At 63.4% G+C, this 115343-nt stretch carries 96 protein-coding genes and 5 pseudogenes (2 of these 101 cut by a window edge); 51 read left to right on the top strand and 50 right to left on the bottom strand.

Going from position 1 to position 115343, the window contains the following annotated elements; all coding sequences use genetic code 11:
* The 4 genes from NKL06_RS14210 to NKL06_RS14195 all read left to right on the top strand — a co-directional run.
* Positions 1-2010: the 3' portion of a DUF7929 domain-containing protein gene (locus NKL06_RS14210; protein WP_023694240.1), read on the top strand. Its footprint begins 1848 nt before the window's first position; the window shows 2010 of its 3858 coding nt (coding positions 1849-3858); the start codon falls outside the window, past its left edge; the stop codon is at positions 2008-2010.
* A 363-nt stretch (positions 2011-2373) separates the two neighbouring features.
* On the top strand, positions 2374-3051 hold the full coding sequence (rpe, locus tag NKL06_RS14205) for a ribulose-phosphate 3-epimerase (RefSeq protein ID WP_023694238.1): 678 nt from the start codon (positions 2374-2376) through the stop codon (positions 3049-3051).
* 494 nt (positions 3052-3545) lie between these two features.
* The gene (locus NKL06_RS14200) at positions 3546-4283 is read left to right on the top strand and encodes a GntR family transcriptional regulator (protein ID WP_023694237.1); all 738 of its coding nucleotides are present in this window, start codon (positions 3546-3548) and stop codon (positions 4281-4283) included.
* A gap of 268 nt (positions 4284-4551) precedes the next feature.
* Positions 4552-6063 carry a malonate--CoA ligase gene (locus tag NKL06_RS14195; protein WP_031208548.1) on the top strand — a complete coding sequence of 504 codons (1512 nt, stop codon included), beginning with the start codon at positions 4552-4554 and terminating at the stop codon, positions 6061-6063.
* Positions 6064-6137: 74 nt separating this feature from the next.
* Here NKL06_RS14195 and NKL06_RS14190 read toward each other — a convergent pair.
* The 6 genes and pseudogenes from NKL06_RS14190 to NKL06_RS14165 all read right to left on the bottom strand — a co-directional run bounded on the left by NKL06_RS14190 (position 6138) and on the right by NKL06_RS14165 (position 13243).
* Positions 6138-8191 (bottom strand): annotated as a pseudogene (locus NKL06_RS14190) (ABC transporter ATP-binding protein/permease).
* Positions 8192-8263: 72 nt separating this feature from the next.
* Positions 8264-9376 carry an NAD(P)/FAD-dependent oxidoreductase gene (locus NKL06_RS14185; protein ID WP_023807713.1) on the bottom strand — a complete coding sequence of 371 codons (1113 nt, stop codon included), beginning with the start codon at positions 9374-9376 and terminating at the stop codon, positions 8264-8266.
* 9 nt (positions 9377-9385) lie between these two features.
* Positions 9386-10561, bottom strand: coding sequence for an N-acetylglucosamine-6-phosphate deacetylase (gene nagA / locus NKL06_RS14180; protein ID WP_023694235.1), 1176 nt, complete (start codon positions 10559-10561; stop codon positions 9386-9388).
* The gene (locus NKL06_RS14175) at positions 10558-11589 is read right to left on the bottom strand and encodes an SIS domain-containing protein (protein WP_023694234.1); all 1032 of its coding nucleotides are present in this window, start codon (positions 11587-11589) and stop codon (positions 10558-10560) included. The genes nagA and NKL06_RS14175 overlap by 4 nt, the downstream gene beginning before the upstream one ends.
* Positions 11586-12368, bottom strand: coding sequence for a GntR family transcriptional regulator (locus NKL06_RS14170; protein ID WP_023668847.1), 783 nt, complete (start codon positions 12366-12368; stop codon positions 11586-11588). The genes NKL06_RS14175 and NKL06_RS14170 overlap by 4 nt, the downstream gene beginning before the upstream one ends.
* Positions 12365-13243: a glucosamine kinase nucleotide-binding domain-containing protein gene (locus NKL06_RS14165; RefSeq protein WP_023668846.1), complete on the bottom strand. Its 879-nt coding sequence runs from the start codon at positions 13241-13243 to the stop codon at positions 12365-12367. The genes NKL06_RS14170 and NKL06_RS14165 overlap by 4 nt, the downstream gene beginning before the upstream one ends.
* A gap of 199 nt (positions 13244-13442) precedes the next feature.
* On the opposite strand from NKL06_RS14165, the gene NKL06_RS14160 reads away from it, so the two are divergent.
* The 6 genes from NKL06_RS14160 to NKL06_RS14135 all read left to right on the top strand — a co-directional run bounded on the left by NKL06_RS14160 (position 13443) and on the right by NKL06_RS14135 (position 20243).
* A complete protein-coding gene (locus NKL06_RS14160; RefSeq protein WP_023694233.1) occupies positions 13443-14399 on the top strand; it encodes an N-acetylmuramic acid 6-phosphate etherase in 957 nt (318 codons plus the stop codon).
* A 1-nt stretch (position 14400) separates the two neighbouring features.
* Positions 14401-15660: an ABC transporter substrate-binding protein gene (locus tag NKL06_RS14155; RefSeq protein ID WP_023668844.1), complete on the top strand. Its 1260-nt coding sequence runs from the start codon at positions 14401-14403 to the stop codon at positions 15658-15660.
* Between the two features lie 245 nt (positions 15661-15905).
* Complete coding sequence (locus NKL06_RS14150) at positions 15906-16835, top strand: carbohydrate ABC transporter permease (RefSeq protein ID WP_023694232.1); 930 nt, start codon at positions 15906-15908, stop codon at positions 16833-16835.
* Positions 16836-17062: 227 nt separating this feature from the next.
* Entirely contained in the window at positions 17063-17902 is an 840-nt protein-coding gene (locus tag NKL06_RS14145) for a carbohydrate ABC transporter permease (protein WP_023668842.1), read from the top strand.
* A 250-nt stretch (positions 17903-18152) separates the two neighbouring features.
* Positions 18153-19214 (top strand): Gfo/Idh/MocA family protein, encoded by a 1062-nt coding sequence (locus tag NKL06_RS14140; RefSeq protein WP_023694230.1) that lies wholly within the window; start codon positions 18153-18155, stop codon positions 19212-19214.
* 30 nt (positions 19215-19244) lie between these two features.
* On the top strand, positions 19245-20243 hold the full coding sequence (locus NKL06_RS14135; RefSeq protein ID WP_023668840.1) for an ABC transporter ATP-binding protein: 999 nt from the start codon (positions 19245-19247) through the stop codon (positions 20241-20243).
* 26 nt (positions 20244-20269) lie between these two features.
* On the opposite strand, the gene NKL06_RS14130 is transcribed toward NKL06_RS14135, so the two are convergent.
* The 5 genes from NKL06_RS14130 to NKL06_RS14110 are packed head-to-tail and all read right to left on the bottom strand — an operon-like array spanning position 20270 to position 25127.
* Positions 20270-21163: an ROK family protein gene (locus NKL06_RS14130; RefSeq protein ID WP_023694229.1), complete on the bottom strand. Its 894-nt coding sequence runs from the start codon at positions 21161-21163 to the stop codon at positions 20270-20272.
* Positions 21160-21963, bottom strand: coding sequence for an alpha/beta fold hydrolase (locus NKL06_RS14125; protein ID WP_023694228.1), 804 nt, complete (start codon positions 21961-21963; stop codon positions 21160-21162). Before NKL06_RS14125 ends, NKL06_RS14130 begins: the two co-directional genes overlap by 4 nt.
* Positions 21960-22796, bottom strand: coding sequence for a sugar phosphate isomerase/epimerase family protein (locus NKL06_RS14120; RefSeq protein WP_023694227.1), 837 nt, complete (start codon positions 22794-22796; stop codon positions 21960-21962). Before NKL06_RS14120 ends, NKL06_RS14125 begins: the two co-directional genes overlap by 4 nt.
* Positions 22796-23875: a Gfo/Idh/MocA family protein gene (locus NKL06_RS14115; RefSeq protein ID WP_023694226.1), complete on the bottom strand. Its 1080-nt coding sequence runs from the start codon at positions 23873-23875 to the stop codon at positions 22796-22798. The genes NKL06_RS14120 and NKL06_RS14115 overlap by 1 nt, the downstream gene beginning before the upstream one ends.
* 16 nt (positions 23876-23891) lie before the next feature.
* The gene (locus NKL06_RS14110) at positions 23892-25127 is read right to left on the bottom strand and encodes an ROK family transcriptional regulator (RefSeq protein ID WP_050587149.1); all 1236 of its coding nucleotides are present in this window, start codon (positions 25125-25127) and stop codon (positions 23892-23894) included.
* A 140-nt stretch (positions 25128-25267) separates the two neighbouring features.
* Here NKL06_RS14110 and NKL06_RS14105 point away from each other — a divergent pair.
* Positions 25268-25447: pseudogene (locus NKL06_RS14105) on the top strand (ATP-binding cassette domain-containing protein); the annotation flags it as partial.
* An 81-nt stretch (positions 25448-25528) separates the two neighbouring features.
* On the opposite strand, the gene NKL06_RS14100 reads toward NKL06_RS14105, so the two are convergent.
* Positions 25529-27331, bottom strand: a complete 1803-nt coding sequence (locus NKL06_RS14100; protein ID WP_023694223.1) for a dipeptide ABC transporter ATP-binding protein — start codon at positions 27329-27331, stop codon at positions 25529-25531.
* 192 nt (positions 27332-27523) lie between these two features.
* Between NKL06_RS14100 and NKL06_RS14095 the strand changes: the two genes are divergently transcribed.
* The 8 genes from NKL06_RS14095 to NKL06_RS14060 all read left to right on the top strand — a co-directional run bounded on the left by NKL06_RS14095 (position 27524) and on the right by NKL06_RS14060 (position 36014).
* The gene (locus tag NKL06_RS14095) at positions 27524-28882 is read left to right on the top strand and encodes an LLM class flavin-dependent oxidoreductase (RefSeq protein WP_023694222.1); all 1359 of its coding nucleotides are present in this window, start codon (positions 27524-27526) and stop codon (positions 28880-28882) included.
* A 15-nt stretch (positions 28883-28897) separates the two neighbouring features.
* Positions 28898-29674 carry a DUF427 domain-containing protein gene (locus NKL06_RS14090; RefSeq protein WP_023694221.1) on the top strand — a complete coding sequence of 259 codons (777 nt, stop codon included), beginning with the start codon at positions 28898-28900 and terminating at the stop codon, positions 29672-29674.
* 34 nt (positions 29675-29708) lie between these two features.
* A complete protein-coding gene (locus NKL06_RS14085) occupies positions 29709-31352 on the top strand; it encodes an ABC transporter substrate-binding protein (RefSeq protein WP_023689970.1) in 1644 nt (547 codons plus the stop codon).
* A 37-nt stretch (positions 31353-31389) separates the two neighbouring features.
* On the top strand, positions 31390-32349 hold the full coding sequence (locus tag NKL06_RS14080) for an ABC transporter permease (RefSeq protein WP_031208550.1): 960 nt from the start codon (positions 31390-31392) through the stop codon (positions 32347-32349).
* A complete protein-coding gene (locus NKL06_RS14075; RefSeq protein WP_023694219.1) occupies positions 32346-33227 on the top strand; it encodes an ABC transporter permease in 882 nt (293 codons plus the stop codon). The genes NKL06_RS14080 and NKL06_RS14075 overlap by 4 nt, the downstream gene beginning before the upstream one ends.
* Positions 33228-33327: 100 nt before the next feature.
* On the top strand, positions 33328-33813 hold the full coding sequence (locus NKL06_RS14070) for a hypothetical protein (RefSeq protein WP_023694218.1): 486 nt from the start codon (positions 33328-33330) through the stop codon (positions 33811-33813).
* 165 nt (positions 33814-33978) lie between these two features.
* Entirely contained in the window at positions 33979-35418 is a 1440-nt protein-coding gene (locus tag NKL06_RS14065; protein WP_023694217.1) for an aldehyde dehydrogenase family protein, read from the top strand.
* A 14-nt stretch (positions 35419-35432) separates the two neighbouring features.
* Positions 35433-36014 (top strand): DUF1349 domain-containing protein, encoded by a 582-nt coding sequence (locus tag NKL06_RS14060; protein WP_023694216.1) that lies wholly within the window; start codon positions 35433-35435, stop codon positions 36012-36014.
* A gap of 19 nt (positions 36015-36033) precedes the next feature.
* Here the strand turns inward: NKL06_RS14060 and NKL06_RS14055 are convergent, their stop codons facing one another.
* On the bottom strand, positions 36034-36813 hold the full coding sequence (locus NKL06_RS14055; protein WP_352580438.1) for a helix-turn-helix transcriptional regulator: 780 nt from the start codon (positions 36811-36813) through the stop codon (positions 36034-36036).
* 110 nt (positions 36814-36923) lie between these two features.
* On the opposite strand from NKL06_RS14055, the gene NKL06_RS14050 reads away from it, so the two are divergent.
* The 5 genes from NKL06_RS14050 to NKL06_RS14030 all read left to right on the top strand — a co-directional run bounded on the left by NKL06_RS14050 (position 36924) and on the right by NKL06_RS14030 (position 44270).
* Positions 36924-39083 carry a hydantoinase/oxoprolinase family protein gene (locus NKL06_RS14050; RefSeq protein WP_023694215.1) on the top strand — a complete coding sequence of 720 codons (2160 nt, stop codon included), beginning with the start codon at positions 36924-36926 and terminating at the stop codon, positions 39081-39083.
* Between the two features lie 12 nt (positions 39084-39095).
* Entirely contained in the window at positions 39096-41300 is a 2205-nt protein-coding gene (locus NKL06_RS14045) for a hydantoinase B/oxoprolinase family protein (protein ID WP_023694214.1), read from the top strand.
* Entirely contained in the window at positions 41297-41782 is a 486-nt protein-coding gene (locus tag NKL06_RS14040; protein WP_023668821.1) for an acetone carboxylase subunit gamma, read from the top strand. The genes NKL06_RS14045 and NKL06_RS14040 overlap by 4 nt, the downstream gene beginning before the upstream one ends.
* A gap of 101 nt (positions 41783-41883) precedes the next feature.
* A complete protein-coding gene (locus NKL06_RS14035) occupies positions 41884-42711 on the top strand; it encodes an SDR family NAD(P)-dependent oxidoreductase (protein WP_023694213.1) in 828 nt (275 codons plus the stop codon).
* Between the two features lie 275 nt (positions 42712-42986).
* Positions 42987-44270: an O-antigen ligase family protein gene (locus NKL06_RS14030; RefSeq protein ID WP_023694212.1), complete on the top strand. Its 1284-nt coding sequence runs from the start codon at positions 42987-42989 to the stop codon at positions 44268-44270.
* A gap of 10 nt (positions 44271-44280) precedes the next feature.
* Here the strand turns inward: NKL06_RS14030 and NKL06_RS14025 are convergent, their stop codons facing one another.
* The 3 genes from NKL06_RS14025 to NKL06_RS14015 form a co-directional block, all read right to left on the bottom strand.
* A complete protein-coding gene (locus tag NKL06_RS14025) occupies positions 44281-45372 on the bottom strand; it encodes an acyltransferase family protein (protein ID WP_023694211.1) in 1092 nt (363 codons plus the stop codon).
* 114 nt (positions 45373-45486) lie between these two features.
* The gene (locus NKL06_RS14020; RefSeq protein ID WP_032905925.1) at positions 45487-46710 is read right to left on the bottom strand and encodes a polysaccharide biosynthesis/export family protein; all 1224 of its coding nucleotides are present in this window, start codon (positions 46708-46710) and stop codon (positions 45487-45489) included.
* Positions 46711-46928: 218 nt separating this feature from the next.
* A complete protein-coding gene (locus NKL06_RS14015; protein ID WP_023668816.1) occupies positions 46929-47606 on the bottom strand; it encodes a sugar transferase in 678 nt (225 codons plus the stop codon).
* A gap of 606 nt (positions 47607-48212) precedes the next feature.
* Between NKL06_RS14015 and NKL06_RS14010 the strand changes: the two genes are divergently transcribed.
* The gene (locus NKL06_RS14010; RefSeq protein ID WP_023668815.1) at positions 48213-48485 is read left to right on the top strand and encodes an exopolysaccharide production repressor protein; all 273 of its coding nucleotides are present in this window, start codon (positions 48213-48215) and stop codon (positions 48483-48485) included.
* 47 nt (positions 48486-48532) lie between these two features.
* On the opposite strand, the gene NKL06_RS14005 is transcribed toward NKL06_RS14010, so the two are convergent.
* The 6 genes from NKL06_RS14005 to NKL06_RS13980 all read right to left on the bottom strand — a co-directional run bounded on the left by NKL06_RS14005 (position 48533) and on the right by NKL06_RS13980 (position 54258).
* Positions 48533-50368, bottom strand: a complete 1836-nt coding sequence (locus NKL06_RS14005; RefSeq protein WP_023694209.1) for an ABC transporter ATP-binding protein — start codon at positions 50366-50368, stop codon at positions 48533-48535.
* Positions 50369-50374: 6 nt separating this feature from the next.
* Positions 50375-51337, bottom strand: a complete 963-nt coding sequence (locus tag NKL06_RS14000) for a phosphoenolpyruvate carboxykinase (ATP) (protein WP_502903787.1) — start codon at positions 51335-51337, stop codon at positions 50375-50377.
* Positions 51338-51348: 11 nt separating this feature from the next.
* Positions 51349-53268: a lasso peptide isopeptide bond-forming cyclase gene (locus NKL06_RS13995; RefSeq protein WP_023694207.1), complete on the bottom strand. Its 1920-nt coding sequence runs from the start codon at positions 53266-53268 to the stop codon at positions 51349-51351.
* Positions 53269-53271: 3 nt separating this feature from the next.
* Entirely contained in the window at positions 53272-53646 is a 375-nt protein-coding gene (locus NKL06_RS13990; protein ID WP_245261015.1) for a lasso peptide biosynthesis B2 protein, read from the bottom strand.
* A 25-nt stretch (positions 53647-53671) separates the two neighbouring features.
* A complete protein-coding gene (locus NKL06_RS13985; protein WP_245261017.1) occupies positions 53672-53941 on the bottom strand; it encodes a PqqD family protein in 270 nt (89 codons plus the stop codon).
* A gap of 164 nt (positions 53942-54105) precedes the next feature.
* Complete coding sequence (locus NKL06_RS13980; protein ID WP_023684233.1) at positions 54106-54258, bottom strand: lasso RiPP family leader peptide-containing protein; 153 nt, start codon at positions 54256-54258, stop codon at positions 54106-54108.
* A 478-nt stretch (positions 54259-54736) separates the two neighbouring features.
* Here NKL06_RS13980 and NKL06_RS13975 point away from each other — a divergent pair, with 478 nt between their 5' ends.
* From NKL06_RS13975 to NKL06_RS13935, 9 genes are all read left to right on the top strand, one after another.
* The gene (locus NKL06_RS13975) at positions 54737-55861 is read left to right on the top strand and encodes a nucleotidyltransferase family protein (RefSeq protein ID WP_023694205.1); all 1125 of its coding nucleotides are present in this window, start codon (positions 54737-54739) and stop codon (positions 55859-55861) included.
* 145 nt (positions 55862-56006) lie between these two features.
* Positions 56007-57029 carry a glycosyltransferase family 2 protein gene (locus tag NKL06_RS13970; RefSeq protein WP_023694204.1) on the top strand — a complete coding sequence of 341 codons (1023 nt, stop codon included), beginning with the start codon at positions 56007-56009 and terminating at the stop codon, positions 57027-57029.
* 127 nt (positions 57030-57156) lie between these two features.
* The gene (locus tag NKL06_RS13965) at positions 57157-57552 is read left to right on the top strand and encodes a cytochrome P450 family protein (protein WP_023694203.1); all 396 of its coding nucleotides are present in this window, start codon (positions 57157-57159) and stop codon (positions 57550-57552) included.
* A gap of 121 nt (positions 57553-57673) precedes the next feature.
* Positions 57674-58573 carry an endo-1,3-1,4-beta-glycanase ExoK gene (gene exoK, locus NKL06_RS13960; protein ID WP_023694202.1) on the top strand — a complete coding sequence of 300 codons (900 nt, stop codon included), beginning with the start codon at positions 57674-57676 and terminating at the stop codon, positions 58571-58573.
* Between the two features lie 55 nt (positions 58574-58628).
* Complete coding sequence (locus tag NKL06_RS13955; protein WP_023694201.1) at positions 58629-59960, top strand: UDP-glucose dehydrogenase family protein; 1332 nt, start codon at positions 58629-58631, stop codon at positions 59958-59960.
* 31 nt (positions 59961-59991) lie between these two features.
* Positions 59992-61071, top strand: a complete 1080-nt coding sequence (locus tag NKL06_RS13950; protein ID WP_023694200.1) for a glycosyltransferase — start codon at positions 59992-59994, stop codon at positions 61069-61071.
* Positions 61072-61294: 223 nt separating this feature from the next.
* Positions 61295-62536, top strand: a complete 1242-nt coding sequence (locus NKL06_RS13945) for a glycosyltransferase (RefSeq protein WP_023694199.1) — start codon at positions 61295-61297, stop codon at positions 62534-62536.
* A 221-nt stretch (positions 62537-62757) separates the two neighbouring features.
* Positions 62758-63927 (top strand): glycosyltransferase, encoded by a 1170-nt coding sequence (locus tag NKL06_RS13940; RefSeq protein WP_023694198.1) that lies wholly within the window; start codon positions 62758-62760, stop codon positions 63925-63927.
* Entirely contained in the window at positions 63924-65387 is a 1464-nt protein-coding gene (locus NKL06_RS13935; RefSeq protein ID WP_023684224.1) for a lipopolysaccharide biosynthesis protein, read from the top strand. The genes NKL06_RS13940 and NKL06_RS13935 overlap by 4 nt, the downstream gene beginning before the upstream one ends.
* Positions 65388-65612: 225 nt before the next feature.
* Here the strand turns inward: NKL06_RS13935 and NKL06_RS13930 are convergent.
* A pseudogene (locus NKL06_RS13930) lies at positions 65613-66662 on the bottom strand (polysaccharide pyruvyl transferase family protein); the annotation flags it as partial.
* 294 nt (positions 66663-66956) lie between these two features.
* Here NKL06_RS13930 and NKL06_RS13925 point away from each other — a divergent pair.
* The 6 genes from NKL06_RS13925 (at position 66957) to NKL06_RS13900 (ending at position 74592) form a co-directional block, all read left to right on the top strand.
* On the top strand, positions 66957-68129 hold the full coding sequence (locus NKL06_RS13925) for a glycosyltransferase (protein ID WP_023694196.1): 1173 nt from the start codon (positions 66957-66959) through the stop codon (positions 68127-68129).
* A 42-nt stretch (positions 68130-68171) separates the two neighbouring features.
* The gene (locus NKL06_RS13920) at positions 68172-69167 is read left to right on the top strand and encodes a glycosyltransferase family 2 protein (RefSeq protein WP_023694195.1); all 996 of its coding nucleotides are present in this window, start codon (positions 68172-68174) and stop codon (positions 69165-69167) included.
* Positions 69167-70111, top strand: coding sequence for a glycosyltransferase family 2 protein (locus NKL06_RS13915; RefSeq protein WP_196814109.1), 945 nt, complete (start codon positions 69167-69169; stop codon positions 70109-70111). Before NKL06_RS13920 ends, NKL06_RS13915 begins: the two co-directional genes overlap by 1 nt.
* Complete coding sequence (locus NKL06_RS13910; protein ID WP_023694193.1) at positions 70101-71051, top strand: glycosyltransferase family 2 protein; 951 nt, start codon at positions 70101-70103, stop codon at positions 71049-71051. Before NKL06_RS13915 ends, NKL06_RS13910 begins: the two co-directional genes overlap by 11 nt.
* Before the next feature lie 75 nt (positions 71052-71126).
* On the top strand, positions 71127-72023 hold the full coding sequence (galU, locus tag NKL06_RS13905; protein WP_023668795.1) for a UTP--glucose-1-phosphate uridylyltransferase GalU: 897 nt from the start codon (positions 71127-71129) through the stop codon (positions 72021-72023).
* A gap of 190 nt (positions 72024-72213) precedes the next feature.
* Complete coding sequence (locus NKL06_RS13900; protein ID WP_023694192.1) at positions 72214-74592, top strand: polysaccharide biosynthesis tyrosine autokinase; 2379 nt, start codon at positions 72214-72216, stop codon at positions 74590-74592.
* Positions 74593-74680: 88 nt separating this feature from the next.
* Here the strand turns inward: NKL06_RS13900 and NKL06_RS13895 are convergent, their stop codons facing one another.
* Entirely contained in the window at positions 74681-75382 is a 702-nt protein-coding gene (locus tag NKL06_RS13895; protein ID WP_023689995.1) for a metallophosphoesterase family protein, read from the bottom strand.
* A gap of 71 nt (positions 75383-75453) precedes the next feature.
* Entirely contained in the window at positions 75454-77361 is a 1908-nt protein-coding gene (locus NKL06_RS13890) for a propionyl-CoA synthetase (RefSeq protein WP_023689996.1), read from the bottom strand.
* Positions 77362-77579: 218 nt separating this feature from the next.
* Here NKL06_RS13890 and NKL06_RS13885 point away from each other — a divergent pair, with 218 nt between their 5' ends.
* From NKL06_RS13885 to NKL06_RS13870, 4 genes are all read left to right on the top strand, one after another.
* Entirely contained in the window at positions 77580-78377 is a 798-nt protein-coding gene (locus NKL06_RS13885) for a DUF2259 domain-containing protein (RefSeq protein WP_023689998.1), read from the top strand.
* Positions 78378-78922: 545 nt separating this feature from the next.
* Positions 78923-79210: a PqqD family protein gene (locus tag NKL06_RS13880; protein ID WP_023684213.1), complete on the top strand. Its 288-nt coding sequence runs from the start codon at positions 78923-78925 to the stop codon at positions 79208-79210.
* Positions 79210-79644: a lasso peptide biosynthesis B2 protein gene (locus NKL06_RS13875; RefSeq protein WP_023668789.1), complete on the top strand. Its 435-nt coding sequence runs from the start codon at positions 79210-79212 to the stop codon at positions 79642-79644. The genes NKL06_RS13880 and NKL06_RS13875 overlap by 1 nt, the downstream gene beginning before the upstream one ends.
* Positions 79641-80636: a phosphoenolpyruvate carboxykinase (ATP) gene (locus tag NKL06_RS13870; protein WP_023694189.1), complete on the top strand. Its 996-nt coding sequence runs from the start codon at positions 79641-79643 to the stop codon at positions 80634-80636. Before NKL06_RS13875 ends, NKL06_RS13870 begins: the two co-directional genes overlap by 4 nt.
* A gap of 8 nt (positions 80637-80644) precedes the next feature.
* Here NKL06_RS13870 and NKL06_RS13865 read toward each other — a convergent pair whose 3' ends face one another.
* From NKL06_RS13865 to NKL06_RS13795, 15 genes are all read right to left on the bottom strand, one after another.
* A complete protein-coding gene (locus NKL06_RS13865) occupies positions 80645-81670 on the bottom strand; it encodes a nucleotidyltransferase family protein (RefSeq protein WP_023668787.1) in 1026 nt (341 codons plus the stop codon).
* A 448-nt stretch (positions 81671-82118) separates the two neighbouring features.
* Positions 82119-83105 (bottom strand): dihydroxyacetone kinase subunit DhaK, encoded by a 987-nt coding sequence (gene dhaK / locus NKL06_RS13860; RefSeq protein WP_023694188.1) that lies wholly within the window; start codon positions 83103-83105, stop codon positions 82119-82121.
* Positions 83106-83127: 22 nt separating this feature from the next.
* Positions 83128-83553 (bottom strand): hypothetical protein, encoded by a 426-nt coding sequence (locus tag NKL06_RS13855; protein ID WP_023668784.1) that lies wholly within the window; start codon positions 83551-83553, stop codon positions 83128-83130.
* A 10-nt stretch (positions 83554-83563) separates the two neighbouring features.
* Positions 83564-85150 (bottom strand): phosphoenolpyruvate--protein phosphotransferase, encoded by a 1587-nt coding sequence (ptsP, locus tag NKL06_RS13850; RefSeq protein WP_023694187.1) that lies wholly within the window; start codon positions 85148-85150, stop codon positions 83564-83566.
* Positions 85134-85436 (bottom strand): HPr family phosphocarrier protein, encoded by a 303-nt coding sequence (locus NKL06_RS13845; protein ID WP_023694186.1) that lies wholly within the window; start codon positions 85434-85436, stop codon positions 85134-85136. Before NKL06_RS13845 ends, ptsP begins: the two co-directional genes overlap by 17 nt.
* A 21-nt stretch (positions 85437-85457) precedes the next feature.
* Positions 85458-85847 carry a dihydroxyacetone kinase phosphoryl donor subunit DhaM gene (gene dhaM / locus NKL06_RS13840; RefSeq protein ID WP_023668781.1) on the bottom strand — a complete coding sequence of 130 codons (390 nt, stop codon included), beginning with the start codon at positions 85845-85847 and terminating at the stop codon, positions 85458-85460.
* Positions 85844-86446, bottom strand: a complete 603-nt coding sequence (gene dhaL, locus NKL06_RS13835) for a dihydroxyacetone kinase subunit DhaL (RefSeq protein ID WP_023694185.1) — start codon at positions 86444-86446, stop codon at positions 85844-85846. The genes dhaM and dhaL overlap by 4 nt, the downstream gene beginning before the upstream one ends.
* Before the next feature lie 70 nt (positions 86447-86516).
* Complete coding sequence (locus NKL06_RS13830; RefSeq protein WP_352580424.1) at positions 86517-88181, bottom strand: dihydroxyacetone kinase subunit DhaK; 1665 nt, start codon at positions 88179-88181, stop codon at positions 86517-86519.
* Between the two features lie 38 nt (positions 88182-88219).
* Positions 88220-89233, bottom strand: a complete 1014-nt coding sequence (locus NKL06_RS13825; RefSeq protein ID WP_023694183.1) for an ABC transporter ATP-binding protein — start codon at positions 89231-89233, stop codon at positions 88220-88222.
* Complete coding sequence (locus tag NKL06_RS13820) at positions 89226-90338, bottom strand: ABC transporter ATP-binding protein (protein WP_023694182.1); 1113 nt, start codon at positions 90336-90338, stop codon at positions 89226-89228. Before NKL06_RS13820 ends, NKL06_RS13825 begins: the two co-directional genes overlap by 8 nt.
* Before the next feature lie 2 nt (positions 90339-90340).
* Positions 90341-90544, bottom strand: coding sequence for a hypothetical protein (locus NKL06_RS13815; protein ID WP_023694181.1), 204 nt, complete (start codon positions 90542-90544; stop codon positions 90341-90343).
* Between the two features lie 214 nt (positions 90545-90758).
* Entirely contained in the window at positions 90759-91709 is a 951-nt protein-coding gene (locus NKL06_RS13810; RefSeq protein ID WP_023694180.1) for a carbohydrate ABC transporter permease, read from the bottom strand.
* Complete coding sequence (locus tag NKL06_RS13805) at positions 91706-92653, bottom strand: carbohydrate ABC transporter permease (protein WP_031198535.1); 948 nt, start codon at positions 92651-92653, stop codon at positions 91706-91708. Before NKL06_RS13805 ends, NKL06_RS13810 begins: the two co-directional genes overlap by 4 nt.
* A gap of 228 nt (positions 92654-92881) precedes the next feature.
* Entirely contained in the window at positions 92882-94213 is a 1332-nt protein-coding gene (locus NKL06_RS13800; protein ID WP_023684201.1) for an ABC transporter substrate-binding protein, read from the bottom strand.
* Positions 94214-94467: 254 nt separating this feature from the next.
* Positions 94468-95166 carry a PIG-L deacetylase family protein gene (locus tag NKL06_RS13795; RefSeq protein WP_023694179.1) on the bottom strand — a complete coding sequence of 233 codons (699 nt, stop codon included), beginning with the start codon at positions 95164-95166 and terminating at the stop codon, positions 94468-94470.
* A 26-nt stretch (positions 95167-95192) separates the two neighbouring features.
* Between NKL06_RS13795 and NKL06_RS13790 the strand changes: the two genes are divergently transcribed.
* From NKL06_RS13790 to NKL06_RS13775, 4 genes and pseudogenes are all read left to right on the top strand, one after another.
* Positions 95193-96083 (top strand): DMT family transporter, encoded by an 891-nt coding sequence (locus tag NKL06_RS13790; protein WP_023694178.1) that lies wholly within the window; start codon positions 95193-95195, stop codon positions 96081-96083.
* Positions 96084-96124: 41 nt separating this feature from the next.
* Positions 96125-98587: an ATP-dependent helicase HrpB gene (hrpB, locus tag NKL06_RS13785; RefSeq protein WP_352580420.1), complete on the top strand. Its 2463-nt coding sequence runs from the start codon at positions 96125-96127 to the stop codon at positions 98585-98587.
* Positions 98588-98619: 32 nt separating this feature from the next.
* Positions 98620-99944 (top strand): annotated as a pseudogene (locus tag NKL06_RS13780) (ActS/PrrB/RegB family redox-sensitive histidine kinase).
* Between the two features lie 86 nt (positions 99945-100030).
* Positions 100031-100594: an ActR/PrrA/RegA family redox response regulator transcription factor gene (locus NKL06_RS13775; protein ID WP_023672848.1), complete on the top strand. Its 564-nt coding sequence runs from the start codon at positions 100031-100033 to the stop codon at positions 100592-100594.
* A 233-nt stretch (positions 100595-100827) separates the two neighbouring features.
* On the opposite strand, the pseudogene NKL06_RS13770 reads toward NKL06_RS13775, so the two are convergent.
* Positions 100828-101970, bottom strand: a pseudogene (locus NKL06_RS13770) (integrase core domain-containing protein); the annotation flags it as partial.
* A 288-nt stretch (positions 101971-102258) separates the two neighbouring features.
* Between NKL06_RS13770 and nhaA the strand changes: the two are divergent.
* Positions 102259-103446: a Na+/H+ antiporter NhaA gene (gene nhaA / locus NKL06_RS13765; RefSeq protein WP_023692666.1), complete on the top strand. Its 1188-nt coding sequence runs from the start codon at positions 102259-102261 to the stop codon at positions 103444-103446.
* Between the two features lie 53 nt (positions 103447-103499).
* Here nhaA and NKL06_RS13760 read toward each other — a convergent pair whose 3' ends face one another.
* A complete protein-coding gene (locus tag NKL06_RS13760; RefSeq protein ID WP_023692665.1) occupies positions 103500-104000 on the bottom strand; it encodes an MmcB family DNA repair protein in 501 nt (166 codons plus the stop codon).
* 563 nt (positions 104001-104563) lie between these two features.
* Positions 104564-104734, bottom strand: a complete 171-nt coding sequence (locus NKL06_RS13755) for a hypothetical protein (protein ID WP_023685143.1) — start codon at positions 104732-104734, stop codon at positions 104564-104566.
* A gap of 165 nt (positions 104735-104899) precedes the next feature.
* Between NKL06_RS13755 and NKL06_RS13750 the strand changes: the two genes are divergently transcribed.
* Entirely contained in the window at positions 104900-105220 is a 321-nt protein-coding gene (locus NKL06_RS13750; protein WP_031210519.1) for a hypothetical protein, read from the top strand.
* A gap of 381 nt (positions 105221-105601) precedes the next feature.
* Here NKL06_RS13750 and cueR read toward each other — a convergent pair whose 3' ends face one another.
* A complete protein-coding gene (gene cueR / locus NKL06_RS13745) occupies positions 105602-106018 on the bottom strand; it encodes a Cu(I)-responsive transcriptional regulator (protein WP_023672853.1) in 417 nt (138 codons plus the stop codon).
* A gap of 238 nt (positions 106019-106256) precedes the next feature.
* Here cueR and NKL06_RS13740 point away from each other — a divergent pair, with 238 nt between their 5' ends.
* A complete protein-coding gene (locus NKL06_RS13740; protein ID WP_023692663.1) occupies positions 106257-106874 on the top strand; it encodes a L,D-transpeptidase in 618 nt (205 codons plus the stop codon).
* Between the two features lie 182 nt (positions 106875-107056).
* Here the strand turns inward: NKL06_RS13740 and NKL06_RS13735 are convergent, their stop codons facing one another.
* The 6 genes from NKL06_RS13735 to NKL06_RS13710 form a co-directional block, all read right to left on the bottom strand.
* Positions 107057-107626 (bottom strand): NifU family protein, encoded by a 570-nt coding sequence (locus NKL06_RS13735; protein ID WP_023685140.1) that lies wholly within the window; start codon positions 107624-107626, stop codon positions 107057-107059.
* A gap of 201 nt (positions 107627-107827) precedes the next feature.
* Entirely contained in the window at positions 107828-108319 is a 492-nt protein-coding gene (locus NKL06_RS13730) for a universal stress protein (RefSeq protein ID WP_023672856.1), read from the bottom strand.
* Between the two features lie 100 nt (positions 108320-108419).
* Complete coding sequence (gene trpS / locus NKL06_RS13725) at positions 108420-109487, bottom strand: tryptophan--tRNA ligase (protein ID WP_023672858.1); 1068 nt, start codon at positions 109485-109487, stop codon at positions 108420-108422.
* Between the two features lie 616 nt (positions 109488-110103).
* The gene (gene murJ, locus NKL06_RS13720; RefSeq protein ID WP_023692661.1) at positions 110104-111702 is read right to left on the bottom strand and encodes a murein biosynthesis integral membrane protein MurJ; all 1599 of its coding nucleotides are present in this window, start codon (positions 111700-111702) and stop codon (positions 110104-110106) included.
* A gap of 58 nt (positions 111703-111760) precedes the next feature.
* Positions 111761-114556 (bottom strand): [protein-PII] uridylyltransferase, encoded by a 2796-nt coding sequence (locus NKL06_RS13715; protein WP_023692660.1) that lies wholly within the window; start codon positions 114554-114556, stop codon positions 111761-111763.
* A gap of 33 nt (positions 114557-114589) precedes the next feature.
* A protein-coding gene (locus tag NKL06_RS13710; RefSeq protein ID WP_023690024.1) for a glycosyltransferase family 25 protein crosses the window boundary here: on the bottom strand, positions 114590-115343 show its 3' portion. Its footprint extends 89 nt past the window's final position; only the last 754 of its 843 coding nucleotides appear in the window; the start codon falls outside the window, past its right edge — the gene reads right to left on this strand; its stop codon occupies positions 114590-114592.

The following is a 115343-nucleotide window of genomic DNA, read 5'->3' as shown; positions in this document are numbered from 1 at the left end:
GTCATGCCGGCCGGCTACCAGTCGGATTCGGTCGAGAACTGCGCGGCGCTGAAGCCCGTCCCCGGTGAGGTCGACCTCACCAACAACAAGACCTGCGCCAAGGAACGCTTCCGTCATCCCAATGGCGGCAAGCCGACCCTGCGCATCACCAAGGTCTGCAATGGCTCGCTCGCCGGTGCGGCGGTGGTTTCCTGCCGCATCACCGTCATCAGCCTTGGCACCTCTGCCCCCACCGGTCCGGTGCGGGTCAACGATGCTGCCACGCTGATATCGGGTGGCGCGCCGGTCCAGATCCAGACCGTCACACCCGACGGTGCGGAATGGGCCTGCGGAGCGGTTCCGGCCAATGCGCTGTCATGCCAGATACCCGGCGCCGCGATGACGCCCGGAACCTCCAGGCACTTCGACGTGACGGTCTTGGCCAATGGCGCGTTCGAGAACTGCGCACGCGGCTCATACGGCCCGGCCCCTGGAGACGACGTCGTCTACCCGATCGGCCAGGCCTGCGCCAAGGGCGGCGGCACGTCCACCATTAGCGTAAAGAAGACCGGCGATGCCGAATGCCAGCCCGGACAACCCTGCTCGTTCGAGATCACCATCACCAATGATGGCCAGACCGCCTTCTCCGGTCCGGTCCGCATCGGCGATGCGATCGGGGTGGACGGGTTGGGGCGGCTGCAAGGCGTCGCGATCACCGCGATCGAGCCGCCCTTCGGCTGCTCGCCCGAACCGACGACCTTGCCGTTGACCTGCATTGCCAATCTGACGCTCGGCGCCGGGGAAAGCCATGTGCACAAGGTCACCGTGGTCCTCCCGGACGCTCCCCTGGCCAATCTGCAGGGCAACGTCAGCGGCCGGAACTGCGTCGGCGTCTTGTCTCCCGACACCAGGGTGCAAGGAGGCGGCGACGTACTGCCCGGCGACCTGACCAACATCCAGGGCGATCGCGGCAAGGCCTATGCCTGCCATCCCTTCACGATCAAGCGCGAGGTGAAGAAGGAATGCTCGCCAGGCTTCGTCATGAACGATGCTGGTCGGTGCGTGTGTCCGGAAGGCACGACGTTCCGCAACGGCCAGTGCTCGCCCGACGGCGGCGTCATCATCCAGCCGAAGGATCCGAGGCCCTGCGTGCTGCTCAAGGGCCAGATCCGCACCGAGGATGGACGCTGTGTCTGCCCGCGCGGAACCGAGCTTGAGAACGGCGCCTGCGTCAAGACCGACAAGCCTGGCTGCACCATCCCCGGTTCGGTCCCGACGTCGGACGGCAATGGCTGCTACTGCCCGGAAGGCACGCATCTCGACCGACAGGCAAATGCCTGCGTGCGCGACAAGCAGAAGCCCGAGCAGTGCAACATACGCGGCCAGGTTCATGACCCCGATGGCGATTGTGTCTGCCCGCGTGGGACAGAGGTGCGCGATAGAGCCTGCCGGCCGATCCGGCCGAAGCCTGAACAGTGCTCGATCCGTGGTCAGATCCACAACGCCAATGGCGACTGCGTCTGCCCGGACGGCACAGAGGTCAGGGGCAAGGTCTGCCGGCCGATCCGGCCGAAGCCCGAGCAGTGCTCGATCCGCGGCCAGGTCCACGACGCCAATGGCAATTGTGTCTGCCCGCGGGGTACCGAGGTGCAAGGCAATGCCTGCCGGCAGAAGAAGCCTGTGCTGGAACAATGCGACATACGCGGCCAGGTGCACAACAAGCGCGGCGAGTGTGTTTGCCCGCGCGGCACCCAGGTGATCGACGGCGCATGCCGCAAGCCGAGGCCGCAGGTGGGAGACTGCGCCCCGGGCTCGCAGATGGTCGGCGGCCAGTGCGTGCCGATCATCAAGCGGCGCTGCCCCGAAGGCACGGTTGGTCGGTTCCCGAACTGCAGGGCGATCCCGCAGCAGCCGTCGCTCGACCCGACCCTGTTGCTCAATCCAGGTGTCCTTCAGCAGTTCATACCGAAGCGCACGCCGCAGACGCAGGTACAGCCGCAAAGGGATCCGGCGGCCAACTTCAAGCCATAGGATCTGACACGAGTCAAAATTCAGAACCCCGCCGGAGCGATTCGGCGGGTTTTTTCGTCAGCGCGATCGGGGTCCGCCGCATCTCGTCGTTGAAATGCCGGCGCAATCTTCCTCGGACGCCAGCAAGCCGCTGTCGCCCGACGGTCCCTCGATAAAGCCGTCCAGCGACGTCAGCATGGAAGAGACGGTCTTTCCCGTCTGAGCTCTCCTTTCTGTTTTCGCCAACCGGAAGCGAGGCCGAGCAGGTAAGGCATCAGCCGGTCCGCTCCTAGCCAGCAAATACCGACTTTCCCTTTTCGGGATCATGGTCTAGGCAGACGTTTGGATCGCGCCCGCAAACAGGGCGCCCAAAGGGGCCGCATCATGAGCAGGAAGACCCTGATCGCGCCATCGGTGCTGGCGTCGGATTTCTCGAAGCTCGGCGACGAGGTCGAGGCGGTGGCGGCGGCCGGCGCCGACTGGATCCATCTCGACGTGATGGACGGGCATTTCGTGCCCAACATCACCTTCGGCCCGCCGGTGATCAAGGCCATCCGCAACCGCACCAAGGCCTTCTTCGACTGCCATCTGATGATTGCGCCGGCCGATCCTTATCTGGCCGCCTTTGCCGATGCCGGCTGCGACGGCATGACCGTGCATGCCGAGGCCGGACCGCATCTCGACCGCTCGCTTCAGACCATCAAGGGTCTCGGCAAGAAGGCCGGCGTATCGCTTAATCCGGCGACGCCGGAAAGTGCGATCGAATATGTGCTCGAGCGGCTCGACCTGATCCTGATCATGACCGTCAATCCGGGCTTTGGCGGCCAGGCCTTCATCCCGGCCATGGTCGACAAGGTCAAGCGGGTGAAAGCGCTGATCGGCAACCGGCCGATTCGCATCGAGATCGACGGCGGCGTGTCGCCGGAAACCGCCCCCCTGGTCACATCAGCCGGCGCCGATGTGCTGGTGGCGGGCGCCGCCATCTTCAAGGGCGGCAGCGTCGAAGCCTACCGGGCCAATATAGAAGCCATCCGAACCGCGGCCGACCGGGCTGCCGGCTGACATCAGTTCCAGGGCAAGTTCCCGGCTGGTCGATTCTCCTCGGCCTGATCTCCCTGCCTGATCCTTCGATCTCCCAAAAGGCCGTCAACGGGTGGCAGCCGCAAGGGCATCGCGGCAAGCGACAGGATCGCGGCATCCGGCACTAGTTTTGGCCCATAAATCTAGTGGATAACTGCCGAAGGGATCTGCATGCGGGGAGAGGTCAATCCGGCGGCATGACGCGCGTTAAGAAAAAATTATCCGTATTCGGGATCTCGAAGCTGTTTCTCGAGGGCGCCTGCCATGCAGGGAGACAAACTTTCTTCAGAAGAACAAGTTTTTCACGATTTTAGTTACTTCCGGCGGATAAGATGCGGTCAACCTTCCTCTTTAAGTCGAATATCGTGATCTTTCGCTTGAGGGGCGGATGCCTTAGGAGTTACAGTAACTTTCCAGGGGAAATCGTTTGCTTCGCGAACGGGCTAGCGGAGCATGGGAGAGCTACAGGAGTCATATTGACCTACGGATCTGCCGATGTGAGCGAAGGCGCGGGACCCAAGAGCACACTCGCTAGTACGGTCTATCAACAGCTTCGCGACGATCTCCTGCGCGGCGTGTTTGAAAGTGAAAGCAAGCTTCGTGTCGAATGGGTGGTTTCCCGTTACGGCGCCGGCGCCTCACCGGTTCGCGAGGCCCTCAACCGACTTGCTTCGGAAGGCCTGCTCGGCCGCCACGACCAGCGCGGTTTCTTCATCATGCCGGTCAGTGCCCCGGAACTCGAGGAATTGACGCGCACCCGCTGCTGGCTGGAAGAGCGGGCGCTGCGTGAATCCATTGCCAACCGCACCGGCGAATGGGAAGAGCAGCTCGTGCTGGCCTTGCATCGCCTGGCGCGTGCCCCGCGCCGCTTGCCGGAGGATCCGTCCTCGAACAATCCGGAATGGGAAAAGCTGCACCGCGCCTTCCATCGGGCACTGATCGCAGGCTGCCGCTCGCATTGGCTGACCGGCTTTTGCGACCAGCTTTCGGATCAGGCCTCCCGTTACCGGCTGATCTCCCAGGACGGCAGCGAGCGCGACGAAATCAGTGAACATCGGCTGATTGCGGAGCGCACGGTGGATGGCGATGCCGACGGCGCCGTTGAAGCCCTCCTCAACCACTACCGTCTGACGGCAGCCATGTGCATGGAGCGCTTCAACGACAGCGGCGATCCACGCGTGAGCGCCACCAAGGCGCTGCGCAGCCGCAGATAGAAGCGCTTCCGGTCCGCTATCCAAAATCCGCCCGCTATCCAAAATCGCCCGCTATCCAAGTCCGCTTGCCTTCATCTGATCGGCGGCAAACCCGATTTCACGTTTTTGCCGGACGGAGGCGAAATCGTTTCCTTTGTTCCAAGGCCATGCGCTAGAGCCGGATGATTTCAGGCCGAATCGACCTGAAATCATCCGGCTAAATCAAAGGGTAGAGCATGTCCTCCGAAAACCGCTTCACACTTTTCGGCATCATCTCTAGGGAATGCGCATGACCAATCACCTGTTCGACGGGTTCCGCAGCCGGATTTCAGCCTCCAAGCGCATCCTGATGGCGGCCGATGACGGACGCTTGATCGCCTATGGCGACACGCTGGCGCAATCGGCACAGCTGGCACATGCGCTGAGGCATTTCGGCGTCGAGCCGGGCGACCGCGTTGCCGTGCAGGTCGAAAAAAGCCCCGAATGCATTTTCCTTTACCTCGCCTGCCTGCGCGCCGGCGCGGTCTTCCTGCCGCTCAACACCGCCTACACGCTGGCCGAACTCGGCTATTTCTTCGGCGATGCCGAGCCGCGGCTGGTCGTCTGCGACCCGGCCCGCGCCGGCGCTATCGCGCCCCTGGCGCAGGCGTCGGGTGCTGCCACCGTCACGCTTGGCAGCAATGGTGAGGGCTCGCTGACCGAACTGGCGGCACAACAGCCCACGGATTTCGACGCCGTAGCGCGCGGGCCGGACGATCTGGCCGCAATCCTTTACACATCCGGCACCACCGGACGCTCCAAGGGCGCCATGCTCAGCCATGAAAACCTGGCCTCCAATGCGCGCGTGCTGGTCGAGCAATGGCGCTTCACCGGGGATGACGTGCTGATCCACGCGTTGCCTATCTTCCACACGCACGGCCTGTTCGTCGCCACCAATGTCACCCTGATGGCCGGAGCCTCGATGCTGTTCGAGCGGAAATTCGACGCCGGCCGCATCGTCTCGCTCTTGCCGGGCGCGACAGTGCTGATGGGTGTGCCGACCTTCTATACCAGGCTGTTGCAGCAGGACGGGCTGGATGCCCCGGCGGCGAAGAACATCCGTCTGTTCATTTCCGGCTCGGCGCCGCTGCTCGCCGAAACGCACAAGGTCTGGCGCGAGCGCACCGGCCACGCAATCCTCGAGCGTTACGGCATGACCGAGACCAACATGAACACGTCGAACCCCTATGAGGGCGAGCGCCGCGCCGGCACGGTCGGCTTCCCGCTGCCCGGCGTTTCGCTGCGCATCACCGACCCTGACAGCGGCGATGCGCTTGGCCAGGGTGAAGTCGGCATGATCGAGGTCAAAGGTCCGAATGTCTTTTCCGGCTATTGGCGCATGCCGGAAATAACCAAGGCGGAGTTTCGGAAGGACGGCTTCTTCATCACCGGCGACCTCGGCATCATCGACGCGGACGGCTACGTCTACATCGTCGGCCGCGGCAAGGATCTCATTATCTCCGGCGGCTACAACATCTATCCCAAGGAGATCGAGAGCGAGATCGACGCCGTTGCCGGCGTCTTGGAAAGTGCCGTTATCGGAATTGCCCATCCCGATTTCGGCGAAGGCGTCACCGCTGTCGTGGTGCGGGCGCCGGCATCGCGGATCACCGGGGCCGAGATCGTTGGCGCCATTGCCGGCCAGCTGGCCAAATACAAGCACCCGAAGCAGGTGATCTTCGTCGATGAGCTGCCGCGCAACACGATGGGCAAGGTGCAGAAGAATCTGCTGCGCGAGACCTACAAGGGTCTCTACGGCTAATCCATAGCCGGCTAATGTCTTTGCCCAAGCGCTTCGCCTGGACATCTCTGTTCGCGGTTCGGCAGTGGCGCCTTTTACCTGCGCGGCTTTTTCACCCGAGTGCTGGAACCCCACAAAGCGCGGTTCAGCAGGCTGCGTTTGCGCTTGCGCGGGATGAGGTCGACATCGCTGACGAGCTTGGCGCCGCCCTCCCGCCGCTCCAGGGTGATCTTGCGGCTGTGGAAGGCTTCGAGCTCCGCACGATGCGCCACGCTGATGATGGTGACGTCAGGCAGTTCGCGGATCACCGTCAACATCATCGTGTCCTGGCTCTTCTCGTCGAGCGCCGAAGTCGCTTCATCCAGCACCACGATATCGGGGCGATGCAGCAGCAGGCGCGCGAAGGCGAGGCGTTGCTTTTCGCCGCCCGACAGCGTCTGGTCCCATGGCGCCTCTTCCTTGATCCTGCCGGTGAGATAGCCAAGCCCCACCTTGTCGAGGGCAGCCTTGATTTGCTTGATGGTCCACTTGTCCGCCGCCGCGGGATAGGCGACCGCGCGGCGAAGCGTTCCGGAAGGGATGTAGGGGCGTTGCGGCAGCATGAACAGGCGCCTGTCGGTGTGGAAATTGACGCTGCCGCCGCCCCATGGCCACAGGCCCGCGACGGCCCGCACCAGCGTCGACTTGCCTGAACCGGATTCGCCTGAAACCAGCACCCGCTCGCCCGGCTCGATCACGACCTCGGTTTCCTTGACCACGGAGGTGCCGTCGTCGAGTGTCACGGAAAGATTGTCGAGGCTGAGGATGGCGCCGTCTTCCGCTTCGCCCCGGTTGATGCGTCCGAGCGCATCGCTCTGCTCGGCGCGCTCGAGCCCGTCGAGCGACATCATCAGCGAGGCAATGCGCCGCGCGGAGGCGTTCCAGTCGGCGAGGCGCGGATAGTTGTCGACCAGCCAGCCGAACGCGCCTTGCACGATGCCAAAGGCAGACGCCGCCTGCATCACCTCGCCAAGCGTCATCGAGCCTTCGAGGAATTTTGGCGCGCACAAAAGGATCGGCACGACCGGCGCAAACAGGCTCGATCCCTGCGACACCGCCGCCGTGCGCATGTGCTGTCCGGTCAGCAGAGCCCATTGCCTCAGCACATGGCCGAAATTCCTGTCGATGCCGCTGCGCTCCTCGTCCTCCCCTCCCAGCAAGGCGATGCTCTCGCCGTTTTCGCGCACGCGCGTCAGCGTGTAGCGCAGTTCGGCCTCCGCCTGGTTCTTCCGCTCGGAGAGCTGGACGAAGTCGCGGCCGATGACCACCATCGAGGTCGAGGTGATGGCGGCATAGATGATCGCGGTGATGACCAGAAAGCCGGGAATGGTGATGCTCTCACGGCCGATCGGCAGGGTGAGCGCGCCGCCGATGGTCCACAGCACGACGATAAAGGTCGAGGCCGACAGGAACGCGTTGAGGACGCCGGCGGTGAAATCGACCGGCGACTCGGTGGCGATGCGCAGATCCTCGGTCATGCGGGCCTCGGGTTCTGGTGGTCGCCGCCCACGAGGTTCAGCTGGTAGTAGCGGCCGTTTGCCAGCCAGCGCGCGACGACCCCGGTGGTCAGCCAGGAACGCCAGCGGCGCTGGATCGTCATGCGCAGATAGACCTGCGCGACGACAAGGCTGCCGCTGCAGATCACCAGCGGCACGAATACGGCGCTGAGGAGATAGACCGTGCGGGCGTTGCGCTGCTCGAGGGCATCGAACATCGAGCGGTTCCAGACGTTGATGCCATACTGGAAACCGATGTTGATGCAGATCAGCAGCAGCACTCCGATCGTCAAAGGCCAGGCGAGCTTGTCGCCATGCCTCCCCCAATAGCCGCGCCCGCTGATCCAGAAACGCCGCAGCAGATATTTTTTGCGCGCCTGCTCGGCCTGCTCGGGCGTCAGCTTGGGATCGGGTTCGACGGCATCCGGCGGCGGCGCAGCCTCGCCAACGGGCTCGGACGCGGCTTCGGCGGCCGATGCTTTTTTCTCGCGCGGCGTGTCCTCGCGCGGTCCATCTCCGCGCGTTTGCCGTGACGGCTTTTCCCGACGCGACTTCGTGGCATCGCGCGCTTCGATGCCGTCGGCCGGTTTCGATTTGGGTTTTGCCTCGGACATATGCCCCGACAACGACCTCCATATCAAAAGGTTTCATGGTATGCGCCTGCCCGACGTTTCAGGAAACGCCCGTCATTGCGGATATAAAAGCCCAACGACATGTTCTGCGATGGCGAGGCTGGCGGTAAGGCCAGGGCTCTCGATGCCGAACAGATTGACGATCTGACCGCCCCCGTGGTCAGCCGGTCCCTGGATGGCGAAGTCGGCGGCCGGCTGGCCCGGACCGGACAGTTTCGGCCTGACGCCGGCATAGGCCGGTTGCAGGGCGCCGTCCGCCAGGCCGGACCAGTAGCGCCTGATTTCGTCGTAGAAGGCAGCGCCTCGTGCGGGATCGACGGTATAGTCGACGCGATCGATCCATTCGACATCCGGGCCAAAGCGCGCGCTCCCCGACATGTCGAGGGTCAGATGCACGCCGAGGCCGCCATGGACCGGCACCGGATAGATCAGCCGCGAAAAGGGCGAGCGGCCGGAAAGCGCGAAATAATTGCCGCGCGCCAGCCACAGCGGCGGAACACGGTCTTGCGGGAGGCCTTCGATGCGGCCGGCGAGCGCCTGCGCGTCGAGGCCGGCGGCGTTGATGAAGGCGCCGGTCTTCAAGGTGAAACCCTCGCCATCGGCGTCGCGCGTGTCGATCCGGATGCCGTCGGCTTCGATGCTCGCGCCTGAGACAACGGTGAGCAAGGCGAAAGATGCGCCGGCCGCTTCCGCGTCTCCACGCAATGACAGCATCAGCGCCTGGCTGTCGACGATGCCGGTTGACGGCGACAGCAGCGCGCCGGCGCAGCTCAGCGCCGGTTCCAGGCTTTCGGCCTCTGCGCGCGTCAAAAGCTTGAGGTCACCGACTCCGCATTGCGCCGCGTTGATCTGGATCGCCTGCAGTTTGTCCAACTGGTCGGGTTCGACGGCAACGATCAGTTTGCCGGTGCGATGATGGGCGACGTCGTGCTCGCGGCAAAAGGCATAGAGACGCTCGCGGCCGTTGACGCAGAGACGGGCCTTCAGGCTGCCCGGCGTATAATGAAGCCCGGCATGGATGACTTCCGAATTGCGCGAACTGGTGCCCGTGCCGATGGCTGCGGCCTTCTCGACCACCAGCACCTCGCGGCCCGACAGCGCCAGCGCGCGGGCAATGGCGAGGCCGACAACACCGGCTCCGGCGACAACGCAGTCGACATCATGCATGGGTGGACTTTAGCGCGGACTGTCCGCGCCTGCAAAAACCTTGTCGCCGCCGATCCAGACGCCGTTGACGTCGAGGGCGTCCGACAGAGCGACGATATCGGCAGCCGTGCCATTGGCGAAGCGGCCGAGCCGGTGGGCCTGGCCGACCGCCTGCGCCGGATAGAGCGAGGCCATGCGCAACGCTTCCGACAGGTCCAGCCCGACGATCCTATGCATGTAGCGGACGGCCGAGATCATATCGAGATCGGCGCCGGCCAGCGTGCCGTCGGCCAGCCGCAGACTGCCATCCTTGCGATAGATGATGCGGCCGTTGAGGGTGAACGACATCATGTCGGTGCCGATCGTCGCCATGGCGTCGGTGACCAGCACGATCCTGCCCGGCCCCTGCTTGGCGCGCAGCGCGATTGCCATGGTGGCGGGATCGACATGGATGCCGTCGGCAATGATCCCGGCCGACAGACTGCCTATGTCGATGGCCGCACCCGCCAGCCCCGGCTCACGGTTGCCGATCTGGCTCATGGCGTTGAACAGATGTGTGACCACGCTGGCGCCCGCGTCGGCAAAGGCTCTGGCCGTGGCATAGCCGGTATCGGAATGGCCGAGGCTGACGACGATGCCGGCCTTGGCCAAAGCCGCAACACGGGCGGGCTCGACGGATTCGGGCGCGATCGTCGTCAGCAGCACCGGCAGGTTTTTGCGTGCCGCGACCAGCGCCGCTTCATCCGCATCCGTCATCGGCCGGATCAGAGCCGGGTCATGCGCCCCCTTGCGGGCGACCGAGAGATGCGGTCCCTCGAGATGCAGGCCGAGAAACCCCGGCAGTTTTTGCCGTGCCGCCTCGGTGCCGGCGGCAATGGCCGCGCCGGTGATGTCAGGCGTATCTGTGATCAGCGTCGGCAGCAGTGCGGTCGTGCCGAACGGCGCATGCGCCCGGCAGATTGTTGCCAGCGAGGCGACATCGGGATGGTCGTTGAGCATGACGCCGCCGCCGCCATTGACCTGCAGGTCGACAAAACCCGGCACCAGCATGCCGCCCCCGGCGTCGATGCGGGCAACGCCCGACGGAATGGCGCCGACGGGATGAATGCCTTCGACCACATCGCCGTGCACGACAAGGGCGGCGTTATCATGCCAGTCGTCGCCATCGAAAATTCGGGCGCCAGTCAGGGCAAAACGGTCGCTCATACGGTTTCCGTCACCTTGCGCAGATTGCGCGGTACGTCCGGATCGAGGCCGCGATGGCGGGCGAAGGCTTCGACGAAGCCGTAGAAGGAGACGATCAGCGTCAGCGGGTCGGTCAAGGGATGACCGGTGGCGACATGCGGCAGCCGCGCCGCGCTCTTGGCTTTGTCCGAGGTTACAAAAACTGCTGCACCCTTGCCGGCAAGGTTGTCGGCAGCCTCTGCCACGGACGGCTCGGAGGCATCGCGGGCGGCGAGCGCCAGCACCGGGAAGCCTGGCCCGACCAGCGCCAGCGGGCCGTGCATGACTTCGGCTGCACTGTAGGCCTCGGCATGCATGCCGCAGGTCTCCTTGAATTTCAGCGCCGCCTCGTCGGCCATCGCTGCCGACGGGCCACGGCCGAGGATGAACAGCGATTGCGGCGTCTCCAATGCGCCGGCCAGCGCCATCCAGTCGCAGGCGATCGCCTTGCTGAAATGCTCGGGCAGGCGGGCAAGGGCGGCCAGCAGTCTGTCGTCGCCGGTGCAATGCGCCATCAGCGCCAGGCCGGCGACCGCCGAATTGACGAATGTCTTGGTCGCCGCGACGCTGCGCTCGGGGCCGGCCAGAATGTCGATGGCAAAATCCGAAGCCCGCGCCAGCGGCGAATCGGCGGTGTTGGTGATGGCGACGGTGAGCGCACCGCCGGCCCGTGCCGTCTCGGCCATGGTGACGATGTCAGGGCTCTTGCCGGATTGCGAGATGGCGAGGCAAGCGGAACCGGCGAGCTTGAGCTTGGCGCCGTAGATCGAGGCGATCGACGGACCGACCGATGCCACGGCCAGGCCGGCGGTCAGTTCGACGGCATATTTCATGAAGGTGGCGGCATGGTCGGACGAACCGCGCGCGACGGTAACGACGAAGCTCGGATCGCGCTCGCGAATGCCGCGTCCGGCCTCGGTCAGCACCGCCGCCGAGCCATCGAGCAGACGCGCGACGGCTTGCGGAATTTCGTCGATCTCGCGCCGCATATGGGTGGTCTTGGGGATCATGGTCGGCCCTCTTCGCTCGGCCCTGTCAGGCGCAGTTCGGCGACGAAATCATAGGCGTCGCCGCGGTAGATGGAGCGGGTGAACTCGATCACCTTGCCGCTCGCGAGATAGGAAATGCGTTCGATGTGCAGGCCGGCAATGCCGGATGGCACTTCGAGCAGACGCGCATCGGCGTCGCCGAGATTGGCGGCGGAAATGCGCTGCACCGCCCGCACCGGCCGGTTGCCGGTCAGTTGCAGCGCCGCATAGAGCGACGAGCCTATCCCGGCCGGATCCGGCAGCACGCTGGCCGACAACGAGGCGCGCTCGATGGCCAGCGGCGTGTCGTTTGCGATGCGCAGGCGCGCCACGCGCGCCACCAGCTCGTTCGAGGACAGGCCGAGCACCATCATCTCGTCGGGCGAGGGCGGGTAGAGGTCGCGGTCGAGCCAGGCTGAACGCACCGCCATGCCGCGCCTTGCCATGTCCTCGGTGAATGAAGTGAGCCTGGACAGCGACTGCTCGACGCGCTCCATGCGCGGCGCCACGAAGGTGCCGGAGCCGTGGCGCTGCACGAGGATGCCGCCCTTGACTAGGTCCTGCACCGCCTTGCGGACGGTGACGCGCGAAATGTCGGCCTTGGTGGCGATGTCGCGCTCGGAAGGCAGCGCATCGCCCGGCCCGATCAGGCCGCGATTGACGGCGTCCTCGATGCTTTTCCTGAGCTGCAGGTAGAGCGGGGCGCCGCTCTGCGACGACTGCCTCAGCGTGGCGAAGATCTGGTCGGCGGCATCGCTCATCGCGTCGCCTCCGCTTTGACGAAGATGCGGGCCGCCATCTGCACGGCGCCGCCCAGGGCATCGTCGAGCGGCGCTTTCAGCAGCGCCTGGTAGCGCTGGGAAAGGCGCGGCCCATAGAGCGGCGCCAGCCCGCCGAGCAGGCAGAGCGGGGCGTCATCAGAGAGGTCGAGCGCGTGGAGCGACGCCTCGACATCGGCAACCGACTTGTCCACGATCCAGTTGGCGACGCTGTCGCCCTTCTCGGCATGCTCGAAAACCTTGGGCGCGAAGCCGCCGAAATCGCCGGGCTTGGCATTGGTGGTGAACTCGACCACGTCTTCGGGATTGTTGCGGAAAATGGCCATCATGCTGTCGGTCAGGGCTGAGCGCGGCCGGACGCCGTCATGGGCGAGCAGCGTCTGCTCCAGCAGGTCGCGGCCGATCCGGGCGCCGCTGCCTTGATCACCGACCTGAAAGCCCCAGCCGCCGATGGCGCGCGACGTGCCGCCCTTGCGCGCCATATAGGCGGTGCCGGTGCCGAGGATGGCCATGGCGCCGTCACCAGAGCCGACTGCCCCTTCGAGCGCGATCTCGGCGTCCGTCTCGACGCGGCTGATGCTGAACGGCAGGATTGCTTCAAGCTGCTGGCGGTAGGTGCCGACATTGGCGCCGGCAAGGCCGAGAATGGCTGGTGTCTGCGGGATCAGGTCCGGATCTTGCCCGGCGGCGATGAAGGCCTGACGAGCAGCCTCGACGATGTGGGTGCGAGCGCCGGTGAGATCGGTGCGGATGTTGGCGGCGCCGCTTTTGGCACGGCCAATGACAACGCCATCGCCTGTCGCAAGGGCTGCCCTGCAGCTGGTGCCGCCGCCGTCGATACCGAGCACGAATTTCACGCGATGTCTCCTCCGGGCGGATAATACCAATAAAATACCAATAGCCAAGGGATTAATTTCCGTTTCAAAAAGATTAAGGCGTATCAGGTTGAAAAACCCGGGAATTTTGCCGGCTCAACGCTTTCCAGTTCGCAATTTCGTTAATGCGTGTGGACAAGTGGTATTTTTTTGGTATTGTTCTTCCATCGGAGGGACAGGGATGGCCGAACCGCGCACCGAAGCGCTTCACAGCAATGCCGAGGGACTGGACATCCAGGCCCCGGACGCCATCCTTTCTTCTTTGGTCAATGCGCAGATCGAGGCCGCCAAGGCTGTGCGCGACGCCATTCCCGCCATCGCCGCCGCAGCCGAAATCATCGCCGGGCGGCTGAACGGCGGCGGCAAGCTCGCCTATGCTGCGGCCGGCAGCTCCGGCCTGATGGCGCTGGCCGACGCGCTGGAGTTGCCCGGCACCTTCGGCATCAAGCGCGAACGCATCGCCATCCTCATCGCCGGTGGCGACGACGCTTTCAAGACCCTGGCCGGCGGACCGGAAGACGACACCGACGAAGCCTCGACGGCAATTGCCGGCGCCGGCATCGGCAAGGGCGACTGCCTGATCACGATTTCGGCCAGCGGCTCGACGCCCTATGCGGTGCAGGCGCTGAAGGATGCGCGCAGCCGGGGCGCGGCAACCATCGCCATTGCCAACAACAAGGACACGCCCCTGCTCAGGCTGGCCGACGTCGCCATCCTGCTCGAGACGCCACCGGAGGTGATTGCCGGCTCGACGCGCATGGGCGCCGGCACTGCCCAGAAGATCGCGCTCAACATGCTGTCGACGCTTACCGCCATTCATCTCGGCCATGTCCATGACGGCTACATGGTCAATCTCACCGCCGACAACATCAAGCTGCGCGACCGCGCGGCTCGCATCGTCGCCGCTATCAGCGGCCGCGACCGGCAAGACGCCGTGCGGCTGCTCGAAGCGAGCGGCGGCGTCGTCAAGACAGCCATTCTGCTCGCCGCCGGCGCTGCCAACGCCGTTGCGGCCGAGAAGATACTGGAAGGGACCGGCCAGAAGCTGCGGCCAGCCCTTTCCGCGATCGAGGGGAACAAGGGCGCGAAGGCCCCTGTTCTCAAAACCGAACCTGAAAAAGGTCAACAGGGAGACTAGCATGACAACGAAATTACTGACGGCACTGCTTCTCGGCACCAGCATTCTCGGCACCGCCGGGTTGGCTCACGCCGATGACGTAACGCTCAATATCGAAAGCTGGCGCGGCGACGACCTTGCCATCTGGAAGGACAAGCTGATCCCGGCTTTTGAGGCCAAGAACCCGGGCATCAAAGTGGTGTTCGCACCGTCGGCGCCGACCGAGTATGACGCCGCACTCGGCGCCAAGCTCGCCGCCGGCTCGGCTGGCGACCTGATCACCTGCCGCCCGTTCGACAAGTCGCTCGAACTGTTCAAGAAGGGCAACCTTGCCGACCTGTCGGCGCTGCCCGGCATGGAAAACTTTTCGCCCGTTGCCAAGGCCGCCTGGCAGACCGACGACGGCAAGGCGAGCTTCTGCGTGCCGATGGCCTCGGTCATTCACGGCTTCATCTACAACAAGGACGCCTTCGACAAGCTCGGCCTCAAGGTGCCGACGACGCGTGACGAGTTCTTCGCCGCGCTCGACAAGATCAAGGCCGACGGCACCTACATCCCGATGGCCATGGGCACCAAGGACCTCTGGGAAGCCGCGACCATGGGCTATCAGAACATCGGTCCGAACTACTGGAAGGGCGAAGAGGGCCGCGCAGCGTTGATCAAGGGCGACCAGAAGCTGACCGACAAGGACTGGGTTGCTCCCTATGAGGAACTGGCCAAGTGGAAGCCTTATCTCGGCGACGGCTTCGAGGCCCAGACCTATCCGGACAGCCAGAACCTGTTCACGCTTGGCCGCGCCGCCATCTACCCGGCGGGATCGTGGGAGATCGGCCTGTTCAACACCCAGGCGCAGTTCAAGATGGGCGCCTTCCCGCCGCCGGTCGAGAAGGCCGGCGACACCTGCTACATCTCCGACCATACCGATATCGGCATGGGCCTGAATGCGGCGTCGAAGAATGCCGACGCGGCCAAGACCTTCCTGTCCTGGGTCGCCTCGCCGGACTTCGCCACCATCTACGCCAACGCACTGCCGGGCTTCTTCAGCCTAAATTCCACCCCGGTGAAGATGGAAGACCCGCTGGCGCAGGAATTCGTCTCCTGGCGCGACAAGTGCAAGTCGACGATCCGCTCGACCTACCAGATCCTGTCGCGCGGCACGCCGAACCTCGAGAACGAAACCTGGGTTGAATCGGCCAACGTCATCAATGGCACCGACACGCCGGAAGCTGCCGCCAAGAAGCTGCAGGACGGCCTCGACAGCTGGTACAAGCCGGGCAAGTAAGAGCTCAGACAACAGACAGGGCCCCAAGTGGACGGCCCTGCGTTTTTCGACAGCATCATCGACTGCGAACGACGGCGCCGCCCCTCATCCGCCTGCCGGCACCTTCTCCCCGTATAGTGACGGGGAGAAGGATCAGCCGAAACGCAGGCGCCCCCTCTCCCCGTCCTTCACGGGGAGAGCGTGAGGGTGAGGGGCAGCGCTGCCGTCGAAGGCATTGCTAAACCTGATCGGCGGGGACCGCACTCATGGCCGCACAAACACGACCGAAACGACCGTTCCGCTGGCATATCGGCGTCTTCCTGGCGCCGGCGCTGCTGGTCTATACGGCGATCATGATCCTGCCGCTGGCCGGCACGCTGCAGCTGTCGCTGTTCCGCAATGTCGATCAGCATCAGGTGTTCGTCGGTTTCACTAATTTCCGTACGTTGTTCGGCGACCCCAACTGGTCGATCGGCTTCTGGAACGCGCTGCGGAACAATACCTGGTTCTTCATCATCCACATGGTGGTGCAGAACCCGATGGGTGTCATGCTGGCGGCATTGCTGTCCAGCCCGAGGCTGAGATTCGCCGCCTTCTACCGCACCGCGATCTTCGTGCCGACCATCCTGTCCTTCGTCATCGTCGGTTTCGCCTGGAAACTGATCCTGTCGCCGTTGTGGGGCGTGGCGCCGCATCTGATGGATCTGGTCGGCCTGAAAAGCCTGTTCACGCCGTGGCTGGGCAAGGAACAATATGCCCTGACCGCGCTCAGCCTGATCTCGGTCTGGCAGTTCGTCGGCATTCCGATGATGCTGATCTATGCAGCACTCCTGTCGATCCCCGAAGAGGTGATCGAGGCGGCCGAATGTGACGGCATCACCGGCATGTCGCAGTTCTGGAAGATCAAGCTGCCGCTGATCCTGCCGTCGATCGGCATCATCTCGATCCTGACCTTCGTCGGCAATTTCAACGCCTTCGACCTGATCTACACCGCGCAAGGGGCGCTCGCCGGCCCGAACTATTCGACCGATATTCTGGGCACTTTCCTCTACCGCGCCTTCTTCGGCTTTCAGCTGCAGACCGGCGATCCCAATATGGGCGCGGCGATCGCCACGATGATGTTCCTGATCATCCTCGGCGGCGTCTGCGTCTACCTGTTCCTCGTCCAGACGCGCCTGCGTCGCTACCAGTTTTAGAGGGGCAGACATGTTACGGCTAAACACCCCCCTCTGGCCTGCCGGCCATCTCCCCCTCAAGGGGGAGATTGGATGGCACCATTGGCTTCGCAAATCTCCAGCGTTGGAGAAGAGGCGCCGAGCCTCAAGCTGCCAATCTTCCCCCTTGAGGGGGAGATGTCCGGCAGGACAGAGGGGGGTGCCTTGGTGCCGACCTCAACAGTCATCGCTCGTCAGGAGACCTTCCAATGAGCACCGCCACCCGTTCGCTGCCCCGCACCATCGGCGCCCACGCGATCCTTCTGACCTATACGGCGATCGCGCTGTTTCCGGTGATCCTGGTCATCATGAATTCGTTCAAGTCACGCGCCGGCATCTTCAGCGAACCGCTGACGCCGCCGACGCCAAAAACCTTCGACCTGATCGGCTATACCACCGTGATCGGGCAGGGCGACTTCATCCACTATTTTCAGAACAGCCTCGTCGTCACCGTCGCCTCGCTGTTCTTCGTGCTTCTGTTCGGCGCGATGGCGGCGTTCGCGTTGTCGGAATACCGCTTTCGCGGCAACACGCTGATGGGGCTTTACCTCGCGCTCGGCATCATGATCCCGATCCGGCTCGGCACCGTCGCCATCCTGCAATTGATGGTGGCGAGCGGGCTGGTCAACACGCTGACGGCGCTGATCCTTGTCTACACCGCGCAAGGCCTGCCGCTCGCCGTCTTCATCCTGTCAGAATTCATGAAGCAGGTGTCGGACGATCTGAAGAATGCCGGCCGCATCGACGGGCTGTCGGAATACACGATCTTCTTTCGGCTGGTGCTGCCGCTGGTGCGGCCGTCGATGGCGACGGTCGCCGTCTTCACCATGATCCCGATCTGGAACGATCTGTGGTTCCCGCTGATCCTGGCGCCGTCGGAAGAGACCAAGACGGTGACGCTCGGCGCGCAGTTGTTCCTCGGCCAGTTCGTCACCAACTGGAACGCCATCCTGGCCGCACTCTCGCTGGCGATCATGCCGGTGCTGACCCTCTACGTCATCTTCTCGCGGCAGCTGATCCGCGGCATCACATCCGGAGCCGTCAAGTGAGCGGAGCCCTACAAATCTCAGCTGGCGCCTTCACCCCACCCGGCGCTGCGCGCCGACCTCCCCATCAAGGGGAGGTAAAAGGTCGTGGCTTCATTCACGACCGCCAAAGGGCGACTTTCGGAGAAGCTTCTTTGGCAGTGAGGGTGTTCGCGCCAACGTCCTACCTCCCCTCGATGGGGAGGTCGGCGCGAAGCGCCGGGTGGGGTGACACCCTCTCAGAAGGAATAACTGGAACGTCTGGAGTAGTTAGGTGACCTCTAAATCGCCCCTTCGCGTCGTCGTAGCAGGCCTCGGTAATATGGGGCGTAGCCATGCGCTGGCCTACCACACTAATCCGGGCTTCGAGATCGCGGCCCTGATCAACCGCTCCGACGTGCTGTTACCGGGCGGGCTGTCGGGCTATGACATCTGTCGTTCCTTCGACGATGCATTGCGCGATGAAAAGCCGGATGTTGCCTGCATCGCCACCTATTCCGACAGCCATGCCGACTATGCGGTGAAGGCATTCGAGGCCGGCTGCCATGTCTTTGTCGAAAAGCCGCTGGCAACGACGGTCGCCGACGCCAAGCGCGTCGTCGCCGCGGCCAAGGCTAACGGCAAGAAATTGGTGATCGGCTACATCCTGCGCCACCACCCGTCCTGGGTCAGGCTGATCGCCGAGGCGCGCAAGCTCGGCGGCCCTTACGTGTTTCGCATGAACCTCAACCAGCAATCGTCAGGCCCGACCTGGCAGACGCATAAACAACTGATGCAGACGACCTCGCCAATCGTCGATTGCGGCGTGCACTATCTCGACGTCATGCTGCAGATCACCGACGCCAAGCCGGTCGAGGTGCGCGGCATGGGGCTGCGGCTGACCGAGGAAATCGCGCCGACCATGTACAATTACGGCCATCTGCAGGTGCTGTTCGATGACGGTTCGGTCGGCTGGTACGAAGCTGCCTGGGGACCGATGATTTCGGAAACGGCGTTCTTCGTGAAGGACGTGATGTCGCCCAATGGCTGCGTGTCGATCGTCATGAAGGAAGGTGTGAAGTCGGACGACATCGACACCCACACCAAGACCTCGACCATCCGCCTGCACAGTGCGGCGACCGGCGCGGACGGCAAGTTCGCCAGGCCGGACGAGATGCTGTCCATGGAAGGCGAACCCGGCCACCAGGACCTCTGTGACCTCGAACAGGCCTTCGTGCTGAAGGCGATCCGGGAAGACATCGACCTGACCCGCCACATGGACGACGCGGTGAAATCGCTCGCCGTCTGCCTTGCCGCCGATGAGAGCGTGCGCAGCGGCGCCCCAGTTAAGCTCTAGTAGGGCAAACTCTAGAACAAGGACGAAGCCGTGGGCTCGCTGGTAATCGAGAATGTGAAGAAGGCCTTCGGGCCGGTCGAGGTGCTGAAAGGCATCAACCTCGAAGTGACCGACGGCGAATTCGTCGTCTTCGTCGGCCCATCTGGCTGCGGCAAGTCAACCTTGCTCAGGGTCATCGCCGGGCTGGAGGATTCGACCTCCGGCAGGGTGGTGATCGACGGCGCCGATGTCTCGGCCACGCCGCCGGCAAAACGCGGCATCGCCATGGTGTTCCAGACGTACGCGCTCTACCCGCATCTGACGGTGAAGAACAATATGGGCCTCGGCCTCAAGCAGGCCGGCACGCCCGCCCCGGAGATCGAACGCCGCATCGGCGTCGCCTCGTCGATGCTGTCGCTGGAACCGTATCTCGAGCGGCGGCCGGCGGAACTGTCGGGCGGCCAGCGCCAGCGCGTCGCCATCGGCCGCGCCGTGGTGCGTGAGCCAAAACTGTTTCTCTTCGACGAGCCCTTGTCGAACCTCGATGCAGCGCTTCGCGTCAACACGCGGCTCGAGATCGCGCAGCTGCATCGCCGGCTGAAGGCAACGATGATCTACGTCACCCATGATCAGGTCGAGGCGATGACGCTGGCCGACAAGATCGTCGTGCTCAACGCCGGCCAGATCGAGCAGATCGGCGGCCCGATGGAGCTTTACAATTCGCCGGCAAACGAGTTCGTCGCCGGCTTTATCGGTTCGCCGAAGATGAATTTCATCGACGGCGCCAGATTGGGCGAGACGGCCAAGACGATCGGCGTGCGGCCGGAGCATCTGACCGTGGATCCAAGGTCCGGTGCCTGGAAGGGAACGGTGGTGCACGCCGAACATCTCGGCGCCGACACCAACCTCTATCTCGACTGCGAAAAGGCCGGGCTGATCACGGTGCGCATTTTCGGTGTCTACGACGCCGAGCCCGGTGCGACGCTGTATGCAACGCCCGAGCCGGGTAAGACATACCGGTTTGGGGCGGACGGCAAGACGATCAAGTAATCCTTCGCCGACAGCAACCACGGCGATCACACCGCGCCGAGCAGCACCGCGCCATGGATCGCCGCCTGCCAGCCCAGGGCCGCCCAGCGTATGTCCAGAGGCTCTACAACAAGCGAATGCGGCAGGCTGTCCGCGATGCGCTGCTTGAGCGTCTGGCGGGGATAGGACTTCATGTCGACGATACCGCCGCCGATCAGGATCGTCTGCGGGGAAAACAGGGCGGCTGCGGTTGCGACGGCCACCGCCTGCTGCCAGACGATTTCGTCGAGCCATTCGCGCAGCGATGGCGGCTGCCCGGCCGCCGAAAACAGATCGGCCACCGGGATATCGTAGTCTGTCGCGAGTTCGACGAGCGTTGCCCCTGAGGCATAGGTCTCGACGCGGTTTGGCGGACCGCTTTCGTCAGGCCGGTAGATCGGCATATGGCCGATCTCGAGCGCCCAGCCGCCGCCCCTGAAAATGCCGTCCTTGCCGAGATAGGCCGCACCGATGCCGGTGCCGAGATAGACCGCCAGCACTTCCTTTTGCCGCTTCACTGCGCCGGCGACGCTTTCACCGAGCAATTGCAGCACGACGTCGCGTTCGAGCCGCACGGGAACGCGGAGCCGCGATGCCAGTTCCGTACCCAGCCGGATGCCGTTCAGCTCGGGAATGTTGGCCGTGTGCAGCACCGTGTCGAAGTCGCGGTCGATGAACCCAGGCACCGTCGCAACGACCCGTGCAGGTTTGAGCCCGGCATCGCGGCAGGCTGCGGTGACCGCATCGGCCAACCCCGCCACCGGCGCGCCCTTGCGCAGTTGCGCGGTCGGGTAGGTGCGGGCAAAATCCACCGGGATGCCGTGGTCGGCAAAGCCAACCTTGACCGACGTGCCGCCGATCTCGACCACGGCGATCGTGTCGTCCATCGTTTGATGCGTCATGCCAGCGGTTCCAGGAATTCCGAAAGACAGGCGCGGAATTCCAGCCGGTAGGCGGCGCGATCCTGCGATTTGGCTGTGATGGTGCAAAGCCGGGCCGACGGAATGAGTCCGGCCAGCGTCTGTGCGTCGGCCAGGCGATGGACGAGGTCATGGTCATGGCCGATGACAAGAGTCGGCACCGCGATAGCGCGGATGTCCGCCTCGCTCACGCCGGGACCATCGCCGGCGATCGCCGAAAGCAGCCTGCCGAACAGAACCGGGTCCGGGCGAGTGAAGAAGCCTTGCAGGCTGCCGAGATTGTCCGGCGCCAATCTGGCCAGTTCGCCGGCAACAGCGCTGTCATCGAACAGACGCCTGGCGTCTTCAGGCGAATGCCGCATCAAGAGATCGCCGACGACGGCATAGGGCCTCATATTTTCCGGAGCCGCCTGGGCTACCCAGGCGGGCCGGGCGAGCACCAAAGCGCGCACACGGGCCGGCCTATGCACTGCCAGGCGCAGCGCCAGCGCCGCACCCATCGAAATGCCGCCGACGACGGCCGGACCGATGCCGAGATCGTCGGCGAGCGCTTCGACATCTTCAGCAAAAGTCGCAATCGAAAGCCGCTCGACCGGCCCGTAGCCGGATCCACCCTGGCCACGGCATTCGAGCGTCACCCGCCGTGTCTGCGGCAGGTCGGGAAACACGTCGGCGACCTGCGCTTCATCACCGCCCAGCCCATGCTGAAAGATGACGGGGAAGCCGGCGCCGACGTCCCGGTAAGCAAGGTCGGCACCGTCGCGGCTGAAGGTCTGTTTCACGCTCTTCCGCTTTCTTCGAGCGCAGAGCGAAGGAAGGCGCCCACGCCGGGCGCCTCGGCCTCCATCAGGCCGTGCGTGATCAGGGGGCCGTCGAACCCGGCAGCTTGAAGGCGGCTAATGAAATGCGGGAAGTCGACAACGCCCTGTCCGGCGGCGGCAAAACTGCCGTCGGCATGGCGGTCCTTGGCATGGGCCATGCCGATCTCGGCGGCCAGCAGGTCGACGGCCTCGTCGATCAGGCGATGACGCTCCGCGCTGTCAGCCACTTCGAACAGATTGGCCGGGTCGAGCACAATGCGCAGGCGCTTGCTGTTCACCTCATCGAGCAGGCGGCGTGCGGCCCGCGCGCTGGAGACGACATTGGCAAGTTCCGGTTCGATGCCAAGCTCGATGTCGAAGCGCTCGGCAATCGCGATCGCGGCTTCCATCTCCACCCGAAGATCGCTCCAGGCGGCGTCAGTGGCATTGTCGGCATGCCAGCGCCACTGATCCTCAGCATCCCTGGTGCCGGTGCACAGCGTAATCAGCCGCGTGCCCATGTCAGCGCATGACGCAGCCAGTACCTCGAGCCGGGCGAGTCCCTGATCGCGAACCCTGCGATCGGGATGGATCATGTTGTAGGTTCCAGACACTGCTGCAATCGAAACACCGGTCTGGCGGCTCGCCTCAACGACGGATCGGGCCGCATCCGGCTCGATGCTGTCCGGCATCGACGGCAGTCCAAGGCACGCCAGGTTGAACTGCGCCGCCGCGTAGCCGGCGTCCGCGACCGCGCGCAGAACCGGCAAGGCGCCGGTGGTGGTGAAGGTCTTGGCGAAGATCCCAAGCTGCATCACACGACCCCGTCGACGTCGGCGAGGCGGACGGCGCGGCCGCCGGCAGCGGCGGAGCGGGCGATGGCCGCCATCCCCCTGACCGATGCGATGCCGTCGTCTATGCCGGCGCCAACCATGGGCGCGCCATTCAGCACGACATCGGCAAAGCCTTCGAGCTGGCGGCGATAGAAGTGACCGTCTGCGCCAAGCGTGCGATGCCAGCTGCCATCGGCCTCGCGGAAAATGTCGACCTCGCTGCTCTTGTAGTACCAGGGGTTATAGGTCTTCGCGAGAACGCTGCCGTTCTGACCATAGATCTGAAACCCTTCGTGCCAGTCCATGCGCACGGCAACCGTCAGGTCGAGATGGCCGACCGACCCGTCGGCGAAGATGGTGGTGATGAACCAGCAATAGGCGCCGTAGCGCTCGGTGAGCCGGGCCTCGACCGCCTCGATTGGGCCGTGCAGATGGCGCGCCGTGTCGATGAGGTGGCTGCCATGCGCCAGCATGTAATACTGGCGCAGATCCGCCTTGGGATTGACGGAAGGCTTGCGCGCCTTGGTGCTGGTGATGATCAGCGGCTGGACCGCATCGGTCATCGGGTAGCGATGGGTGCTGTCGCAATACCAGCCCTTGAACGCCAGCCGCTCACCCATCTCGTCGTCGACGAAGGCCTTGGCCGCCTGGATGCCGGGATCGAAGCGCTTCATATGACCGACCTGGAGCACCTTGCCGCTCCTGTCGACCGCCGCCCGCAAGCCTTCGACTTCCTCGACCGAAACGCCCAGCGGCTTCTCGCACAGCACGTGCTTGCCGGCATCCAGCGCCAGTTCCGTGGCCTTGACGTGGAACGTGTCCGATGTCGCGATGATGACGGCATCGAGGTCGGGATCGGCCAGCATCTGGCCATAGTCGGCATAGGATTTTTCGGGCGCGTAGGTCGCCGCCATCCTGTCGCGCAGATCGTCGGCGACATCGCAGATGGCATAGAGATCGGCATTGCGCGCCTTGGTGCAGGATTCGAAATGCGCCGCCTGCGCAATCGGACCGCAGCCGAGCACGCCGACACGCAGCCGCTTTTCATCTTTGCGAGGCATGGAATCTTTCTCCTGATTAGCGCGCGGCGAGGCCGCGAAGTTGAAATTGCGGATCGCCCGACAAAGCTGCCTGATGCAGCAGGCAGGCAGCGCCCAATGCCGGACCGTCGGCGCGGACGCGCGCCAGTTCGATCCGGGGAACGGGATAGCCTTCGGCGAGGAAGTCCGACAGGAAAGCCTCGACCTGCTCAGCGACGAAAGGATAGACGGCATTGACCGAGCCCGAGAGGATGATGCGCTCCGGCTGCAAGGTGCAGGTGAGCGTCGCCAGGCCGCGGCCGAACCAGAGCGCCCAGTCGCGCGCGGTGGCGACGGCTGCCGGATCGCCGCCGGCAAGCGCCGCGACAAACTCATCCACGCCGGCGCGCAGTCCGCTTATGTGCAAATAGCGAGCCAGCAACGCATCTTTGCCGACATAGGATTCCAGCCGCCCCGGGCGCTTCGCGTCGAAGACAAAACCTTCGTCGCCGATGCGCAGATGACCGATTTCGCCGGCGCCGCCGAGTCGGCCGCGATGCAGCCTGCCGGCATTGATGATGCCGCCGCCGACGCCGTTTTCGATCAGGATGACCAGAGCATCCTCGTCGTCCTTTCCTGGCCGCGACCGGTATGTCTCGGCCACCGCCACGGCATTGGCATCGTTTTCCAAGAGGATCGGAAAATCGTCGCCAAAGGCATTGCCCAAAAGCTCCGCTAGATTGACCCCGTGCCAGCCAAGGATGGTGGCATGGTATGAGACGCCATCAGCTGCGGGGAAGCCGGGCACGGCGACATTGAGCCCGTAGGGGCGCGTGCCTTCAGGCAATTGCGACCGGATCTCGGCAACGAGCTCCTTGATGATGTCGACCGCGGCTTCGGGCGTGCTACCGGGGCCGGCAAATGCCCTAGAGGCGCTCGCACGCCGCGCGCCGGCAAGGTCGACAGTCACGACTGCGATCCAGTTGACGCCGATATAAGCGCCAAGGAAGAAGCCGCCATTGCCTTCGATCTCGACCAGGATACCGGGACGGCCGACCCGACCCTCGCTATCCTGCTCGTCATCCGTTCCATCCGACCGCTCGCGCGCCAGACCGGCTTCGGTCAGCCCCAGCACCAGGGCGCCGGTGGTCGACCGGGTCAGGCCGAGATCGCGTGCGAGCGCCGCTCGGCTCAACGCGCCGGCACGAAACAGCGCCGCAAGTGCCCTCGTTTCGTTCGGCCGAAGATCGGTCGACACCAGCACGTCGTTCTCCACAATTTGTTTGATTTGCATACTAATAGAATTTCTAGGCGGTTTGAAAGACCCAAGGTTGGGTGCATTGCAAAAAGATATTCAGCATCCCCAAGCCCATTGACCCAAGTTTCAAACGAGGATTTGTATCAGAAACTTACAAATTGGCATGGGAGGATGCGATGCCGGTTCTAGCGCGTCTCGAACGTATCGTGAAGGATTTCGGTGCCGTCCGCGCGCTGGACAATGTGTCGCTCGACATCAATGAGGGCGAGGTTCTCGGCCTGATGGGCGACAATGGTGCCGGCAAATCGACGCTGGTCAAAACCATCGCCGGAAATTTCCAGCCGACGTCCGGCGCCTCCCAAGCCTGTCCTCCGGCGCATCGGCCGGGGGACATCTCTTCGAAGGCAGGCTTGCAGTTGGGCCGGCCCGCTTCGCAATCAGAGACTGCCTGTGTCCCTCCAGCAGGCGATCAGATGACCGTCGCCGGCCTGCCTGACGGGTGGTTGCGCCTTTCGGCAATCGGGCAGCGCGACAGGACAGCGGGCGGCAAAGGAGCATCCGGAGGTTTCGGCATCGTGTGCCGCGACGTGGAGCTGAGCCGGAGCCCTCGGCGCCGTCTCATCCGAGGAGGCGGCCAGAAGCAGCTTCGTGTAGGGGTGGTGGGGGCCACGGAAAATCTGCTCGGATGACCCCGTCTCGACGAGCCGGCCGCGATAGAGCACGCCGATCCTGTCGGCCATATAGCGCACCACCCTTAGGTCGTGGCTGATGAACAGATAGGTGGTGTCCTTGTCGCGCTGCAGGTCGTTGAGCAAATTGAGCACGGTCGCCTGCACCGAAACGTCGAGCGCAGAGGTCGGCTCGTCCAACACCACGAGCTTCGGCACGCCGGCAAAGGCGCGCGCAATCGCCGCCCGTTGGCGCTGGCCACCAGACAGCGATCTCGGCTTCTGGTCGACGGTCGTAGCGGCAAGACGAACCGAGGCCAGGAGATCGCCGACACGCTGCTTCACCTCGCTGCGGCCAAAGCCGGCGAGCCGCCGCAGCGGACGGCCGAGGATCCTGCCGATCCGCTGGCGCGGATTGAGCGTGCGGTCGGGTGACTGGAACACCATCTGCACGTCGCGCCGTTCGCTCAGGCTTCTTTTCTCGACGCGCGGCGCGACAGTGCTGCCGAACAGCTCGACCGACCCAGCGTCCGGCGTCTGGAGGCCAGTCACGATCCTTGCCAATGTCGACTTGCCGGAGCCGGATTCGCCGATCAGCCCGAACGTCTCGCCCTGGGCTATCTCCAGGTCGATATCGTGCAGGACGGCCTGGGAGCCGAAGGCGTGGCTGATGCCTTTGCAGGCGACGGCGATCGGACGTGCGGCTTCCGGTTGATCGCTGCGGACAGGCTTCGACGGGCTGGTTGTGTGCATCTCGGCCAGCCTGCCGTCGCGCTTGGTGAAGTTGAGCGCCGGGATCGAGGCGATCAGGGCCTTGGTGTAGGCGTGAACAGGGTTCTCGAAGACATCGTTGGCGATGCCGCTTTCGACCACCGTCCCCGACTGCATAACGGCCACCCGGTCGCAGGCGCGGCGGACCATGTTGATGTCGTGGCTGATCAGCAAGACGCTGGTTTTGTGGTCGCGCCGCAAATCCTGCAGGATGGCGATGATCTCGGACTGGACGCTGGCGTCGAGCGCCGTCGTCGGCTCGTCCAGCACCAGCAGCGACGGGTCGAGCGCGATGGCGATGGCGATGTTGGCGCGCTGCTGCATGCCGCCGGATAGTTCATGCGGGTAAAGATCGAGCACCCGCTCCGGATTGCTCACCCTGACGCGACCGAGCAGTTCGGCGGCGCGACCGCGGGCCTCGTCCGAGCGAACCGGGCGATGCCGCATGATCGTCTCGGTGATCTGCCGGCCAATCGTCATCGCCGGATTGAGTGCCGCGCCCGGATGCTGGTAGACGGCTGCGATGCGGTCTCCCCTCAGCCGGCGAAGCTGCTCGGGCGAGAGATCACGGATCTCGTGGCCCTGGAACTCAAGCGCCGACGCAGCGACCCGGGCGTTGCGCGGCAGATAGCGCAATATTGCGAGCGCCACCGAACTCTTCCCCGATCCGGACTCGCCGACAAGGCCGAGTGCTTCGCCTTCGCCGATAGTGAGCGACACACCGTTGACGGCCGGATGCGATGTCCGGCGCCCATCATAGGCGACGGTGAGCTGTTCGACCTTCAGAACCGATGACGACATGGGGCCCTTGAAACCACTTTCTCCCAGCGCCGCCATCGAGGGCAATCGCTTCCGCTTTCACAATGCACAATCTCGATAAAATTACTCGAATTAAGCTGGAGCGCAATCTACCTTTCGTCGCTCAGGAGAGATTGTCGCGGCCCGTCGAGGCATCGCGACGGTCGTCTGAAGCAGTTCTGGAAGGAGACCGGCATGGCACTGGACCACATGATCCTCAGCGCCTTTTTCTTCAATCCGCAGGGCGATCATCGCATGTCGTGGCGTCATCCGCGCGCGCCGGGCCGCGAAGTGCTGGACTTCGAATTCTACCGGGACCTGGTACAGGCGGCCGAGCGCGCCAGGATCGATACGATCTTCGTCGCCGACCATGTCGCGATCTGGGATTCGGTGCAAAGCGGCGTCGCCCACTACGCCAATGCCCGCCTGGAGCCGCTGACGCTGCTGGCGGCCCTTGCCGGCGTGACCAGGCATATCGGCCTCATCACCACCGCCTCGAGCTCCTACAGCGAGCCCTACAATGTCGCCCGCATGTTTGCCTCGCTCGACCATATCAGCAAGGGCAGGGCGTCTTGGAATGTGGTGACGTCGGCCATGGACGAGGAGGCCCGCAATTTCGGCCGCGACGGCAATATCGAGCACGCCTTTCGCTATGAGCGCGCCACCGAATTCCTCGATATCGTCAAGGCACTGTGGGACAGCTGGGAAGACGAAGCCCTGCTTATCGACAAGGCATCGGGCTATTTCGCCGATCCCGACAAGGTCCATGCGATCAACCACAAGGGCCCGCATTTCAAGGTGCGCGGACCGCTCAATGTCTCGCGCCCGCCGCAGGGCCATCCGCTGATCGTCCAGGCCGGCTCGTCCGAAGACGGCAAGAATTTCGCTACCGCGCACGCCGATGCGCACTTTGCCATCTACAGCACCAAGGAAGACGGCATCAAATATAGGCAGGACATCAACGAGCGCCTCGCCCGTTATGGCCGCAAGCCCGAGAGCTTCAAGATCCTGCCGGGCATCCTGCCGATCGTCGCAGCTTCCGAAGCAGAGGGACGCGAGCGGCAAGAGCATCTGCAGAGCTTGCTTCCCGATCGCGTTGGCATCGACCTTCTCTCGAGCTGGAGCGGTGTCGATCTCTCAGTCTTCCCGCCGGACGGCCCGCTGCCGCCGCTGCCGGACGAAAGCACATTCAATGGTGGCCGCACTTCGTTGAACCGCGTCAAGGAATGGTCGAAGCAGAACCTCACTCTGCGCGAGATCGCCCGCAAGCTCGCTAACAGCGGTTCGGTGCCGACCGTTGTCGGCACGCCCACACAGATCGCCGACCAGTTGCAGGACTGGTTCGAGGCCGGCGCCGCCGACGGCTTCAACCTGATGTTCCCGCTTCTGCCCGAGGACTGGGTGAATTTTGCCGAGCAGGTCGTGCCGGAACTGCAGCGCCGCGGCGTATTCCCCACCGAATATGCACCGGGGACGCTGCGGGACCGTTTCGGCCTGGCGCGGCCGGCCAACCGCTTCACCGAACAGCGCGACAATGTGCGCGCCGTATCCTGACTTGGAGCAATTGGTATGACCGCAGCGCCAAAACTCCAGCCCCGCGAAGCCACGGCTCCGCAGCTCATCAATGTTCTGCACAGCCCCAAGCGCATTCGGGTCAAATTCGCCGGCCGCACCATCGCCGACAGCCGCAACGTCCTGGTGCTGCGCTCCAACCATTTCCTGCCGATCTATTTCTTCCCGGCATCCTCGGTGGACCGCTCGCTCTTGAAGCCGTCCGAGCATAGCCAGCCCCATCCCGTCGGTGGCGAAACCACCTATTGGAACCTGGAGACGGGAGAAAAAGCTTCGCCCAACGCGGCCTGGTCGCTTGTCGCGCCGCCGGATGAAAGCCTGTCGCCGCTGGCCGGACGCATCGCCTTCACCTGGAAAGCGGTCGACCAATGGTTCGAGGAGGAGGAAGAAGTCTTCGTCCACGCCCGCGATCCATACGCACGCATCGATGTGCTGCAGAGTTCAAGTCACGTCCAGATCTGGTTCGACGGCGAAGTGATCGCCGACAGCCATCGCCCGGTGCTGCTGTTCGAAACGCATCTGCCGACGCGTTTCTATTTGCATCCGGACGATGTCAGGCTCGACCGTCTGGTCGCCTCGGACAGCACGACGCGCTGTCCCTACAAGGGCATTGCCTCTTACTGGTCGGGCCTGCGCGCCGACGGCTCGGTGAGCCCCGATGTCGCCTGGAGCTACCGCGATCCCATTGCCGAAATGCCCAAAATCAGGGGCCTCATCGCCTTTTACCCGCAAGCCGTCGACCGCATCCATCTCGACGGCGAACCAGTCGCTTAAGCCATTCAACAGTCATTTCAGACAGGGGTTTCAAATGACCAAACGCAACGATATCGATACGCTTCGCAATCTGTCCGGCGACATCTGGAACGTCGCCGTCGATGAGCACCAGGCCGGCTTCCTCAAGCGCCGCGATCTGCTGAAATACGCAGCCTTGATCGGCCTCACCGGCTTTGCCGCCTCGCAGGGACTTGTTGGTTTCGGCACGGCGCGCGCTGCCGGCGCCGGCGGCACGGTCCGCGTTGGGCTCGGACAGCCGACCAAGGCGATCGATCCCGTCTCCATCACCGATCCGGCCAGCATCGGCGTCATCAGCCAGGTCGGCGAATATCTCATCCTCGACGATCCCAAGGACGGTCTGCAGCCCAAGCTCGCTCTGTCGTGGGAGGCCGACGAGACCGCCAGCCGCTGGACCTTCAAATTGCGGCCGGGCGTGAAATTCCACGACGGCCGCACCGTCACCGCCAAGGATGTGGTGGCGAGCTTCGAGCGGCTGGTCGATCCGGCCAGCGGTTCGTCCGCTTTGTCGGCCTATAAGGGCATCCTGTCCAAGGGCGGCGCCAAGGTCGTCGACGACCAGACAGTCGCCTTCGACCTCGACGGGCCCAACAGCAACTTCCCCTTCTATGTCTCCTCCGACGTCTACAATGCCGTCATCCTGCCGGCCGACTATGCCGGCGATTTCGAGAAGAATTTCAACGGCACCGGCCCGTTCAAGCTCGAATCCTTCCGCCCCAAGCAGGGCGCCAGCTTCGTGCGCAACCCTGACTATTGGGGCGACAAGGCGCTGCCCGACCGCGTCGAAATCAAGTTCTTCGACGACGAGCAGGCGCAGGTGCTGGCGCTGCAGGCCGGCCAGCTCGACGTCATCCCGAGCACGACCCGGCTGGAATTGGCGATCGAGGGCAATCCCAACTTCAAGCTGCTCAGCGTGCAGGCAAGCTCGCATGACGAGGTGCATCTGCGGACCGACCAGGCGCCGTTCACCGACAAGCGCATCCGCCGCGCACTGGCGCTCACCATCGATCGCGAGGCGGTGGTCAAGGGCTTGCTCAAGGGCCGCGCCATTGTCGGCAACGACACGCCGTTTGCGCCGATCTTCCCCTCGGCCGATCCGTCGGTGCCGCAGCGCAAGCAGGACATCGCCGAGGCCAAGCGCCTGCTTGGCGAGGCCGGCGTGCCGAACGGCTTCCCGGTGACGCTGACCACCGAACGCGCCTATGACATTCCCGACTATGCGGTGCTGATCCAGAACTTCGCCAAGAAGGCCGGCATCGACATCAAGCTCAACGTGCTGCCGCAGGACGCCTATTATGGCTCGGCGAAGTTCGGCTCGTCGCCATGGCTCGATTCCAATCTCGGCATTACCGATTTTGGCCATCGCGGCACGCCCGACATCTTCCTCAACGCGACGCTGAAGAGTTCGGGCGCCTGGAACGCCGCGCATTTCAACAACCCGGCCTATGACGGGCTGCTGCTCGAATACGGCAAGGCCCGCGACCTTCAGGCGCAACGCCTTGCCGCGGGCAAGATCCAGACCTTGCTGCTGGACGAGACGCCGCTGATCATCAGCTACTTCTCGCAATACAGCCGCATCGTCTCGTCGAAGGTCGAGGGCGTCCGCTTCACGGCAATCTCGCATCTGCTGCTCGATCGCGTGACGTTCGCCCAGGCATGATTGCGAGACGTCCAGCCACTCCGGGCACCGGAATCCGATGCTGACCGGCCGCACTGTGTCGGTGCGGGCAGCCTCGCTTCTGCTCACGCTGTGGCTGGTCAGCATGCTGGTGTTCTTCGCCGGGCAGGTTCTGCCCGGCGATGTCGCCCGCCTCATGCTCGGGCCGTTCGCCGATGCCGAGGCCGTCGCGGCGCTGAACAGGCAGCTCGGCGCCGACCAGCCGGTGCTCGTGCAATACTGGCACTGGTTCAGCAGCGTGCTGTCAGGCGACTTCGGCACCTCCCTGTCGTTGCGTTTGCCGGTGGCGCCCTTCGTTCTGGAAAGCCTCAAGCGCTCGGCGGCCCTTGCCGGAATTATCCTCGTCTTTCTGTTGCCGCTGGGCATCGGCGCCGGCATCGTCGCCGGTCTCAACCAGGGCCGCTTTATCGACCGCCTGATCGTACTCGCCGGCGTGTCCTTCGGCATTGTCCCGGACTTCGTCTCCGGCCTGCTGTTGCTCATCGTCTTCGGCCTGTGGCTGAACTGGTTCCCGATCACCGGCGCTGCTCCCGATGGCGCCGGGCTCTGGGTCAGTGGCTATTACCTGATCCTGCCGGCGCTGCCGCTGGTGCTGAACCTTGCCGGCTACATCGCCCGCATGACGCGGGCCGGCGTGATCGAGGCGCTGGCCGCCGACTATACACGCACCGCCGTCCTGAAGGGCCTCGAGCGTCGCGAGATACTCATCCGGCACGTGCTGCGTAATGCGCTGACGCCGACCATCGCCGTGCTGGCGACGCAGACCGGTTACATGCTGGGTGGTCTGGTGGTCATCGAAGCCCTGTTCGGCATACAGGGCCTCGGCAACCTTGTCCTCAACGCCGCCAAGGCGCGCGATTTCCCGATGCTCGAAGCCGGCGTGCTGGTCATGGCGACCATCTTCGTGCTGTCGGCCGCGGCAGGCGATCTCGTGAATGCCTTGCTCGATCCGCGGCAGCGCCGCCGTGTGTCGCCATGATGGAACTGATGGAATTGCCGGAGCGCCGTACGCTGGGCTGGCGGGCAGCAAGTCGCATCCGCGAGACCGTTTCGCAGCTGCCGCCCTCTGTCATCATCGGCTCGCTGATCCTGCTGTTCTGGGTCGGCTGCGCCGTGTTCGGCAGCCTGTTTGTGCCCTACGATCCCTATGCCGAGGATTTCCTCGCCATGCTGGCGCCGCCTGATGCCGCGCACTGGTTCGGCACCGACCAACTTGGCCGCGACGTGCTGTCGCGCATCGTCGTCGGCTCGCGTGACATCCTGCTGGTCGCGCCGGCAGCAACACTGCTCGGCGTTGCCGCCGGCAGCGTGCTTGGCCTCGTGCTCGGCTATTTCGACGGGCTGATCGACGCCATCGGCGCCAGGCTGCTCGACACGCTGATGGCCTTTCCCTTCATCGTTCTCGTCACCATGACGCTGGTCGCGCTTGGGCCATCGAACCTCACCGTCATCCTTGTGATCGGCATCGCCTATGCCCCGCTGGTGGCACGGACGGTGCGTGCCGCCGTGCGCGAGCAGCGCGAACGCGACTATGTCAGCGCCGCTCGTCTCGGCGGCGAGAGCGCTCTTTCCATCATGTTCCTCGAGATCCTGCCTAATGTCAGGGAAACCATCCTCATCGAGCTGGTCACAAGGCTTGGCTACGCCTTCTTTTCGATCGCCACGCTGAGCTTCCTCGGCCTCGGCATCCAGCCTCCCTCAGCCGATTGGGGACTGGCGGTCGCCGACGGCTACGGCTTCCTGACCGGCGGCAAATGGTGGGTGGTGATCTTCAACTCCGCAGCCATCGTTTCGCTTGTCATGGCAACCAATCTGATCGCGCAAGGCATGGGGGCCTTCGAAAACAGCGACCGGTGAAGAGCGGAACGCTCAGCAAAGCTGACGCGCAATCGCGGACCGTGCGCTAAAATCGTTCCTCGTGATTCGGCTCTGACAGGGCCTCAAAGCAAGGAACGGCATGAGCAAGGCCCTCATTACATTCGCATTGGTCGCGGTGCTCACCGCATTGCTCATGGCGCTCAGCCTGGCGGTGGCCAGGCACGGCTATCCCTATGGCGCGATCGGCGTGAGGCGGCTGGACGGCATTGCCGATGCCGGCTCGTTCCTGCCGCTCGCCGCCGTCTATTTTTTCGGCGCCATGCTGATGATGATCCTGCCGATCCGCGCCGCCGGCATCGTCTTGACCCATGCTGCGGATGCGCTGTTCTGGGCGGTGATTGCCCTGTTCGCCACAATTGTCGGCTGTCTCGTCGCCCGCTGGGCTTTCGGCCAGAGCAGCGTGCTGTGGGCGCTCCTGAACTGGCGTTTCCTGTTCGCCGCGGCCATCGTTGGCAGCCATTTCACCATGAACGAGCTGCGCCGCAACATCCTGCTCAGGAGCTTGTTCTTCGTCATCTTCGCCGCGGCGACGCTGGCTTGCCTGTTCTGGACTTTTCCGACCTGACAGGGCCGCTTCATATTGTCCATCTTGAGGTCGCGGCTTTCATAGCCGCGCGCCATCGGCTATCCAGTCCGCAGCTAGATTTCAGCCCTCACAGTGTCGTCATTTGTCTGATAAATGATTCAGGCATACGGCACCCCCAGCGAACCAATACAAGGAAACCGCGACATGAGCCTGTTTCGTAAAAATCTGATCGATGGCGAGTGGGTAGGCGAGGCCGGCTCGCGCAACATCAATCCCTCGAACACTGGCGATGTCGTTGGCGAATATGCCTCGGCCGGCGCCGAACAGGCAAAGCAGGCCATAGCGGCGGCCAAAGCCGCCTTCCCGGCCTGGTCGCGCTCCGCGCCGCTGGTGCGCCACGCCGTGCTGAAAAAGGCCTCGGACGAGATCATGGCGCGCAAGGACGAGATCGGCCGCGCGCTGTCGCGCGAGGAGGGCAAGACGCTGGCCGAGGGCATTGGCGAGACCATCCGCGCCGCCCAGATCTTCGACTTCTTCGCCGGCGAGACGCTGCGCCTGTCGGGTGAATTGGTGCCCAGCGTTCGCCCGGGCGTCGGCGTCGAGATCACCCGCGAAGCCGTCGGCGTCGTCGGCATTATCACGCCGTGGAATTTCCCCATCGCCATTCCCACCTGGAAAATCGCGCCGGCACTCACGCATGGCAACACCATCGTCTTCAAGCCGGCCGAACTCGTCCCCGAAAGCGCCTGGACCATTGTCGACATCCTGCACCGCGCCGGCCTGCCGAAAGGCGTGCTCAACCTGGTCATGGGCAAGGGCTCGGTGGTCGGCCAGGCCATGCTCGACAGCCCCGACCTCAACGCCATCACCTTCACCGGCTCGGTCGGCACTGGCAAACGCGTCGCCGCGGCAAGCGTCGAGCACATGCGCAAGTTCCAGCTCGAAATGGGCGGCAAGAACCCGATGGTTGTGCTCGACGACGCCGACCTCGCCACGGCTGTCGAGTGCGCCATCAACGGCGCCTATTTCTCGACCGGCCAGCGCTGCACGGCATCGTCGCGCCTGGTGGTGACCGAAGGCATTCACGACCGCTTCGTTGCCGCGCTCAAGGAGCGCCTGGAAAAGCTCGTCATCGGCGATGCGCTCGATGCCAAGACCCAGATCGGGCCCGTCGTCGATGCGAGCCAGCTCAAGCAGGACGAGGATTACATCGCCATCGGCAGCCAGGAAGGCGCCAACCTCGCTTTCGGCGGCGAGCGGCTCGATCGCGAAACGCCCGGCTTCTACCTCCGGCCGGCGCTGTTTACCGAGAGCACCAACGCCATGCGCATTTCGCGCGAGGAAATCTTCGGGCCGGTCGCCAACGTCATTCGCGTCAAGGACTATGACGAGGCGCTTGCGGTTGCCAACGACACGCCCTTCGGCCTGACCTCCGGCATCTGCACCTCTAGCCTCAAGCATGCCACGCATTTCCGGCGCAATTCCGAGGCCGGCATGGTGATGGTCAATCTGCCGACCGCCGGCGTCGATTTCCACGTCCCGTTCGGTGGCCGAAAGGGATCGAGCTACGGCCCGCGCGAGCAGGGCCGCTATGCCGCGGAGTTCTACACCACGGTAAAGACGGCCTATACATTTGCCGGCTGATCGCGGGGGAACCGATGACGGCGGCGAAAGAGGACCTGACCTGGCTCAACCCGCCGCCGCATCATGTTGTCGGCGACGACACGGTGCATGTGCGCACCGGCAAGGAAACCGACTTCTGGCGCGAAACCTTTTACGGTTTCTGGCGTGACAATGGCCATTTCCTGTATCGGCCGGTCGAGGGCGACTTCAGCGCCGAAGTCGCCGTCAAGGGCGACTACAAGGTGCTTTACGACCAGGCCGGGCTGATGCTGCGGTTGAGCGAAACGCACTGGATCAAGGCCGGCATCGAATACACGGACGGGTTGGCCTATTTCTCCGTCGTCGTCACCAATGACACCTCGGACTGGTCGCTGCTTAGCATCCCCAACGATCCCGACGGCGTGCGCATCCGGCTGACCCGTCACGCCGAGGCGATCCGCATCCAATATCTTGATACCACCGATGGCAAGTGGAAGCCGGTGCGGCTGGCTTATTTCCCGGTCTCCAAATCCGTCGATGTCGGCATGATGTGCTGCTCGCCGCAGCGCGAAGGGTTTGAGGTAACATTCTCCGGCTTTACTGTCGGCCCGCCGATTTCCAGGCAATTGCACGACTGACGGCCATATCGATGGCGGACTAACCGTCTGCCCGATGCTGGAAGAACTGCAAAAACAGCTCCCGTTCGGTGGTTATGTCGAGCTTCTCGTAGATGCGGCGGCGGTGGTTCTTCACCGTGCCGACGGCGATGCCGAGCCGTTCCGCGATGTTGGCGGTCGGATGTCCCGCCAGAATCAACTGCACCAATTCCCGCTCGCGCAGCGACAGCTCCGGCCACAGGCTCGCCGGGATGGTCGGCTCCTGCCGGGGCGAGGCGCCGGGGCCGGTCGGCGCCGATGTCCGGGAGAATTCCGTCCCCCGCGCCTCAATGTCGAGTGCATGCAACGCCTCGAACACCGGCAGCCGCTCGTCCAGCAGGGCGATCTCGCTCTCCTTGAAGGTGGAGGTCGAGCGGTCGAGGAAGATGCCGAGGCACCAGTCGCCGCCATCGGCCAGCATGATGCCGACCTCGTCGCAGATTTCCGACTGCGCCAGGAAGCCCGCTATGTACTGGCCGCGCTTGGCCTCGTCATCGGCAAGCCGCTTCAGCGGCAGGATGCCCAGCCTCTGCTCACGCCGCCACGAGGCATAGAACGGGTCGAAGACGTAGTAATTGTCGAGATAGCGCCGGACCATCTCGTCGGAGAAGCGCCGGTGCTTGATGAATTCCGGCGTCTGCGTCGCCGAATATCGGGTCACGGTGACGAGATCGTGCTCGATATCGGCGCCGATCAGGTCAATCAGGCAGTCGACATGCCTGTCCGTACCGGTGGCGGCAATCGCCCTGGCGAGCGGCCCCCAGATATTGCCCATGCGCATGCCCTTTTCTCGGCGATCCCGGTCCGGCGGTCATTGTGTCTTTTGGCATATGGCGCAAGGCCGCCCAAGGAATCTAGCTTGAGCCATCCTAGAGCAATCCTGAGGCGACCGTGACCCAACCCAACCTCACCAGCCCCATCGTCGGCAATCCAATCGTCATCGGCATCGACGCCGGCGGCACCATGACCGACACGATCCTTGTCGACCAGGACGGCCACTTCAAGATCGGCAAGTCGGCAACCACGCCCAAGAACGAAGCCGAAGGCTTCCTCGCATCGGCCGAAGACGCGGCCGACGCCTGGGGTATCTCGCTGGAGCAGCTGTTCTCCGGCGTCAACGTCGTGCTCTATTCCGGCACCGGCATGCTCAACACACTGTTGTCGCGCACCGGGCGCCGGCTTGGCCTGATCACCACCAAGGGTCTGGAAGACATGATCCTGATGGGTCGCGGCCTGCAGGCCTGGGCCGACTATTCCTATGCCGACCGGCTGCATGCGGTGACCCACCATCATCCCGATCCGCTGGTGCCGCGCCGTCGCACCCATGGCGTCACCGAGCGCATCGACCAGTTCGGCGACATCGTGCTGCCGCTCTACGAGCATGAGGTCGCGACTGCAGCCAGGAAGCTGATCGCCGACAAGGTCGAGGCGATCTGCATCATGACCATCTTCTCGCACGTCAATCCGGTGCACGAAAAGCGCATCGCCGAGATATGCCGCGAGGAGGTGCTGAAAGCCGGCGCCGACATCCTCATCTACACCAGCCACGAGGTCCGCCCGGTCATCCGCGAACAGTCGCGGCTGAACTCGGTGCTGATCGAAGCCTACGCGACGTCGCGCGGCCGCAAGCAGCTTAGGGGTATCGAGGACGTTTCGAAAAAATACGGCTTCAAATACGGCGTGCAGACGCTGCTGTCCTTTGGCGGCCTGACCTCAATCAACCATCCGCGCCTGCACGAAACCATGATTTCCGGCCCGATCGGCGGTATTCTCGGCGCGGCCTATGTCGGCAAGCTCATCGGCAACGACTCCCTGATCTGCTCGGACATGGGCGGCACCTCCTTCGACATGGGCGTCATTTCGCGCGGCCAGACGCGGATCGAGAACGAGCCGCTGATGGACCGTTTCAAGCTCAACGTGCCGACGCTGCATCTCGACACGATCGGCGCCGGCGCCGGCATGATCCTCAAGGTCGACCCGCTGACCAAGAAAGTCTCGCTCGGGCCGGAAAGCGCCGGTTCCGACCCCGGCCCCATCTGCTTCGCCAAGGGCGGCACTGAACCCACCATCGCCGATTGCGACGCCATACTAGGCCGCCTCAACCCGTATTATTTCCTCGGCGGCAAGGTCGTCTTGCAGGTCGAGAAGGCGCGCAAAGCGTTTGAGGAAAAATGCTCCAGCATCCTTGGCGTCGGTGTCGAGGAGGCTGCCGAAGGCGTGATCGACATGCTGGAAGCCGATGCCAACAACGCGCTGCGCCGGGTCATCTCCGGCCAGGGCATCCATCCCTCGGAATTCACGCTGCTGTCCTATGGCGGCTCGGGTCCGCTGCATCTGGCCGGCTGCTCCAGGGGCATCGGCTTCAAGGACATCATCACCTTCCAGTTTGCCGCCGCCTTCTCGGCCTTCGGCTGCACCACCGCCGATTTCATGCGTCGGCATTCGGTCTCGACGCAGCACGACATCGGCGCCCGCGCAAGCGATGACGAGCTGCTCGCTTTCGGCAAGAAGGTCACCGACGTCTGGAATGATCTCACCAAGGCGGCGGTCGACGAGATGATCAGCGACGGCCATATCAGAGACAAGATCAAGACCGTGCCGTTCCTGATGATGCGCTACACCGGCCAGCTCGAGGATGTCGAGGTCATGGCACCGCTTGCCGAGGTCAATTCGGCTGACGACATGCGTAGGGTCATCGACGAGTTCGAGGCGGTCTACGCCAAGGTCAACCATCGCGTTTCGCGCTATGGCGAAGCCGGCTTCACCATCACCGAGCTCGGATTGATCGCCACTGCCGACAAGGTCAAGCCGGTGCTCTTGAAGCGCCCGCTCGGCAAGTCGGCCCCGGCAGCAGCGCACAAGGGCGTGCGCGAGGCCTATATCGGGGGACGCTGGCACAAGGCCAATCTCTACGAGATGGACCTACTGCAGCCCGGCCATGAGGTGATCGGTCCGGCCATCATCGAACATCCCGCCACCACGCTCGTTGTTCATCCGCAGGACCGTGTCCACGTCGATGAGTGGACGCTGCTGCATTACACCCATTCTTGAAAGGGCACCGCCATGTTGGACAGACCTGCCTCGGCCCTGCGCCTTCGCGAACGGCTGCTCGATTCAGAACGGCTGATGGAAGAGACCGGCTGCTATGACGGCATCACCGAGCTCACGCTACGCAACCAGGACCCGCTGAAATTCGAGACGCTGCACACCAAGCTGCGCGCCTATTGCGTCTCGGCCCGCGAAATGGCCCGCCGCATCTCGGCCTCGCCCGGCGTGCGCGAAGTCGGCGAAATGGTGGTGGCGATCTATACGCCCGAGGGCGATGCGATCGCGCTGTCCAACGGCATCATGGTTCACGTCCACACGATGAGCCGCTTCATCAAATGGATGATCAAGAACAATTACGAGGAAAACCCGAAGATCCGCGAAGGCGACATCTTTGCCAACAACGATGCCTTCATCGGCACCGTGCAGGTGCCCGACGTCATGGACGTGGTGCCGATCTTCCATGAAGGCACGCTGGTCGGCTGGGCCGGTGCGGTCTGCCACGAGCTCGAAGCCGGCGGCATCACGCCCGGCGGCGACGTCTGCCTGGCGCAGGAGCGCTTCACCGAAGGCCTGTTCGTCTGCGCCGAGAAGATCGGCGAGAATGACGAGATCCGCCGCGACTACGTCATCCGCTGCGAGCGCAATCTACGCATGCCGATCTACTGGGTGCTCGACGAGAAGGCCAAGGTCGCCTCCTGCATCGACATGCGCGAAAGCGTCAAGCAGCTGATCTCCGAGATCGGCCTCGACTACTGGATGAAGGTGTCGAAGGAGTTCATCGAGGAGGGCCGTCGCGCCCAGCTCGCCCGCACCCGCCAGCTCACCGTGCCCGGCATTTATCGTGGCCACACCTTCTATGGCCATGTCACGGCGGGCAAGCCCGGCTTCCAGCTGCTTGGCGATCCCGACTGGCTCTACAACATCCCGATCGAGATGGAGATCACCACCGACGGCAAGATCACCATGGACTTCGAGGGCACGCAGCCCTGGGGCTACCATTCGATGAACTGCACGCCGGCCGGCATGGATGGAGGCATGTTCGTCACCTTGACCCAGCACATGAATTTCGAGGGCCTGGTCAATGACGGCGCCTGGATGGCGACCGAGCTGAAGCTGCCGCACGGCACCTGGACCAACCCCGACAATGAGATGGTGGCGACCGCCACATCCTGGGCGCTGCTGCTGCCGGCCTATGGCGTGTTCCAGCGCCTTTTGTCGCGCGGCTTCGTCGCGCGCGGCTTCGTCGAGGAAGCCTTCGTCGGCCAGGTCAACAGCCCGATGATCGAGATGGGCGGCGAAAGCCAGTACGGCACGCCGTTCGGCATGGCGCATTTCGAATGCGCCGCCGCCGGCTCCGGCGCGCTGGCCATCGCCGATGGCCTCGACACCGCCTATGTCGGCTGGAATCCGGAATCCGACATGGGCAACATTGAGGTCTGGGAACAGTCGATGCCGATGGTCTATATCGGCCGCTCGATCATGCCCAATTCGGGCGGCGCCGGCAAATATCGCGGCGGCTGTTCCTTCGTCTCGACCTGGCTGATCAACAAGACCTCGCACCTGCGACTGCACACTTCGGAACACTCCTCGCGGGTATTCGACAATGGCGGCATGTGCGGCGGTTATCCCGCGCCGACCTGCCAGAAGCATCGCGCGGTGCGCAACTCCAACATCCACGAACTGGCGGCAAAAGGCGAACCGCTCGCGCATGCCCCAGGTATCGATCCGCATGTCTCCGACTACGAGAAGAACATCGGCGGCGACCATGCCGTGGTCGAAGGCCCCTACATCACCTCGCCGCACAAGTCGGGGGACATCTTCAGCCATTCCTACAATGGTGGCGGCGGTTACGGCGACGTGCTGGAGCGCGATCCGGTCAAGACCGCCTGGGATGTCGAGAACGGTTTTCTCACCCGCCAGGCGGCGATCCAGATTTTCGGCATCGTGCTGAAGGACGACGCCGAGGGTTATCCGGTTGCCGATATCGACGCCACCGTCGAACGTCGTGCCGCCATGCGCAGAGAGCGTCTGGCCAAGGCGATCCCGGTTTCGGACTGGATCGCTGCCGAACGCGGCCGTGTCGAGAAGGCCGACTTCGCGCCCGAGGTGAAGAAAATGTATGCCAGCGCGATCAAGCTATCGTCGCGCTTCACCAGGGATTTCAGTGATTTCTGGACCGTCGACGCCAGATCGATCTTCATGCCGGGAGCAAAGCCATGACCTCATACAGCAAGGAAGTCCTCGGCGATCTCTCAGCCGGCAAGCTGCCCTGGCCGCAGACAAAGCGCATCATGAGCGCCTACAAGGACGACGACCGCTTCTTCAAGATGCTCGCCGTCTATCAGGACCGTGTCGCATGGAAGGACCCGATCCTGCTGCCGGTCTCGGATCACCTCTTCATCTGCCAAAGCGGCGATGAACGGATCACCCGCTGCGAATGCGGCCACTCCTTCGGCGACTACCGCAAGAACTGGAAGCTCAAGGCCGCGATCAACGTGCGAAACACCGAGGAAGCGCTGCGCGAGATCTATCCCAACAGCGATATTCCCGATCCGCAATGGATGGAAATTCGCGAATTCATCTGTCCACAATGCGGCACCATGCACGAAGTGGAAGCGGCGGCGCCGGGCTACCCGATCGTCCATGATTTCGAGCCAGATCTCGAAGGCTTCTACCGCGAGTGGCTGGGCAAACCGCTTTAGCGAAACTCGATGTTACGGCCGCGTTGCCGGCAAGGTAGCGCTCCTAGCCGGCGACGGACTATGAATAAACGCATCGTACGTCGCATCGGAGACTGCCCACCATGACAGACCTTTCCGGCCGCAGCGCCATCGTCACCGGCGGGTTTTCCGGCATGGGTTTCGCCATTGCGACGGCCCTGGCGCAAGCCGGCGCCAATGTCGCCGTCGGCTCCTACATCGCGCCCGCCGGCGCCGACAGATCCGACGCCGCCTACTATCCCGGCGCCGATGAACTCGAGCGCGTGCGGTTGGCCCTGTCGGCACACGGCACCAGGGTTTGTGCCGCCCATCTCGATGTCCGCGACAGCGAGGTGACCAACCGGTTTGCAGCCGACGCGCAGGCCGCCATCGGCCCGGCCGACATACTGGTCAATGCCGCGGGCACCACCGCCGAACAGCCGGTCTGCGGCCATTCCGACGCGCTGTGGGACAAGATCGTCGACACCAATCTCAGCGGAGCGTTCCGCGTCACGCGAGCTGTGCTGCCCGGCATGATCGAGCGCGGCTGGGGCCGTATCGTCAACATCGGCTCGACGGCGGCTTCCGTCGGCTGGAAGGACAACCCGGCCTACTGCGCCTCGAAGGCCGGGCTGCTCGGCCTTACCCGCTGTGTAGCGCTGGAAGGCGCCGCGCACGGTGTCACTTGCGTCATGATCAGCCCGACCTGGGTCGAGACCGAACTGATGCGCCGCAACGTGGCGCAGGTCGTCGAGCGTGAGGGCAAGGGCAGAACCGCCGAGGAAGCGATGGGCGAGATCGCCAAGGGCAATCCCCAGCAGCGCATGCTGCAGCCGCAGGAAATCGCGGCTCTAGCCGTGTTCCTGTGCTCGGATCTGGCCAAGGGCATCACCATGGAAAACATCCAGGTCACCGGCGGAGCGCTGTGGTAGCGGCCACAGTTTGAATTTTCGAACGAGCGAGCCGCATTAACGCCATTTGTCGGTTGCATGGTCGTTTTGGCCCTGCCTGCGGCAACTTTACCCCTCGCGGCAAATTTACCATTGAGTGACAGGCGATAGAGGTTATATTGTGCACTGCACAATGGATGCCCGCTGATCGGGGTCCGGCAAGGGCAGGTTCCGGCGATCGCGCATGACGCAGAAAAGCCGACCATGGGCGCTTCAGCCCAGCCGAAAGGCGGCAGCATGAGAAATCCGGTACGGATATGAAGATCCCGAAATCCATTCTGATCGATCCGGACAACAACAAGGCCTATGCCGCCTTCGCCGTTGCGGTGTCGGTCTTTGCCTTCGCCTACTCCACCAATTTCGGCCAGATCCTGATCCTCGCCTACTATATGGTATGGCTGCCGCTGCTGTTCGTCGATTACCGGCGTTTCGCCCGCGATCTCTCCAGCGCCTGGCTGCCGCTGCTGTTTGCGGCCTATGTCTGCCTGTCGCTGTTCTGGTCGCAAGCGGCCGGCACCAGCGCGCGGGCGGGGCTGCAATATTTCTCCCACATGCTGTGCGCCTACATCGCGGCGCGCACCATCAGCACGCGCACGCTGGTGCTGGGCTCGCTGATCGGCATCTTCATCGTGCTGCTGTATTCGCTGAAGGTTGGCGCCTATGCGCTCGACACTATCGACGGCACCACCAATTTCGTCGGCGCCTTCGGCTCCAAGAACCAGATCGGCTTCTTCGCCTCGCTCGGCATCTTCTTCTGCTTCGCTTTTCTGGCCTTCTACCGGCGCAACTGGATGAGCTTCGTCTGGACCGCGCCGATCATCCTGCTGTCGGTCTATATGCTGGCGATCGCCCACTCGGCGACGTCGGTCGCTTCGCTTCCGGCGGTGATCGGTGTCGTTGCCTTGCTTGCCATGAGCAAGGTTCTGTCACGCCGCTACCGCCGCGTGCTGTTCGTCGTCGGCGCTACCGCGCTGGTCGGCGGTGTGATGGCTGCGCTGAACCTTGGCCTGCTCGATGTCGTGCTCGGCATCTTCGGCAAGGATTCGACGCTGACCGGCCGCACCTATCTCTGGGAACAGGGCTGGGCCGCCGCGCAGCAGCGTCCGGTGCTCGGTTATGGCTATGCCGCCTACTGGATCCAGGGTTTTGCCGATCCGGAACGGCTCTGGGCCGAGTTCTACATCTCCACCCGCACCGGCTTCCATTTCCACAACACCTATATCGAGACGCTGGTCGAGCTCGGCTTCATCGGCGTGACGATGCTGGCGCTGATCATCCTGCGCTCCTTCTGGGGCCATGTTTCGAAGGTGGTGTTCGGTGACTGGAGCGCCGATTCAGTGGTGCTCGCCGGCGCGGTCGGCATGATGCTGATCCGCTCCTTCTTCGAGGTCGAGATCCTCGGCCCCTATTTCATGGCCTCGTTCATCGTCTATTACGGCCTGTTCAAGCTGCGCCCGGTGCCGCTCGCCAGGGCAAGGCGGGCCTATGTTCCGGTGCCGGACGAGAACACCGCCAACGGCCGCATGCCGGCGCGCGTCTGACTTGCTTATCTCACGCGACGGCGCGCTTGCGCAGCATCAGCCGCTGCAGGAAGCGGCGCAACGGCTCGTCATAGACGCGCGTGGCGATGTCGGCGATGACGATGACCGAAACCGCCATGACGATGCCGAACCAGGGATGATGCGCGAACGGGTCGATCGCTGCGGCCTTGCCCGCCCCGGCGATGATCATCAGCAGCGGCGTGTGGATGATGTAGATCGGGTAGGAAATCCGCCCCAGCCAGCCATAGAGGCCTGACAGGCGCGGCGCCGTCGGCGCAATAGTGCCGACCACCACCAGCGCCGGGAAAACAAAGACGACGCAGGCGAGATCGTAGGCGACGCGCGCGCCGCCGGCCGGCGCGATGGCAAAGACGATGAGCGTCAGCGCGATCGCACCCTCGACCCACCAGCCGCGCCGCAGGAAGCCGAGCCCGCTTTGATAGCGTGTCATGGACCGGCAAAGCAGCACGCCCAGGAAGAACGAGAAACAGACGCGCGGCAGGCCGCTGATGATGGTCGAGCCGGTCATGCCGAAGTCGAGCGTGCCGGCAATGATAGAGACGACCACCAGCAACACCAGGCTGACGGCGATGAGCGTGCTCAGCACGCGTTTCGTCAGCAGGAAGAAGACGGCGACATAGGCTATGTTGACGATCAGCTCGAAGAACAGCGACCACGACGCGGGGTTGAGCGGAAAGATCGTGTGATAGGCATCGCTGACCAGCGGGATGAAGAACATGCCCGTTGTCAGCATGGTGCCGATCTCGGAGATCGGCATGTATTCCGCCGGAATCAGCCGGTTCTTGATGATGAGATAGAAGAAACCGAGCAGTGTGCCGGCGAGGTAGAGCGGGTAGAGGCGTATCAGGCGGATCGCCACGAACGTGCCGAAGCCCATGCCGTTTTCGATCTTGCGGTCATAGGCATGCGCGATAACGAAGCCGCTGAGCAGGAAGAACAGGTCGACCGCCAGATAGCTCGACGGCAGCACCTTGCCGGCGGCCAGGAACGGCGAGAAGTGGTAGAGCATGACGCTGATCGCCGCGACGCCGCGGATGGCATCGAGATTGAGATAGACGTGGCGCGGGGCAGCGGGCTGCATTTTTGCCTCAAGCGGTCGAAAAACGGAAGTTCCCGCCCGCACCCTGGCGCGAACGAGCCGAACTTGTTCATCCCGCCCCTCCGTCGTTCCGGTCTAGCTGAGCGAGACAGGAACTTACTGGCTGGCCGTCGGCGCCAGCTTCACCTTGATGACGTCGCCCGGCAGCACCGGTGTATCTTCCTTGGCGTCGATCTCGCTGGTCTTGCCGTCGGTCACGCGCACCAGCGAATAGATGAGCGCCGGCTCTTCATTGTTGTTTGTGATGGCGGCGGTCGTGGCCGGGTCCGATGCCTGGGCCATCAGGCCCTGTTGCATGTTGACCCTGAGTGCGGCTTCGTTGAGGTCTGCTTCGACCTGCTGCCGGTCGGCGGCAAGTCTCGAGTTCAACGTGTTCTGGGCATCGATGGCATCCTGCGTCGCCTTGCTGACCGACTGCTTGGCGGTGAGGATCGCTGTCTCATAGTCCAGGATCTTGCCCTGCAGATCGGTGACCGACTGTTGCGAGGAAAGCAGGCGTGCGTTGGCGACCAGGCCCTTTTGCGCCAGCGGACCGATACTGTCCGCCTGCTGCTGCGCCAGGTCGACCTGCTTTTGCTGGTTGACGATCTTTTTCTGCAGCGCCTCGATTTCGGACTGCAGGACCCCTTTCAGATCGTCAAGCGCCTGCAGCTTCAGCTTCAACGCTTTCTGGTCGGAGATCAGGATCTGCATTTCGTCGGCGACGATTGTCGCCAGGCGCGGGTCGCCCTCGACTCCCTTAGGCGCCTCGAAACTCTCCTTGCCGGCGAGATCGGCATCGATGCGGGCACGCTTGACGATCAACCGCACGCGCTGGTCGTCATAAATGTCGAAATTGCCCTTGGCGGTGATCAGGTCCTTGCCGAGCTGGGTGCCCAAATCGGCGTTGCGCCGGATGCCGCCGGCGATGCTGATCGCCTTGAGCACGGTCAGCTCCGGCACATAGGGAAACTGGCCAGGCGTCTGGATCTCGCCCGAGATGTAGAACGGCCGGAACTGCACCATTTCCACCGAGGCTTCCGGCTTGTCCGACAAGGCAAGCTTGCGCTGCAGGGCGACGCTGATCGCGGCCGCAACCTCTGACGTGGTCTTGCCGGCGGCCGGCAGTTCGCCGACGAACGGCACCGACAAATTGCCGGCTGGACCGACCGAATATTCGCCGTTTACCGCCGACCAGTCACGGAACGTGCCTTCCACCGTCTGCCACTCGGCGACGCGGATGTTGAGCTTGTCTTGCGAGCCGAGCCGGTACTCGTCGGCCATGGCCGGAACCGCGAGCGACAGAGCGAGGCACGTGGCGACGAGCCGTGCCGGCCGCATCGGGCCGGCAAGGCGAAAATACGCTGATATGTCTGTTTTCAACTGAACGTTTCCGATCCGTTTTGGCCCCATCCGCCCGATAGGCCTGCTGCCGAGTGCCTCCTTCGGAACCTGGCAGAATACTATGGCTGCAATGCGAGACCGGCCCATCACCGAATAGCTTTGGACCGGATTGGCTTCGGGCCGTACCGGCCCGATTGCTGACCAGTTGCGGTCGGTCAGTAGGAACCGCGCGACATCCACACCGCGGGCACGGTCTTGAGGATGATGCGAACGTCTTCGAACAGCGACCAGTTCTCGACATAGTGACGGTCGAACGCGACGCGACTGTCATAGGAGACATCGTTGCGTCCGCTGACCTGCCAAAGCCCGGTCAGGCCCGGCCGCGACTTCAAATAATAGACCGCGGCGCTGCCGTAGATCTCAAGCTCGTCGCGCACCACCGGGCGAGGCCCGACAAGGCTCATGTCGCCCTGCAGGATGTTGATGATCTGCGGCAGCTCGTCGAGGCTGAGCTTGCGCAGAACGGCGCCGACGCGGGTGACGCGCGGATCGTTCTTCAGCTTGCGGGTCGCGATCCATTCGGCGTTGGCTTCCGGATTGGCCGCGAGATAGGCGGCCAGCACACGTTCGCCGTCTTCGACCATGGTGCGGAACTTGAGGCAGGGGAAAATCCGCCCACCGCGTCCGATGCGCTTGTGGCCGTAGAAGATCGAGCCACCGTCGGAAAGCTTGACCAGAAGGGCCACCATCAGGAACAGCGGGCTAAGCGCCACCAGGCCGACAAGTGAACCGAAAATATCGAAACTGCGCTTCAGCAGCCCGCCGATGGGTGGCGGAAAATCTACGCCGACATGCGAAAATGCCGCATTGGCCGACTTGGCAACGTCCCTCATGCAAAAGCTCCATACGTTGAACGGATGGTTTATGCCACGATACCAAAAAATGCTGCAGCGCAACACACAATTTCCCATATGGCTGAAATAGTCACGTCAGGAATTGACTAAATAATAAACCCTCCTTGCCCAAATTTTGCCCTTTATGGCGGGTTTGTGACGAATAATTAGCAACCGTAGGAAATGTAATGCCTTTTTTCGCCGGGTTTTGGGCAAATCGTCCTTTGCCGCAGAGGGAACGGCTTTAAATGATTTTCGAATCACTGGCTTTGCTAAGTTAATCAAGTAAAATACTAATCAACATTGCAGATTCTACTGTAGTATAAAGCGCATGACGAGTTAGGCCACCACCCCTGCGTGTGCATCGCAGCATGGCGGAGTCCAAGCCGCCGCCAAGCCGAAAATTATTGCTGGTTGCCCTTGCCGTCAGTTTCGCGCCTTAATAGAGTCGCAAATTATTCCTGATAGAGTCTGGATGGGTTGGGAAGGCCGGAAGCAACCGGCCGAAAAAGAGCAGCTAAAAAAGCTCGCATGGCGAATGGGGAGATACTCGGGTGGGTAAGTCATCGCTTTTGCATGCTCGGGCCGGTTGACGGGCCGCCGAACATGTCATTACCAAAATTCGTCATTGGAATGGTTTTCGCCCTCGCGATCGTGGTCGCGTGGTCCTATGTCGACGGCGCGACGGTCACCACAACGGTGCTTCGCGTCATCGGCTGCGCTGTCCTCATCCAAATCGGTTATTTCCTGCTGGTGTATGTGATGATCGCCAGGAGCGCGCCGACATCGGCCGACAGGGCTCGCGACGCCGAAAGAAGCCTCGGCGCCGACAAGGCGGTTGAAGGCGAGAAGCTCTCGGCGAGGCGCAGCGTGCATTGAACAGTCTGAAGCCGCAAGGTCGGCCTCGGATCATCTTGCAGCCGGACTCAGCCTGCTTCGGCCGGCTCGGGTTCCGATTGCTCGCCTGAAAGCATTTTCGACAGGCGGCTGCCGGCCTTCGCTTTCAACCTCTGATATTGCCCCACTTCGACGATTCGTCCGTTTTCGACTGCAACCACCCAGTCGGCGAAGGCGATCATCGATGGCCTGTGCGCAATGGTCAGGATCGTCATCGATCCGCGCAAGCCGTCGATCGACTTGGCGATCAGGGATTGGTTCTGCCAGTCGAGCGCGCTGGTCGCCTCGTCGAGAATGAGCAGCGAAGGTTTGCGCAGCAGCGCGCGCGCCAGCGCGATGCGCTGGCGTTCGCCGCCCGAGAGCCGGACGCCGCGGTCGCCGACCACCGTGTCGAGCCGCAACTCCAGCCGCTCGACGAAGTCGGCGCCATGCGCAGCGCGCAGTGCAGTCCACAGCTCCGCGTCACTGGCTTGCGGCGCGGCAAGGCGCAGATTGGCGGCGATCGTATCGTGCAGCAGGAACACGTCTTGCGGCACATACGCCACCTGGTCGCGCCAGCGCCGGCGATTGGTCGCGCCGATCTCGACGCCATCGGCCAGGATCTTGCCCTCGCTCGGTTCGAGCAGGCCAAGCAGCATGTCGGCAAGCGTGCTCTTGCCCGATCCTGACGGACCGATCAGCGCCGTTACCTTGCCAGCGGGAAGGCCAAAGGTGACATCGCTCACCACCGGCTTGCCGCCGGCCTCATAGGCAAAGGAGACATTGCGGATGTTGAGCCCGACATCGAGCGACAGCTTGGCATCCGATTCGAGGTTTGCCGGCTCGAGTTCGGCATCGAAACGCGCCTGCATGTCGCGCATCGAGGCATAGGCCGGCAGGTTAATCAGCACCTGCTGCGCCTGCATCTGCATGTCCATGAAACGCGGCGCGATGCGCATGAACACCAGAAGCAAGACTACGATCTCGGCCAGTGAGAGGTTGAAGCGGACCAGGGCGACATAGATGAACAGGCTCAGACCAATGACGCTGGCGACCTGGAACAGCGCGGTGCCGATGGTGCTGTTGCGCACATAGTTGATGTTGTCGGCCTTCATCTTCTCCAGCGTCGCGCGAAGCTGCGCGTAATAGGTCGCCTCGACATTCAGGCTCTTGGCCACCTTGATGCCGCCGAGGAACTCCGAGACCGTTCGGTACTGCTCCTGGCGATTGCTGGTCAAAACCCGGCCGAAGGCGCTGGCTCGTGCCCGAAACGGCTGCAGTGCCAGGAAGGTGACGATGCCGACGACAATGGCAAACGCCGTCATTACTGTCGAAATGAACAGCGAGACAACGAGATAACCCGCCAGAAGCACGGCGATCTGCACCAGCATCAGCAGCGAGAACGCCGCCGACTGCACGCGGTCGATATCGCCGGTCAGCGCATGGTCGAGATCGGAGCTGCGCATGCGCGCGAATATCCCCCACCGCGCCTTGCCGATGCTCTCGAACAGGTTCATGCGCAGGCGATTGATGAAGTCGAGCAGCAGCCGCGCCATGTAGACGGATTTATAGCGATTGAACGCTGCCTGCAGCGCGACAAGCCCGACCAGCAGGCAAAGCACCGTGGCCAATTGCAGCGTTCCGTCCGGCGCCAGCCAGCGCACCCAGTCGCGGTCAGGCAACCTGACCGCGAAATTCTGCTCGGGTCGCCCGACCAGATGCAGCAGCGGCACCAGAAGCAGGATCGAAATGCCTTCGGTCAGGCTTCCCAGGATCAGGAACAGCAATGCCGTGAAGGTCCTGCGCCCGCCGATCCGGGCCATGGCGACGCCGAAGCCGGCGACATCGCGGTAAAACGAAAAGCGCAGGATCTGCGATGCGGACATGTCAGCTCACCGCGGCCCTTTGTCGGCCGCCAGATCGTTTTCGATCAGGGCGACGGCTTCGCCGATACGGTCGAGCCCGGTCGGCACTTCGAGGCGACAGACGCCGACCTGGCTGGCCAGGGCCGCGCATTGGCGAAGATGTGTCGTGGCAAAATCGCCGACCAGGGCTGGACGGCCGAAACGCGTCACATAGGAAAATTTGATGATGGCCGGCAGGGCGCCGATGCCTGGCAGCGGCGTGATCGCTGCCTTGTCGCTGCGCTCGAGGATATAAATCCGGGTCGCCGGCACCGCGTCTGCCGCAAATCCGGCGTGCAGGCGATGCTGCATCTTGTCGATCGCCGCATGCACCTGCGGGCGTATTTCTGCTTGGCGGATGGGAAACGCGGCGGCCGCATCGGCGGCGAGTTTCAGCTGCGGAAAACCCGGAACGATCATCGGCCGGTCCGTGAGATCGAGCGCTACGACATCGTCGGTCAGCAAGCGATGGCCGGCGCGGATCATCGCGCTCGCCGTCGTCGATTTCCCGGCGCCCTTGTCGCCCATGAAAACAGCGCTTTTGACGCCGACGGCAATGGCGCTGGCGTGCAGGATGAGCAGGCCGCGCTGGTGCAGGAGCAGTGCCATGACCGGACCGAGCAGCGGAAACGCCAGCAGCGCGTCGTCGACATCAGGCGCCGGCTCCACCTCGATGCGGCAGGCATCGGTAATCAGGAACGCGCCGACCGTCTGCCATGCCAGATATTGCTGCCGCGCCTCGAAGCGGAAAGCAGTTCCGGTCTCGGGCGAGGGTTTTGGCAAGTCGATCGGGCCGACTGTAATCACCACATCGACCGCCGCCGGCGCGCTCGGCTCCAGCTCGGGCAATTCGACCTGCGAACCGATCGTCAGGCCATAAGCCCTGTAGAAGCGTTGCGCGCGAGCCTTGGGATGGCCGGCATCGCGGATCGCATCGGCGGTGAGTGGCATGTTGGCCAGTGTCATGCTTGGCTCCCGCGCTGTTGCACCTGCCTTAGCCACAGCGACAACGCGATCGAACGCCAGACATACTGGACATCGGGCAGGGTGGCTTCGTCCGGTTGCCGCGCGATGCGGCCATAGGCGGCTGTCACTTCGGACAAATTGACATAGGGCGCGATCAGCGCCGCATCCGCTACCAGCACCTTGTCGAGGAGATCACGGTGATTGCCGAGCATGCCTTTGACCAGGTTCGAGGTGAAATCGATCTTGTCGCGCCGCCACTGCACCGCCGGCGGCAGGATACCTTCCATGGCGCGGCGCAGCACCGAGCGGCCAAAGCCCTGGTTCAGCTTTTCCGCGCCGGGCAGCGCCAGGCAGAACTCGACCAGCGGCTTGTCCCAGAAGGGGTAGCGCGGCTCGACGCCGAAATTGGCGGCGGCCTTGTCGAGAACCTCGAAGGCGTGCGGCACCATGCCGTTCGACAGCAGCCAGCGATGGGTCAAGGTCTCGCTGGCGCTGACCGCGGGCGGCATGTAGCCGGCCCTGCGGAACCGCTCGACGAGGTCGGTGCGCATCGCCAGGTCCGGATTGATCAGGCCGCGCCAGCTCGTCGCCGGCCGCCCAGTTGGATGGCGCCGCAATTTGCCAAGCACGCGGTTCGCGAACCGCTTGATTCTCGCGATGCGCCAGGCCGGTCCGTAAAGGGTAAGGAACTGGTAGTAGAGGCCGAGCATGCCGTCGCCATAGGTGTTGGAGGCGCTGCGCAGCTCGCGCCACAGCTCCATCCATTTGCCGGCATAGGCGAGTTCGTGCAGATGGCCGTGGCCCTGCGAAACCACCTCGTCGCCGCCATGGCCGTCCAGCAGCACCTTCATGCCCTTGGCGCCGGCGGTCCTGTAGATGTCGCGGGTCAACGACAGGCCGGGCGCCAGGAACGTTTCCTCCTGCTCTTCCAGAATGCGTTCGAACTCGGCGAAGGGCGCGTAGTTGCCGACGGAAATCAAAGTGCCGTCGACCTTCTCCTGTCCAAGCACTGCCTCGATGAAAGGCCGCTCGTCCATCGGCGAACCCTTTTCGAACACCAGCGAGAAGGTCGGCAGCCTCGGCTTTCTCTGCGCGGCATTCTGAAGGCCCGCCACGCAGGCGATCGAGGAGGAATCGAGCCCTCCGCTCAGCATTGCGCCGACCGCAGGCGTGCCGCGCATACGGTTGCGGACCGATTGCGAAAACAAATGCCGGAATTCCTCGACCGTATCCGATCGCATCTGCCTTGGCGAGGGTTCGATCTGCCAGTAGCGACGCAGCACCACCTGTTTGCCGGTCACGGTCAGACTGTGGCGCGCCGGCAGGCGGAAGATATCGGCATAGGCTGTCGACTGCGGATTATCGGGCAGCCCGGCCAGGAATCCCGAAATCTGGTGTTCGCTGATGCGCATGTCGACGCCGCCGGCATCGAGGATCGGCCCGATCTCCGAGGCAAAGACGAAGCGCCGGTCGCTCGAATGATAGTAGAACGGTTTGACGCCGAAATGGTCGCGCACGCAAAACAGCTGCCGGCGCTCGCCATCCCAGATGGCAAAGGCGAAGTCGCCTTGCAGATGCTCGGGGCAGGCTTCGCCCCAGCGCAGATAGGCGCGCATCAACAGCACGGCGTCGGCAACCGAACTGTCCCTGATGCCAAGCCTGGCCAGCAATTCGTCGCGATTGTCCAGCCGGCAGTCCGCGGTGATCGCGAGCTTGCCGCCGGCCATGGTCAGCGGGCCGGGGCCGGCTTCATCGGTGGTGTTGAGCCAGGCGTGGCCAAGAACGACGCCCTCGTCCATCCACCACGAACTGCCGTCAGGCGCGCGATGTTGCATGCGGGCAAGCATGCGCTGGATGTCGGCCGCGGCGGCCGGCTTGCCTTCCTGCCTCAGCAGAATTCCGGCGACGCCGCTCATCGCTCACTGGCCGTGGTCAACGAGATGGTTAAACCTGCCAAGCGAGCCACCGAGCACGATATGGTCGCCGCTGACCAGCCAGGCATGCGCCTTCAACTCGGTGCCGGTATCGCGCTCGATGCCGATGCGGATTTTTGAGGCGTTGCCCTGGCGGGCAAGCAAATATTGGCCGGAAAGCGCTTGGGTCAGACAGCTTGCGCCAGGCACCAGGCGGGCAGCCGCAGCCACGCCCCAGGCGACACGCCTGAGATCGCCGATGTCGGCTGGTTCGCGCGCGTCGAGCCGGGTCACCATGCGGCGCACTTTGTTGTAGGAAAGCAGCGTCAGCCCCAGCCGCACCGCCACGACCACCGCAAGGCAGTGGGCGAGAAAGAGCATCTCCGGCCCGCTCAGTGAGAAAGCTCTAGACAAGTTCCTCATCATGGAGCCTCGCAAGCCCGGCGTCCGCCAAGCCCTTCAACAATCCATCGACATCGGCCTTGCAGCGTTCCGGATCGACATTGTAGCGATCCAGCACGGCGCTGCGGATTTCGGAAATCGGCCGCGGCTCCTGGATCAGCTCCCAGATAAAGGCGCCGACGCTGTTCAGGCTGTAATAGATGTTGGACCTCATATCGAGCAGCGCCAGGCCGTTGCCGAATTCGCAGGCCACGGCATCCTTGCTCGCGCTCATCCGATCGTGGTCCGTGGGGTTCCAGTCCATTCCTAAACCTCGCTCACAACACCAACGCTTCGGCAATTCCGGACAAAGACGCGAGAGCCGGGGTTTGACCCCCGACTCTCCTTAGTGCGCTCTGTTTGCAGAGTCCGGACTTTGTCACCCCAACGAGAGAAGACTCAGGAGAAGGTGAGTTCGCCGACCGGCGTATGTGCCGGAAACGAGGCGTCGAGTGCCGTAGTACCGCTACCGCCTTGCGTGATGGTCTCGATCGAGCCGTGGACCGTCAGGCTAGGGGTTTCGTACTCATGCTTTTCAACATTCTGTTCCAATTTACTCTCCACTTGTGGACTGGAAGCGGCCTGTCGATTGCCGGCAGCGAGCTATTGCTGCACCGCAATAGCTGCATGGCAGCATTTATGAGTCAAGCCTGATTTACCAGCCGTTAATCAATTCTCGGTTGCGACTCCCTTCAATGGTGATCAAAGCGCTTTGCATTTCACATCTCAGGAGAATTCAGCAGAGTGTCCGAGGCCGTCAACTAAGTATCTGATTTAATTACGTTAAATTTTCCTTCGAATGCTCCTCACTTGGGCGCTGGCGCATTCCCACAAAAATTGTTGCTGACGTACCCGTCACAAGCCCCGATCAGGCGGCGCCTTGCATCTAGGACTGTGTTGCGAAACGTTCAGGTTGCAGGAAATTGGCGCCAAAGGAAAAACTGGACGCGGCGCATGAATTTGGCGATGCTTTGCTTCGCACTTGCAATATAACGCGCCTGGCGAATTTTTTGCGGAGATGCTGCAGCAGATGGCCTTGCAGGAAGGGACCTTCGAAAGGTTGCGCGCCGCTGGCTGCGCCGACGAAGTGGCCTATGTGCAGGCGTGCCTGCGGCTGTTCTTCGCCTCCGGGGCGAGCCCCAGCACCGCGCCTGCACCGGCCATCTCCGTTGCCGATGTTTGCGACATCGCCAGGCTGAACAAGGTCGCCACCTTCATGCTGAAGGCGCTGTCGCGCCCACCGGCGGGCGAGACGCCGCCGGGATTGCTCGAGTGGCTCGACACTTATCGCCGGCGCACGATTGCGATGAACTCGTCCGGCATCATGGATTCGATGGCCATCGACAAGGCGCTGCGCGGCAGCGGCATCGATTTCGTGTTCCTGAAGGGGCCCCTCCAGCAGCAACTGCTCTATGGCGACCATTTCATGAAGCCGTCCGGAGATGTCGACATATTGGTGTCGCCGGCCGGCTTCTTTAGAGCTCGCGATGCGCTGCGCTCGATCGGCTACGAGGTCGCCGGCAAGTCCCGCTCCGTCTGGTGGGTGCGCTTTCTGGGCGAGCAGCACATGGTTCGCAGCCAAGGTCGGAAATTGTCCACCGTCGATCTCCATTACCGGCTCCAGCAGCCGGGATCGCCCAGCCCGCGCGATACGGAAGGGTTCCTGCGCCGCAAGCGCGCGCTTGCGATCGCCGGCTCCAGCGTGCCGTTCATCTCGGCCTCCGACACTCTGCTTCTGTCCTGCATCAGTGTCGCAAAGGCGCTGTTCAACCGCGAGCCATGCGCGGGCTATGTCTGCGATATCCGGGCGGCTGCCAGTCGGCTGAGCGAGGCCGAGCAGCAGACTGTGCTCGACTACGCGGCCGAGCAGGGGCTGGCCGACACCCTGCTGCTGGGCCTGCGCGCCGCCGATGTGCTGCTTGGTGGCGCCGGCACGCTGCTGTCGGATCGGGCCACCAGGATCCTGTCACGCATCGGCAATGAAGACCTGTTCCACATGGTCATCGCGCCGTGGCTGTCGTCGCTCAGATGGCCGCAACGGCGCACCGTTTTGTGGGAATTGTGCGGCCGCGAACCTGTCCGCTACCTGACCGAGGCCGGCTGGGCCGCGTCAGCCGACCTCAGCCGGCGGATTTTCGAGCGGGAAAGCCGGTGACGATGAGGGTCGTCATGCAGCAGGCAGAAAACGTTCCGTCCCGATCCGCTGGGGATGGATCATGGGAGGATGGATCGGGGTCCGGCGCCGCGCGCCGGGAGGGCGAGGGGCCTCGCGACACTTTACGCAATCGAAAGGCCATCCTATGTCCATGACAGAATCCCGGGTCTGCGTGATCATCGCGGCGCGCAACGCGGCCCGGACCATTCCCGCAGCCATCGCCTCGGCGCTGCGCGAGCCGGAGGTGGCGGAAGTCGTCGTCGTCGACGACGCCTCCACCGATGACACCGCAAAGGTGGCCAGCGCTGCCGATGATGGCAGCGGCCGGCTTTCGGTCATCCGGCTCGACGCCAATCGCGGCCCGTCCTTCGCCCGCAATACCGCCATTGCCGGGTCGAAATCACCTTTCATCAGCATTCTCGACGCCGACGATTTCTTCCTTCAGGGACGGTTTCGCCAGCTGTTTGCCAGCGCCGACTGGGATTTCGCCGCCGACAACATCATGCTGATCCGTGACGATACGGCGACCGATGTCTCGAAGATCGTCGCCCCGTCCTTTTCGGCGGACCCGGAATTCCTCGACTTCGAGCGATTCATCGAGGGCAACATCTCCAGACGGCGTGTCCAGCGCGGCGAACTCGGCTTTCTCAAGCCGGTGATATCAAGAGCTTTCCTCGACAGGCATGGGCTGCGTTACGACGAGAACCTGCGTCTCGGCGAAGATTACGAACTCTACGCTCGCGCCTTTGCCCTTGGCGCACGCTTCAAGGTCATCCGTTCCTGCGGCTATGGCGCGATCGTGCGCGCCGATTCGTTGAGCGGGCGCCACAAGACACAGGATCTGAAGCGCCTCGCCGATGCGGATCTGGCACTGCTCGAGATCGACAGCCTGCCGGAAGGCTCCAAGGCCCTGCTGCGCAAGCACGAGCGGCATGTGCGTGACAAATACCGGCTGCGCAATTTTCTCGATGTGAAGGCCGAGCGCGGCATGGCGTCTGCCGCCGCCTACGCGCTGGCCAGCCAGTCGAACTTCATTCCCATCGTTGTCGGCGTGGCCGCCGACAAGCTCGATGCGTTGTTTCGCCACGCCGGTCTGCCCCCGCGGCAGCAGCCGGTGCCGCCCTTGCGCTTCCTCATGGCCGCTACCAGCACGGCGGCGCAAAAGTAGGCTCCGCCAAGTCCGGGACGGCGGCCGCAAGGCTGAAAAAATTGCCTTTCTGAAACTCGGAGGTTGCCTACACGCCCCGACGATGGCACTGTATGTTGCGGTGCAGCAATTTTGGAAGGCCAACCGGATGGCTTCAATTTTCGGCTTCAGGTCCAGGGACCCAGCGCGCGACAAGCAGACCGATCTGGCGCGTTTCGACCGTCTGGCAAAGCTGTTGGATCAGATCACGGCCGAGATTGCGGCCGAGAAGACCGGGTTGGAGGCCCGCTACCGGTCGAAGTCCACCAACGCGGCCTTCCTGGTCGAGTCGATGGAGAACGGCTCGGCGTCGGCAAGCAAGCTGTCGGAAGTCGGCGAGCTGACGAAGTCCATCCTGAACTGCGAACAGCGCATCGCCGAGCTGGTGCGTCAGACGAGCCGGATGAAGGAACTGCGTCATTCACTCGACGCGATCGTCGGCGAGGATGGCCAGGGTTCTGATTCGCACGGGGAATATGTCAAACCCGCAGGTCGCTTCGGCTGAACACGGTCACACGAGACACAGAAGAGAAAGTTCGGGGACGGAGGATCGGGATCGGCCCGTTAGCAATGTGGGCCAATCGGTGACTTTGGGTTGGGGCGGAACAGCACAAAGGTGAATTGATATGCACGCAGATCCGAAGACGACGCCCATGGCGGCAATCGATGCCATGATTTCGACGCGGCCAAATCGGCCAATGCGTCTTGTAAACCCAACGCGTCTTCTATCCGTTGGTGCGCTTCTGTTGGCGGCAGCCGCAGCTCTGCTCGGCGCCGCCCACCCCTCCCGCGCCCAGGACGCCTCCCCGGAGATGCAAAGCGCACCGTCCTTCGTCGACGATTTCAAGAGTTTCGATCGTTCGCGCTGGTATGTCTCCGACGGTTGGTCGAACGGCAATCACCAGAACTGCACCTGGTCGAAAAGCCTGGTAAAAGTTTCCGACAACATGCTGACGCTCGGCTTCGAAAAGCGCAAACTGAAGGACCGCGAGTTCGCCTGCGCCGAGATCCAGACCAAGCAGCGCTTCGGCTATGGGACCTATGAAGCACGCATGAAGACCGACACCGGATCCGGTCTCAACGCCGCTTTCTTCACCTATATCGGCCCTGCCGACAAACAGCCCTGGTATGAGATCGACTTCGAGGTGCTGACCAAGGATACATCCAAGGTGCAGGTCAACAGCTACATCGCCGGCAAGCCCAAGAACGAGAAGCTGGCCGAGGTCGAAGGCGGCGCCGACAAGGGCTTCAACGACTATGCCTTCATCTGGGAAAAGGACCGGCTGCGCTGGTACGTCAACGGCAAGCTGGTCCAGGAAGTGACCAATCCCGAGCAATTGCCGACCCACTCGCAGAAGATATTCTTCAGCCTCTGGGGCAGCGACACGCTGAAAAACTGGATGGGCGCCTTTTCCGACCCCGGCCGCCAGGTGACGATGCAGGTGCAGCGCGTCGCCTTCACCGCGCTCGGCCAGCCGTGCCAGTTTCCGGAATCGCTGGCATGCAGTGTAAGCAGCATAAAGTAGATCTGAACCGGCCCGGCTATATAAGGCCAAAGGGCGTGAACAGGAATTAACCCGAATGAATTTGACGGTCTTTGGAATTGGCTATGTCGGTCTCGTGCAGGCCGCGGTGCTGGCGGAGGTCGGGCACCAGGTGGTGTGCGTCGATGTCGATGAAAAGAAGGTCGAGCGGCTCAACCAGGGCCTGGTGCCGATTTTCGAACCGGGACTGGAGGCCCTGGTCAAGGAGAACCACGCCGCCGGCCGCATCAAGTTCACCACCGATGCCGCCGCCGGCGTCAAGCATGGCGAGATCCAGATGATTGCGGTCGGCACGCCACCCGGCGAAGATGGTTCGGCCGACCTCAAATATGTGCTGGCGGTGGCCGAGACCATCGGCCGCGAGATGGACGGTCCCAAGATCGTCGTCGGCAAGTCGACCGTGCCGGTCGGCACCTGCGAAAAGGTGAAGGCCAAAATCGCCGCGACGCTGAAGGCGCGCGGGCGCCAGGACCTGGCTTTCGACGTCGCTTCCAATCCTGAGTTCCTCAAGGAGGGTTCCGCCGTCGCCGACTGCATGAAGCCTGACCGCATCATCGTCGGCACCAACAGCGAGGACACCGAGGCGGTGATGCGCGAGCTCTACGCGCCGTTCAACCGCAACCACGAGAAGATGATCGTGATGGACGTGCGCAGCGCCGAATTCACGAAATACGCCGCCAACTGCATGCTGGCGACCAAGATCTCCTTCATGAACGAGATGGCCAATCTGGCCGAGCAACTCGGCGCCGACATCGAGGAGGTGCGCAAGGGCATCGGCTCGGATCCACGCATCGGCTATCACTTCATCTATCCCGGCCTCGGCTATGGCGGTTCGTGCTTTCCCAAGGATGTCCGCGCGCTGATCAAGACCGCCGAAGGCGTCAAGTTCGACGCCAAGCTGCTGCGCGCCGTGGAGGAGCGCAACAATGCCCAGAAGTCGGTGCTGTTCGACAAGGTGCACCGTTATTTCAAGGGCAGTCTCAAGGGCAAGACCTTCGCGCTCTGGGGCCTCGCCTTCAAGCCCAACACCGACGACATGCGCGAGGCGCCGGCGCGCGTCCTGATGGAGGCGCTGTGGCAGGCCGGCGCCAATGTGCAGGCCTACGACCCCGAGGCGATGCAGGAATGCCAGGCCATCTACGGCCTGCGCGACGACCTTTTGTTGTGCGGCACCAAGGAGGCGGCGTTGCGCGGCGCCGACGCGTTGCTGATCGCCACCGAGTGGAAGAGTTTCCGCGCCCCGTCCTTCGACGCGGTGAAGGATGCCCTGACCACGCCGGTCATCTTCGATGGCCGCAACCTCTATGATCCCAAGGTCATCGCCCGTCACGGCATCGAGTATTTCTCGATCGGCAGGATGGCGGCGTGAAGGCAGGGCGGCACAACGCGGAGCCAGGTTCATGAAAGTTCTGTTTGCAGGCGGCACCGGCTACACGCCGCAATTCAGCGGGGGCGTCCAGTCGAGCACCCACCACCTGGTCGAGCAATTGCGCGAAAACGGTCACGAGGCATCCGTTCTGGCAGCGCTGTTCGGCGACGGCATGTTCGGCTTCAGGGCGCGCGCCAAGATGAAGCTCCTTCGTCAGCGCGCGGTCATCGACAATTTCCCGGGCTATCCGGTTGTACGGGCGTGGTTTCCCTGGGAAGCGGCCGGCTTCGCCGTCAAAAAGTTGAGGCCGGATGTCGCGGTCGTGCAGTGCCACAATTCGGTGCCGATCGGCAGAGAGTTGCAGAGGCTTGGCGTGCCGCTGACCGTCTATCTGAGGAATGTCGAATTCGACGAATTGGCCGGCGATCTGCGTGAGCTCCATTCGGCGGTCTATATCGCCAACTCCGAGTTCACCGCGCGCGCCTATAAGGCAAAATTCGATATCGATTCGACGGTTATTCCGCCGACCATCAATCCCGCGTTCTACAGCACACCGACGACCGGTGAATTTGTCACGCTCATCAATCCATATGAGGAAAAAGGCTTCGATCTTGCGGTGCGCATTGCCGCCGCCTGTCCCGAGATCCCGTTCCTGTTCGTCGAAAGCTGGAAGCTCGACGACGATCATCGAGCCCGGATCGAAGCAACAATCTCTCCCCTTCAGAACGTCAAGCTGGAAAGCCGCACCAGCGACATGAAGACGGTCTACGGCCGCACGAAAATCCTGCTTGCGCCCAGCAAATGGGAAGAAGCCTGGGGCCGGGTGGCCTCGGAAGCGCATTGTAGTGGCATTCCCGTGGTCGGCTCGCGGCGCGGCGGTCTGCCGGAAGCGATCGGCGCCGGCGGCGTGGTACTGGACTACGACGCCCCGCTCGCCGACTGGGTCGCAACGGTCAGGCGGCTGTGGAGCGACGAGGCCGAGTACAAGCGGCTGTCAGCGACAGCACGTCAGTTTTCGGAGCGGCGGCAAATGAACCCCGACAGCCAGTTCGCAACGTTCATGGGCGTTCTCGACCGCGCAAGACGTGTCGGTTTGGAGCGCGCAGCCTAAACGCGTCGTGTTGCAGTTCAGCTGAGACGCTGCACGACCGTGGTCGCGCAAAGTTCCCGTTAGCCAGGTCCAGGCGTCGTGCGCCCGTCCGGATCACTTTTAATTGCTGCAGTGCAATATCTTGTGGCACTGCAGCAATCAACGTGTATTCTGCCTGTCTACATTAGGGCTTGTGCGATATGGACCGCTTGGTCCGAGCAAGCCCCAACCTTATGGGCGGGTCATGCGCGTGGGCTTTGTCGTCGGCGAATTCCCTCTGCTTTCGGAAACCTTCGTCGTGGACCAGATGGCTGGGCTGCTGGCGCGGGGCTTTCAGGTCGAAGTGGTCTGCGAAAAGATGCAAGGTGACCACCGAATTGACCGGCAAAGCGAGCCGATGGCGACGCTGCTCGCCAGAACCCGACATTGGTGGCGATGGGCCGCTGTAATCAGCAAATTTGTACAGCGTCTGCCGCCGCGTCTGCGATACAAGGCCTCGACCGTTCTCGACATCGCCTTTGCACGCCGCCTGAACCGCTGCGACGTGATTGTCGCCCACTTCGGACAGAACGGCGAGAGAGCAGCCGCACTGAAGAAATGGAAGGTGCTCAAACCACCGATCATAACCATCTTTCACGGCGCGGACGTGGCGATCCCGGCGCGGCAGGCAGTGCTCGCGACACAATATGCCGGGCTGACCAAGCATGGGACCCTGAACCTGCCCGTCAACGATTACTTCCGCACGATGCTGCTGGAAGCCGGCCTGTCCCAGGCGAGCACGACGGTCCACCATATGGGAATTGACACCCGCGAAATCGGCTATCGCTGGGAATCGTGGGAAGGCACCCAACTGGTCGTGACGACGGTTTGCCGCCTGGTCGAAAAGAAAGGCGTCGAGTTCGCCTTGCGAGCCCTGGCCTCCCTCAAGGCCTCCCAGCCGCAGCTAGACTGGCGTTACGACATTGTTGGCGACGGTCCTCTGCGGATGAATCTGGAGAGGCTGGCCGTAGAGCTGGGCTTGGCTGGTCGCGTAACATTCCTCGGCAGCCTCCCTCACGCAGAGGTGAAAAGACGGCTTCGCATGGCGCATCTCTTTTTGCTGCCAAGTATCACTGCCAGCGACGGGGATATGGAAGGCATTCCGGTCGCGCTCATGGAGGCCATGGTCGCCGGATTGATTGCGGTCAGCACGTATCATTCGGGAATCCCGGAGCTCATCAAGGATGGGGAGACGGGGTTGCTTACGCCCGAGCGAGATATTTCAGCGCTTGCCGGCAAGCTTGCCTGGGCCGGGGAGCACCCGACCGAATGCGAGCGTATCGCGCTTGCCGCACGCCGCAAAGTCGAGGACGACTTCAACGCAGATGTTCTGAATGAACGTTTTGCGCAGATCGTTACCCAACTGGCCACATCGAGCCCTGCGCATGAACCTGCCGGTCATGTCGGGGTTTCCGAGGGCCTGGCGGATCCTTCATCTGCCGGCTGACACTGCTGCTCTGCGTTTGATCGGCAGACACGCCAAGCCGAGGGAAATCTTGCTACAGTGCACCAAAAATGTTGCAGTGCAGCAAGACCTGTACTAACGTCCCTGCGGGTGGGCCAACAGCGGTAGAGTTCCATGCTGCATGTCTTGTGCCTCCGGCACCCTGTTTTCGGCCCGGCTTTTGTCAAGGGCACACCGGCTCTCCGCACGAGCGCATCCTGCCGATGAAGATTTGCTTCGTAGTCGACAAGTTCCCCTCATTGTCCGAAACCTTTGTTCTCGACCAGATAGCCGGATGCCTTGAGCGCGGCATGGAAGTCGGCGTCGTCTGCAACGAGACGTCCTTCGGCAGGGACAGCAACATCGATGATCCGCGCTGGCAGGCGCTGCCAGGAAAGGTCATATGCTGGTGGGGTGGCCTGGGTCGCTATCGCCCGCTGCTCAGGAAGTGGTCCGGCAGGTTCTGGGACAAGCTCTCGACCGCCATCGACATTGCTCATGCCCGAAAACTGCAGGGCGCCGACGTCATCGTTGCCCATTTCGGCAACAACGGCATGCGCGTGGCCCGCGCCATCAAGCGCGGGAGGATTTCCGCTCCCCTGGTGACGATATTTCACGGCCGTGATGTCGGCGAACCGCTGCATGACAATACGCTCGCGCGCTACAAGATTGTGTTCGAAAAGGGCGTTCTTCAACTGCCGGTGAATGCGTTTTTCCGCGATGCCTTGATTGAGGTCGGTGCATCGCCGGAGCAGGTTGTGGTTCACCATATGGGGGTGCGGCCGAGTGACATCGACTATCGGTGGCGTTCATGGGAGCAGGCTACGCTCTCTTTCATCTCGGTCTGCCGCCTGACTGAAAAGAAGGGCATCGAATATGCGCTTCGCGCGCTTGCTGGCCTGCCGCGGCGAGACTGGATCTACTCGGTGATCGGCGGCGGAGAACTTCTCGAGCAGCTGAAGGGGATCGCCGCAGAGCTCGGCATTGCCGACAGGGTGAATTTTCTTGGGCCCCGGCCGCACAGCGAAGTCAAACAGCGTCTGCGCGATGCGCATGTATTCCTGCTGCCCAGCGTCGGCGCCCGCGATGGCGATCTGGAAGGCATTCCGGTTTCGCTGATGGAAGCGATGGCCGCCGGCCTGACGGTGGTCAGCACATATCATTCCGGGATCCCTGAACTGATCGACGATCACAAGACGGGTTTTCTCGTGGCTGAGCGGGACGTTGCGGCGCTGACCGGAAAGCTTGCCTGGATCGCCGAGAATCCGAAGCCGTGTGAAGAGATCGCTCTCGCGGCGCGCAAGAAGATCGAGGCCGAGTTCAACTCCGATCTGCTGAACCAACATTTCGTGGAAATCGCCATGCGGCTTGGCGAAACGAGGTCGCTTGCATGAACGCCAATCCGCCCCCCCAGTTCGGTCGTGTCGCCCTGCGCGGCGGGCTGGTAACCATCGGCGCCCAGGGCTTCAAGATGGCGATCCAGTTTCTCTCCGTCATCGTGCTGGCCCGTCTGCTCGTCCCCGAGGATTTCGGTCTGGTGGCTTCCGTCGGGCCGATCGTCGCCTTCGTCGGGCTGCTTCAGAATCTGGGCCTGCAGCAGGCTGTGGTTCAGCGCAAGGACATCAGCAACCAGCAGCTCAACCAGGTGTTCTGGATCAGCGCGCTCGTCGGGCTGGGTAGTGCCGTGGTAGTGGCCGGCCTGGCGCCTGCCATCGCCGCGTTCTATGGCGATCAACGTATGTCCGGCATCACCCTTGGCTCTGCCCTGCCGCTGCTTCTCGGCAGTCTGGCCGCAGTGCCGCTGGCGTTGATGAACCGGCACCTGCAGTTCGGCCAGCTCGCACTGAACGATGTGATAAGCGCCGCCGCCGGACTGCTGGCCGCCGCGATCGCGGCCTATGCGGGGTTGGGCTACTGGTCGCTGGTCATCGGCCCGGCGGTTTCGGCAGCTATCGCCCTGGCTGCCGCCTGGCTGGTGGCGCGTTGGACGCCTTTGCGGCCGGACCTGAAGGTCGATGCCGATATATTGTCGTTCGGCGCCAACCTGACCGGCTTCAACCTCGCCAACTTCTTCTCGCGCAATCTCGACAACATTCTCATCGGAAAATATTCCGGTGCGATCGAACTCGGCTATTACGACCGCGCCTACAAGCTCCTGTTGTTCCCGCTGCAGAACATCAACCAGCCGCTGACACGGGTCATGGTGCCGCTGCTCAGCCGCATTCACGATGACAAGGCCCGCTTTCGCGATATCTATGTGCGCACCAACTGGATGCTGGCGGCCGTTACCATGCCGGGCATCGCGGCGCTGACGCTGACCTCTAATCAGATCGTCGGACTTCTCTTCGGCGCGGGCTGGGCACCGGTCGCACCGATCTTTGCCTGGCTGGGCATCGCCAGCCTGGTCCAGTCCGTTTCAAGCACGACGGGATGGATATTCATCTGTCAGGGCAAGACGAAGACCATGTTCCATTGGGGCATCTATTCGTCGCTGACGACCGTCGCTGCCTTCGTCGTCGGCCTGCACTGGGGCGCCGTCGGCGTTGCCGCGGCCTATGCCATCAGCGGTTACGTGCTGCGCGTTCCCGTGCTGGCGCTACTGGTCCATCGCGTCGGTCCGGTGACCGCCGCCGACTTCCTGCTCATGCAGGGGCTTTTCATCGCCTCGTCCCTGCTTGCCTGGTTCCTGTACCTGTGGTTGCCGGCGTCTCTAACGGGCCAGTCAGACCTGCTCGCGGTCTTTTTGGCGCTTGCCCTCAACTACGGCATCGGTCTCGTTTTCATGCTTGCCGTCCCGCAGTCGCGACGCGCCTTGTTCACCACCCTGTCCAACGCCGCGCGCAATATCCGCTGAGCGGCCGGCGATCAGCGGCGCCAGCAGGTTTGTGGCCGACATTGCCGAAGCATGTTCTTCGAGCACGGCCTGAAGGCTTGTCTTGCGATATCGGTCGAGATTTCCCGCAAACCGGCCGAGCTTTTCGCGCGCCTCTTCGGGCGTCACGGTGTCGATGTCGAGCAGCACATCGTCGACACCGATTCGCTTGGCCACTTCCTTGGTTTTGAACTCGTAGGCGATCGGCAGCACCGGCGTGCCGACGCAAAGCGACATGATCATCATATGCATGCGCGTCGCGACGACGAAGTCGAAGCCCTTCACCAGCCCCATCAACTGGTCCGGCGTGTGGAACGAAGCGTCCACTGTCACGTGGCTGGCGATCTCAGGATCGAGCTCGGCAACGATGGCCTGTGCGGTCTTGGAATCGTCATGGGCATATTCCGGCACGCCCTGACACGTGGAGACGAAGGTCACCTCCTTGCCAAGGTCCCTGACAAGAATTGTGGCGATCTCGCGGATCGAATCCAGATAGCGGCGCATGCCGCCCTCACCGTCGCTGACGTAGTTCCAGTGGCGGACCGAAATAGCGACGCGGCCCGTCGACGCCGGCGGCTGGCTGGAAGCGAGACGCTTGCCGATCCTGTCGGTATCGGCCAAGGCGAATACGGCATCGGCCACCACGTGGCACTTTCCGAGATCCTTCACCAAGTCCCGGATATGGGTCCGCGACCGTTCGTCGCGCAACAGGATGAGCGGACTGCGGTCAAAGATCGGGCCGAGCTCCTGGCGGTTGTAACTTTTGTCGAACGGACCGAGGGATTGCGTGAAGAAGACCGGATCTTTGCCAAATACGGCATCGAGCCTGAACTGATTGAGGCGTCGTTCGAGATTGTAGTTCTCGACGAGATAGGTTCCCCCTGTGGTGACCACCATGTCCGCGTCGGCGTAGATATCGAGACCGCGCCGGTCGCGATGGCTGAAAAAATTGCCTAGCGCGCTGCTGCCAAACCAGCGCAGGGCCTGGAGAACGAGCCGATTGTAGATCGGCTTGAACCGGTCCCTCAGCCCGCTGCCATTCTTGTATCGGAACAGGGATTCCGACAGCAGCTTATGAAATTCGAGGTCGGGATAATCCGTCTTCGGATAGAGTCGTTCCGCAACCTCGGGCTGGCTGTCGAAGACGGCAAACCGCACGTCGCCTTGCACGATCGTCCTGAGAATGTGGCGGATCGCCAGCAGAATCGCCGCATCCCCGGTATTCAGGCAGACTGTGTTTTCAACGACGATCTTCATGGGATACCTCATTTCGTCAGCAGATTCCGCGGCGGGGCCTGCGGTGCCTAGGACGGGCATGGTGACCGAAAATACCCACGCCAGGACGATCCCGATGCGGCTCGCGTCACAATTCATCGCTGCATCGGGCTGGGTGACCAGTCAGAGCGGCGCTCAAGCCCGACGGAGGGTAACGCATCAATTTTGCAGTGCAACAAAAAACGTGCACTTATGCTACGGCGCACCAAAAATGTTGCGATGCAGCAAAAGCTGGGTTAGCATTCCCGTGGGTGGGCCAACAGCGGTCGAGTTTTCATGCTGCATGTCTTGTACCTTGTGCACGATGTTTCCGACCCGGCGGTGCGCCGGCGGATCATAATGCTCAAGGCAGGCGGCGCGCGGGTCACGTTGGCCGGCTTCCGTCGGACCACAAATGCTGTTCCCGACGTCGAGGGGCTGCAGCCGGTCGACCTCGGCGCGACGCGTGACGGCCGATTCGGCCAGCGTCTGGCGGCGGTCGCCAAGGCGGCGCTGTCGATAGGCTCGAAGCTTGCGGCGATGCCGAAGCCCGACCTCATCATCGCGCGCAATCTGGAAATGCTGGCGCTGGCCAGGCGCGCCAAGGCCGCCTTTCGCGGCGGCGTGCCGATCGTCTACGAATGCCTCGACATTCATCGCCTGGTGCTGCGCAATGACATGCTGGGCAAAGCGCTGCGCACAGCGGAGCGTTATCTCGCCCGCGACGTGAAGCTTCTGGTGACGAGCTCACCGGCCTTCATCGCCAATTATTTCAAGCCGTTCGGGCAGGTCGCCGCACCGGTGGAACTGGTCGAAAACAAATACTTCGAAACCGCGCCGATCGCCTTGGATGACAGGTCAACGGCCGAAAACCCTGCAGCACCCCCGTGGCGCATCGGCTGGTTCGGCGCGCTGCGCTGCCGCCGCTCGCTGGAGCTGCTGGCCGACTTCACGCGCCGTCAGGGCGGGCGCTTCGAGGTCGTCCTCCGGGGCCGTCCGGCACTCTCGGAATTCCCGGATTTCCACGCTTTTGTCGAGGCCGAACCCTATCTCTCCTTTCGTGGCCCCTACCGCAACCCGGAAGACATGGCCGCGATCTACGGCGAAGTGCATTTTTCCTGGGCGATCGATTTCTTCGAGGAAGGGCAGAATTCGGAATGGCTGCTGCCCAACCGCCTCTATGAGGGCTGCCGCTTCGGCGCCGTACCGATCTCGATGGGCAATACCGAGACCGGGCGCTTTCTCAACCAGCAGGACGTTGGCGTCCTGCTTTCCGATGCCACGCCCGAAATCCTGGAAACCGCGCTCGGCCGCATGGACCAGGAGCACTTCGGCAAGGCCAAGGCGCGTGTGCTGGCCCGCAACCCACGAACCTGGAGTTACGACCGCAGCGACTGCCGCGCCTTTGTCGACAGGCTGCGCGGCCTTGCGGTTGCCCCTGGTTCGTTCGCCACCGAGGCACTGGCCTGAAGGATGACCAATGACAAAAGTGCAGTTCATGGAAAGGCGCCGATGACGCAAACCGAAGCGCTGCCGCCAAGCCTGATCGTCATTCCGTGCCTGAATGAGGCAGCCCATATCGGCGCGTTGCTCGAGCAGCTCAGGCCGGCAGCGCTAAGGCTCGGCGCCCGCATCGTCGTTGCCGATGGCGGCAGCACCGATGGTACTTTGGCCATTGCCGAAGCGGTTGCGGCCAAGGACCCTCAGGTCGTCCTCCTGAACAACCCAAAACGTATCCAGAGCGCGGCGATCAATCTCGCCGTCGCCAGCCTCGGTGACGGCGCCGAATACCTGATCCGCATCGATGCCCATGGCGGCTATCCCGCCGATTATTGCGACCGGCTGGTCGAGGAGGCGCTCGCCACTTCAGCCGATTCGGTCGTCGTCTCGATGCTGACCAGCGGCAGCGGCGCGGTGCAGAAAGCGGTCGCGGCGGCGCAGAATTCCAAGCTCGGCACCGGCGGCTCCAAGCACCGGCACCTTTCCGCCGGCGAATGGGTGGACCATGGCCATCACGCGCTGATCCGGATCTCGGCCTTCACCGCGGTCGGCGGCTATGACGAGACCTTCAGCCACAATGAGGATGCCGAACTCGACTACCGCCTGCGCCGGGCAGGCTACCGCATCTGGATGAGCGGCAAGACGCAGATGGTCTACTATCCGCGTTCGTCGCTGAAGGGCCTGTATTTCCAATATCTCGGCTATGGCCGCGGCCGCGCCAAGAATGTGCTCAAGCACCGCATGATCCCGAAAGTTCGGCAGATGATCCCGCTGCTGGTGGCGCCGGTCGTCCTTCTCGCGGTATTTTCCTTTATCCACTGGCTGGCGGCGGTGCCGCTGCTGGTCTGGGCTTCGGTCTGTCTGGGCTACGGCGCTGTGACCGCCATCAGCCAGCGCAATCCCAACAATGTGCTGGCGGGCATTTCGGCGATGGTCATGCATTTCGGCTGGTCGCTCGGGTTTTGGCTGCAACTGCTCGGCTCGCGATCGCAGCGCGGGGTGGCATGATGGTCGCCGACAGCCGCCGAATCGACATCTGCGTCTGCACGTTCCGGCGGCCGGAACTGGCCGACACGCTGCGGTCGCTCGCTGCCATGGATATGCCTGCCGGTTTCGGCATCGGCGTCATCGTCGCCGACAATGACGACGAGCCGACCGCCGAGCCGCTGGTGACCGCGCTGGCGAGCGAATTGAAGCTCGTGGCCCGCTACCGGCACGCCCCGGCGCGCAACATCTCGGTTGCCCGCAACGCCTGTCTTGATGCCAGCACGGCCGATTTTGTCGCCTTCATCGACGACGATGAAACCGCTTCCCGGCAATGGCTGGCCGAACTGATTGCTATCGCGGAGACAAGCGGCGCCGAGGCCGTGCTCGGTCCGGTGCGGGCGCTCTACCGCTCGGATGCGCCGGACTGGATGCGCAAGGGCGATTTCCATTCGACCTTGCCGGTCTGGGTGCAGGGCGAAATCCGCACCGGCTACACCTGCAACGTCCTTTTGAGGATGAGCGCCGACAGCTTGCGCGACCGTCGTTTCAGCCTGGCGCGCGGCCAGAGCGGCGGCGAGGACACCGAATTCTTCGACCGCATGGTCAAGGCAGGCGGTCGCATCGCCTTTGCGCCGGAGGCGTGGGTCGAGGAAGTCGTGCCGCGTTCGCGAGCCGCTTTCGACTGGCTGCGCCGCCGCCGCTTCCGCTTCGGCCAGACGCACGGCCACCTCATCGGCCATGACGCAGGCGTGATAGAGCGTGCGAAGGCTGTCGGCCTTGCCTCGGCCAAGGCCGTCTATTGCTTCGGCATGGCGGCGTTGACCGCGATTAGCCCGGTCCGCCGCAACCGCAGCGTGCTGCGCGGCATCATGCATGTCGGCGTCGTCAGCGGCCTCGTCGGTATCAGCGAAATTCGCCAATACGGACTGTCTTCCCCGCAGCAAGGAGGCAAGCGTGCAGCCTGACGTCTCCTTTGTCATCTCAGCCTACAATGCCGCGGCCACGCTCGACCGGGCGATCGCAAGCGCCATGGCCCAGCGCGATGTCAGCGTCGAAATCATCGTCGCCGATGACCAGTCGCGCGACAACACGCTCGACGTCGCAAGAGCCTATCCAAAAGATGTCGTCAAAGTGGTTGCGCTGCCGGCAAATCGTGGCCCTGGCGGCGCCAGGAATGCCGGCCTCGACCTCGCCACAGGCCGCTGGGTCGCGGTGCTCGATTCCGACGATGCCGTCCTGCCCGGGCGGCTCGCCGCCATGATCGCGCGAGCCGAAAGTGCGGGCGCTGTAATCGCCGTCGACAACCTCCAGGTGGTGCGCGAGGACGGCATTGCCGAAGCGACGATGTTTCCCGCCAAATATCTGGAGGGCCTGCGTGAAATCACGCTCGCCGACTACATCGCTGGCAACATCGTTTTCGAATCCACGTTCAACCTTGGCTATCTCAAGCCGATCTTCCAGCGCCGTTTCCTGATCGAAAACGGGCTTCGCTATGATGAAAGTCTGAGCATAGGCGAGGATTACATCCTGCTCGCCAACGCGCTGGCCAAGAGCGGAAAATGCGTCGTCGAGCCGACGACCGGCTATATCTACCACATCCGCACGGGCTCGATCTCGCGCGTGCTCGAGCTTCACCATATCGAGGCGATGCGCAAGGCCGACGCGGTCTTCGCCGAGACCAATTCCATGGACGCTGCTGCTGCGGCCGCCTTCGCCAAACGCGCCCGCAGCCTGCGCAAGGCGGCATCGTTCCTGTCGCTGGTCCAGCACATCAAGGCGCGTTCGCCGTTGAAAGCGATACGCACCGCGCTAAGTGATCCGGCGGCTGTCAGGCACATGTCGATGCCGATCGCCGTCCGCCTCAAAAGGGTGGCGGCGCAGTTTGCCGTCGGCGCGGAGAGGTAAGGAGGGCGAGTACATGAAGACGTTTGTTCGTGGCCTGCAACAGGCTGAAATCGATCTGCTCAGAAGGAATTTGCGATGAAGAAAATCAGGAAGGCAGTCATCCCTGTGGCGGGGCTTGGAACACGGTTCCTGCCGGCAACCAAGTCGATTCCGAAGGAGATGCTGCCCGTGGTCGACCGGCCGGTCGTCCAATATGCGGTGGACGAGGCCTTCGAAGCCGGCATCGAGCACATCGTGTTCGTCACCGGCCGCAACAAGGCTGTCATCGAGGACTACTTCGACCTGCACCCCGAACTGATTGGAACGCTCGAACAAACCGGCAAGAAGACCCAGCTGGAGGCGCTCGAAAGCATGCTGCCCGTGGCCGGCGCCACCAGCTTCATCCGCCAGCAGTCGCCACATGGTCTCGGCCATGCGGTGTGGTGCGCACGCGAAGTCATCGGCGACGAGCCCTTCGCCCTGCTGCTCCCCGATATGGTGTCGTTCGGTCGCCGAGGTTGCCTGGCTGAAACAGTCGATCTCTATCAGCAGACCGGCGGCAATGTGATCGCCGTCGAGCGCTGTGATCCCAGCGAGACCAGCAAATACGGCATCGTCGGGCGCGGCGCCGAGACAGGCAGCGGCTTCGAGGTGACGGCCATGGTCGAAAAGCCGGCGCCGGCCAATGCGCCGTCGAACTATTACATCAACGGCCGCTACATCCTGCAGCCCGAGATCTTCTCGCTGCTGGGCAACCAGCAGCGCGGCGCCGGCAACGAAATCCAGCTTACCGATGCAATGGTGCGGCTGGCGAAAAGCCAGTCTTTCTTTGCCCAGCCTTTCAATGGCCGCATGTTCGACTGCGGCTCCAAGGAAGGCTTCATAGAGGCCACCATCGCCTTCGCGCTGGCGCGCGACGACATGAAGGGACCTGTGCTGGAAATGCTGCAGGCGTTCGTGCGGTCGCATGAGCGTCAGGAAGTGGCCGCATAATGCCCATCTTTCGAGGGCATATGCGTTTGGACGATGGCGCGGCTCATGCCTGCACGCCTGGCCGCTCAGGCCCGGCGCCGGATGGCATGAAGCTTGCGTTGCATATCTTGCCCCCGATCTCCGCAGCTTCGGACGAGGTGGGACCTGACCCGTCTCGCTCCGGCGCCTGTAACCTAGAATTGGATCGAAGATGAATTATGCCAGCTTTCCTCTCGACAAGAGGATGCCATTGCCCAACCCCGATCAGGAAAAGGGTGAAGACTTCATCGACGTCGAGCGCCTGCTTGGCATGGCGGCGCGTCAGGTCAAGGTGGTGGCGGTCTGCGCCATCATCGGCCTGTTCCTGGGGTTGCTCTATCTGCAGACCACGCCCAAGCAATACATGTCGGTCGCCAGCGTGCTGATCGACGAAGGCCTGAACAAGGTCATCGACGACATCTCGGCTGCATCCGTCACCATGCAGACCGACGCCGCCCTGCTCAGCCAGATCGAAATCATCACCTCGGCGCGGCTGGCCTCGGTGGTGGTCGACAAGCTGAAACTCGACCAGAACGCAGAGTTCATGAACCCGCCGCAATCGGCGTTGGTCAAGGGCATCGGCTTCGTGCGCGGCGTGATCGGCTATTTCCGCTCAAGTTCCGCCGAGCAGATTCCCGGCATGGAAAACGTCGATGAGGCGACACGCCAGACCATGATGCAGACGGCGCGCCACGACTATGCCGTGCTGAAGCTGCAGAGCGAGGTGCTGGCGCAGCGCAACGGCCGCTCCTATGTGCTCGCCATCGGTTACCAGTCGACCAATCCGGCGCTCGCCACCGCCATCACCAAGGCCTATGCCGACGCCTATCTCGCCGACCAGCTCAATGCCAGTTTCGACGCCACCGAGCGCGCTGCGGTCTGGCTGCAGGGCCGGCTGACCGAGCTTCGTCAGAACTCACAGGCGGCCGCTATGGCGGTCGAGAAATTCAGGGCCGAGCATGGTCTGGCCGCCAACAGCGACGGCCAGCTGATCAGCGACAAGCAGATTGCCGATCTCACCGCGCAACTGATCGTCGCGCAGGCCGATACGGCGCGCGCCAGCGCCCGCTATCAGCAATACAAGACCATCGTCGAAAGCGGCTCGGACAATGCCTTCAACGATTCCGCCATCTCAAGCGATCAGCCGGCAAGCTCCGTCATTGCAACGCTCAAGACCCGCTATCTCGCAGTGGCCAAGCGGCTGCAGGACGTGACGGCCAATTTCGGCGCCGACCATCCGCAGGCGGTGGCGCTGGCCAAGGAAAAGGCCGACCTGTCGACCCAGATTTTCGGCGAGTTGAAGCAACTGACCGAAAGCTATCGCAATGAATATGAAGTCGCGCTTTCACGCGAGACCTCACTGAGGCAGAAGATCGCCGACGCGGCCGGCAAGAGCTCCATCGACAACCAGAGCCAGGTCAAACTGCGCGAACTCGACCAGCAGGCGCAGGCGCTGACCACGCTCTACCAGACCTTCCTTAGCCGCTACGAGGAGGCCTCGCAGCAGCAATCCTTCCCGGTCGGCAAGGTCCGCATCATCTCGGATGCCTCAACGCCGCTTTCCGCCTCAAGCCCGCGCACCTCCAGGGTGCTGGCGCTGTCGCTGGTGCTTGGCGTGCTGCTTGGCGCCGGCTTCGGTGGCCTGAATGAGTTCAACGAGCGCTTCTTCAGGACCGGCGAGGACATTCGCGATCGCGTCGGCCTCAAATTCCTCGGCTATTTGCCGATGATCGGCGGCAGGCTCGGCAAGGACGCCGACGACGGTGCGGCGGATGCCAAAGGCGCCAACACATTGTCGGCGGCCGAGAAACGGGCGCGCTTGCGGGTCAGCGTCGATGCGCCGGCATCGATGTTCTCCGAAACGCTGCGCAACGCCAAGATCGCCTTCGACGTCGTCATGGAAGGGCAAGGCAGCCGGGTCATAGGCGTGGTCTCGGTCCTGCCCGGCGAGGGCAAGTCTACGGTCGCCGCCAATCTCGCCGGATTGCTGGCCGCCAACGGCTCGAAGACGCTTTTGATCGACGCCGATCTGCGCAATCCTGGCCTCAGCCGCAACCTCGGCATGGAGGCCGAGCAGGGGCTGATGGAGGCCGTGGTCAACGGCCAGACCTGGCAGTCGGTCGGCAAGGTCGACCGCCAGACCAAGCTGGCGATCATCCCGGCCGTGCTGCGTGGGCAGTTCTCGCATACCAGCGAGCTGCTGTCGTCGGCCGGCATGCGGCGCTTCATCGACAACGCCAAGGAGACGTTCGAGTACATCATCGTCGACCTGCCGCCGCTTGGCCCCGTGGTCGACGCCAAGGCGTTTGCGCCGCTGGTCGACGGCTTCGTGCTGGTTGCCGAATGGGGCCGCACGCCGCGCGCCATGGTGCGCTCGCTGCTGGAGCAGGAACCCTACGTCGCAAGCAAGGTCGTCGGCGCCGTGCTCAACAAGGTCGATCTGAAGAAGCTGCCGAAATACGGCTCGCTCGGCGGCTCGGAAAAGTTCTTCGACCGCTATTCGACCTACTATCTGGAGAAATCGGACGTGCGAGCCAAGACCGCCGCCTGAACGGAGCGCGATCCTGAAAAGGAGCGTGATCCGGACAGCGGATCCGGTTTTCGGAAAAGATCACGCTCAAACGAAGAAGCACGGCAGGTCAGGAAAAGATCAGCTTGCCGAACTTACCCGCGATCCTGAGCGCTGTCAGCCGTCCGCTCTGAAAGGCGCCGGTGTCGATGCCGAGCCTTCGCCCGTCAAGCCTGGGGATATCGACCGGCGTGTGCCCATGCACCACAAGGCGGTCGAGCAGATGTGCGGCCTTGAAGAACTCGTCGCGGATGTTGAGCAGATCCTGCTCATCCTGTGCGACCAGGTCGATGCCCGGCCTGATGCCGGCATGGACGAAAACGAATTTATCCGAACAGAGCAGCACCGGCAGGCTGCGCAGGAAGTCGATATGGCTGGCCGGAATGACCTCCTTCACGCGCCGGTCGACCGCGTCGCTCGAGGCATAGAGGCTGGCAAGCCGCGCCGGATCGACCCCATAGGAAAACAGAGTCTCGCGGCCGCCGACCGCCAGCCAGCGGTCCCGCGACAGATAGCCGTCGAGATAGTTCAGCATGGCCACTTCGTGGTTTCCCGCCAGGCAGACGCGCAGGAACCCTGTTGGCGGCAGCGCCAAGAGGTGGTCGAGCACGCGCGCCGATTGCGGCCCGCGATCGATATAGTCGCCGAGCATGACGATAATCTTGCGGCCGCGAAATTGCAGCGCGTCGAGCTGGATCTTCTGCTCCAGCGACAGCAATTCCTTGTAGCAGCCATGCACGTCGCCGATCGCGTAGACGACGGTGTCGTCCATATCCATTTCCAGGCGCTCGCGCGGCGCCGGCCGGGGGGGCCTGGATCGCTGGAACAACGCCACTGGGGCCGTCAGACCCCGATGCCGCGGGCTTTGAGCGCCGCGGTGATCTCGTCAAGAATGGCGGGATCGTCGATAGTCGCCGGCATCGTCCATTCTTCCTTGTCGGCGATCTTCTGCATGGTGCCGCGCAGGATCTTGCCGGAGCGCGTCTTGGGCAGGCGCTTGATCGTCACCACGGTCTTGAAGGCCGCGACCGGGCCGATCCGTTCGCGCACCAGCCCCACCACTTCGCCTTCGATGGCAGCGGTATCGCGCGACACACCGGCATTGAGCACGACGAAGCCGAGCGGGACCTGGCCCTTCATAGCGTCAGCGACGCCGATGACGGCGCATTCGGCAACATCGGGATGCGCTGAAAGCACCTCCTCCATGGCTCCGGTCGACAGCCGGTGTCCGGCGACATTGATGATGTCGTCTGTGCGCGCCATGACATAGAGGTAGCCGTCGTCGTCGATCATGCCGGCATCGGCCGTCTTGTAGAAGCCGGGAAATTCCTCGAGATAGGCTTGCCGGAAACGCTCGTCGGCATTCCACAGCGTCGGCAGGCAGCCGGCCGGCAGCGGCAGTTTCACCGCCACATTGCCAAGTGTGCCGCGCGGCACTTCATGGCCGGCATCGTCGAGCACGCGAATGTCGTAGCCCGGCATCGGCACGCCGGGCGAGCCGTATTTCACCGGCAGCAGGCCGAGGCCCGCCGGGTTGATGGTCATCGGCGAGCCGGTCTCGGTCTGCCACCAATGATCGACCACCGGCACGTTGAGTTTCTGCTCCGCCCATTTGATGGTTTCCGGGTCTGCGCGTTCGCCGGCCAGGAACAGAGTGCGGAATTTCGACAGATCGTATTTCGGCACGAATTCGCCCTTGGGGTCCTGCCCCTTGATGGCGCGGAAGGCCGTCGGCGCGGTGAACAGCGCGACCACGCCGTGTTCTGCGATCACCCGCCAATAGGTGCCGGCGTCGGGTGTGCCGATCGGCTTGCCCTCGAACAGCACGCTTGTCGCACCATGCAGCAGCGGTCCGTAAACGATGTAGGAATGGCCGACCACCCAGCCGACATCGGAGGCCGCCCAGAATACTTCGCCCGGTCTGACGCCGAACTCGTTTTCCATCGTCCATTTGAGCGCGACCATGTGGCCGCCATTGTCGCGCACGATGCCCTTCGGCTGGCCGGTCGTGCCGGAGGTGTAGATGATGTAGAGCGGGTCGGTGGCGAGCACCGGAACGCAATCGACGTTGGCGCCCGCGGCGCGCTCGCGGGCAACGGCGTCGGCAAAATCGATATCGTAATGCTCCCTCAGATCGCAGCGCAGCTGGTCGCGCTGCAGGATCAGGCAGGCGTCCGGCTTGTGGCGGGACATTTCGATCGCCTTGTCGAGCAGCGGCTTGTAGGCCACGACACGTCCAGGCTCCAGGCCGCAGGACGCGGAGATGACCAGCTTCGGCTTGGCGTCGTCGATGCGGGTGGCGAGCTCGTGCGAGGCAAAGCCGCCGAACACCACCGAATGCACCGCGCCGATGCGGGCACAGGCAAGCATCGCGACCGCCGCTTCGGCCACCATCGGCATGTAGATGATGACGCGGTCGCCTTTGCGAATGCCGCGGTTCTTGAGCACCGAAGTCAGCGCTACCACTTCGCGCTTCAATTCGGCATAGGTGAATTTCTTGACCGTGCCGGTGATCGCGCTGTCGTAGATAAGTGCGATCTGGTCGGCACGGCCGCCTGCGACATGGCGATCGAGAGCGTTGAAGCAGGTGTTGCAGCTGGCGCCGTTGAACCAGCGCCCGTAAACGCCGGCCTTGGCATCGAAGACGCTGGTCCACGGCGAATACCAGTCGATCGCCTCGGCCGCATCGGCCCAGAATTGTTCTGGGTCGCGTTTCCAGCCGTCATAGACCTCGTGGTAGCGTGACGCCATTCATCCCTCCTCGGGAAAACTCTCTATCTTGCAATAGCCTATGCGGGTTTTCCCGGCCACGTCTTTCCCCAAATGCCATGTCTTTCCCGAAATTTGGCGCTTGGCCGATCTCGCCTTGGCCATAAATTGCAGGCACCATGGCCGGGTTTGAAATCGGGGCAGGGCGCGCAATGACGGTACGATACGGGGTTGGATCTGCCGTTGGAGCAGCGCTGCTGTTGACGATCGTTTCCGCCGCCCAGGCCGGCGATGCCGCCGCGCGGCGCATCATCGGCTTTTCCCCCGACGGCAAATATTTCGCCTTCGAGCAATATGGCGAGCTCGACGCTGCCGTTTCCGGCTGGTCGCAGATCGACATCATCGACACAAGCACAGACGAGTTCGTCGGCGGCAAGCCGATCCTTGTCCTCGACGAATCGGAAGAGGCGACCACGACGGTGGAGCAGGCACGGGCGCAGGCCGCAAAGCAGGCCGCGCCAATCCTGGCCAAATACGGCATCGCCGAGCGCGGCACGCGCACGGCCTCCGACAGGTTCACCTTCCCGGACGACACGGTCGAGTACAACGACATTTCCCGCCTCGAGCAGGCCGCGCAGAAATGGCTGTCGCCGTTCTATGGCGAAACACAGATTTCGACCATCCAGCTCGATGAGATTTTGGCCGACAGCAAGACGGACTGCTCGGCAAGCTTCGATGACGCCAAGCCAAGCGACCAGGCTCTTCCGAGCGACAAGACACTTCAGGGCGAAAAGAAACTTCAAGGCGCCAAGACGGGCAAGGCGCGCGGCTTCCGCCTGTCGCTGCAGGGGCAGGACGGCAAGCCGTTCAAGGTGCTGCACGAGGACAAGGCCGTGCCGGGCTCGCGCAACTGCCCGACTTCCTACAGCCTGTCGGAATCCTACGAATACACCCCGCCCGGCAGGCCGGCGGTAGTGGCGGTGCTGGTGCAGCGCTTCAGCCAGGGCTTCGAAGGACGCGACCGCCGCTTCATCGCCGTAACCGGCCATGCACGCTAAGCCGCGGCCCGTCTTGTGGCAGGCAGAAAAAGCTCATGCGCCCGGAGAAAGCAGGGCGTTCGTGTCGGATATCAGTCTTAAAGCGGCAAGGCCGCCAGCATCAGCCCGACGCCACCCGCAATCAATATGGCGGCTGCCAACGCTTTTCGATGACGTTCGAACGCGGTCGGCGCCCGCTCCCAGTTGTAACGCATACCCAATGCTCTCCCAAAACCCCGCGACTCCATAGCTTACTTTAGGTAAGAAAAGCAACACCTTGACCCTGCGAGATAGCTGGCTTGACCGTTTGCGGCGGTGATTCCCAGCCGCAATCACCGACTATTTCTGGGGTGCTTCCCCGTTCTCAGGCTCTGAATGATGTGGAAGTTACCACAATCTGAAATTGGATGTCTCCATTAGGCTTCGGTTGCCTGTGTCGTGAGGATGGTGGCGTTGCCGGATTGCCACAGAACGGTCAGGCCGGCTTGTTCTCCCTCTCGTCCGCGCAATGGACAGACCCGCATCGCCGCGCTATCTGCTCTCCAGGAAAATGGTGGAGGGGCTCCATGGCCCAAATCGGTTCTGAAATGGTTCTGCGGCTGGCGGACGACGCCTCGGTCCAGCATGTCGGCGATGGCGCCGTCGTGCTCTTGGCGCGCAGCGGCCAGCTTTACACCTGCAACGGCACCACCGAAGCCTTTCTCGACAAGGTGGACGGCGCCCGCAGCCTTGACCAGATCGTCGTCCTGTTGTCTGACGAGTTCGAGGTCGACAAGGGCACGCTCGACCAGGACATGGCGGCGCTGGCCGCCGAACTGGTGAGCGAAGGCATTCTCGCCGACCCGGCTCCCTGATGGTGGACGGCGTTCTCCTGCGCGCTTTGTTTCGTGTCCATTTATGGGCAAGCGCGCGGCTGATGCCGACCCTGATCGGCCGCCGCAGCTTCGAATCGGTGCTGAAATGGGCGCCGCTCAGCGCACCCACCCCTTATCGCGGCCTGTCGTCAGCCTACATCGTCGCTGCCGTCAACCGGACCGTCCGGCACCCCTGGCTGATGCGCGACCGCAGATGCCTGCGCGAGGGCCTGCTCGCCCACCGCTTCCTGCGCTTTGCCGGCTTCGATCCGGATCTGCGCTTCGGCGTCGATCCGAAGTCGATGCAGGCGCCGCGTATGTCTGCCCATTGCTGGGTCTGTCTCGATGGCCGCCCGGTGGTCTCGGACAGCCTCCCCGGCATGGTGCAGATCTATCGCCATCACGCCGATGCCGGAAAGGCGCACGCTGCTTGACCGGTCCGGCGACCACCTTCTGCTATGATCTCCAGGGCCAGGTCATCAGCATATCGGCCTCGCGGGCCGATCTCTGGCCGAGCTTCGACCTCTTGCTCGGCACGTTGCGCGTGAGCGGGCCGGTCGAGCCCGATTTCCGCGTCGACATCGTCGAGACGCGGGAGTTACCGGAATCGCCTGCCGGAAAACTCGCTTTCGACGGCGAGGTGCCGGAGGACGGCCATTGCCGGCTGATCGACGGTGGCGGCACCGTTCATCTGGTCTTTCCCGGCCTGCAGACCGTCTCGATCAATGCCGATGGAGGCTGGGCCGAGATACGAGTCCATCCCGATGCCAAGGTCAAATGGACGGTGCTGATGATGGTGCTGGATGCAGCACTTGATGCCGGCGACCAGCACATGCTGCACACCGCCGGCCTGACATTGCCCGGCCGCGAGGCGCTCGTGCTGATCCATGCGCCGAGCGGCACCGGCAAGTCAACGACGTCGCTGGCGCTGGCGTCGCAAGGTTTCGGCCTGTGCTCGGATGACGCCATGATCCTCAAGGTTTTGGCCGGTGGCGGCATCACGGCCTGGGGCTTGCCGCGCAAGGTGAAGGTCCACCGCCACACCGCGGCAATGCTGCCCTTCGTGGCGCCTTGCCTTGGCGACAAATGGGACGCCAATGGCGAGCAGGCCGTCTCGCTGGAACGTCTCGCCGAGATCATCCGCATCGAGGAAACTGTCGGCAGACCGGTTGCGGCACTGTTTCATCTCGCCCGCTCGGCGGACGCGCAAACCCGGCTCGTGCCCATGACCAGGACAGACGCCATGGTGGCGCTTGCCACCGACAATGTCAGGACCGGCATGACCGGCCTTTTGCCGGCGCAGAAGCGCCGCATGGCAACCATCGCAACGCTGGTCAAAGCCGTCCCGACATTTACCCTGGAAGTCGGCGCGAACCCGGCCGAGGCGGCCCCGCTGATCCGCTCGGCGCTGGCGGCGCGGGACTAAAGCACACTTCAGGCAGAATGCGGCTTTGGCCTGGCGAGGCGCTGGATCCAGCGGAAGGCGTCGCGGCGCAGGCGCGAATGCATCTTGTCCCTGGAATTGACGCCGAGCAGCGTATCGCCGGTGATCAGCCATTTGGCCAAAAATATCGAGAGGTCGGGCTTGATGCGGTCGGCCAGTTCGATCGCGCGCGGTGCATCAAACAGCCGCCCCGTCACATTGAGAACCGTCGCCAGTTCGAGCTCGATGCCGCTGATGCGCGCCGCCTCGAAAAGCCGGTCTTCATCCGCGGGCGACCGCAGCGCGCGCACGCCCTGCAGCACATCGACGCAAAGCTGCAGCCGGTGGAACTTGTGCCCGCCGGCGGCGTGGACAATGGCGATGGTCAGCAGCGCGGCCGGCGTGTCGGCCTCGCTGCCGTCGATGATCTGCAATTCGCGAAAGCCCAGCGACAGCCGCCGCCGCATGCCGGAATCATGCACCAGGTTGCCGTGCAGTTCGATCAGCAGGCTGGTATTCTCCTTCTCCAGCCACTTGAACTCCTGCAGATCCTGCGACTGCGCCTCGCCGCTCCAGAGCTCGAAGCCGCATCCGGCAATCACCGTGTTGGCTTCAATGATGCTGGCCGGCTCGACCAGAATGTCGATGTCGGTGAACGGCCGGTCAGCGGCGTGGCGGTAAAGTTTGCGTGCGAAGACCGGACCCTTGACGATGCGGGCCGGAACATTTTTCGCCGCCAATGCCTTCATGATGCGGTCGCCATGATATTGCAGCAGCATCGATTGGCCGGTCGCCAGCGTCGAGCGATCACGCAGTTCCGACAGCTTTTGCCGCAAGGCTGCGTCCGCAGGCAGTTGGGCGTCGCCGATCTCGCTGAGCTTGCGCAGCATGATCGGCAGCACGCCGTGGAACTCGGCATTGGCGAGCAGTGCCAGCAAGCTTTCGGCAGCAACGTCACGGCCAATGGCAACCGTCGCCTCCGGGTCGGCGAAGGTCAGCAGCAGTTTTTCATCGGCAGGCGCAAGAGATGGCAGCATCAAACCCGGATTGCGTTCGCCCACATCAGCAATTCCCGTCCGGAATTGCGTCAAACAACCAACTCAGAGGAGCGTATGTTGCAGAAAAGCATGCATGAAGCCAGCGTGTGGTGGCAGAACCAGCTCATGAATTGACTTTCCACGGTTTCGGTCCATTCTTTTGCACTTGACTGAAAAGGGTGTTTGGAATGGCCAAGAAAAAGTATGAAGCGCCCGTGCTGCGCAAGGCAGGAAAGTTGTCCAGCGTGGTGGCCGGGCCGTCGCTGCCGATACCGCGATAAGACTTCTACGGCTTCGGTTTGGATGAAGCCGGAGCGGTCGGCCGCAAGGCAAGCCGCGCTGCAGGCGGGCAATCTGTCGGCGTGACTGCGGGTAACGGTCCGTCCGGTCCCGCAGGCTAAGGCAAGTTCATAAGCCGCCTGTTCGGGATATGGGCAAGGCCCCTCCGTTACAGTCCCCAGCGCAGCGCGGCTGTGTGCACCGGCGCGTCCCACATTGACGTTACCTCGTCATCCAGCATGGTCAGCGTGATCGAGCAGCCGGCCATGTCGAGCGATGTCACGTAGGACCCGACCAGCGAGCGGGTCACCGTCACGCCCTGTTTTTCGAAGATGTTTCGGGCGCTGTTGTACATCAGATAGAGCTCCATCAGCGGCGTGCCGCCAAAGCCGTTGATGAACAACAGTGCCGGGCCTTTCGCCCTGTCGCCGAGATCGCCCAGGATCGCGGCGCAAATCTCTTCGGCGATCGCATCGGCGCTTTTCAACGTGTCGCGACGCCGGCCGGGCTCGCCATGAATGCCGACGCCGAATTCCATCTCGCCATCACCAATCTCGAAGGTCGGCCTGCCGGCCGCCGGCACCGTGCAACTGGTCAGCGCCACGCCCATCGAACGCGTCGCGCTGTTGATGCGACCGCCGAGCGCCTTGAGATCCGCCAGCGCCATGCCTTGCTCGGCGGCGGCGCCGACGATCTTCTCCACCACCAGCGTGCCGGCGACGCCGCGCCGGCCGGTCGTAAAGGACGAATTCTCGACGGCGACGTCATCATTGATCACCACCTGCAGGACGCCGTCGGCCATTTCGCCGGCCATGTCGAAATTCATCACGTCGCCTTCATAGTTCTTGACGATGAACAGGCAGCCGGCGCCGGTATCGACGGCGGCGGCCGCCGCCAGTATCTGGTCCGGCGTTGGCGAGGTGAAGACCTGGCCGGGGCAGGCGGCGTCCAGCATGCCGTGACCGACAAAGCCGGCATGCAACGGCTCGTGGCCGGAACCGCCGCCCGAGATCAGCGCCACCTTCCCCGGCTTCATCACCTTGCGGCGAATGAATTTGTGCTCCTCGCCCAGCACCAGGATGTCGGCATGAGCTGCAACGAAGCCGTTGAGGCTTTCGGTCAGCACCGTGTCGACGGAATTCATAAACTTCTTCATGTGTCCTCCCGACACAACACGATCAGCCACCACTCCTGCCGGTGATGCTGGTGATCTTCTGGATGAATTCGTTGATCGCCTTGTCGAGCGCTGCATTCTGCTTGTCGTCGCCGAAATCGGGCACGATCAGCGAGACATGCCGGGTCTTGCGCATGCCTGCCGCAACCGACATCTTGCCGGGATGCGCCAGATGATAGGCAGCCAGAAACTGATCGCGCTCGGCCGGACTGAAATGGCAGACCGAAAAAATAGCCGGCAGATGTTTTGACGGGATCGGGGTCGAATAGGCCGCGCTGGAAATCTGGGTGACGAAGCTGCGGTGCTTGCCAAGCGCGTCGGCAAGGCGTTGTCGCATACCCGACGGTCGCTGGTCGATGACCTGCGACAGGATCGTCTTGTAGGCGCGGATCGCCTCTTCGGAGCCGGCTTCTGGTGTCTTGTCGGCCATCTCAGTCATCCTAGACCGATGCATCCGAGATGGCCGCCTTGGCCATGGCGAGTTGGGCGGGAGCCACCGAGAGATCCCGCAGGCCGGCCTCGAGCAGTGCCGGGATCGATGCCGGATCGCCGCCGGCATCGCCGCACAGGCTGACTGGGATTTTCGCGCGCAGGCCAAAAGCGGCAACCGAGCCGATCAGCCGCAACACGGCGGGATGGCGGACAGAATTAAGATGCGCCACGGCTGCGTTATCGCGGGCAGCCGCCATTACATATTGGGTCAGATCGTTCGAACCGATCGAGAAGAAGGCGACATCGGCGAACGCCTCCGGCGCGATCGCCACCGAAGGCACCTCGACCATGATGCCGAGCGGCGGCATTTTTTGCGCGATGCCGCGCGCGGCAAGCCCGGCCTGCTCCTCCACGAACAGAGCGGCGGCGCGTTGGTGTTCCTCCGCGACGGCGATCATCGGAAACATCACCTTCAGATTGCCGTGCACCGCCGCGCGCAGCAGCGCCCGGATCTGTACGCGAAACACCTCCGGCCTTGCCAGCGACAGCCTGATGCCACGCAGCCCGAGGAACGGGTTGCTCTCCTCGACGGTGAAGCCCGGCACCGGCTTGTCGCCGCCGGCGTCGACGGTACGGATGGTCACCGGCTTGTCGCCTGCCCATTCCAGCACCTTGCGATAGGCCTGGTATTGCGTCTCCTCGTCCGGCGGCGCCTTGCCGAACAGGAATTCGGTGCGCATCAGCCCGACCCCGTCGCAGGTCGAAATGTCGATGCCGTCGACCTCGGACGGATCGGCGATGTTGACCTGCACGCGCACTGTCGTCCCGGCCCGGGTTACCGCCGGTTTCGCGAGATAGACTCCGGCCTTGTCTCGATGTGCCACAAACGAGGACGAGGACCGGTGGAACGCTTCGATCTCGGTCGTGGTCGGCGAAAGCACGATACCGCCATGCTCCGCATCGAGCAGAGCCAGACCGACGGGATTAGCCGGCGAAGCGCCAAGCCCCACCACCATCGGCACGCCGCGCGAGCGCGCCAGCATGGCGACGTGGCTGGCGGCGCTGCCGGCCCTCAGCGCGATGCCGCCGCCGGTGCTCCAGTCGGTCTCGAGAAAGCGCGTCGGCGCGATGTCCTCGCCATAGAGAATGGCGCCCGCTGGTGGAGCGCTCTCCTGCTCCTCGGTAAGGGCGCGCAGCACGCGGTCGCGGATATCGCTGATATCGGCGGCGCGAGCCCGGAAATAGTCCTGGTCTGACGTTTCGTAGCCGGAGATCTCGGCGTCCAGCGCCTGTCGCCAGGCCATGTCAGCCGGCATGCCGGACGCGATCGCGGCAAAAGCCGGGCCGGTCAGGGCATCGTCCTCAAGCATGGCGAGCTGGAATTCGAGAATGCCGGCGGCCTCCTCATCGGCGGTTTCAATCAGGGTCGCGAGCCGGTCAGCCGAACTGGCGATAGCTGCTTCCAATGCAGCCTTTTCCTCGCCGGCTGTCGCCTTCCGTGAGTAGTGCGCGGTGCCGTTGTCGAGATTGAACAGCGGCCCCTCGGCGTAGCCGGCGGAGGCCGAAATGCCTTGCAGCCTAAGCGGTTCGGGCATGGCCCGCGCCTTCGTCGAAATCGTGCCGCACCAGCTCGACCAGCGCTCTCACGGCATCATCGGCGCCGTCGCCTGTGGCCCGGATGTGCAGCATGGTGCCTTTCGGCGCCCTGGCCGCCATCACCTTGACGATGCTCTTGGCGTCGAACCATGGGCCGTTGGCAGAAAGCGCAATCTCCACCTCGGCCGCAAAGCTCTTGGCAAGCTTGGTGAACTTCACCGAAGGGCGCGCATGCAGACCCACCTCGTGGGTGATCAGGACGGTCGCTTCGGCAAAGGCGGACATCAGGTCAAAATTCCCGTTCACTCACGACGGCGACAATTCATGCGCCGTCGCCACCACTTCCTTCAGCGAGGCGCCGCCGGAGGACTCGGTCGCCGCCATCACCGCGCCTTCGACGATCGGCGCGTTGCAGACGATGATCTTCTGCGCCCGCGGCTCGCCGATCATTTCCACCGCCATTTCCGAATTGGTCTCGGCGCCGCCGAGATCGACCAGTATGGCGACGCCCGCCTCCGACCACGCCTTGTCGATGGCGCCTATGATCGCTTCGACGCTGGTGCCGAGCCCGCCATGGCCGTTTCCGCCGCACCATGCAAGCGGCACTTCGTCGCCCACCATCTGCCGCACCATGTCGGCCGTGCCTTCGGCAACCAGCGGGGAATGCGAGACGATGACGATGCCGACATTGCTCATGCTTGGCCCTCGACGGTTTCGGCGACGGTCCGCACCAGCAGCGCCACAGAGCGTCCGCCGGCATCCATATGACCGATTGAGCGGTCGCCGAGGAATGAGGCGCGACCGCGTGTTGCCTTCATCGGCACGGTCGCCTCGGCAGCCATGTCGGCGATATCTGCAATTTCCATGGCCGTCTTTCCTTCGACCAACGCGTCCTGCACAGGTTGCAGCACATCGAGCATGGTCTTTTGACCGACCTGGGATTTGCCTCTGGCGGCCACAGCTTCGATTGCCTTGCCGAAAGCAGCCGCCAGATTGGCACGATCCGGCTCTCCCGAAATCTCCTTGCCCAGCGCCAGGAACAATGTACCGAAGAGCGGCCCGGATGCACCGCCAACCGTCATCACCAGCTTGGTGCCGATCGCCTTCAGCGCCTCGGGCAGCGGCTTGGCCGAAAACGCCTCGGCATCGGCACGCACAGCCTCGAAGCCGCGCTTCATGTTCAGCCCATGGTCACCGTCGCCGATCGCCTGGTCGAGCGCGGTCAACTCTTCCGAGTGAGCGGCGATCGTGTCCGCGGCGGCGGTGATCAGCCTGGCAAGGTCGAACGCTGCCATGTCCAGATTCCCGGTTTCGATCCTGCCGGCAGTATCGCAAGAGTTTTCATTCGACAATCGAAGCATGCCGTCAGGCCGCTGCATGCAGCGCGGCGGCGGCCGCGAACACTTCGGCCACGGCATGGGCGCCAGGGTCGACTACGCCTTGCAATTTGGTGCCAACATAGGCGGAGCGTCCGGCCTTCGCCTTCTCCATGGCAGCGGTCGCCTCGGCGCCGTGCCGTGCCGCTGTAGCCGCGGCATCCAGCCCCTTGGCATCGAGCGCCTTCAGCGCCGGCTCCAAGGCATCGACCATGGTGCGGTCGCCGACCTTGGCGCCACCGTAAAAAGTCATGCGGTCAAGCCCGGCAAGCAGCGCCTTGGACAGGGTTGCTCCGCCGTTCGAAGCCTGAGCCGCCGCCGTGAAGAAGATCGACAGCAAGACGCCTGAGGAGCCGCCCATTGCGACGCCCAGACTATCGCCTATAGCCGCAAGCGTGGCGGCAGGGTCGGCCAGCGGCAGCGCATCGAGCCGTTCCAGCACGCTGCGCGCGCCGGTCGCAACCGTCGAACCGGTATCGCCATCGCCCGCCTTGGCGTCGAGCCCGTTCAGTGTCTCTTCGAGCGCGATCAGCCGTTCGCAGACCGTGACGATCAAACGCCTGGTGCCGGAATCCTGGCTGGCCCTTTGGGCTGCACTGTTTCCAGCCGCTTTCGCCATAGGCACGATAGCCGGCGCGACGACGGTTTTGGCCGGCATCCAGGCATGTGGGCCGACAGGCGCCAGCAAGGCTGCCTCGCGCGCCGCATCGAGCTTGATCAGCGACAGCGAAAAACCGTTCATGTTGAGCGCCGTCATCAGCGGTCCTGGGCCGATCGCAAGCTTCACGGTCTTGGCCAGCGGCGAGGCCAGCACGGCATTGGCGACCAGCGACATTTCGAGCGGCGGCACCGAGCCGAGATTGTTGATGAGCAACGCGTGGCTGGCGTTCGGGTCGAGCCGCACCGCCAGCCGCTCCGCCATGATCGCCACAAGTCTGTCGGCGCTCTGCACGGCGATGCGCTCGACGCCCGGCTCGCCATGGATGCCGAGGCCGAGTTCGCCGTCATTTTCGCCGAACCGCTCTTCATGTGGCTGGCCGGGGATCGAGCAGGACGACAGCGACATGCCGAGCGAGATGATGTCCTTCGCCGCCGCGCGAGCCGCTGTCGCAACGGCTGCCAAGTCCTGACCGGTCTCCGACAAATGGCCGGCGATCTTGTGCACGAACAAGGTGCCGGCGACGCCGCGCGGCTGGTTGATACCCGGCAGGGCGATGTCGTCGGCAACGATCGCCATCTCGACGCGAAACCCCTCGGCGCGCGCCTTCTCGGCCGCCAGGCCGAAATTGAGCCGGTCGCCGGTGTAGTTCTTGACGATCAGCAGGCAGCCGGCGGGGCCGGTCACCGCGCGGATCGCCGCCAGCACCGCCTCGACGCTGGGCGAGGCAAAGATCTCGCCCGAAACCGCCGCCGTCAGCATGCCCTTGCCCACAAAGCCGGCATGGGACGGTTCGTGTCCGGCGCCGCCACCGGAGACGACGGCAACTTTCGCCTTGTCCCAGTCGGCGCGCAGCACGACCTTGATCTCGGGGTAACCGTCGAGGCGCGCGAGATCGCCGGAACCGATGGTCCGCAACAGGCCATCCAGCGCCTCGGTGACGATCGTTTCCCTGCGGTTGAAAAGTGCTTCATCGAGTTCGTCCCGTATTCGCAATCGTCAGTCAGAAGCCGGCGTCTAGACCGCCGAAATCTTCACATCAGCCTTTGTCCGTCGGCGCCGAAATACAGCGGCGAGCGGTAGCGGATCACCACTTTGTCGCCCTCGGCCAGATCCGTATCGGGGTCGGTGAGCGTCACCAGTTTCTTCGGGCCGACCGTAACATGCAGATGGTTCTGGTCCCCGAGATGTTCGACCCAGTCGACGACGCCGTCGGCATGGCCGTTTGCGGTCTTCTCGATCGACAGATGCTCGGTGCGCGCGCCGATGGTCTTGGTTCCGGTCGGCGCCCCACCATCAGGCAGCAGTCCCGCTGGCAGCAGATTGATCGCCGGCTGGCCGAGCCGTGCGGCGACATGAAGGTTTGCCGGCTCGGAATAGATGGTGCGCGGCGTGCCGATCTGCACCAGCACGCCATTGTTGAGGATGCCGATGCGGTCCGCCATGGTCATCGCCTCGATCTGGTCGTGCGTGACATAGAGCATGGTGGCGCCGAGCTCGGCTTGGATGCGCTTGAGTTCGAGCCTGAGATCGGCGCGCAATTTGGCGTCGAGCGACGACAGCGGCTCGTCCATCAAATAGATCGACGGCTTGCGCACCAGCGCGCGCCCAATGGCGACGCGCTGCATTTCGCCACCCGAAAGCTTGGTCGAGCGGTTGTTCAGCTTGTGGTGGATGCGCACCATCTTCGCCACCTCTTCGATGCGGCGGCGAATCTGGTCCTCCGGTACTTTCCGCGCTGGCGAACGCAGCGGGAAGGCGAGGTTGTCGTAGACCGACAGATGCGGGTAGAGCGAATATTGCTGGAACACGAAGGCGGTGTCGCGCTCGGCCGGCGACAGCGTCGTCGCGTCGTGGCCGCCAATATGGATCGTGCCGCCATCCGGCCGCTCCAGTCCGGCGATCAATCTCAGCGTCGTCGTCTTGCCGGCGCCGGTCGGGCCGAGCAGCACGACGAATTCGCCATCGGCGATGTTAAGGTCGAGGCCATCGACGGCGACATGGTCGCCGAAGCTTTTGGTCACGCCCTTGATGTGCACGTCAGCCATGCTGCGCTCTCCCTTGAGAGGCGGTATCGTGGATCGCGGTGCGCACCGCCCGACCCGAGCCCTTGTCGAACAGCGACAGCCGCGCGCTGTTCAACGTCAGCCCGACATGATCGCCGGCAGCGAGCCGGATTTCGGCCGGCACCCGCGCCTTGATGATGCCGTCCGCCGTCTCCACCGCCACGATCTGCGTCGTGCCGAGATATTCGGTGCCATAGATGGCGCCGCGCAGTTTCGAGGCGTCGTCGAAGCGAATGTGTTCGGGGCGGATGCCGAGCGCCATGTCGGCCGGCGCGATATCCTCGCGCACTTCCGGCACCGCCACCTTGGCGCCTTGCACTACGATCTCCTTCGCCCCCTTCGCCAATCCGCCGTCAAAGCCGAGAAAGTTCATTGGCGGCGAGCCAATGAAATCGGCGACGAACATGGTTGCCGGGCGGTCGTAGATTTCGCGCGGGCTGCCGAACTGTTCGATGACGCCATGGTTCATGACGGCGATCTTGTCGGCCATCGACATCGCTTCCATCTGGTCGTGCGTGACATAGACGGTGGTGGCGTGGATGCGGTTGTGCAGCTCGCGCAGCTCATGCACCATCAGATCGCGGAATTCGGTGTCGAGCGTGCCGAGCGGCTCGTCCATCAGGAAGCATTTTGGCCGTCGCACGATGGCGCGACCGAGCGCCACGCGCTGGCGGTCACCGCCGGCAAGGCCCGAGACCGTTTTGTTGAGCAGATGGTCGATGCGCAGCAGCTTCGCCGTTTCCTCGACACGGCTTCGAATCTCGGCCGAGGGCATGCCTTGCGCGAGAAGCGGGAAGCCGATGTTCTTGCGCACGTTCATATGCGGATAGAGCGCGAACAGCTGGAAGACGAAGGCGATGTCGCGTTCGCGCGCCCGGCGCATGGTGACGTCCTCGCCGCCGAGCAGGATCTGGCCGCCGGTCGGCAATTCGAGGCCGGCGACCATGCGCAGCGTCGTCGTCTTGCCGCAGCCCGAGGGACCAAGCATGACGAAGAACTCACCATCTTCGACGACGAAGCTGGAATCCTGCACCGCGACGAAATCGCCGAAGGCCTTTCTCAAATGTTGGACGCGGATTTCGGCCATGATTATTCCGGGAACTTCGAGACGATGATGAACATCACCGTGCCGGCGAGCATGGTGATGAAGGAGTAGGTGTAGAGCGCCAGCGCGAAGGGCTGGAACAGCATCAGGAAGCCGACGGCGATGAGCGCCGTCGCAATGTTTTCCATGAGGCCGCGCCGGGCCCAGCGAGGCCAGGATGACTTTTTGGAGATGGCTGGGCGCGTCATGCGTAGCTGCCTTCCTTCTGCCCGGCAACGGGGCGAGACGGTTGCCAGGTGGTTCCCTCACTCCGTCGCTGCTTCGCAGCGCCACCTCTCCCCCCTCCGGAGGGAGAGGAAGGCAGCCTGCCTGAATGAAGTTCGCGTCCTTCCTCTACCCCGTCGATCGGGGGAGAGGTGTCGAGCGAAGCTCGACGGAGTGGGGGTCGACTTGACACACCAATCATTTGCGTACCGCGCCGAAGGTGATGCCGCGCAGCAATTGTTTGCGAAGCAGGATGGTGAAGACCAGGATCGGCACCAGGAAGATCGTCGTGCCGGCCGCCACCGCCGGCCAGTCCTGGCCGCCTTCGCCGATGATGGTCGGGATGAAGGGCGGCGCGGTCTGCGCGGTGCCGGAGGTCAGGAGTGCGGCGAACGCATATTCGTTCCAGGCGAAGATCAGGCAGAAGATGGCGGTCGCGGCGATGCCGGTAGTCGCTTGCGGCAGCACGGTGCGCCAAAAGGCCTGCAGCCTGGTGTAGCCGTCGATCATCGCCGCTTCCTCATACTCGCGCGGGATCTCGTCGATGAAGCCTTTCAGCAGCCACACCGCCAGCGACACGTTTACCGCCGTGTAGAGCAGGATCATGCCCAGCGCGGTGTCGGACAGGCCGAGCTCGCGGTACATCAGGTAGATGGGAATCGCGACCGCGATCGGCGGCATGAAGCGCGTCGACAGGATGAAGAACAGAAGGTCATCGGCCAGCGGCACCTTGAAGCGCGAGAAACCATAGGCAGACAGCGTGCCGAGGAAGACCGCGCAGAAGGTCGAGCCGAAGGCGATTATCAGCGAATTGACGAAGCGCGGCAGGAAATTGGACGGGCCGGCAATCACCATGTTGCGCTTGCGCGAGGTCTCGTCGCAGAAACCGGTCGCGGGTCCGAGCGAGTTGATGTAGTCGGGCGTTTGCCTGGTGCGCGTCGTGAACAGGTTGCAATAGCCCTCGATGCTCGGCTGGAACAGAATCTTGGGCGGATAGGCGATCGAATCCGGCGGCGTCTTGAAGCTGGTGGCAAAGATCCACAGCAGCGGCACGATCGAGATCAGCGCGTAGAGCACGATGATGGTGCCGGCGATCCGCTTCGAATTGGCCGAGGGGGCGACGACGGAGTGGGCAGTGGTCAAGCTCATCTCTGCTTCACCTTGTTCAGCGCCTTGACGTAGATGTTGGCCAGCCCAAACACCGCGACGAACAGGATGATGGCGAAGGCCGAGGAATATCCGGTGCGCCAGCTCTCGAAAGCCTGCCGTTTCAGCGTGATGGAAGCGACCTCGGTGGTCGAGCCCGGCCCGCCACCGGTCAGCAGGTTGACCATGTCGAACATCTTGAAGTTCTCGATGCCGCGAAACAGCACCGCCAGCATGATGAAGGGCAGCGCCATCGGCAGCGTGATCGACCAGAACTGCCGCCAGTTGGATGCGCGGTCGACCTCGGCCGCCTCATAGATGTATTCGGGGATCGAGCGCAGGCCGGCGAGACAGATCAGCATGACATAGGGCGTCCACATCCAGGTGTCGACGATGATGATCGACCACGGCGCCAGCGACACGTTGGACAGCATCTGGATGTCGGTCGGTGGTATCCGGGTGACGAACGAGATGGCGTAGGCGAACAGGCCGATCTGCGGCTCGTAGAGGAAACGCCAGAAATTGCCGACCACCGCCGGCGACAGCATCATCGGCACCAGGATGATGGTCGTCCAGAAGGCGTGGCCGCGAAACTTCCTGTCGATCAGCCATGCCAGCGTGAAACCGATCAGCGTCTGCAGCAGGATCGTCCAGAACACGAAATGCGCCGTCGTCTGCATGGCGATCCAGATGTCCTGGTCGCCGAGGATGCGCTGGTAATTGGCGAAGCCGAGGTTCTTCACCACCTCGTTCGGGCGGTTCGCCCGGAAGTTGGTGAAGGACAGGTAGATCGCCCAGAACAGCGGGAAGATGTTGATGGCCAAGAGCAACAGGATCGTCGGCGAGATGAACAGCCAGGCGAGGCCCTTGTCGCTGATCCCCCGGACCTTGCGGGCCAACGGCTCCGGGGTCGCCCGGGCAACGTTCTCCGCAGTCCGATTGAGCATGGTGAGTCCTGCTTCGGTCACGTCAAGTCTCGACACTGGAATTTATCTGAACTGCGTCCCGTGCCAAGGGCGGCACGGGACCAAGAGCATGAAGCCGAAAAGTGTGAAGCGGTTTTCGGACGACATCATGCTCTCTCTCTTTTTAGCCCGAGGCGGATGATTTCTGGTCGATTCGGCCTGAAAATCATCCGCCTCTGGGGTCAGGCTCGGGAGGAGCCGTTGGTCCGGTTACATCTTGCCGTCGTCCTGGAACACTTGCGTCCAGTCCTTGACCAGGCCGTCAAGCGCGTCCTTGGCCGAACCCTGGCCGGCAACGACATAGTCGTGGAAGCGCTTCTGCGACGCCTGCAGCAGCGGTGCGTAGCTCGGCTCGGCCCAGAAGTCCTTCACGATCGCCATCGAGTCGAGGAAGGTCTGTGCATAGGGCTGGCTGGACGGGAAGGCCGGGTCCTTGACCACCGCGTTCAGGCAGGAATAGCCACCGAGCGACCACCATTTGGCCTGCACATCCTTGTTGGCGAACCACTTGATGTATTTCAGCGCCGATTCCTGCTTGTCTGAATAGGACACGACCGAAATGCCCTGGCCGCCAAGCTGCGCAAACTGGGCGCCGCCGGGACCCTTCGGATTGACGAAGTAGCCGATCTTGTCACCGCCGACATTCTCGTCCTTCTGCAGGCCGGGCCAGGTGAAGGCGAAGTTCATGTGCATGGCCACCTGACCGGATTTGAAGGCGTCGACGCCTTCGCCCATATAGCTGTTCGAGGCACCCGGAGGCGTGCAGCAATCGTAGAGCGACTTGTAGAACTCCAGGCCTTTGACCGCGTCTGGCGAATTGACGAAGCCTTCCATCTCGTAGGGCTTCTTGGGGTTTTCATACTGGAAGCCGTAGCTGTAGAGCACGTCCATGGCGCCCATGGTGATGCCTTCCGAGCCACGCTCGGTGTAGATCGAAGCGCCATAGACGGTCTTGCCGTCGATCTCGCGCTTCTGGAAGAACTCGGCGACCTGCTTCAGCTGGTCGAAGGTGGTCGGTGGGCCGAGGTCCCAACCATACTTTTCTTTGAATTCCTTTTGCAGTTCCGGCTTGGAGAACCAGTCCTTGCGGTAGGTCCAGCCGACGACGTCGCCCATGGCCGGCAGCGCCCAGTAGTTCGGCGTGTTCTTCGGCCATTCGGAATAGCCGACGACTGTTGCCGGCACGAAGTCGTCCATGCTGATCTTCTCCTTGTCGAAGAAGTCGTTCAGCTTGACGTAGTGGCCGTTCTCGGCCGAGCCGCCGATCCACTGGCTGTCGCCGATGATCAGGTCGCAAAGTTTGCCGTGCGAGTTGAGCTCGTTGAGGAAGCGGTCGGCATAGTTGGTCCACGGCACGAATTCGAATTTCATGCCGATGCCGGTTTCCTTGGTAAAATCCTTGGACAGTTCGACCAGCGCGTTTGCCGGATCCCAGGCGGCCCAGCAAAGCGTCAGGTCTTCAGCGTGCGCCGCGTTCGAGACGGCTGTCGACGCGGTAATCGCCGAGGCCAGCCCCAACGCCAGTTTCAAGCTCGATTTCATGCCTTCCTCCCATTTGCGAAACGCGCCCGGATGGCCGTTTCAAGAACCCCTCAACCCTCGCTCCTCCGAGGGGCTAAACACGGCGCGCTATGCGTCGCCAGGACGGCGCGGTGCACCGCAGATGTTTAGTAATTTGTTTAGTGATGCAATTTTTACTAAACAAGGCAAGCGAATTCGTCGCTGCGCCGCAACATGGCGAAACGGCGATTGAAATCGTTGGGAAATGATTGCCGGACGGCTCGCCCGGACGTTGCTTAGCCGGGGTCGCCTATAATTTTCGTCTGCGGCGTCACCGGCCGGACAGGGGGCGCGGGCGGCAGCAGCGCGCGGATGTCGGCGAAGGGAAATGTCGGCTCGAATCGGAAGGCCTCGGCCAGGGAGCCGGGAACGCTGTTGCATTGCCCGGCGCGAAACTCATTCTGGACGCGCGCTCTGTCGACATATTGCTCCGGCCACTGCGACTGGTGCGCGCGGATCGCCTGCGTCTTGATATCGCCGTAGGCGGAAATGTCGACATAATGCGTCGGCGCAAAGCCGGTGCCGCCCATTGTGTCGGCATGCAGCACGGGGACGCCGAACGAGGCCGCGATGCGCACGCCGTCCGACAAAGCGCGATGGTCGGCGTGATAGTCGTTGGGGGCATGCGTGATCACCAGATCCGCCGCTGTCTCGCGTATCAGCGCTTTCAGCGAAGCGATCAGCGCCGCATCGGCCACCAGTTCGCTGTCGGGGAAGTCGAGAAAGCGAAGGGTTGCGCCGAGCAACGCCGCAGCGGTCGCCGCCTCGTCGCGGCGAACACGAGCCAGAACGCTCGGGTCGCCCATGCCGCCCTTGGCGCCATCCGTGGCCACGGCAAAAGTCAGTTCTGCGCCTTGCGTGGCATAGGCAGCCAGCGTACCGAACATGAATATCTCGATGTCGTCGGGATGCGCGCCGAGCGCCAATACCTTCACTGCACTCTCCCCGGAAATGGAAAAACGTGACGAACGGAATCCTGCTCGCCCTCATCGCCTATGCAAGCTATTCGTGCAGCGATGCCGTTATCAAGAGCCTTGGCGGACAGTTCACCGTCTTCGAGATCGGCTTCTTCATCACGCTGTTTGCCGGCTGCTTCCTGTTTTTCAGCCGCCCAGTCGATGAGCGCTGGCGCGACTTCTGGCGCACCGGGCGGCCATGGGCGGTGCAGGCCCGCGCCTGGGCCGGCATCGCCTCGGGCGTGCTCAGCGTCTACGCCTTCACCACCATTCCGCTGGCCGAGACCTATGCACTGATCTTCCTGGCGCCGCTTTGCGTTACCATTCTCTCGACCGTCATCCTGAAAGAAAAGGTCGGTCCATGGCGCTGGCTGGCGGTGGTTGCCGGCTTTGCAGGCGTCATGCTGGTGGTGCGGCCAGGTTTTCGCGAGTTGCATCTCGGACACCTTGCCGCGTTCACGGTGGCCTTCCTTGCCGCGGCCAGCGTCATCCTGATGCGGTCGCTCGCCCAGCAGGAAAAGCGCACCACCATGCTCGGCGTGCTCATCGGTTACGGGCTGCTGTTCAACGGGGCCGGCACCATCGCCACATCGTTCACCCTCCCCAACGCCATGCAGCTGCTGTGGCTGGTGCTGGGCGGCGCCTTTACCGCCGGCGGCCAATTGCTGCAACTGCTGGCCGCCAAATACGCACCGGCCAACCGCATCGCGCCGACGCATTATTCGCAGATCGTCTGGGCGGTGATCCTCGGTGCGTTGTTCTTCCAGGAGTATCCGGACTGGATATCGCTGGTCGGCTTGGCCGTCGTCGGCGCGTCCGGCCTGCTCACCATGGTGCGCGAGGAGGTGCGGCTGGGCACGGTGCGCTGGAACCCGTTTGCGCGCACGAGGCTTTGATCCGGTTGCATGGCCACAGTGACCGCTGATATGCGGACGCAATGACGACGAGATCCTTGCCGGAGCTTCCGGTATCCGCCGTGCTGCCGGCCCTGAGCGAGGCGCTCGGCTCAGGCAACAGCGCCGTCCTGGTGGCGCCGCCCGGCGCCGGCAAGACGACGCTGGTGCCGCTGGCGCTGCTCGATGCGCCCTGGCTGGTCGCCGGCAAGATCGTCCTGCTCGAACCGCGCCGCCTCGCCACCCGCGCCGCCGCCCGCCGCATGGCGGAATTGCTTGATGAAGAGCCCGGCGCCACCGTCGGCTATGCCATGCGCATGGAAAACCGCACATCGGCCCGGACAAAAATCCTGGTCGTCACCGAAGGCGTTCTGGCGCGGATGATCCTCGACGATCCGGAACTGCCCGGCGTTTCGGCGGTGATTTTCGACGAATTCCACGAGCGCTCGCTCGACGGCGATTTTGGCCTCGCTTTGGCGCTCGATGTGCAGGGCGCGCTGCGGCCCGATTTGCGCTTGCTGGTGATGTCGGCAACGATCGATGGCGCGCGCGTCGCGAAACTCCTGTCCGGCGCCCCGGTGATCGAAAGCCAAGGCCGTGCGTTCCCCGTCGATGTCAGATACGACGAGCGGCCAGCCGGCGTTCCCATCGAAGACGCCATGGCCAAGGCGATCCGCTCCGCTCTTGCCGGCGAGAGCGGCAGCGTGCTCGCCTTCCTGCCGGGACAGCGCGAGATCGAGCGCACCGCCGAGCGGCTGCAGGGCCGGCTCGGCGCCGACACCGACATCGTGCCGCTCTACGGCCAGCTCGACAACAGGGCGCAGGATGCCGCCATCAAACCGGCGCCGCCCGGCCGCCGCAAGGTGGTGCTGGCGACGTCGATCGCCGAGACCTCGATCACCATCGACGGCGTGCGCGTCGTCATCGATTCCGGCCTGTCGCGGCTGCCGCGCTACGAACCGGCGAGCGGCCTGACCCGGCTGGAGACGGTGCGCGTTTCCAGGGCGTCCGCCGGCCAGCGCGCCGGTCGCGCCGGACGCACGCAGCCAGGCGTCGCCATCCGCCTTTGGCGGGCCGAGCAGACGGCGGCCCTTCCCGCCTTCACCCCACCCGAGATTCTCGAAGCCGACCTGTCCGGCCTACTGCTCGATTGCGCCGCCTTCGGCGTCGCCGATCCCGCAAGCCTGTCCTTCCTCGATCCGCCGCCCACTCCCGCGCTCAAGGAGGCGCGGGCGCTGCTCCTGGCGCTGCACGCCATCGATGCGGCCGGCCGGCTGACGGAGGCGGGCGGCGCGATGCGCAAGCTGGCGCTGCCCGTGCGGCTCGCACACATGGTCGCTGAAGCCGCTGGCGGCGGCCACGCGCTCGAAGCTGCGATGCTAGCCGTCCTGCTCACCGAGCGTGGCCTTGGCGGCGACGGCGCCGACCTCGAACGGCGCCTGATGCGCTTCCGCACGGAAAAGTCACCGCGCGCCGTTGCGGCAAGGCAGCTTGCCGGGCGATTGGCGAAGCAGGCGGGCGGCGCCAAGAGCAGCGAAACCGCTTCTGCCGGTCTTCTCCTCATCCACGCCTGGCCGGACCGTGTCGCCAGAGCGCGCGGCGAGCGCGGGCGTTTCGTGCTCGCCAACGGCTCCGGCGCCATGCTCGACGCCGCCGATCCGCTGGCCGGTGAGACCTGGCTGGTCGTCGCCGATCTGCAAGGCAAGGCGCAAAACGCCCGTATAACCGCCGCGGCCGCGGTCCACGAGACCGACATCCGTGCCGCTCTCGCCGACAGGATCGAGACGCGCCGCGAGACAAGCTTCGACCGCGAGCGGCGCGCGGTGCGCGTGCGCGAGACCGCCAGGCTCGGCGCCATCACTTTGTCGGAGCGCATTCTGCCCGCACCAACTGGAACAGACGCCGACCGCGCCATCCTGGATGCCTTGCGCGAGCACGGCCTGTCGCTGCTGGAATGGAGCAAGGACGGCGAGACGCTGCGCCAACGGCTTGGCTGGCTGCATCGCGGCCTAGGCGCGCCTTGGCCCGATGTTTCGGAAGCCGCCCTGCTCGAACGCCTCGACGACTGGCTGCTGCCGTTCCTGTCGGGCAAGGCGTCCTTCGCCGCCATCGACCCCGGCACGCTGTCGTCGGGCCTGATGGCGCTGGTGCCGCATGATTTGCAGCGCAAGATCGGCACACTGGCGCCGACCCATTTCGACGCGCCGTCCGGCAGCCATGTGCCGATCCGCTATGACGGCGAATGGCCGGTGCTGGCGATCCGCGTGCAGGAACTATTCGGCCTTGACCGCCATCCGGCAATCGCCAACGGCACCGTGCCGCTGACGCTCGAGCTGTTGTCGCCGGCGCACCGGCTGATCCAGACGACGCGCGACCTGCCCGGCTTCTGGCGCGGCTCCTGGGCCGATGTGCGCACCGACATGCGCGGCCGCTATCCCCGCCATGTCTGGCCCGAAAATCCGCTGCTCGCTGCAGCCACCGCCCGCGCCAAACCGCGAGGGACCTAGCGCTCGTCCTTTCCCGGCTATAATCCTTGGCCATGATCAACATCGTGCACGCGCCAGACTTCCAGCAAAGCCAGCGGCTGCGCCTCAACACGCTGATCCGGCTGCGCTGGCTGGCCATCGTGGGCCAGAGCCTGGCGGTGCTGGTCGTCGCCTATGGGCTCAAATTCCCGCTGCCGGTCAGCCTCTGCTTCGCGCTGGTCGCCTGTTCGGCCTGGCTTAACCTGGTGCTGACCTTCCGCTATCCGGCAGCGCACCGGCTGACCCCGTTCTCAGCCTTTTTCATCCTGACCTTCGACAGCCTGCAGCTTGCCGGCCTGCTCTTTTTGACTGGCGGCCTCACCAACCCGTTCTCGGTGCTGATGACCGTGCCCGTCGTCATCTCGGCGGCGTCGCTGCCGCTGCGGCTGACTGCGGTGCTCGGCGCGCTGGTCATGGCGGCGGCCACGTTGCTGGTCTTCTTCCACCAGCCGCTGCCATGGTATGAGGGCGCGCCGCTGCCCATGCCGTTCATCTATGTCGCCGGCATATGGATGGCGGTGTTTTCCTCGATCGCCTTCACCGCCATCTATGCCTTCCGCGTCGCCGAGGAAGCCCGCCTGCTCGCCAATGCGCTTGCCGCCACCGAACTGGTGTTGCAGCGCGAGCAGCATCTGTCGGCTCTGGATGGGCTTGCCGCCGCCGCCGCGCACGAACTCGGCACGCCGCTCGCCACCATCGCCCTTGTCTCCAAGGAGATGGAAAAGGCACTTGGCGACGACCCAAAATACGGTGAGGACGTCAAACTTCTGCGGTCGCAGAGCGAGCGCTGCCGCGAGATCCTGAAGCGGCTGACCAGCCTGTCTCCGAGGGCGAGGCGCATCTGTCGCGTCTGCCGCTGACCTCACTGGTCGAGGAGGTGACCGCGCCGCACCGCGATTTCGGCATCTCGATCAAGCTTCGGCCGGGCGAGCGCGTCGGCCCCGAACCGGTGGGACGGCGCAACCCCGGCGTCATCTACGGCCTCGGCAATCTGGTCGAGAACGCCGTCGACTTCGCCCGCAACAGTGTGACGGTGCGATGGAGCTGGGACGAACTCGACGTCACCTTCTCGATCATCGATGACGGGCCGGGCTTTCCCCCCGAAATCATCGATCGCATCGGCGAGCCCTATATGTCGACACGCCAGGGCAACGAGGCTGGCGGTGGCCTGGGTCTCGGGCTGTTCATCGCCAAGACCTTGCTCGAACGCTCCGGCGCCACGCTCGATTTCCGCAATTCGAGCGGACTGGGCGAAGGCGCGATCGTGCAGATATCGTGGCCGCGCACGGTCTTCCTCAACCCGGAATCGGTGGGGATCTCGATGTTCGACACCGCGTAAAAGCCTTGGCGGAGGCGGCAAAATTGGACAATGGCGTTCAGGAACTATATCTGCGTAAAATTAAGGCAGCAGGATTTTTTGAGATAATGACTGGCGAAGAAGCAATTGGCGCAATGGTCGAAGGCGAGGACACCTCGCTGCTCATCGTCGACGACGACAAGCCGTTCCTGACGCGGCTGGCCCGCGCCATGGAAACCAGGGGTTTCGTGGTCGAGACGGCCGAGAGCGTCGAGGAGGCAGTGGCCAAGGCGCGCGCCCACCCGCCGGCCTATGCGGTGGTCGACATGCGGCTTGGCGACGGCAACGGCCTCGACGTCGTCGCCGCCATCCGCGAGAAGCGCGACGATGCCCGCACCGTCATCCTCACCGGCTACGGCAACATCGCCACCGCGGTGACCGCGGTGAAGCTCGGCGCCATCGACTATCTGTCGAAGCCGGCTGACGCCGACGACGTGTTTGCAGCGCTCACCCGCACCGCCGGCGAGCGCGCCGCCCCCCCGGAAAATCCGATGTCGGCCGACCGCGTGCGCTGGGAACACATCCAGCGCGTCTACGAAATGTGCGACCGCAACGTGTCGGAAACCGCGCGCCGGCTCAACATGCATCGCCGCACGCTGCAGCGCATACTCGCCAAGCGCGCACCACGCTGAGGTTCACGCGCCGGTGGCGCCGGCCGCCAATTGCCGAACCTCAGCGCTGCCCCTCACCTGCCTGCCGGCATCCTCTGCCCGTATAGAGACGGGGGAGAGGGGCGCTCTCATCGCCGGTTTCGCCAATCGCCGGCGTTGCAGGAGACGACGGCGAGGCTGAAGCTGCTGTCCAGTCGATAGATGGGTAACACTTTGAACCGGATACATAGGTGACACTTCTCTCCCCCTATGCGGCGGACAAGCTTCATGTGCCGTGTGTCGATGATGCCGAGCGGGTGGGCATGGAATGAGAGTGTCCATTGTCCGTCTTCGGTCTCCAACGCAGCGACCGGTTCGCCCGCCAGCGCTTGCGAGACATATATGAAGCCGCCATTCCATCGGATCTCGCCATTGTGGCGCACGCGGCGGACCGAGGCCTCGGCCGGATAGATGGGCTCGGGTAGTGTCCTGGGCATGCCGCGCTGTGAGGACCGGTAGTGCTGGGCGGGCGTATCCATGCCCAGCGCCTCATGGGGACGTTCCTCATTGTAGCTGTGGCGGAAGGTCTCGAAGGCCTGGCCCTGTGCCGTTCGGTCGGCTTCCGGTGCCTCGGCCATCGGCAGCATGGTCAGGTGAAAGCGCTCGTGACGTCCGTTCTGCTGTGGCCTGCCGGGTGCGATCCGCTCCAAGGTGATGCCGAGCTTGATGAAGCGCACGACAAGCGGCGTCAGCCCGGTGACGCCGGCTGATGCGAAGGGCGGGCCATTGTCGCTTCTGAAGCGATCCGGCAGGCCATGCTCTTCAGACAGCCGTTCGAACACCGGCCAGGCTTCGCTATCGGCCGTCGACCCCGTCGCTTCGAGCGCCAGAAGATAGCGGCTCGACGCATCCATCACCGTCAAGGGTTCGCAACGCCAGCCGTCGCGGGTCCGGAACCAGCCCTTGTGATCGCCAGTCCACACCGCGTTCGGTACTTGCGGCTGTGGCCAGGGTCCATTGCCGCAGGCCCGCAGGCGGGGTCGCTTGCGGGCGCGGACAAGCCCATGCCGCGCAAGGATCGCGCCGACCGTCGAGGCTGAAGGCCACATGAACTCGGGAGCCGTGCGCCTGAGCCGTGCCACGATCTTCTTTGGACCCCAGAGCGGATGCAGCTCCTTGGCCGCCACAATCCGCTCAACTAGGTCCTGAGCTGTCGCCCGGCCTTGATTGAGCGGTGCTCGCGGCAGGTCGTGCAAACCTTCCGGGCCGAACTCCCGATAACGTCCGAGCCATTTGTAGCCGTTCTTGCGTGAGATCCCGTAGGCCGCACAAAGCGCAACCATCGTCTCATCCCCAGCAAGACACTCCACAACAAACCGTAGCCGCTCGTCCATGATGCCAGTCTCTCGCCAAACCATCGCCGGTCCTCCCGGCGAAGGAGAAAACTGTCACCCATGCTATCGGTCCATTCTGTTACCTATCTATCCGGTTCGGACACTGCCTCTTTCTCCCCGTCGCTATGTGGGGAGTTGAGGAATGGTCCGCGAAGCGGACGAAAAGCCAACTGCTTGGCTTTTCGAATGACGAACGTCCGGCAGGACAATGAGGGGCGGCGCCAACGCTGGAAACAGTTGCGCTTGCCGTGCCATCGACCTTTGCCCATCATCGGCAATAACGCCGCCGGAAAACCCGGCAACGGAGCACAGATGCGCGACAAGCAGCCGAAATCCATCCTTCGCGAATTCCTCGACGGCGAGGCGGCGGGCGGCATCATCCTGATGGTTGCGGCAGCCCTTGCGCTGATCGTCGCCAATTCACCATTGGCCGAAACCTATTTCGCCGCTCTCCACGCCTATCTCGGCCCGCTCAGCGTGTCGCACTGGATCAATGATGGGCTGATGGCGGTGTTCTTCCTGCTGGTCGGCCTCGAGATCAAGCGCGAGATGCTCGACGGTCAGCTCTCGACCTGGCCGCGCCGCGTGCTGCCGGGCGTCGCCGCCGCCGGCGGCATGCTGGTTCCCGCACTCGTCTATGTCGCCATCAACCGCAACAACGCCGCCGCGCTCTCCGGCTGGGCGATCCCGACCGCCACCGACATCGCCTTTGCGCTCGGTGTGCTGTCCTTGCTCGGCAACCGCGTGCCGGCCTCGCTGAAAATCTTCCTCACCGCGCTCGCCATCATGGACGATCTCGGCGCCGTCATCATCATCGCCATCTTCTACACCAGCGGCCTGTCGCTGGCCTATCTCACTGCTGCCTTCGCCGTCATCGCGATGCTCGTCATGCTCAACCGTATGCGGGTGACGGCGCTGACGCCTTACCTCGTGCTCGGCGCCGTGCTGTGGGTGCTCGTGCTGAAATCGGGTGTGCATGCGACGCTGGCCGGCGTGGCGCTGGCGCTCACCATTCCGCTGAAAACTTCTCCCGGCAGCGGGCACGATCTCGACCATTCGCCGCTGCACCGGTTGGAGCACGGCCTGCACAAGATCGTGCCGTTCTTCGTCATCCCGATCTTCGGCTTTGCCAATGCCGGCGTGTCGCTGGCTGGCCTGAGCGCCGCCGCTTTGGTCGAACCGCTGACGCTCGGAGTCGCCGCAGGCCTGGTGCTGGGCAAACTGGTCGGCGTCTTCGGCTCGTCGGCGCTTGCCATCCGTCTCGGCTTCGCCGACCTTCCGGTCAACGCCGGCTGGCTGCACATGATCGGCATTTCGCTGCTCTGCGGCATCGGCTTCACCATGAGCCTGTTCATCGGCCTGCTCGCCTTCGCCAACGACATGGCGCTGCAGGACGCCGTCAAGGTCGGCATCCTGGCAGGGTCCTTCGTTGCAGCGCTGCTGGGTGCCGCCGTGCTGCTGATGGCGCCGGCGGCAGGGGTGGAGGAGGTGGTGGAGTAGGTGTTCTTGGGTTCCTCGCCCCCGCAAAGCGGGGCGAGGAACTTGAGCTTCGTCTACTCGCTCTCTCCCGCCAGCGCCGGCACCGCCACACCCGCCAGTTCCGCCGCCAGCAGCCGCGCCGCACCCGCCCGTGCGATGCGCAGCATCAGCGCCTTGCGCGTTGCCGCCGCCATCCGGTGCTCGGGCGCATCGCGCAGAATCTCGGCGCCGTAGCCGTCGGAGAGGATGAAGCCGCATTCCTCGGGGAAGATCTCCGATGGCACGCCCGGATGGGTGGCGAAGAAGAAGCGGTCGGAGTGCAGCCGGTAGTCAGGCCATTTGCGGTCGACGCGGAAATCCTCGATCGAGGATTTGACCTCGATGATCCAGATATCGCCCTGCCGGGTCAGCGCCACAAGGTCGGCGCGCCGCCCGGTGGCCAGCGACAGTTCGGGCAGCACATGCATGCCCATTTGCATCAACAGCCTCTGCACGCCGCGCCGCACCAGCATGGCGCGTTCGGACTGGCGGCCGTCGATGAGGGGATTGAGGGGAATCGGCGAAATGATCGGCATGGCACCCACCATGCCAGATTTTGTTCACGGTTTGAACCCATGTTGGGCAAAATCCGATTGACAAACTCGGCCAGATAGGAATATAATCCTGCTACGGTTGATGATCCGAGAGGCATGTCACGTCATGGGCCAGGCGCTACGGGAAGTACTGCGGACAATACTGCGTTGGATCGAATCTCTGATCGGTGTCATCTCCGCGTTTGTGAGAAGCGGGATGGCCGAAAAGGTCCTGAAGTCTTGGATGAGCGAGGTCCGGCCGCTTATGTCACTGCCCGAAGCGGCCTTGTCTTCGCCCGGCCTAAGGCCGCCATATCATCAAAAATCGAGGCAGTCAGGGCCTGTTATCGCCGCGGCAAGCGTGGGCCAGTTATGCAGAGGGCCCATGTCCCGCAACAGCCGTTGCACGCCACGCCGCACCAGCATAGCGCGTTCCGACTGGCGGCTATCAGGGCGGATGCATACGAAACCTTGTAAATGACCAAGCCGTATACGAAACGACGACTCGTAAGCGTTAGGCGGAATTTGGTTCCGAAATTGGTAACTTCCCTACGGCTGGGTAGCTCCTAGAGCCATTTGATGGCTCCCAGGATCAGCACGACAATAACTGCCATCACTAATTCCAGACCAGGCCTGACCTGCGCACGAAGTTGCGGTGAAAACCGGCATGCCAGCAGGACCCCAAGCCCGCCACCGAGCGGCGTTAGAACCTTGTCGATAAACTCAACGGCATTCATGTCTTGACCCCCAAACCCAAGCGCGAGACTAGCAGGGCCAAGGTCGTGAGCAAATGGGTTTGTCAACCATACAATCGCCTTTCGCAGGGCGACTATATACTTTACAACGCGCCCTGCGGATTGATCCCCGCTATGCTTGAGATAAGCTACCGGGAGGCAAAGCATATGAAGCGTAGAACCGCACTCACCGCGCTGCTCGTATCGTTGGGCACGATAGGCCTAATCTTGCTGGGGATTGGCCTTCTTGCTAGCGCGGGAATCGTAGCTGAGAAGGGTACTTGGCCGCATATTGTCGGTGGCTTCACTGCGGTATTGATGATGCCGATAGCTTTTGTGGCGTTTCTGTCCTGTATGTTTTCAGTTCTGACCACCCTTCTTTTTGCGGCTCTGTCGCGAGAGAAGCTGATCCCCTATCTCAGAGCGTGGCCATTCAAGTTTTTGCTCTGGAAGGAAGTCAGAGAAGAGTTTGAACCTACCTCAAGCTAGGTCTGCTTCTTACTCGTTCGGTCTGAAGGTGGCGGTCGCTTTCGGATTTTGACCCCAGCATCCGCGCGCCTCATCAGACGATTATTCGGTTGACAAACCTGGGTGACGGCTTGGTCCGAGCGTCTTCCGCGATCGCACCATACTAGTCTGGGTGCAGTCTGGTATTGATCCGCAGCGGCCCTATGTCGTGCCGATCGACTTCCGTTCTTAGCTATAAATCGGCCGGACTAAAGTCTTGCGTCGTGAGCGCAAAGGTCTGATGTAACCGCTTTGGTTCCGTTCTTGTCCATTGGACGTTCCGTAATTTTAGCCAAATGAGATATAGACCTTTGGAGGTTTTTCTTGCGCGTCCGGCGCCCAGTCTATCCCGGCGCCCGTGCTTCAAACCGTGGCCCGCCTGTCTGCGGCCTGCGCAGCCCCCGCAATGTCATCCAAAATCGGGCAGTCCGGCCGGTCGTCACCATGGCAGGCCTGGATCAGCGTCTGCAAGGTCGTGCGCATCGACTGCAGCTCGCGCACCTTTTCCTCGATGGCGCTCACATGGGCGGCGGCAATCTCGCGCACATCGTGGCTGGCGCGGCTGCGGTCCCGGTAGAGCGCCATCAGCTGCCGGCAATCGTCGATTGAAAAGCCGAGGTTGCGAGCGCGGCGCAGGAAGGCTAGCCGATGGATGTCGTCGCTGGAATAATCGCGATAGCCATTGCCGGCGCGCGCCGGGGCGATCAGGCCGATCTCTTCATAGTAGCGGATGGTCTTGGCCGGCAGGCCGGACCGCGCCGCGGCATCGCCTACATTCATTGTGATTCCTCGATGTGGTTCCCTGATTCTAGGCTATCCGACAGGACCGACCATTGTTTTTCCTTCACAATCCCGTGAGTCCTGTTGCCGAAATGCCATAGTTGCCGGCTTACCGGCACGTAAGCTCCTGCATATAGGCATCGCGCGCTTGGCAAGCAAAGCAAATGCCAGCATGAATGATTTCAGGAAAAGCGGCCGTAACGTGTCGCGACATCTTGGTGGGGCATCGGACCATTTCATGCGCATGAAGTCATTTGCAATCGTCGCCGCACTTGCGTTGTCGGCCGCGATCTCGGGTTGCAGCACGATCGGCTCGCAGCTGTTCACCAACAACTACGGTTCGGTGAACGATGCAGGCTACCAACTGCCGCGCATCCCGATCGAGAGGGTGCCGCTGAAGTACCACCGGCAAGAGGTAAACTACGACACCTCGGAAAAGCCGGGCACCATTGTCGTCGATACCCAGAACAAGTTTCTCTACTTCGTCGAAGGCGACGGCCGGGCGATCCGCTACGGCATCGGCGTCGGCCGCGAAGGCTTTGAATGGCACGGCACCGCCCATATCGCGCTGAAGCGCGAATGGCCGACCTGGACGCCGCCGCGGCAGATGATCCAGCGCCAGCCGGAGCTAGCGAAGTTCGCGAGCGGCATGGAGCCGGGCTTGAAGAACCCGCTCGGCGCGCGCGCCATGTATCTGTTCAACAAGGGCGGCGACATGGGCTACCGCCTGCACGGCAGTCCGGAATGGAATTCGATCGGCAAGGCGATGTCGTCAGGCTGCATCCGGCTGATGAACCAGGACATCATCGACCTCTACGACCGCACGTCGGTCGGCGCCAAGGTCATCGTGATGTAGGACCATGATCCGGAACCGAGGTCCACGAAAGCGAAAAGTGGAACCGGTTTTCGGGAATATCATGGTCAAAATAGGCGTTACCCTTCGTACGCGGACCGTCTAGGCAACAACGGACGTCCAAAACAGAAAACCGGGCAATCTGGCCCGGTTTTTTGTTGCTCGCTCGAATGCGTGAAGGGGTCTTAGGAGACCTGCTCGACCTGCTGTACTTCCGGCACGAAATGGCGGAGCAGGTTCTGGATGCCGTGCTTCAGCGTCGCCGTCGAGGACGGGCAGCCGGCGCAGGCGCCCTTCATGTGCAGGAACACGGTGCCGTTCTCGAAGCCCCGGAAGGTGATGTCGCCGCCATCCTGGGCAACCGCCGGGCGCACCCTGGTGTCGAGCAGTTCCTTGATGGTGATGACCAGTTGCTCATCGGCCTTGTCGTAGAATTCGCCGGTCTGGCTGGTCTCGGCGGCGGGGCCGGCGTTGACCATCACGGGCGCGCCCGACATGAAATGCTCCATGATGGCGCCCAGGATCGCCGGCTTCAGGTGCTGCCAGTCCGGGCCGTCCTTGGTCACGGTGATGAAGTCATAGCCGAAGAAGACGCCGGTCACGCCGGGGATCTCGAACAGCCGGCCGGCCAGCGGCGAGGCGCTGGCTGCACTGTCGGCGTCGCGGAAATCGGCGGTGCCTTCAACAAGGACTTCCTTGCCGGGCAGGAACTTCAGCGTTGCCGGGTTCGGCGTCGATTCGGTCTGGATGAACATGGCCGTCTCCGTGCCCCAGTCGGGCAGCTAGTTTGGAATAGTTCTAAATAGGCTCAATCGGCTGGACATTCAAGCGAAACGCGTCGCTCAAAACGGCTGGCTGGCGGAATGTTTTTGCTGGCTGGGAATTAATCCCGCGCGGGCTATAAATCCAGGATCGTGATGTTATCCGAACCGCTTCACACTTCCGGCATCAACTCTCTATGCGAGGCTGTCGATCTCCTCGTCAGACAGGTTCTGCGGCACCACTGTGACCGGAATAGGGAAGGCGGCGCCCTTGCCGGCAACAGCCCCGACCAGCGGCCCGGGTCCTTCCTTGCCGGCACCTGCCGCCAGCACCAGGATGGCGATGTCCTGGTCTTCCTCGATCAGCTTGTGGATCTCCTCGGTCGGCTTGCCTTCGCGCACCACCATCTCGGGCTCGATGCCGAGCTTCTGGCGCACCTTGTTGGCGTAGCCGTCGAGTGCCGCGCGCGCCGTGGCATTGGCTTCCTCGCGCATGATCTTCTCGACGCCCAGCCAGTGCTGAAAGTCGTCCGGTGTGATGATGTAGAGCAGCACCAGCGTGCCGCTGGTGCTCTGCGCCCGCTTGGAGGCGTAGGCGACGGCGCGCTCGCACTCCGGCGTGTCGTCGATGATCGTCAGGAATTTCCTGCGATGGCCGGCTTCGCGACTGAGGCGTTTGGAGACCATGTCTATCTACTCGATGTTTCGACCGCAATCTGCCACCGCGACAGACCGGCGGCAAGCCGCCGGCCTTGGGCCAGAATGGTGCGGTGCACTGACGGTAGGATCAGCCCTGCAACAGGCCGATAATGTCGCGTACCGTCTTCATGGTGGTCTCAGCCAGCGCGCCGGCGCGTTCGCCGCCGTCTCTCAGCACCGCGTCGACATAGGCGCGGTCGCCCTCGATACGGCGCATCTCGCCGGCGATCGGCGCCAGTTTTTCCACGGCAAGGTCGGCGAGCGCCGGCTTGAACACGGAAAACTGCTGGCCGCCGAATTCCTTCAGCACGTCCGCCTTCGACATCTCGGCCAGCCCTGCATAGATGCCGACCAGGTTTTCCGCTTCCGGGCGGCTTTCCAGGCCGTCGACTTCGCTTGGCAATGCTTCCGGGTCGGTCTTGGCCTTGCGGATCTTCTTCGAGATGGTGTCGGCATCGTCGGTCAAATTGATGCGGGACAGATCCGACGGGTCCGACTTCGACATCTTCTTGGAGCCGTCGCGCAGGCTCATGATGCGCGCCGCCGGCCCGCCGATCACCGGTTCGGTTATCGGGAAGAACCCGTTTACCGTCTCTTCGCCAACCTGCATCTCGACGCCGACGCCAAGACTGGCGATGCGGCTCGAAAAATCATTATTGAACTTTTGCGCGATGTCGCGGGTCAGCTCCAGATGCTGCTTTTGGTCCTCGCCCACCGGCACATGGGTGGCGCGGTAGAGCAGGATGTCGGCCGCCATCAGCGAGGGATAGGCAAGCAGGCCCAGCGAGGCGTTCTCGCGGTCCTTGCCGGCCTTGTCCTTGAACTGCGTCATCTTGTTCATCCAGCCGATGCGCGCCACGCAGTTGAAGATCCAGGCAAGCTCGGCATGCTGCATCACTCGCGACTGGTTGAAGACGATGTGCTTCTTCGGGTCGATGCCGGAGGCAAGGAAGGCCGCGGTAATCGAGCGGGTCTGGTCGGCGAGGTCGTCATGGACGAGCTGTGCCGTCAGCGAATGCAGGTCGACGACGCAATAGATGCAGTCTGACGTGTCCTGAAGCGCAACGAATTTCTTGATGGCGCCGAGATAGTTGCCGAGATGCAGATTGCCGGTCGGCTGTACCCCGGAAAAGACGAGCTGTTTGAAGGCGGTCATGATGTCCTCATGGCTTGTGGAGGGCCGTATAAGCGTGATTCCGAAAAGTTGCAGACTTTTCGGAGCCAATCACGCGGCTGGAAACCACGCGCGGCAAAAGTCTTGCGACGGCGCGCTTATGGACGAAGGGGCGGAGAGGATCAAGAGGCGGGGATGGCGCGGTCGCGTCTGATGCCCCTGTATATTGACCTGACAGGCTGGCGCCGCCCCTCATTGTCCTGCGGACATTTCTTCCCGTATAGAGAGGGGGAGAAAAACGCCGTCATCGCCCGCTTTCGCCAATCGCCAGAGAAAGCGCTGGCGCCATGTTCAGCCTCTTTCTCCCCGTTCGTTCACGGGGAGAAATGCCCGGCAGGGGAATGAGGGGCCGCGCTGACATCGACATTTATGATATATTTGAACCTGCATTGCATATCATCGGATGAGAAATCGATGCCCGCTGTCAACAACGAGGAAGCCCCAAAGCCCCGACAGGACCACGAGACGCCGCTTGAAACAGCGGCGCGGCTTCGGGCCGAATTCGGGGTCGAGCTTAGCAAACAGGCACCCGAACCGCTGCCACGCTCGGTTTACGACAAATTGTCTGCCGAAGTTTAACCAGGTTCTACGGTTAGGCTTACGGATCTGGAGACTGTTCCGTGACCGGCGGTGTGCCCTTCCGTCCAATATTGCGCCGGATCATGCCGAAATCGGCGCCGCCGGTGGCAAAGGCCGTGATGAAGTAGAGCAGAGCGCCGCCGGCCACGAGAGCCAGCAGCGTCGTTGCCTTGATCACCAGTGGCGAGCCGGGGCCGAGCCTGACGGCCAGCCAGTGCTCGGCGAAATAGAGCGCCACCGCCATCACCGCCGCCGACAGCACAAGACGCGGAATGCGCTTCAACAGCGGCACGTCGCGGCCCCAATGGCCACGTCGGATCAGCACCGCAAGCAGCATCACCGCGTTGACCCAGCCGGCGACGGCCGAGGCCACCGCAATGCCGGGCGCGCCCATTTTCGGGAACAGCGTCAGCGCGGTGATCACGTTCACGCCGACCGAGATGGCGGCGAACATCATCGGCGTGCGCGTGTCCTCGCGGGCGAAATAGCCGGGGGTGAAGGCCTTGATCAGCACGAAGGCCGGCAGGCCGAGGCCAAAGATCGCCAGGATCGCCGCCACCGTCGGCGTCGAGCCGGTGGCGGCGAAGGCGCCGCGCTCATAAACCAGCCGCACGATCGGCTCCGCCATTACCCAAAGGGCCGCCGCCGCCGGCAAGGTCATGAACAGCGTGAACTCGACCGAGCGGTTCTGCAGATTGGCCGCCTCGACCAGATTGCCCGATTTCAGCGCCCGCGACAGCTCCGGCAACAGCACGATGGCCACCGCGACGCCGACGACGCCGAGCGGCAGCTGGTAGATGCGGTCGGCGTAAGCAAGCGAGGACACGGCGCTGTCCTGCGCCGACGCGATCGCCGTGCCGATCAGCTGGTTGATCTGGGTGATGCCGCCGGTGATCGCCGCCGGCAGCGCCAGGATCAGCAGGCGCTTGACGTTGGGCGTCATCTTCGGCCGGCGAAAGCCGATGGCGATGCCGGCATTGCGCACCGCCACCCAGACGATGGCAAGCTGCACCAGCCCCGCCGCCAGCACGCCCCAGGACAGGCTGAAACCGACCTCACGGGCATCCATGCCGTGGTACCAGGCGTAGCCGAGCACGCTGATCAGGATGATGTTGAGGAAAGCCGGCGCCACGGCAGCCGCGAAATAGCGGCGCAGCGAATTCAGCATGCCGGCCATCATCGCTGCGAGCGACATGCAGATGAGATACGGGAACATGATCGTCGCCAGCAGGACGGTCGTCTCGAATTTGCCCGGCGTGTCGGCAAAGCCCGGCGCCACGAGATAGCGCACGATCAGCGGCATCGCCAATTCCATGACGATGGTCAGCGCCAGAAGTGCGGTGAACAGGACGCCGAACACTTCCTCCGAAAAGCGCTTGGCGCCGTCGGTGCCGTGGGTCTCGATCTCCTTGGCAAACAGCGGCACGAAGGCGGCGTTGAAAGCGCCTTCGGCAAACAGCCGGCGAAACGTGTTTGGAAACTGGAAGGCGGCGTTGAAGGCGTCCGCCACCGGCCCGGTGCCGAGTGCGGCAGCCATCAGCATCTCGCGGCCAAAGCCAAGGGCGCGGCTCATCAGCGTGCCGGACGCAACCGTGGCGAATTTCTTGACGAGGCTCATGCGCGGGGAGATTGCCTGGATGATTGGGACAAAGGGGGTGATTGGGACAAAGTGATGGTCACTCGGCCGCCGCCTTGGCCTTGCCGCCGCGCTCTGGGACAACGCCTTCAAGCGCCGCGATCAGCCTGGCGTGGATGGTGGCGGTGCGTGCCGGGTTGTCGATCTTCTGCCCCGTAAGGTCGGTGACATAGAAAGTGTCGATCACCTTCTCGCCGAAGGTGGTGATGTGAGCCGAGGCGATGTCGAGCGAGAGGTCGGACAACGCACTGGTGATTTCCGACAACAGCCCAGGCCGGTCCAGTCCCTCGACCTCGATCACCGAAAACCGGTTCGACAGCGTGTTGCGGATTTCGGCGCGCGGCGGAATCTTGAACACCTTGGCGCCGCGCCGCGGTCGGGTGCGCTTCTCGATCATCTCCGGCAACCAGCTCTTGCCCGACAGCACGTCCTCGATCAGCCGCCCGACGCGCTCGGCGCGGCGGCGCTCGTCCTCGTCGCGATCGAATTCCCGTGAGATCAGGATGATGTCCAGCGCGCGGCCGTCGGACGTGGTGAAGATCTGCGCGTCGACGATGTTGCCGCCCGCTCCCGCACAGGCGCCGGCAATGACCGAAAGCAGGCGCGGATGATCCTGCGCCAGCACGGTGATCTCGGTCACCGCCTCGAATTGGTGCGTCCTGACCACGGTGGCGAGCTTCTTGCCTGCCGCGTCGGCTTCGCGGATGAATTCGGCATGGCGCAGCTGATCGGGGAGGTCGACCGTCAGCAGATAGTTCTCGTAATGCAGGCCGACATAGCGCTTGCGGGCCTTGTCCGGCCAATCGGCCAGCGCCTCGGCCAGCCGCTCGCGCGCCGCCGCCGTCCGCTTGGCGCGAGACACTTCCGAGAAGCCGCCGGTCAAAAGCAGTTCGGTCTCGTAGTAGAGCGTGCGCAGGAGCTGGCCCTTCCAGCCGTTCCACACGCCCGGCCCGACACCCCTGATGTCGCAGACGGTCAGGATCAACAGCATTTTCAGCCGCTCGACCGATTGCACGATCGAGGCGAAATCCTCGATCGTCTTGCGGTCGTTGAGGTCGCGCGTCTGCGCCGTCATCGACATCACCAGATGGTTCTCGACCAGCCAGGCGACGGTCTCGGTGTCGGCGGCCGACAGCCCCATATGCGGGCAGATGCGGCGTGCGATCCGGGCGCCGGCCTCTGAGTGATCCTCCGGCCGGCCCTTGGCGATGTCGTGCAGCAGCACCGCGACATAGAGTGCCTCGCGGCTCTTCTCTAGCCCCGGCATCAGCGTGTGCGAGAGCGGATGCACCTTTTCGCCGTCGCCGCGCTCGATCTCGGCCAAGACGCCGATACAGCGGATCAGGTGCTCGTCCACCGTATAGTGGTGGTACATCGAGAACTGCATCATGGCGACTATTCTGCCGAAATCGGGGATCAGCCTGCCGAGCAGGCCGGCCTCGTTCATGCGCCGCAAATTAAGCTCGGCATTGCGGTCCGAGGTCAGGATGTCGAGGAACAGCCGGTTGGCCTCCTCGTCGCGCCGCAGCGACTTGTTGACCAGACCGAGCGAGCGGGTGAGCAGCTTCAGCGCATCGGGGTGGAACTCCAGCCCGTGCTTGTCGGCGAACCAGAACAGCCTGAGCAGATTGACCGGGTCGCGCTCGAACACGCTGTCGTCGGCGACGTTGATGCGGTGATTGTCGACAATGAAATCCGACGTGCCGGCCAGCTTGCGCTTGCGGCGCTGGAACGTGAGGAAGATGCGGTTGAAGCCGGGCACATGCTTGGCCTGCTCTTCCTCGAGCGCGGCGCAGAAGATGCGGGTGAGGTCGCCGACATCCTTGGCGACGAGGAAGTAGTGCTTCATGAAGCGCTCGACCGCCGACAGACCGGGATGCGTGGTGTAGCCGAGACGTTCGGCAATCTCGCGCTGGATATCGAAATGCAGCCGTTCCTCTGGCTTGCCGGTGAGGAAATGCATGTGGCAGCGCACCGCCCACAGGAAGTCTTCGGCCTTCTGGAATTCGCGGTACTCGGCCTCGGTGAAGACACCTTTCTCGACCAATTCCTCGCCGGTGCGCACGCGATAAAAATACTTGGCGATCCAGAACAGCGTCTGCAAATCGCGCAGGCCGCCCTTGCCGTCCTTGACGTTGGGCTCGACCAGATAGCGGCTTTCGCCGGCCTTGGCATGGCGATCGTCGCGTTCGGCGAGCTTGGCCTGCACATATTCCGGTCCGGTGGTGCGCACCACTTCATGGTCGAAGCGGGTGAGCAATTCGTCGAAGAGCTTCTGTTCGCCCCACAGGAACCGCGCTTCCAGGATCGTGGTGCGGATGGTGATATCGCTGCGCGATAGCCTGAGACACTCGTCGATGTTGCGGGTGGCGTGGCCAACCTTCAACCCGAGGTCCCACAGCATATAGAGCATATATTCGACGATCTGTTCGCCCCACGGCGTCTGCTTGTAGGGCAGCAGGAACAACAGGTCGATGTCGGAGCCCGGCGCCAGCGTGCCGCGGCCATAGCCGCCGACGGCAACGACCGCCATGCGCTCTGCGGTCGAGGGGCTTTTCACCCGGTAGACGTGGGTCGCGGCGAACTCGTAGAGGGCGCGGATGATCTCGTCCATCAGATGCGACAGCCGGGCGGCGCATGCCGAGCCGCTGCCATCGTCCATCAGCATGCGCTCGGCAACCTTGCGGCCCTCGGTCAGCCGATCCTTCAGCAGCCGGAGCGCACCGACGCGCGCGCCGGGCTCGATGCCGCTGGCCGCCGAGATCAGCGCCGTCATGTCGCGGCGCAAAGCCTCGCTGTCGATCAGCGCGTCGAGCTTGAGGGAGATTTTTGCCATGGATTGCCGGTGGGCCTCGCCTTTGCGCGGCGTCTATAGCGCGTTTTCACGGCGCTGTGTATGGGGCGGACGGACGCGTCGGCCGCGATACCAGAAAGGGATGATCATCTCGCGCCGGAGCCGGAAGAGATCGGCGATCTGCCGCGTCAACCGCCTGGTCTCGATCCTTACCTTGGCGGTGATTGGCCTGGGGCGCCGTTTACCTATCCCGCTTGCCACCCATTCCTCTGTTCGCTCCTGCTTGAGCAGGCTTGGCAATCTCACCGGACTGTCGCCGAGGAATTGTGCCTGCAGGCACAATGCTGGGACGAGTTGGTAAATGACCTTGTCGGACGAGGTAGCAAAACGCGGATTGAAGATGAGGTGATCGACGGGAATGCTGATCTCATTCGTTGCCGCAAGAAGGTCCCGCGCGGCCTGTCTGGACAGGATGTATCCCGCCGTACCGATATGGAGCCCGTGCAGTCTGCTCGCAGAAAAACCGTGGCCGCAGGCAACTTGCTTGCGTGAAATTACGGTCCGGTTGAAGAACGTTTCCAACTTGACGATGTCCGCATCGGCGGGAATCCAGCCCGCATCGGCAAGCAAAGCGCCGGCTTTGTCCGGGAAAACGACATCGTCCTCGAAAATCGCCGCGTAAGCATCCTCACCTGCAGCGATCGTCGACCAACACTGTTGGTGGCTGAGCAGGCAGGCAATCTCGGCGTCGGCCAGGCGCAAATGCTTCTTGCCCTGCGGCATTTCGGCCAGATCCGGCCGATCTCGCGCATCGATGGCGGCGACCCGC

Origin of the sequence: Mesorhizobium sp. C268A, from assembly GCF_040324475.1 — a bacterium.
Taxonomy (GTDB): Bacteria; Pseudomonadota; Alphaproteobacteria; order Rhizobiales; family Rhizobiaceae; genus Mesorhizobium.
This window is presented reverse-complemented; position numbering and strand designations above follow the sequence as displayed.

Excerpts from the sequence above, each read along its gene's own strand:
- rpe (WP_023694238.1), top strand. The coding sequence starts at position 2,374 with ATGAGCAGGAAGACCCTGATCGCGCCATCGGTGCTGGCGTCGGATTTC.
- NKL06_RS14195 (WP_031208548.1), top strand. The coding sequence starts at position 4,552 with ATGACCAATCACCTGTTCGACGGGTTCCGCAGCCGGATTTCAGCCTCC.
- NKL06_RS14185 (WP_023807713.1), bottom strand. The coding sequence starts at position 9,376 with ATGCATGATGTCGACTGCGTTGTCGCCGGAGCCGGTGTTGTCGGCCTC.
- nagA (WP_023694235.1), bottom strand. The coding sequence starts at position 10,561 with ATGAGCGACCGTTTTGCCCTGACTGGCGCCCGAATTTTCGATGGCGAC.
- NKL06_RS14175 (WP_023694234.1), bottom strand. The coding sequence starts at position 11,589 with ATGATCCCCAAGACCACCCATATGCGGCGCGAGATCGACGAAATTCCG.
- NKL06_RS14170 (WP_023668847.1), bottom strand. The coding sequence starts at position 12,368 with ATGAGCGATGCCGCCGACCAGATCTTCGCCACGCTGAGGCAGTCGTCG.
- NKL06_RS14160 (WP_023694233.1), top strand. The coding sequence starts at position 13,443 with ATGGCCGAACCGCGCACCGAAGCGCTTCACAGCAATGCCGAGGGACTG.
- NKL06_RS14155 (WP_023668844.1), top strand. The coding sequence starts at position 14,401 with ATGACAACGAAATTACTGACGGCACTGCTTCTCGGCACCAGCATTCTC.
- NKL06_RS14150 (WP_023694232.1), top strand. The coding sequence starts at position 15,906 with ATGGCCGCACAAACACGACCGAAACGACCGTTCCGCTGGCATATCGGC.
- NKL06_RS14145 (WP_023668842.1), top strand. The coding sequence starts at position 17,063 with ATGAGCACCGCCACCCGTTCGCTGCCCCGCACCATCGGCGCCCACGCG.
- NKL06_RS14130 (WP_023694229.1), bottom strand. The coding sequence starts at position 21,163 with ATGACGCATCAAACGATGGACGACACGATCGCCGTGGTCGAGATCGGC.
- NKL06_RS14120 (WP_023694227.1), bottom strand. The coding sequence starts at position 22,796 with ATGCAGCTTGGGATCTTCGCCAAGACCTTCACCACCACCGGCGCCTTG.
- NKL06_RS14115 (WP_023694226.1), bottom strand. The coding sequence starts at position 23,875 with ATGCCTCGCAAAGATGAAAAGCGGCTGCGTGTCGGCGTGCTCGGCTGC.
- NKL06_RS14110 (WP_050587149.1), bottom strand. The coding sequence starts at position 25,127 with ATGCAAATCAAACAAATTGTGGAGAACGACGTGCTGGTGTCGACCGAT.
- NKL06_RS14100 (WP_023694223.1), bottom strand. The coding sequence starts at position 27,331 with ATGTCGTCATCGGTTCTGAAGGTCGAACAGCTCACCGTCGCCTATGAT.
- NKL06_RS14095 (WP_023694222.1), top strand. The coding sequence starts at position 27,524 with ATGGCACTGGACCACATGATCCTCAGCGCCTTTTTCTTCAATCCGCAG.
- NKL06_RS14090 (WP_023694221.1), top strand. The coding sequence starts at position 28,898 with ATGACCGCAGCGCCAAAACTCCAGCCCCGCGAAGCCACGGCTCCGCAG.
- NKL06_RS14085 (WP_023689970.1), top strand. The coding sequence starts at position 29,709 with ATGACCAAACGCAACGATATCGATACGCTTCGCAATCTGTCCGGCGAC.
- NKL06_RS14080 (WP_031208550.1), top strand. The coding sequence starts at position 31,390 with ATGCTGACCGGCCGCACTGTGTCGGTGCGGGCAGCCTCGCTTCTGCTC.
- NKL06_RS14075 (WP_023694219.1), top strand. The coding sequence starts at position 32,346 with ATGATGGAACTGATGGAATTGCCGGAGCGCCGTACGCTGGGCTGGCGG.
- NKL06_RS14070 (WP_023694218.1), top strand. The coding sequence starts at position 33,328 with ATGAGCAAGGCCCTCATTACATTCGCATTGGTCGCGGTGCTCACCGCA.
- NKL06_RS14065 (WP_023694217.1), top strand. The coding sequence starts at position 33,979 with ATGAGCCTGTTTCGTAAAAATCTGATCGATGGCGAGTGGGTAGGCGAG.
- NKL06_RS14060 (WP_023694216.1), top strand. The coding sequence starts at position 35,433 with ATGACGGCGGCGAAAGAGGACCTGACCTGGCTCAACCCGCCGCCGCAT.
- NKL06_RS14055 (WP_352580438.1), bottom strand. The coding sequence starts at position 36,813 with ATGCGCATGGGCAATATCTGGGGGCCGCTCGCCAGGGCGATTGCCGCC.
- NKL06_RS14045 (WP_023694214.1), top strand. The coding sequence starts at position 39,096 with ATGTTGGACAGACCTGCCTCGGCCCTGCGCCTTCGCGAACGGCTGCTC.
- NKL06_RS14040 (WP_023668821.1), top strand. The coding sequence starts at position 41,297 with ATGACCTCATACAGCAAGGAAGTCCTCGGCGATCTCTCAGCCGGCAAG.
- NKL06_RS14035 (WP_023694213.1), top strand. The coding sequence starts at position 41,884 with ATGACAGACCTTTCCGGCCGCAGCGCCATCGTCACCGGCGGGTTTTCC.
- NKL06_RS14030 (WP_023694212.1), top strand. The coding sequence starts at position 42,987 with ATGAAGATCCCGAAATCCATTCTGATCGATCCGGACAACAACAAGGCC.
- NKL06_RS14025 (WP_023694211.1), bottom strand. The coding sequence starts at position 45,372 with ATGCAGCCCGCTGCCCCGCGCCACGTCTATCTCAATCTCGATGCCATC.
- NKL06_RS14020 (WP_032905925.1), bottom strand. The coding sequence starts at position 46,710 with ATGCGGCCGGCACGGCTCGTCGCCACGTGCCTCGCTCTGTCGCTCGCG.
- NKL06_RS14015 (WP_023668816.1), bottom strand. The coding sequence starts at position 47,606 with ATGAGGGACGTTGCCAAGTCGGCCAATGCGGCATTTTCGCATGTCGGC.
- NKL06_RS14010 (WP_023668815.1), top strand. The coding sequence starts at position 48,213 with ATGTCATTACCAAAATTCGTCATTGGAATGGTTTTCGCCCTCGCGATC.
- NKL06_RS14005 (WP_023694209.1), bottom strand. The coding sequence starts at position 50,368 with ATGTCCGCATCGCAGATCCTGCGCTTTTCGTTTTACCGCGATGTCGCC.
- NKL06_RS14000 (WP_502903787.1), bottom strand. The coding sequence starts at position 51,337 with ATGCCACTCACCGCCGATGCGATCCGCGATGCCGGCCATCCCAAGGCT.
- NKL06_RS13995 (WP_023694207.1), bottom strand. The coding sequence starts at position 53,268 with ATGAGCGGCGTCGCCGGAATTCTGCTGAGGCAGGAAGGCAAGCCGGCC.
- NKL06_RS13990 (WP_245261015.1), bottom strand. The coding sequence starts at position 53,646 with ATGCTCTTTCTCGCCCACTGCCTTGCGGTGGTCGTGGCGGTGCGGCTG.
- NKL06_RS13985 (WP_245261017.1), bottom strand. The coding sequence starts at position 53,941 with ATGAGCGCGAGCAAGGATGCCGTGGCCTGCGAATTCGGCAACGGCCTG.
- NKL06_RS13975 (WP_023694205.1), top strand. The coding sequence starts at position 54,737 with ATGGCCTTGCAGGAAGGGACCTTCGAAAGGTTGCGCGCCGCTGGCTGC.
- NKL06_RS13970 (WP_023694204.1), top strand. The coding sequence starts at position 56,007 with ATGTCCATGACAGAATCCCGGGTCTGCGTGATCATCGCGGCGCGCAAC.
- NKL06_RS13965 (WP_023694203.1), top strand. The coding sequence starts at position 57,157 with ATGGCTTCAATTTTCGGCTTCAGGTCCAGGGACCCAGCGCGCGACAAG.
- exoK (WP_023694202.1), top strand. The coding sequence starts at position 57,674 with ATGCACGCAGATCCGAAGACGACGCCCATGGCGGCAATCGATGCCATG.
- NKL06_RS13955 (WP_023694201.1), top strand. The coding sequence starts at position 58,629 with ATGAATTTGACGGTCTTTGGAATTGGCTATGTCGGTCTCGTGCAGGCC.
- NKL06_RS13950 (WP_023694200.1), top strand. The coding sequence starts at position 59,992 with ATGAAAGTTCTGTTTGCAGGCGGCACCGGCTACACGCCGCAATTCAGC.
- NKL06_RS13945 (WP_023694199.1), top strand. The coding sequence starts at position 61,295 with ATGCGCGTGGGCTTTGTCGTCGGCGAATTCCCTCTGCTTTCGGAAACC.
- NKL06_RS13940 (WP_023694198.1), top strand. The coding sequence starts at position 62,758 with ATGAAGATTTGCTTCGTAGTCGACAAGTTCCCCTCATTGTCCGAAACC.
- NKL06_RS13935 (WP_023684224.1), top strand. The coding sequence starts at position 63,924 with ATGAACGCCAATCCGCCCCCCCAGTTCGGTCGTGTCGCCCTGCGCGGC.
- NKL06_RS13925 (WP_023694196.1), top strand. The coding sequence starts at position 66,957 with ATGCTGCATGTCTTGTACCTTGTGCACGATGTTTCCGACCCGGCGGTG.
- NKL06_RS13920 (WP_023694195.1), top strand. The coding sequence starts at position 68,172 with ATGACGCAAACCGAAGCGCTGCCGCCAAGCCTGATCGTCATTCCGTGC.
- NKL06_RS13915 (WP_196814109.1), top strand. The coding sequence starts at position 69,167 with ATGGTCGCCGACAGCCGCCGAATCGACATCTGCGTCTGCACGTTCCGG.
- galU (WP_023668795.1), top strand. The coding sequence starts at position 71,127 with ATGAAGAAAATCAGGAAGGCAGTCATCCCTGTGGCGGGGCTTGGAACA.
- NKL06_RS13900 (WP_023694192.1), top strand. The coding sequence starts at position 72,214 with ATGAATTATGCCAGCTTTCCTCTCGACAAGAGGATGCCATTGCCCAAC.
- NKL06_RS13895 (WP_023689995.1), bottom strand. The coding sequence starts at position 75,382 with ATGGACGACACCGTCGTCTACGCGATCGGCGACGTGCATGGCTGCTAC.
- NKL06_RS13890 (WP_023689996.1), bottom strand. The coding sequence starts at position 77,361 with ATGGCGTCACGCTACCACGAGGTCTATGACGGCTGGAAACGCGACCCA.
- NKL06_RS13880 (WP_023684213.1), top strand. The coding sequence starts at position 78,923 with ATGGCCCAAATCGGTTCTGAAATGGTTCTGCGGCTGGCGGACGACGCC.
- NKL06_RS13875 (WP_023668789.1), top strand. The coding sequence starts at position 79,210 with ATGGTGGACGGCGTTCTCCTGCGCGCTTTGTTTCGTGTCCATTTATGG.
- NKL06_RS13865 (WP_023668787.1), bottom strand. The coding sequence starts at position 81,670 with ATGCTGCCATCTCTTGCGCCTGCCGATGAAAAACTGCTGCTGACCTTC.
- dhaK (WP_023694188.1), bottom strand. The coding sequence starts at position 83,105 with ATGAAGAAGTTTATGAATTCCGTCGACACGGTGCTGACCGAAAGCCTC.
- NKL06_RS13855 (WP_023668784.1), bottom strand. The coding sequence starts at position 83,553 with ATGGCCGACAAGACACCAGAAGCCGGCTCCGAAGAGGCGATCCGCGCC.
- ptsP (WP_023694187.1), bottom strand. The coding sequence starts at position 85,150 with ATGCCCGAACCGCTTAGGCTGCAAGGCATTTCGGCCTCCGCCGGCTAC.
- NKL06_RS13845 (WP_023694186.1), bottom strand. The coding sequence starts at position 85,436 with ATGTCCGCCTTTGCCGAAGCGACCGTCCTGATCACCCACGAGGTGGGT.
- dhaM (WP_023668781.1), bottom strand. The coding sequence starts at position 85,847 with ATGAGCAATGTCGGCATCGTCATCGTCTCGCATTCCCCGCTGGTTGCC.
- dhaL (WP_023694185.1), bottom strand. The coding sequence starts at position 86,446 with ATGGCAGCGTTCGACCTTGCCAGGCTGATCACCGCCGCCGCGGACACG.
- NKL06_RS13825 (WP_023694183.1), bottom strand. The coding sequence starts at position 89,233 with ATGGCTGACGTGCACATCAAGGGCGTGACCAAAAGCTTCGGCGACCAT.
- NKL06_RS13820 (WP_023694182.1), bottom strand. The coding sequence starts at position 90,338 with ATGGCCGAAATCCGCGTCCAACATTTGAGAAAGGCCTTCGGCGATTTC.
- NKL06_RS13815 (WP_023694181.1), bottom strand. The coding sequence starts at position 90,544 with ATGACGCGCCCAGCCATCTCCAAAAAGTCATCCTGGCCTCGCTGGGCC.
- NKL06_RS13810 (WP_023694180.1), bottom strand. The coding sequence starts at position 91,709 with ATGAGCTTGACCACTGCCCACTCCGTCGTCGCCCCCTCGGCCAATTCG.
- NKL06_RS13805 (WP_031198535.1), bottom strand. The coding sequence starts at position 92,653 with ATGCTCAATCGGACTGCGGAGAACGTTGCCCGGGCGACCCCGGAGCCG.
- NKL06_RS13800 (WP_023684201.1), bottom strand. The coding sequence starts at position 94,213 with ATGAAATCGAGCTTGAAACTGGCGTTGGGGCTGGCCTCGGCGATTACC.
- hrpB (WP_352580420.1), top strand. The coding sequence starts at position 96,125 with ATGACGACGAGATCCTTGCCGGAGCTTCCGGTATCCGCCGTGCTGCCG.
- NKL06_RS13775 (WP_023672848.1), top strand. The coding sequence starts at position 100,031 with ATGACTGGCGAAGAAGCAATTGGCGCAATGGTCGAAGGCGAGGACACC.
- nhaA (WP_023692666.1), top strand. The coding sequence starts at position 102,259 with ATGCGCGACAAGCAGCCGAAATCCATCCTTCGCGAATTCCTCGACGGC.
- NKL06_RS13760 (WP_023692665.1), bottom strand. The coding sequence starts at position 104,000 with ATGCCGATCATTTCGCCGATTCCCCTCAATCCCCTCATCGACGGCCGC.
- NKL06_RS13755 (WP_023685143.1), bottom strand. The coding sequence starts at position 104,734 with ATGAATGCCGTTGAGTTTATCGACAAGGTTCTAACGCCGCTCGGTGGC.
- NKL06_RS13750 (WP_031210519.1), top strand. The coding sequence starts at position 104,900 with ATGAAGCGTAGAACCGCACTCACCGCGCTGCTCGTATCGTTGGGCACG.
- cueR (WP_023672853.1), bottom strand. The coding sequence starts at position 106,018 with ATGAATGTAGGCGATGCCGCGGCGCGGTCCGGCCTGCCGGCCAAGACC.
- NKL06_RS13740 (WP_023692663.1), top strand. The coding sequence starts at position 106,257 with ATGCGCATGAAGTCATTTGCAATCGTCGCCGCACTTGCGTTGTCGGCC.
- NKL06_RS13735 (WP_023685140.1), bottom strand. The coding sequence starts at position 107,626 with ATGTTCATCCAGACCGAATCGACGCCGAACCCGGCAACGCTGAAGTTC.
- NKL06_RS13730 (WP_023672856.1), bottom strand. The coding sequence starts at position 108,319 with ATGGTCTCCAAACGCCTCAGTCGCGAAGCCGGCCATCGCAGGAAATTC.
- trpS (WP_023672858.1), bottom strand. The coding sequence starts at position 109,487 with ATGACCGCCTTCAAACAGCTCGTCTTTTCCGGGGTACAGCCGACCGGC.
- murJ (WP_023692661.1), bottom strand. The coding sequence starts at position 111,702 with ATGAGCCTCGTCAAGAAATTCGCCACGGTTGCGTCCGGCACGCTGATG.
- NKL06_RS13715 (WP_023692660.1), bottom strand. The coding sequence starts at position 114,556 with ATGGCAAAAATCTCCCTCAAGCTCGACGCGCTGATCGACAGCGAGGCT.